Below are 83,625 nucleotides of genomic sequence, written 5' to 3'. Positions count from 1 at the left end.
CCGCGCCGGGTCGGCCAGTGCCTCCAAGGTCATCCTCGTGGCTCGCTCGCGCAGCTCATCGGGGTACTTCTTCTGTCCCATGACAGTGATCCTTCCGTGTCATCACTGCCTCCATCAAACCCGGGGCGATTCAGGGCTTCAACTACACGCTGGCCGGCCTGCTCATCGGCGGCTTCTACCAGTGCCTGGTCATCTTCGGCCTGCACTGGGCGGTCATCCCGATCATCTCCTCCGAGCTCGCCAGCCCCGGGTACTCCCACCTCAACGCCATCGTCTCGGCCACCATGATCGCCCAGGGCGGCGGCGCCCTGGCCGTCTGGCTCAAGGTGCGCGACGCCCGCATCAGGCGCATGGCCGCCCCCGCCACCATCTCCGCCTTCTGCGGCGTGACCGAGCCGGCCATGTACGGTCTCAACCTCAAGTACGGCCGCATCTTCATCACCGCCTCGATCGGCGGCGCCGTCGGCGGACTGCTCACCGGGCTGCTCAACGTCAACATGTGGGGCTTCACCGGAGGCTTCGTCGGCTTCCCCTCCTTCGTCAACCCCGGCGGCATGGACTCCTCCTTCACCGGGTTCTGGATCGCCGGGGTCGCGGCCCTCGTGGTCTCCTTCCTGTGCACCTACTTCTTCGGCTTCAAGCAGGCCGACTTCGAGAAGGAGCGCACCGTCAAGAAGGTCCGCCTGGGCAACCGCGAGCCCGTCGCCAAGTAGCCGAGAGGCGCCGCTCTGGCGGGTGCTCCCGCAGGGCTGCAGCCCCTCCGTCAGCAGGCCGGTGGCCCGGCAGCATCCCAGGATGCTGCCGGGCCACCGGCCGTTCACCGGTGAGCGAGTCAGCTCCTGGGCGGCCGACTCAGCGCTCAGCCGGCAGCCGGTGGGCGGTGTCCTGGAAGGCGAAGTCCACAGGGGAGTGGCGCGAGCGCGTGTACTCGAAGAGCACACCGGCCGAGTCGAAGGTCGCCGAGGAGACGACGACGACGCAGTCCAATCCCCCCAGGTGAATGAGGCGGCGGTCCTCGGCGGTGGCCCGCTCCACCGTGATCCGCCGGGTCGCGCTGGCCACCCGCACCCCCAGAACCTGCTCCAAATGGGCATAGACCGAGGACTCGACGATCTGCTGGGTCAGATGGGGCACCACCGAGGTCAGGAAGTAGCTGGTGTCCACAATGAGGGGGACGTTGTCCAGCAGACGCAGCCGCTTGACGGCGATGATCCCGGCGCCCTCGTCCATGCCGGAGGCCTCCGCCGTCTCGGCGTCCACCACTGCCTCCTCCAGGGAGATCATGTGGGTGCTCAACGGCACCCGGTTGCGCTCGGCGGCCTCCTGGAGCGACTCGATCCCCCCGACGAGGAAGGTGGAGGTCGCCCGAGGCCGGGAGATCACCTGCACTCCCCGACCCTGCATGGTCTGGACGTAGCCCTGGGCCACGAGCAGGGCCAGCGCCTTGCGCACCGTGTTGCGGGTGCAGCTGAACTCCTCGGCCAGGGCGTTCTCGGAGGGGAGCAGCTCGAGGAATCCGTACGCGCCGGACTCGATGCGCCCGCGCAGGGTCTGGAAGATCTGGTCGTACTTGGCCTGGGCCACGATGGCTCCTCTCCTCGGATCTCAATGACGGTGGGTGGACGGCCGGCGTCGCACCTGGGCTTGTGCATACAAGTATCACGCCTGTCGAAACCTCCGCGCCATGTGTGTCAGCGGGTTCGTTCGTGCTGGTCACAGGCCACTTTCCCGTCTCAACGAGCGAGGTCATCAGGTGCGTGAGAGGATGGAAATGCGAGTGGGCGGTGAGCACCTCGTCGGCCTGCTCCGGCGCGTCCCACGGACGTTCCCGGGATGCGCTGGGACCCATCGGGTCCGCGCAGGGCCCGATCAAAGCCGCATGGTCGTCCTTCACCCTTGGGTGCATGGCGGTCAGGCCTGGAAACAACACCTGCCAAGACCCGAGAAGGAAACACCATGTCCTTGGATGCTGCCTGGGCTCTCGACTGGACCCGTCGCGCCGCCGTACTGATCGCTGAGAATCGCACCGAGCTGACCGAGCTGGACCGAGCCATCGGGGACGCCGACCACGGAGACAACCTGGACCGCGGCATGAGAGCCGTGGTCACCAAGCTGGACGCCGCCCAGGAGGCCGGAACCCTCCCGTCAACTCCCGGTGGAGTCCTCAAGGTCGTCGCCACCACCCTCATGGCCACCGTCGGCGGCGCCGGCGGACCGCTGCTGGGAACCGCCTTCCTCAAGGCCGCCCGCTCCAGCGACGCCCCCGTCTGGAGGGAGGCGGACCTGGTTCGGGCCCTGGCGGAGGCCACCTCGGGCCTGGAGGCCAGAGGGCACGCCACCAGCGGGGACAAGACCATGGCCGACGCCTGGCGGCCCGCCGCCGTCGCAGCCAAGGAGGCCGAGGAGATCGGGGAGGACGAGGCCGGTATCCTCGCTGCGGCCGCGCAGGCCGCAGCCAAGGGGGCTCTGGACACCGAGCCGCTCCAGGCCCGCCGTGGCCGGGCCTCCTTCCTGGGGGAGCGCTCCCGCGGGCACCGCGACCCCGGTGCCCAGTCCTCCGCACTCATCCTCCAGGCCGCCGCCGACGCCGCCCGTGACCGTGCCGGCGACCGTGGCAGTGAACGCTTCAGTGGCCATCTCAGCGACCGTGGTAGTGACCGTATCGGTGACGGTGCCCCGGCCTCGATCATGGTGGTGGAGCAGGCCTGAGCCGGGTCCTGATCCGGGTTCAGCCGTGGCACTGAGGGGCCCTGACCCGTTAAGGTCCATCCGGTCCCTCACCCGCCGACCCACCAAGGAGCCCCCATGGCCAGCACGTCCCAGACCGGTCGCATCCTCATCCTCATCAAGCCCGACGCCGTCGAGCGCCGCCTGACCGGTGAGATCCTGCGCCGCATCGAGGCCAAGGGGTACGTCCTGACGGCCCTGAAGGTCCTGACGCCCACCGAGGAGATCCTCGCCGAGCACTACGCCGAGCACGTGGACAAGCCCTTCTACCCCGGCGTCGTGGAGTACATGACCTCCGGAAGCGTGGTGGCCGCGGTGGCCGAGGGCCAGCGCGTCGTCGAGGGCGTGCGCAGCCTCATGGGGCCCACCGACCCCACCACGGCCGCTCCCGGCACCATCCGCGGGGACCTGGGGCGCGACTGGGGCACCCCCGCCATCCTCAACCTCGTCCACGGCTCCGACAGCGACGCCTCCGCAGCCCGCGAGATCGCCATCTGGTTCCCCGAGCTGGCCGACTGAGCCCGAGCCGGCTCCGAGCCCCCTCGGCAACAAGCCTGTACACGACGACGGTGCGCCTCCTTTCGTGGGAGGCGCACCGTCGTCGTAGGAGGCGTGGAGGCCGGTGAGGCCGACGAGATCAGCGAGGACTGACCGCGCTCAGGCCCGCTGCGCCCGCCCCAGGAGCTCCTTGAGCGGCACCCGGGCACCGGTGCGGGTGACCGCCCGGGTGTAGATCGCGGCCGCCGCACGCACCAGCAGCGGCAGGAAGACGAGAGCGATGCCGAAGGCGATCGCCTGCTCGGTCCAGGAGGAGACCCCGAGCACCAGGCGCGCCGGCATCATGAAGGGCGCGAAGGGCGGCAGGAAGGCCAGGACCCGGAAGGTCAGGCTGTTGGTGTCCCCGGTAGCCATGACGAAGCTCAGGACGTAGGGGACCATCGAGAGCATGACCAGGGGCATGGTGACCGAGCTGACGTCCTCCTGCCGGCTCACCAGCGAGGCGGCAGCCCCGAAGGCGACCGCGAAGATCGCATATCCCACGATCAGCCACACGAGCATCGCCGCCAGCACGCCGTCCAGGTTGAGGTTGATGTCCGGCATGATCCCGGTCGCCTTCGCGGTGACGACCCCGGCGACGGCGATGACCCCGGTGGTCAGGAAGGATGCGATGCCGATCCCCAGGATCTTGCCGGCCAGCAGCGAACTGGGCCGCACGCAGGCCAGGAGGATCTCCACGATCCGGCTCGACTTCTCCTCCACCACGCCCTGGGCGATGAACTGGCCCCCGCCCATGATGGCGAACAGCAGCAGCACGTCGATCGTCATGAGGATCGCGTAGCGCGGGCCGAAGTCGGCGGCGTCGCGCTTGGGGGCATTGAGCACCGTGACCTCCGGCTTAGCGGCGCTGAGCTGGGAGGCCACCTGGCCGGGATCGCCGCCCAGCGCCGCGATCTGCTGACCCAAGGACGCCTGCTGGAGGAAGGCCGTGACCCCCGAGACGACCGCGTCGTCGGTCTTCTCCTCCACGGTGATGGTGGGGGCGGCGCCGGAGACGTCGAGAACCATGTCCACGTGCGGCGTGCCCTCGGGGGGCTCGTCACTCAGAACGGCCTTCGTCTCCTTCTCGGAGACGTCGACGACCTCGATCTTCTCCCCGTTGGAGGACACGACGCCGTCGAGCCCGGCGGCCTGAGAGGTCTCGATGCCCTTGAGACCGAGCCGGTAGGCCTCGTCCTGGCCGGAGGTGTAGATGCTGATCCCGATGATGCCGCCGATGACCGCGACGAGCAGTACCAGGGTGAGGATGATGGTGGACTTCTTCATCAGGTGCGCCCGCAGCTCGCGCCCGGTGACCAGGGCGATCTCCTGACGGCGGGTGATGGGGCTGGTCCGGGCGCTCATCGGTGCGCCTCCTTCGTGTCGTTCGTCGTCTCGGTCGTGTTGGCGGCCGTGTCGGTGGCCGTGTCGGTGGAGGTGGGAGCCGTGAGGACCTCCCGGAAGATGTCGGCGAGTCGGTGGCGCACCGGGCCGAGCTCGCGCACCGTCCCCAGGCGCTGGGCGGTGCGCAGCAGCTCCTGCTCGTCGGGTCCCGCGGCGGTGATGACCAGGCGGCCCTCGCCGTCGACCTGCGCCTCCGGAGCGATCAGGACGCTCAAGGCGCCGGCCTCCAGTGGCGCGGCGTCCGCCGGCGGCTCGATGACCACCCGCCAGCGGGGCGTCTCGGTGGCCTGGAGCTCGGGAATCGTCCCGTCGGCCACGAGTCTGCCCGAGCGGATGATGACCACGCGGTCGCACAGGCGCTCGACGACGTCGAGCTGGTGGGAGGAGAAGAGCGTGGGCACGCCCGCGGACGCCCGCTCCAGGAGGACCTGGCTCATGACGTCCACGGCGACCGGGTCCAGACCGGAGAAGGGCTCATCGAGGATGAGCAGCTCGGGATCGCTCACGAGGGCGGCGGCCAGTTGGACGCGCTGCTGGTTGCCCAGGGACAGGCTCTGCACCTCGTCACCGCGCCGCTCCTGGAGGTCCAGGCGCTCGGTCCACGTGTCAGCGGCCGTCTTGGCCGCCGAGGCGGACAGTCCATGGAGGCGGGCCAGGTAGACCAGCTGCTCGGCCACCCTCATCCGGGGGTAGAGACCGCGCTCCTCGGGCATGTAGCCGATGGCGCGCCGGGTCGCGGCATCCACGGGGGAGCCCTTCCAGGTCACGGTGCCCGAGTCGGCGGCGAGCACCCCCATGACGATGCGCATCGTGGTGGACTTGCCGGCCCCGTTGGCGCCGACGAAGCCGACGATCTCGCCGGCGTCCAGGGACAGGGAGAGGTTGTCGAGGGCCTGCAGGCTCCCGAAGCGTTTGGAGAGGTTGGACAGTGCGAGCATCGTGGCTCCTGAGGTCTCGGAAACAGGGACTGGATGGTGGTCGATCGAGGTGCCGACGAGAGGGATGCGAGAGGGACGGATGGAGCTGGCCGAGCGGACGTGAGAGCTGCATGTCCAGCTCCCTTGACATGGAAAGTTTGCTTGTCCTGAGTGGTGATGTCAAGTCCCTTTGTCGTTTCTGTCCTCGCCGGGGCCGCTCCCGCTGTTAGGGTGGCACCCGTGCACCTCAAGACGTTGACGATCAAGGGATTCAAGTCCTTCGCCTCGTCAACCACCCTCCGCCTGGAGCCCGGCATCACCGCCGTGGTCGGCCCCAACGGGTCCGGCAAGTCCAACGTCGTCGACGCCCTGACCTGGGTCATGGGGGAGCAGGGCGCCAAGAACCTGCGCGGCGGCTCCATGGCCGACGTCATCTTCGCCGGCGCCGGATCCCGCCCGGCCCTCGGGCGCGCCGAGGTCTCCCTGACCATCGACAACACCGACGGCGCCCTGCCGATCGACTACACCGAGGTCACCATCGCACGCACCCTGTTCCGCGGTGGCGGCTCGGAGTACCAGATCAACGGCACCTCCTGCCGCCTCCTCGACGTCCAGGAGCTCCTCAGCGACACCGGCCTGGGACGCCAGATGCACGTCATCGTGGGGCAGGGGCAGCTCGACGCCGTCCTGAGCGCCACCCCCGACGACCGTCGCGGCTTCATCGAGGAGGCCGCCGGGGTCCTCAAGCACCGCAAGCGCAAGGAGCGCGCCCTGCGCAAGCTCGAGTCCATGGCCGCCGACCTCGCCCGGGTCTCCGACCTCGCCCAGGAGCTGCGCCGCCAGCTCGGCCCCCTGGCCCGGCAGGCCGCCATCGCCCGGCGCGCCCGGAGCATCCAGGTCGAGGTCCGGGACGCCACCGCCCGGCTGCTGGCCGATGACGTCGTCCAGGCCCAGTCCCTCCTGGAGGCCGGCGACGAGGACAAGGAGGCCCTGGCCAGGCGCCGCAGCGCCGTCGAGGAGGCCGAGCGCGTCGCCCGGGCGCGCCTGAGCGAGCTGGCCGCCATCGAGACCACCTCCGCCCAGCGCCTGGCCCGAGCCGGTGGCGTGTGGGAGGAGCTCACCGGGGTCGCCCAGTCCCTCGGTGCGCTCGCGGACGTGGCCGGGGAGCGGATCCGGCTCCTGGCCTCCGCGCCGGCGCCGAGCCACGGCACCGACCCCGAGGAGCTCGAACGCCGGGCCGAGGTCGCGAGTCAGGAGGAGGCCGAGCTCTCCGACGCCGTCGAGACCGCCCGCACCGCGCTCAGCGACGCTACCCGGGTGCGCACCGACGCCGAGACCGCCGAGAAGGCCGCCGACCAGGAGCTGTCGGCCGCGCAGCGGAGGGTCTCCGAGAGGCGCGAGACCATCGCCCGCGCCGGTGGGCGCGTCGCCTCGGCCCGAAGCCGTCACGAGGCCAGCCTGGCCGCCCTCGAGCAGGCCCGCAGCGCGCTCCAGGCCGCTGAGGCCCGCCAGGAGCGAGCCCGCAGCGCCCTGGCCGAGGCCGGAGGAGGGGAGGAGACCGGGGAGGGCGGGGCCGACAGTGGGACCGGCAGAGCACAGGACGGCGCCGCGCCGGACACCGGGAAAGGGGCGACGCGGGGGACCCCCGCTGAGGCGGGCGCAGCGGCCGCCGCCGCGGCGCAGGCCGCGGCCGTCCACGAGGAGGCGACCCGGCGTCTGGCCGAGGCCCGCGAGGCCGTCTCGGCCGCCACCGACGCCCGCCGGGAGGCCGCCTCCGACCGGGCCACCTGGACGGCCAGACGCGACACCCTGGCCATGTCCCTGCGCAGCCAGGACGGCACGGCCACACTGCTGGAGGCCGGCCTCGACGGCCTCCTCGGGCCCCTGGCGGAGCACCTCAGCGTTGAGCGCGGCTGGGAGAACGCCGTCGCCGCCCTGCTGGGCGTACTCGCCGAGGCGGGTCTGGCCGCCGACGTCGATGCCGCCCTGGCCGGGCTGGAGCACGCCCGCAGCCAGGATGTCGGCGCAGTCAGGCTGGTCCTGGCCGACGACCCCTCACTGGGCCCTGCACCTGACACCGACGATGAGACGGACCCGGCCCCCGTTGACGGCGCGCTGGCGGCCGGCGGACTCGTGAGTGCCGTGCAAACGGAGCCCGGGCACCTCGGGCGGGTCCTGGCCGGACTGCTCAAGACCTGCTGGGTGACGGAGGACATCGAGACCGGCCTGGCCCTGCGCGCCAGGCTGCCGGGCGCCGTCGTGGCCACCCGCGGCGGCGACGTCCTGGCCCCCGGTTGGGTCACCGGTGCGGGTCGGGGCGCCTCCTCGGTCCTCGAGCTCACCGCCGCCCACGAGGAGGCCGACGCCGAGGCCGCCGCCGCGGCGCAGGCCGAGTCCGACGCGGACGCCGCCCTGGAGGAGGCCCGTCGTGGGGAGGAGGCCGCCCGCCAGGCCCTCAGCGAGGCGCTGACCGCCCTGCGTCAGGCCGACGCCGAGGCCGCCCGGGCCGCCGAGACGATGGCCCGACTGACCTCCGCGGCCCACGCGGCCGCCGAGGAGACCGGCCGGGCCCGCCGGGTCCTGGAGCGGGCCGAGGCCGAGTCGGTGCAGCGCACCGCCGAGCTCGCGGCCGCCACCGCCGCACTGGCCGAGGTCGAGGGCGAGACCGCCGACGCAGCGGACGCGTCGGGCGGTTCGAGTTCGACCGGGGGCGCCGGCTCCGACCGCCTCGAGCACGCGCTGGACAGCGCCCGTCAGGAGCGGGAGTCCGCGGCGGAGGCCGCGCGTCGGGCCCGCGCCGCCGAGACCGACGCCAGGCTGGCCCTGCGCACGGCCGAGGAGCGTGAGCGCTCCGGCCGAGGACGCGCCGACTCGCTGCGGGCGGCCGCGCGCCGGGAGCGCGAGCAGCGCGCCGCCGCCGAACGGGCCCAGCAGCGCCGCAGCGCCCAGCTCGCCGTGGCCACCCACGTGCGCGACCAGGCCCGCGCCGCCGCCGAGACCGCGAGGGCCTGCGTCCAGCAGGCCGCTGAGGAGCGGGCCGCCATCGAGGACGAGCGCGCCCAGGCCCTGGCCGCCACCAACGAGGTCCGTGAGGAGATCGACCAGCTCACCAAGGAGCTCGGCAACCTCACCGACGCCGCGCACCGCGAGGAGGTGGCCCGGGCCGAGCAGCGCATGCGCCTGGAGGCCCTGGCCGAGCGGGCGATGAGCGAGCTCGGCCTCGAGCTGGATCCGCTCGTCGAGGAGTACGGGCCGCACATGCTCGTCCCCGAGGTGGTCGAGGAGTCCGATACCGTCCCCGGCGGCGAGACGGAGGCGGCCGAGCAGGCCGGTGGCCATGCCTCTACCTCGACCGGGTCCGGGTCCGGGACCGGGCGCCCGGGCCGTCCCTACGTGCGCTCCGAGCAGGAGAATCGCCTGGCCAAGGCCTCGCGCGACCTCGCCCGGCTCGGCAAGGTCAACCCGCTCGCCCTGGAGGAGCACGCCGCCCTGGAGCAGCGCCATCAGTTCCTGGCCGAGCAGCTGGCCGACCTCAAGCGCTCGCGGGACGACCTGCTGAGCATCGTCGAGGAGATCGACGCCCGGGTCCAGGAGGTCTTCACCCAGGCCTATGAGGACACCGCCCGCCAGTTCGCCTCCGTCTTCGACCGGCTCTTCCCCGGCGGGGAGGGGCGCCTGGTACTCACCGATCCCGACGACATGCTCACCACCGGCATCGAGATCGAGGCGCGCCCGGCGGGCAAGAAGGTCAAGCGGCTCTCACTGCTCTCGGGCGGGGAGCGCTCGCTGGCCGCCGTCGCCCTGCTGGTGGCGATCTTCAAGGCGCGCCCCTCGCCCTTCTACGTCATGGACGAGGTGGAGGCGGCCCTGGACGACACGAACCTGGGCCGCCTGCTGGAGATTTTTACCGAGCTGCGGCAGTCCAGCCAGCTCATCATCATCACGCACCAGAAACGTACCATGGAGGTGGCCGACGCGCTCTACGGGATCACGATGCGTGATGGCATCACCAAGGCGGTCTCGCAGCGGCTGGCCCAGCCCGACCGCGGTACGGCTGTGACTCCTGATGTCTGAGTGAATCTTGAGGGTTATGTGATAGCACTCTTACAGTATGGCGTTCGTTTTCAGATTCGAGCCACTGTTGTGTCAGGAAGTTATCAGGTTTTGTTGTCGATTGGACGACAATTGCGTGGAAAGTCTGGTCAGATCGTATTTCGCAAGGCAGAATCCTAGCCATGGGTGCCATGATTCTTCCCCTCGTTGTCGTGCTGGTTGCCGGCCTTCTTGTGCTCGGCATGGTCTGCGCCGAGCGCTTCCCGGTGCGCTCCTGGCCCTCCCGTATTCGCGGCCTGGTCCGCAACGCTCAGGAGGTGCGCCAGGAGGAGCAAGACGTTGAGGTCGAGGTCGTGCCCCAGGAGGTTCGTCTGACCGATCTCATGACGCGCGAGGGGCCTGAGCCCTACGTCGGGACGGAGGGCTTCGGCGGCCTGGTCGGCGTCGTCGAGAAGGCGATGGACGCCAGGGAGAGGACTCGGGGGTCGGTCGGTTCGCGGCGTCGCGGCCAGGTGCATGAGCCGGCTGCCAGCGGGCTGTCCCAGACTCAGGGCTGAGGTGCGCCGACCTGATTCGTGAAAACTATGCTCCCCATTATTTTCACGGCTCATTGGGGTCGGGTGTCGATCCCTGGATAAAGTCCTGGTCCTGAGAGATCGCCATCCTGTCCGCATCCCTGACTCTTCTCGTCGTGATTATGGGCAGCTTGCGTCCTTCCGGGGATATTGATGTTCAGGACCATGGTCCTACTCGTCCTGCGGCACACCTGTTGGCGTGCCGCAGGTATTTTTATTGTCACGACTTGGTGCGCCGCAGGCGATTCCCATAGCTCCCTGCCGGCCAGAGGCGGCCGGAGGCGAACGACTCTGCCGCAGGGGGCCCGCTATCGGGCATGATGGGTCTATGGAACCGATCCTCATCGTTCTCGGCATCATCCTGATCATCGTCGTCGGCGGAGGCCTGTGGCTCTACGCGGGCAGGCGGAGGGGACAGGTCCCCGACGAGGTCAGCGCCCACAAGCCGATGTCCGTTGAGGACCTCCTGCCCTCCGAGGAGGGGGAGGAGCCCCCGGGCGAGGAGTCCCCTGAGGCCGAGGCGGGTGCGGAACGTGCCGCCACGCTGGAGTCCCCCGAGTCCATCCCCGGCCGCATGCAGCGCCTGCGTGCCCGCCTGGCCGGCGCAGGAGGCTTCGGCAAGGCGGTCCTGTCCGTCCTGTCCCGCGGTGACCTGACCGAGGAGGACTGGGAGGAGATCGAGGACACCCTGCTCACCTCCGACCTCGGCATCGAGGTGACCACCTCCCTCATGGACGAGCTGCGCACCCAGGCCAAGGTCCTGGGAACCTCCGACCCCGAGGCCGTGCGCACCGTCCTGCGCGCCGAGCTGCTCAAGCTCGTCGACCCCACCCTGGACCGATCCCTCAACCTGGAGCGCCCCACCCCGGCCGACGGCGCCCAGGGCGTGCCGGCGGCCGCCATCCTCATGGTGGGCGTCAACGGCACCGGCAAGACCACCACCTGCGGCAAGCTCGCCCGTGTCCTGGTGGCCCAGGACAAGACCATCGTCCTGGGCGCGGCCGACACCTTCCGCGCCGCCGCCGCCGAGCAGCTGACCACCTGGGGCGAGCGCGTCGGCGTCGACGTCGTGCGCTCAGAGAAGGAGGGCGCCGACCCCGCCTCCGTCGCCTACGACGCCGCCCGCCAGGCCGCCGACCAGGGTACGGACGTCGTCGTCGTCGACACCGCCGGGCGCCTGCAGAACAAGGCCGGGCTCATGGATGAGTTGGGCAAGATCAAGCGCGTCATGGAGAAGATCGCCCCCGTCGGCGAGATCCTCCTGGTCCTGGACGCCACCACCGGCCAGAACGGCATGCGCCAGGCCCAGGTCTTCTCCGAGGCGGTCGGCATCACCGGCATTGTGCTCACCAAGCTCGACGGCACCGCCAAGGGCGGCATCGTCGTCACCGTCCAGAGGGAGCTGGGCGTGCCCGTCAAGCTCGTGGGCCTGGGGGAGGGGGCCGACGACCTGGCCCCCTTCGACCCCGAGGGCTTCGTCGACGCGCTGCTGGGCTGACGAGCCCGGCTCCACCACTGCACAACGCCTCCGGCTGCCCGCCTCGTACCAGAGCGCGGGCGGCCGGAGGCGTCGTGACCGGCCGGAGTCTTTCAGCACCGGTCGTGACCGGTCATTCAGTGCTACTGAATGATCCAGCCCTTCTGCGCGGCGATGTGGACTGCCGCTGCCCGGGTGGGCGCATCGGTCTTGGCCATGGCCTGGGACAGGTGGTTGCGGGTGGTGCCCTCGGAGAGATGAACTCGCCGGGCGACCTCGGCGACGGTGGCGCCGTCAGCGGCGGCCTGAAGCACCTCGGTCTCCCGAGCGGTCAAGGGGGAGTCGCCGAACACGAGCGAGTCGGCGGCCAGCGCCGGGTCCACGACGCGCAGTCCCGCATGGATCCGACGCACCGACTCGGCCAGATCGGAGGCCGGGGCGTCCTTGACGACGAACCCGTGGGCCCCCGACTGGATGGCGCGCCGCAGGAATCCGGGGCGGCCGAAGGTCGTGACGATGAGGACCCTCGTGGCCGGCAGCTGCTCCAGGAGCGCCGCGGTGGCGGTGAGCCCGTCGGTGCCGGGCATGTCGACGTCCATGAGGACGACGTCGGGCCGGTGCTCGCGTGCGACGGGAAGCACCTCGTCCCCGTTGCCGACCTGAGCGACGACCTCGATGTCGGTCTCCAGGGCGAGCAGCGCGGCCAGCGCCCCGCGCACCATCGCCTGGTCATCGGCCAGCATCACTCGGATCATCGATCATCTCCGTTGCTCTAGGGCTCGTGGGACCGGCGCCGTCGGTGCTCGCCGGAGCGGGTCACGCCGTCGAGTCATTCCGCCTCGTCGCGCTCGTCGCGTGTCAGACGAGAGGATAGACGACGGGCGCTCACCCTCAGGGCGGTGCCGCTGCCGACGGCAGGCGCCTCGATGGTGAGATCGGCACCGTTGTCCTGACAGCGCTGGCGCAGCCCCTCCAACCCGTGACCGTCGCCGGTGGCGGGCGGATCGAGCCCGACGCCGTCGTCGGCCACCTCAATGGAGTCGGCGGTCAGCCTCACCCGGCAGTGCGAGGCGTGAGCGTGGCGCACGATGTTGGTGACCCCCTCTCGCACCACCCAGGCGAAGAGCTCACGCAGCTCGGGATCGACGGCCTCGACCGTCAGCGGCAGGTCGGCCCGGATACCGGCCGAGGTCAGGATGCTCGTGGCCCGGGCCAGCTCACCGGCCAGGCTCAGCTCGCGGTAGCTGTTGACGGTGGCCCGCACGTCGGCCAGGGCCGAGCGCGCCAGGGACTGCACCTCGGTCAGCTCCGCCCGAGCCTGGTCGGGGGATGAGTCGACGAGCCGGGTGGCGAGCTCCGTCTTCAGGGCGATGACCGTCAGTGAATGGCCGAGGATGTCGTGCATGTCCCGGGCCATGCGGTTGCGCTCATCGTTGATCTCCAGCTCGTGCGTGCGCTGCTCCAGAACGCGGGCCACGCGCCGCTGCTCCATGATGTAGCGACCGAAGACGCAGACGCCTCCCACACCGATCAGAGCGATCCAGGCACTGTGAGCCGCGGCCCAGGACGTCGCCAGCCTGGGGACGAGGAAGAGACCGCCGGCCAGGAACGAGATGGGGCCGATCGCGGCCTGCCAGGGCAGGGCGAAGGCCAGGACGACGGTCAGGAAGACTGTCAGCTGGGTGGCCTCGACACCCACGCCCAGGGTCGCGCCGCCGGCCGCCAGCGCGCCGAGGACGATGAGCGACAGGCTCAGGCGGCTGGGCCACGTCAGCCCCTGGCGCACCCGTCTCATGCTGAGCGAGCAGGCCGCGTACAGGCAGACGCAGGAGATGACGGCACTGACCGCTCCCGCTGCTCCGGTCGTTCCCCGGGCCAGCCCCGCCTGGACGACCGGAATCATGGAAGCTGCCCACACGATCCCCCAGCCGACGGCCACGATGCGAGTGCGCTGGGCGCGCGACTCGGCAAGGGTGGAGACGCGGGCTCTCATGACCCGGATGGTACTCATGGGCTCACACCCGGGCGGTGTCGCGACCCATGCGCCAGGCCGCTCCGCCCAGGAAGATCACGAGCCAGGTCAGGGCGTTGACCACCCACCACCAGGAGAAGGTCTCGGCGCCCATCGGCCACAGGGCCAGCTTGTGAAGCCCGTACATCGGAGTGAGGCTTCCGACCCGGTCCATGGCGGAGCCGGGCGTCAGGGGAATGAACATGCCGCCGAGGAAGGCGAGCAGGGCCATGAGCGGTCCGACGATCTGCATGGCGTTGTCCGAGGGGAGGAGGTATCCGACGAACAGTCCGAAGGCGACGAAGACCAGGGACCCGAGCCACACGATGAGCGCAGAGCCGATCCAGGTAGTCACAGGCATGTGAGCGTGACGCAAGGGGCCGCAGGCGTAGACCGCACCGATCGCGATCGCGCTGATGAGCATGCCGACGATCGCCTTGGCGCCGATGTAGGAGATGGGCCTCAGAGGAGTCAGACGCAGCTGACGGCTCCAGCCCGATGCGCGCTCATTGCTCACGGCCGCACCGGCACCAGTGGTCGTCATGAGCGCGCCGTACAGGGCCATGCCGATCATCATGTTGGCCACGACGTTGCCGTTGCCGTACGGCGTTGCCGAGTAGTCGGTCGTGGTGAACATGAGGAAGAAGGCCACCGGCAGGAGGATGGAGAAGATCATCGACCGGCGGTTGCGCAGGCGCCTGCGGGCCTCCAGCGACAGAAGGGTCAGGCTCAGGCCGCCCAGAGGTGGTGCGTTGCGGGATGAGGGATCGAAGCGGTCGGGGGTGGAGCTCTTGACCGAGGACAGGGACGGAGAAGACATGGTGGATCCTGTAGGAGGCGTGGGCGGAAGGGTGACGGTGCTTCTGGCGCGCATGGAGCGGCTCATGCTGACGCTCCCGAGATCGGGGAGGCGGCCTCGTCACTGGTCAGGGCGACGAAGGCGTCCTGAAGGCCGCGGCTGGTGATCTCCAGGTCCTTGGCCAGGTGCTGCCCGAGCAGGAGTGCGGCGACGGCGTCGGAGTCCTGAGTGCTCAGGCTCAGGGAGCTGCCCAGAATCTCGATACCGCTGATCCCGCTGCTGGGCGGCAGTGCCTCAAGCGCACGACGGACTCGCTCGGCCTCGACGTTCAGGGTGGCCCGAAGACTGCGACCGCTGACGGAGGCGCGGATCTCGGCGGCCGTGCCGTCGGCGACCACCTGGCCGTGACGCACCAGGACGACGCGGTCGGCGAAGGCGTCGGCCTCCTCCAGGTAGTGCGTGGCGAACAGGACCGTGCGCCCGCTCACGGCGTCGGCGTGGATGGCCTCCCAGAAGCTGCGGCGGCCCTCGACGTCCATCCCGGTGGTCGGCTCATCGAGGACGAGCAGGGCCGGGTCGCTCACCAGCGCCATGGCGAAGCGCAGGCGCTGCTGCTGGCCGCCCGAGCACTTCCTGACGACCTGCGAGGCGAAGTCCGCTGCTCCAGCGCGCTGAATGGCCTCCTCGACGTCGATCCGGTGGGAGAAGAGGCTCGCGGTCAGGGCCACGGTCTCGCGCACGGTGATGTCCGGCAGGAGCCCGCCGGTCTGCATGACGGCGGCTATCAGGCCGCGGTCGACCGCCTGGCGCGGGGTCATGCCGAAGGTGCTCACCTGCCCGCTGGTGGGCCGGCTCAGGCCCAGGATCATGTCGATCGTCGTCGTCTTGCCGGCGCCGTTGGGGCCCAGGAAGGCAACGACCTCGCCGGGGCGGATCGTCAGGTCGATGCCGTCGACGGCCTTGACGTCCCCGAAGGACCTGTGGAGGTTCACCAGCCGGATGGCGGCTGCGGCAGCCGCCTGGGGCGGGGAGGCCGGGTCGGTGCGGGTGGCTGTTGTGCTCATGGCTCAAGAGTCACCGTACGGTCGGCCCGGTCCATGGTGCATCGGTCATCACTTGCGCATGACATATCTCAGGGGTCACCGGGCGGTGGAAAACCCTGGCATCGCAGGATAGAACCGGAGTGCAACGCGGCAGGAGACACCGGGTGAGGAAGGAGCGGGAACCGGGAGCGGTGAGGGACGACCGGTCGGCGGCCCGTCTCATGAGCAGGCCCATGAGACGGCCCGCGAGTGTGGGCTCAGTCCCGGTCCGGGCGCGGGGGAGGGGGCAGGCCCCGCTTCCCGCTATCCTGGGTCGCAGTCATAGCGATCGTCACGGCCCACGGTCATGGCGGTACCACCCTCATCTGCCCTCAGACTCCCGACCAACGCGCCCGACGGCGCCAGGAAGGACCATCGCGTGTTCGGCAACCTCTCCGATCGCATCACCGCCTCCTTCAACCAGCTGCGCGGCAAAGGTCGTCTGACCGAGGCCGACGTCAACGCCACGGTCACCGAGATCCGCCGTGCCCTCCTGGAGGCCGACGTCGCCCTGCCCGTGGTGCGCGCCTTCACCTCCGCGGTGCGCGAGAAGGCGGTCGACGCCGCCCGGTCCCAGGCCCTCAACCCGGGCCAGCAGGTCGTCAAGATCGTCAACGAGGAGCTCATCGAGGTCCTGGGCGGCGAGACCCGGGAGATCAACTGGGCCGACCGCGGCCCCACAATCATTATGCTCGCCGGTCTCCAGGGCGCCGGTAAGACCACCCTGGCCGGAAAGCTCGGACGCTGGCTGCGCGACCAGGGCAAGCGAGTCCTGCTGGTCGCCTCCGACCTCCAGCGCCCCAACGCCGTCACCCAGCTGAGCGTCGTCGCCGAGCGCGCCGGGGTGCACGTGTGGGCGCCCGAGCCCGGCAACGGCGTGGGCGACCCGGTGGCCGTGGCCCGCTCCGGCGTCGAGCACGCCCGCACCAGCGGCTACGACGTCGTCGTCGTCGACACCGCCGGCCGCCTGGGCGTCGACGCCGAGATGATGGACCAGGCCATCCGCATCCGCGACGCGGTCGCCCCCCACGAGATCCTCTTCGTCCTGGACGCCATGGTCGGTCAGGACGCCGTCAACACCTCGGTCGCCTTCCGCGACGGCGTCGGCTTCACCGGCGTGGTCCTCTCCAAGCTCGACGGCGACGCCCGCGGCGGTGCCGCCCTGTCCGTGCGCGGCGTCACCGGGGCGCCGGTCCTGTTCTCCTCCACCGGTGAGGGCCTGACCGACTTCGAGCGCTTCCACGCCGACCGCATGGCCTCGCGCATCCTGGACATGGGCGACCTGCTCACCCTCATCGAGCAGGCCGAGCGGACCCTGGACCGCCAGGAGGCCGAGGACGCCGCCGCCAAGCTCGCCAAGGGAACCTTCACCCTCGACGACTTCCTGGGCCAGCTGCGCCAGATCCGCAGGATGGGCTCCATGAAGAAGCTCCTGGGCATGATGCCCGGCATGGGGCAGATGCGTGAGGCCCTGGAGAACTTCGACGAGCGCGAGGTCGACCGCATCGAGGCGATCGTGTGCTCCATGACGCCGGCCGAGCGCAAGGACCTGTCCATCCTCAACGGCTCGCGCCGCAGCCGTATCGCCAAGGGATCGGGTACCACGGTCCAGGCCGTCAACGAGCTCGTGGACCGCTTCGAGCAGGCCAAGAAGATGATGGAGGCCATGGCCTCCGGCGGCGGCATGGGCGGGCTCGGCGAGGGCGGCCCCATGCCCGGAATGGGATCGCTGCCCGGCATGGGCAAGCACTCCAAGGCCCGTCAGGCGCCCAAGGCCAAGCGCGGCAAGGGAGGCAAGAAGGGCCGCAGCGGCAACCCCGCCAAGGCCGCCCGCCAGGCCAAGGAGGCCGCGGCCGCCAAGCAGGCCAAGATCGAGGCCGGGCAGGCCTCCGCGCCGGCGGCCGGTTCCTCCTTCGGACTCGGGGGTGGTCAGGCCGACGCCTCCGGCTACGGGATCATGCCCCAGGCCCAGCAGCAGGCTCAGCGCGCTGGACAGTCCTCGGGCGACGACGTCGCCGACGCCATGGGCGCCCTGCCCGAGGACCTGCGCCGCCACCTCGGGCTGTAGGCACAACGGCCCACAGCACCTGGGAGTCGAGCGACAGGCTCGGGCATCATCGGATCTGCCGGAGACGGGTCAGTCGTCTGGAGACGGGGCCGTCGCGCCTTCGATGACGGTGCCCTGGTGGAATACCGCCTGCCAGGTCGAGTCCCGGCGACGGTAGAGCGTGGACCTCCGGGTGACGCGACTTGGCGTACGTAAGGTGTAGAGGACCTGTACGACGTCGTCGGCAAGTATGTGGGACTCAGCCTCCTCGACTCTGTAGCCGTCAGTGAGGGAGTCCGCATGCGTTCCCTCCAGGCGTCCCAGTACGGTCTTCTTGACCTCGCTGCGGCTGTAGCGTCGTCCCGAGGCACCGACCTCGTGGAAGTCGTCCGCGATCTGCTCATCGAATGAGCCGGCGTCCCAGATCAGCTCCGGGTGGTGGAAGATCGGTTCTCGCCGAATCAGGTCATGCCGCTGTGATGAGATCTCCATCTCCTACCTCTCTGCGCAGTCGACGGCTTGAAAAAGACCGGGATCATAACCAGCCGTTGGTCTCGGCGGTGCGGGCGGCGTCGGTGCGGTTGCGGGCGTGGGTCTTGCTGATCGCCGAGGACAGATAGTTGCGCACCGTGCCCTCACCCAGGTGGAGCCGCGCGGCGATCCCACGGACGTCGGCGCCCGCGGCGGCCGCCCGCAGGACCTCCTTCTCCCGCTCGGTGAGCGGGTTCGGCCCGAGCAGCACGGACTCCTGGGCGAGCTCGGGGTCGATGACCCGCAGGCCCGCATGGACCTTGCGGATCGCCTCGGCCAGAGCCTCGGGCGGGGTGTCCTTGACGATGAAGCCCGCCGCCCCGGCCTCCATGCCACGCGAGAGGTAGCCCGGGCGCCCGAAGGTCGTCACGATGAGGCAGCGGCACGGCGCTGCGGAGGCGGTGACCTCCGCAGTGGCCGCCAGCCCGTCGCGCCCCGGCATGTCGATGTCCACCAGGGCCACGTCCACGGTGTGTCGGTGTACCGCCTCCAGGACCTCGTCGCCCCGCCCCACCTGGGCCACCACCTCCAGATCGCTCTCCAGTCCCAGGAGCGTCGCCAGGGCGCCGCGCACGAGGGCCTGGTCGTCGGCGATGAGGACGCGGATCGGGTTCACGGCAGCCTCACCTCCAGACGGGTGCCGCCGCCGGAGCGGTCAGGACAGGCGCCGTCGACGGCGTCGGGTGGGGCACCGGGCCTGCTGAACGGGCTGGTCATGGTCAGTGACCCGCCCTCATGCTCCATGCGGGATCGCAGGCCCTCCAGACCGTTGCCGGGCCTGGAGCCGGACAGGCCGACGCCGTCGTCGCTCACTTGCAGCAGCCCCGGCGCCAGGTGTACGGAGACGCTGGTGGCCTGAGCGTGACGCACGATGTTCGTCGTCGCCTCGCGCAGTGCCCAGGCCAGCAGAGCCCGCTGACGCTCAGGAATCGCCTGGGCGCTGCCGGTCAGCCCCACGTCGATCTGCGCGGCGCTCAGAGCCGTGCGCGTGGCCTCCACCTGGCTGGCCAGGTCCGGGGACCGCAGACGCGTCACCGTGGAGCGCACGTCGGCCAGGGCCCCTCGGGCCAGGGTGATGACCTCGTCGAGCTCGCGCGAGGCCGCATCCGGGTCGTGCTCGATGAGCCGTCGGGCCACCTCGGCCTTGAGGGTGAGGACCGTCAGCGAGTGTCCCAGGATGTCGTGGACGTCGCGTCCCACCGCCTCACGCTGGGAGACCAGGGCCAGCTCGCGCTCGGCGGATGTCCTGCGTTCCTGGAGCTCCACCGTGACCCGGGCGATGATGATGGTCAGGCCCGACAACGCTGCGCCCAGTACCAGCCAGCGTGACTGCGGATGCGTGTTCCACCTCAGAGAGACGGCCACCAGGAGGACAACTGAGGTGATGACGATCGGGATCCCCTGGCGCAGCGTCGTGGAGAACAGGATCAAGGAGCAGAAGAAGGGGAAGAAGTAGGCGGTCCACCATCCCAGTGCCGGAAGCGCCAGCACGGTGAAGAGCGTCATGACCACCAGCTCGCCCACAAGGGCTCGAGCTGAGGGATCGGGTGGAGGCGCTCCCGCCCTGGCCGCGCCGCTGTCGGGTGTTGAGAACGCCCAGATGTAGACGGCGACGAACCCCATGATTCCCGCGATTCCCAGCAGGCGCTGCCACCAGGCGAAAGGGCCGAGGAGAAGCTGCACGAGGGGAATGACCAGGAAGAGCAACCACACCGTGGCGTCCCAGACGATATGACGGTGCCAGGGGCGGAGGCGGGCTCTCTCCTTCTGCGACGTGCCGGCCGGCAGCGCAGGAGAGTCGTGGACGGGCGAGGGCATGGCTGTCACGGGACTCACTGGCGCCTGGTCGCGCGGCGTCGGGCCCCGATCACCAGCAGCCCGAAGATGAGTGTCCACGCCACCAGGTTAGCCAAGGGCATCCACAGCGGGTCCTGGATACCCTCCGGTCGATCCGTGACGTAGGTCCACCCCTCACCCAACGGCCACCGGGCCAGCGCCGTCGAGCCGTACATCGGGGTGAAGCGGCCGATCGTCAGCAACGCGTGGTTCAGGGGCATGAAGGCGTTGCCGATGAACGCGAACAGGGAGACCAGGGAGGTCGCGATACCGATCGATGCCGAGGACGGCAGCCACATCCCAGCGGCCAGGCCCCACAGGACGAAGGGCACCACCCCGAGCAGGCAGACGACGGGACTGGTAGCCCAAGCCCAGCCTGCCATCTGCGAGTCCGTGAGCGCCCCGGCAGTGAGGACGACGGCGACGGGAAGAGCCGCCGTTCCTACAGCGGTTCCGACCTTGACCCCCAGGTAGCCGCGCAGTCCCCGGGCGGTGACCGCCATCTGCCGGCCCCAGCCCGCCGACTGCTCGACCGCGGCCGCGGCCGAGGCGCTCGTGGCACCCAGACAGGCGCTGAAGGAGGCCATCGCCAGCATCACCGAGGCAGAGACGTTGCCGTGAGCGTGCGGGCCGTACTCTCCCGCGGAGGCATTCAACCGACCGAAGATGAGGTACATGGCCAGCGGGAAGGCCACGACGAAGAAGAGGTTGGCCGGGTGGCGCAGGCTCCGGTAGAGGTCGAGCCAGAGATAGGTCATGACGGGGCGTGCGGGCCCGAGTCCTCCCGGGCGACCTGCTCGGTCTCCCGGTACGCCGGCACCGAGGCTGGCGGGGGAGTCTGACACGGAGAGCTCTGAGGATGCCTGGGGCGTCGTAGTCATGGTGCGGCCTCGTGTTGTCTGTGGTGATGGTCGTCGTGGTGATGGAATGGGCTAAGGCGTCGCCGGGGCTGCGCTCTCGGCGCCGTCTGAGGTCAGTGCCGTGAAGACCTCGTCGAGGCTCGCGGCGCTGATACCCAGGTGCTCGGCGGGTGTGGTGGTCAGCAGCCAGCGGGCGACGGCGTCGGAGTCCGTGGTGCGCAGCTCCACGTGCTCCCCGTGGACGACCGCGTGCAGGATGCTGCCGGCCGCTGGGCAGGTGGCCAGGCGCTCGCCCAACGAGGCCTCTGAGACTCCCGGCCAGGTGGCGGTCACCAGGGCGCCGTCACCCAGGGATCGGATCTCATCGACGCTTCCGTCAGCGATCAGGCGCCCGTGAGCGATGATGACGATGCGGTCGGCGAAGGAGGCCGCCTCCTCAAGGTAGTGGGTAGCGAACAGGACCGTGCGGCCGCGGCGGGTCTGGACGCGCATCGTCTCCCAGAAGGCGATCCGGGCACTGACGTCCATGCCCGCGGTGGGCTCGTCCATGACGAGAAGGTCAGGATCGGGCAGCAGGGCGAGGGCCAGGCGCATTCGCTGGCGCTCCCCACCCGAGCAGCGGCTCACCTTGCGAGACAGGATCGAGCCGAGGTCGGTCCTCGCGACGATGTCGTCGAGCCGGGCCCCACCGGGGCCTGATCCGCGGCGGTGGGGCTGCATCGAGGCGACGACGCGCAGAGTCTCCCCGACGGTGAAGTCGTCCAGGAGACCGCCGTCCTGGAAGATGACACCCGCACGCCCCTCCCGAACTGCCTGATCGGGGGCGCGTCCCAGGAGCTCGATCGTTCCGGAGTCGGGCCGGGTCAGTCCCAGGATCATGTCCAGGGTGGTGGACTTGCCCGCGCCGTTGGGGCCGAGAAAGGCCACCACCTCGCCGGGACGGACCGTGAGATCGAGGTCGTCGACGGCGACGAGGCCGCCGAACACCTTGCGCAGGCCGCGGGCCCGGACGGCGGGAGACGGTGCGGTGCTCGCGGTAGATGGGCAGGTTGCGGTGGAGGTGGGCTCGGCGGCGGTGCGGATCATGGCATCAGGCTCGCGCCGGCCGGCGCCCTCCGGTACTGAGCGCTGTCACCGCTGCCGCATGACAGGTGTCATACGGGAATCGGGTCCACGCCGCGCTGCTTGGAGACCCTCAGTGACGAACGCGCCATGGTCCGCCTGTGGGCGATCTCGCACCGCCCTGTGGGGTGGCGCCCCGGCCCGGGCTGGCGACGCCGTCGGACGCTCTGGCAGAATGTCCGGCTGTACTCGGTCGGACGTCGGTCCCTCTCCCGGCCCCGGTCGCGTCTCGGCTCACGCCGGAAACTGTTGCTTGACCCCACCGGGGACCAGCGCGCGCCAAACCATCCAGAACCAGGAGTTCAACCAAGTGGCAGTCAAGATTCGCCTCAAGCGCATGGGCAAGAAGTTTGCCCCCTTCTACCGGGTCGTCGTCCTCGACTCCCGCAAGAAGCGCGATGGTCGTGTCATCGAGGAGATCGGTGTCTACGACCCGATGCAGGAGCCCTCGCTCATCCGCATCGACTCCGAGCGCGTCCAGTACTGGCTCGGTGTGGGCGCCCAGCCCTCCGACGCCGTCTACAAGCTGATCAAGATCACCGGCGACTATCACCAGTTCAAGGGCCTCAAGGGTGTCGAGAGCACCCTCAAGGTCAAGGACGCCGACGCCGCGACGGTCGCCAAGGAGGCCGCGGTCAAGGCCGCCGCCGACGACGCCGAGAAGCGCAAGGCCGCCGCCGCCAAGGCCAAGGCCGACCAGGAGACCGCCGCAGCAGCCGAGGCTGTTGAGGCCGCCGAGGTCGTGGCTGAGGAGGCCGCTGAGGCCGCCGCCGAGGAGGCCTGAGATGCTGGCCGACGCTCTCGAGCACCTCGTGCGGGGCATCGTCGACAATCCCGACGACGTCACCGTCACCTCCCGGTCGCTGCGCCGCGGCGACCTGCTGGAGGTGCGGGTCAACCCCGAGGACCTCGGCCGAGTCATCGGCCGCTCGGGCCGTACAGCTCGAGCACTGCGTACCGTGGTGGGGGCGCTGGCGGACTCGCCGGTGCGCGTCGACGTCGTCGACACCGACCGCCGCTGAACGCGTAGAGCCTTCAGGTCGGCACAGCTGACGGTGTCGGTCCCACCGATCGACACGAGTGCCCGGTTCCCATGAGGGAACCGGGCACCGTCGTCTGTCCTCGGCGGCACGCCCCGCCTCATCATCGACGACGAACGGCGTTGGCAGGAGGCCGACCCTGCCGAGGCGGTCAACCTCACGCCACCGGTGCTCCACCTCATCCCCGTGGCCGATGGGAACACCCACCGCGGCACGGTAGGTTGGCATCAGACCTCCAGATCCCTCACCAACCGTTCCACGTCCCGATCCCAGGAGAACAGGTGCTGCTCACCCTTGCCGTCATCGGTCCCGCCCATGCCCTCAAGGGCGAGGTGCGTCTTGAGATCCGCACCGATGACCCCGAGGGGCGCCTCGCGCCCGGAACCACCGTCCCCACGGAGCCGGCCCAGGCAGGACCCCTGACGGTCACTCGTCTGCGCTTCGACGGCTCCCGCTGGTTCGCCGCCTTCGAGCAGGCGCGTGACCGCACGGCCGCGGAGGCCCTGCGAGGAGTCAGGCTCCTGGTCGAGACCGACGACGAAGCCCCTGATGACGAGGACTCTGTGGATGCTGAGGAGTCTTGGTATCGTCACGAGCTCATCGGCCTGCGGGCGCTCAGCGTCTCGGGGGAGGAGCTGGGCGAGGTCACCGACCTGGAGCCCGGTATCGCCCAGGACCGTCTCGTGGTCACCACCCCGGAGGGAGAGGACGTGGCCGTCCCCTTCGTCGCCGAGCTCGTGCCGGGCGTCGATCCTGAGAGCGGCACCGTGACGCTGGACCCGCCCGGCGGGCTGTTCCCCGGTCGCGGCGAGGCGGAGGAGGCCCGGTGAGGATCGACGTCGTCACCATCTTCCCCGACTACCTCAAGGTCCTGGACCTCTCGCTCATCGGGAGGGCCGCCGACCGCGGCCGCCTCGACCTGCACGTCCACGACCTGCGCGACCACGCCCACGACCGGCACCGCACCGTCGACGACACCCCCCTGGGCGGCGGGGCCGGCATGGTCATGAAGCCCGACGTGTGGGGTGAGGCCCTCGACGACGTGCTCGCCGTGGACGCTCCCACCGGCGGCCGCCGGGTCCTCATCATCCCCACCCCCTCGGGTGAGGTCTTCACCCAGCGCACCGCCGAGGATCTGGCCGGAGCCGACTCCCTGGTCTTCGCCTGCGGCCGCTACGAGGGCATCGACGCGCGCGTGCCCGATCACTACGCCTCCCGCGGTGTGGAGGTGCGCGAGCTGAGCATCGGCGACTACGTGCTCAACGGGGGAGAAGTCGCCGCCGTCGTCATGATCGAGGCGATCGCCCGCCTCCTGCCCGGGGTCCTGGGCAACCCCGAGTCGCTGCTCGAGGAGTCGCACTCGGCCGCCGGGCTGCTGGAGTACCCCGTCCACACCCGTCCCACCCGGTGGCGCGACCTGGAGATCGATCCCGTCCTGCTGTCCGGGGACCACACCCGCATCGCCCGCACCCGGCGGGACCAGGCCATCGCCCGCACCGTCGGCCGCCGCCCCGACATGATCGCGAGGATGGACGCCGCGGACCTGGACCGCGAGGACCGTGCCGCCCTGGCGACCATGGGCTGGGCGGTCCCCGCCGGGGCGCCCCACCCGGTGCCGGTACGCATTCGACCCGCCACCGTCCACGACGCCGAGGCCCTGGCCGACCTGGCCGCGCGCACCTTCCCCGACGCCTGCGGGCACGTCATTGACCCCGAGTTCATCGCTCAGCACATCGCCACCAACCTCGTGCCCGGACTGTTTCGCACCTGGGTCGACGACGACCGCGTCGACCTCGTCGTCGCCGAGCGGCTTGCGCCGCAGTCGGCCTCGCAGGCCTCCAGCGGGACGGAGACGGCTCAGACGCCTATCGTCCCGGACCTGGTCGGTTACGCCGCCGTGCTGCGCGAGGAGCCCGATGCCGCGGGCGAGCCTCCCACCGGGATCGATCCCCGTCCCGCCTGCGTCCAGGCCCGCCCGGGGCAGGTCGTCGGCGAGCTGTCCAAGGTCTACGTCGACTCCACGATGAGGGGCTCGGGACTGGCCCCCGCTCTCATGAGCGTCGTGACTCAGCGGGCTATCGACCACGGGGTGAGCCTGCTCTGGCTCGGCACCCACATCACCAACAAGCGCGCCCAGAAGGCCTACAGGCGGGCCGGCTTCCGTCAGGTCGGGACCCGTACCTACAACGTCGGGGGCCAGGACGCCCACGACGTCGTCATGATCCGGCGGACAGGAGAAGGCCTATGAGCAGCGGACCCGACCAGAACCTTCAGGACCTGGCCGACGACGGCACGAACGACTCCGCTCCCCAGCCGGGCTCGCGCCGGCCGGGGGAGGACACGGAGGAGACCAGGGGCCAGAGCGCGGGAGCAGGACGCTCCGCAGCGGCGGAGCCGGCCACGCTGGGGACGCGGATCGCCTACCGCCTCAAGCAGTGGGGCATCACCCTGTCCTACCTGGTGATCGCCGTGGCGATCATCGCACTCATCCGCACCTTCGTCATCCAGAGCTTCACCATCCCGTCGGGATCCATGGAGGACACCCTCAACGAGGGAGACCGTGTCACCGTGACGATGTACGACTCCCACGACATCGAGCGGGGCGACGTCGTCGTCTTCACCGATCCGGACCACTGGCTGATGACCCAGGAGCCCACAGGCCTGCAGGGCGCCCTCCAGGACTTCCTCGTCACCATCCGCATCTTCCCTCAGGACGCAGGCCACCACCTCATCAAGCGCGTCATCGGAATGCCAGGCGACCACGTCGTCGCCGACGGAAACGGCTCCCTGAGCGTCAACGGCGTCGAGCTCGACGAGGACTACCTCAAGCCCGGCCGCTCGGCCTCCGACCTGGCCTTCGATGTCACCGTTCCCGAGGGATACGTCTGGGTCATGGGGGACAACCGGGCCAACTCCTCGGACTCCCGCTACCACCAGAACGACGCCCACCACGGCTTCGTCCCCATCGACAACGTCGTCGGCGTCGCCAAGAACGTGGTGTGGCCCTACTCCCACTGGTCCAGCCTGAGCTCCGGTCACAAGGTCTTCTCCCAGGTCCCTCAGCCGACATCCACTCCGACGGCGATCCCCGCCGAGCCGGCTGCTCCCGTCCCGACGCGCACGCTGGCAGGCTCGGAGAGCTGACTGATCCGGACGCGCCGGGGCAAGGAAGGAGGGGAAGAGGCGTGAACTCACGCACGTCGATGCCGGCACGCTCGTCCGGGCCGCGAGCCTGTGGCAAACTGAGCGGGCACTTGGGTCCTGCGGCTCCTCTGCCACTGGGGAGGCCGTCGCTTCGAAGGAGCCCAGGGGCGTCCACCTCCGGCGCTGCCCCCTACGGCGCGGCGCCGCCGAACCAGCACTCCTGACCAGTGGCACGGGTGTGGAGAGAAACATGAACCTGATCGACGAGATCAACGCCGCGTCGCTGCGCGACGACATCCCCTCCTTCCGTCCCGGGGACACCCTCAAGGTCCACGTCAAGGTCGTCGAGGGATCCCGTACCCGCGTCCAGGTCTTCCAGGGCGTCGTCATCGCGCGCCAGGGCGGCGGCGTCTCGGAGACCTTCACCATCCGCAAGGTCTCCTTCGGCGTCGGCGTCGAGCGCACCTTCCCCGTCCACACGCCCTCCATCGAGAAGATCGAGGTCGTCACCAGGGGCCAGGTGCGTCGCGCCAAGCTCTACTACCTGCGCAACCTGCGCGGTAAGGCCGCCAAGATCAAGGAGCGTCGCGAGGACTGAGCGCCCGCGCTCTCAAGACGGCGCCCGGGGCCCACGGGCTCCGGGCGCTCGTCATCTCTGATCGCCGTGTGACGGCGGACCCACGTACATCGACTCAAGGGGAAGGAGCACGGTGAGATCGGCGCAGGACGAGGCCGACGACGTCGACGACGTCGGACTGGACCTGAAGCAGGCCGTTCCTTCGCAGATCGGCCGGGCCTCGAGGTCCGCCGTCACCCCTTCGTGCAGCGCTCCGTCCGCGGACTCCCCCCAGGAGGCCGACGAGTCCCGTGAAGCTGAGGAAGGGCCTTCGACCCCGGTCCCGGTCGACGACAGCGCCGAGTGGGACTACGACCCGTTCATCGACCCCGATGCCGACCCCGAGCCCGACGACGAGTCCGTGGAGCTGCCCCCCTCCATCCAACCCCGCAGGCACGTCGCCCCAGCCATCCCACCGCCCGAGACCAGCTCCCCGCTCCAACGACTGACCCGGGCCCTGCTCGTCCTGGCGGTCATCATCCTGGTCCCGGCCCTGCTTCGGACCTTCGTCGTCCAGACCTACGAGATCCCCTCGGGGTCCATGGAGAACACGCTGCGCGACGGAGACCAGGTCGCGGTCACGATGTTCGACTCCGACCACATCGACCGGGGAGACATCATCGTCTTCAGCGACCCCGACGACTGGCTCCACGTCAAGGAGCCGACGGGGCTGCGCGGCGTCGTCCAGAAGACCTTCGTCGCCCTGCACCTGCTGCCCGAGCACACCGGTCACCACCTCATCAAGCGAGTCATCGGGGTCGGAGGCGACCACGTGGTCGCCGACGGCAAGGGTCGGCTCAGCGTCAACGGCGTGGTCATCACGGAGGACTACGTCAAGGACGGCCAGTCCCCGTCGCTGACCTCCTTCGACATCACCGTCCCCCAGGGCTACGTCTGGGTCATGGGGGACAACCGCGGCAACTCGGCCGACTCCCGCTACCACCGCGACGACGCCCACGGCGGATTCGTGCCCCTGACGAACGTCGTCGGGGTGGCCAAGGCGGTGTTCTCCTGGACGAGCCTGAGCCGGTGGGGGAGCCTGGGAGGAGGGGACCGAGCCTTCTCACAGGTGCCCGCGCACGACACCTCAGTCCCCTCCCCGGCGCCCTCCCCAGGGCCCCCGTCTCCCAGCACCGCGCCGGGCAACGGGCGGACGGCGCCCGAGGCGGCGACGCACTCGAGCTCCGAGGACGAGGACGGTTCGACCACGGACGGCCCGCGCAGCGATACCGGTGAGGCGAATGACGGCTCCGAGCACACCGGACCGGGCCGGATCAGCTCGGACTCGGGGGCCGCGGGCGAGGACACCGAGCCCGGGACATCCGGTGACGGACGTTCCGACACCGGCGACGCAGGAGCCGACTCGCAGAGCTCCGCGTCGAGATCCGGCGGTTCGGGGACAGACATGGGCAGGACGAGGTGAGCCCTCGGGGCCGCCTCCGCCCCGACCGGCGCCTGGAGAAGGAGCTGCTGGAGAGCCACGACTACGTCGGTGGCCTCGATGAGGTCGGTCGTGGGGCACTCGCCGGACCGGTCAGCGTAGGGCTGGCGATCGTGGGGCGCCGCACCGATGACGTCCTGCCCGACGGGCTGGCCGACTCCAAGCAGCTGACGGCCCGTGCGCGCACCGGCCTGGTCGAGCCCGTGCGCAGCTGGCTGGTGGACTACGCCGTCGCCCACGCCTCACCGGCCGAGATCGATGAGCGCGGCATCGTCGGAGCCCTGAGGCTGGCGGGCCTGCGCGCCCTGCAACGCGTCACCGAGCGCGGGCACGCCCCCGGCATCGTCATCCTCGACGGCGTGGCCGACTGGCTCACCGCCCCCCAAGCCGATCTGCTCACCGCGCTGGAGAACGGGCAGTCCGCGCAGGCGGCCCCCGGACCCGCCGCGGAGCCACGCATCCCGCCGGTGCGCATGGAGGTCAAGGCCGATGCCCGCTGCGCCGTCGTCGCCGCAGCCAGTGTCCTGGCCAAGGTCGAACGGGACGCCCTCATGATCGACCTCACCGACCCCGGCTACGGATGGGCGTCCAACAAGGGCTACGCCTCACCCGCCCACATTGCCGGGCTCGCCGAGCTGGGCGCCGGCGACCAGCACCGACGCAGCTGGCACCTGCCAGGACTGGACCGGCACTGAGCAGATATCTGGCAGGCACCTGGCTGGTACCTGGCCAGCCCTGGGTTGGACCGACGAGCAGGCGCCGGTCGGGGACAACCGGCGACGGGGCCGACTCGCCCCCACGGCCTGCCGGGTGCGGGCGCCGCCGGCAGGCATGATGGCCCGGTGAGCACAGAAGACCTCGAGTCCTACGAGAACGAGCTGGAGCTCTCGCTGTACCGGGAGTACCGCGACGTCGCATCCCTGTTCTCCTACGTGGTGGAGACCGAACGACGTTTCTACCTGGCCAACGCCGTTGACGTCCAGGTACGTACCAACGGTGGGGAGGTCTTCTTCGAGCTGACCCTCGAGGACGCCTGGGTGTGGGACATCTACCGCGCCTCCCGGTTCGTGAAGTCCGTTCACGTCGTCACCTTCAAGGACGTCAACGTCGAGGAGCTCACCAAGCTCGAGATGGACATACCCTCCTCCTAGCGCCGCGCGCCCACCCCTCGCCGAGCCCCTTTCCGCCGGGCGGCGCGGAAGCCCGGGGGCCACAGGACGGTTCCCGCCGGTGCTCTCCACAGAGCCGATGGGGCCGCCACGCGGATCAGCCGATCCGGCCCCAGGCTAGTGGCGGAGGTGATCGGCATGACCGACCAGGTCACAGCAACCGCAACCGGGACAACGGTGATCGCGGTGCGATCCAGCGGGGGCGTCCCCATCGAGTCCACCGGGAACCCGCGCGACGCGGGAACCTCCGCGGCCGGACCATCCCACCTGCTCACCGGACGCTACGGTGAGGACCTGGCCGCCACCTACCTGGAGGACATCGGCTGGCGGATCCTGGAGCGCAACTGGCGGCCGGACCACGGCCTGCGCGGAGAGCTCGACATCATCGCCCTCGAGCCCGCCCCCGCCGACCGGGAACCAGGTGGTGCTCCGACCGACCTCGATCGGACACGGCGGTGCTCGAAGCGGCCGACCCTGGTCGTCGTCGAGGTCAAGACCCGCAGCTCCCTGCGTCAGGGGCCTCCGGCCGCCGCCGTCGACCCCCGCAAGATCACCCGGCTGAGAGCCCTGGCAGCCGCCTGGGCCGCCACCCACGAGACGCCCCACACTGGCCTGCGCCTCGACGTCATCTCCATCCTCCTGCGCGACGCACGCCCCGCGCTGCTGCGCCACCACCGGGCAGTAGGTGCGTCATGGGGCTAGCACGCACACTCGCGGTCACCCTGACCGGACTGGCCGGACACATCGTCGACGTCGAGGCGCACGCCGCCCAGGGCCTGCCCGGATTCGCCCTCGTCGGCCTGCCCGACACCGCCGTGCGCGAGTCGCGAGAACGGGTCCGGGCGGCCTTGAGCACCTGCGGCGTCACCTGGGGCGAGCAGCGCCTGACCGTCAACCTCTCCCCGGCGGACCTGCGCAAGACCGGAACCGGGCTGGACCTGGCGCTCGCGCTGGCCGTCCTGGGCGCTCGCGGCCGGCTCGGTCGATCCGCTGTCCGGACCCTGGCACGCACCGTGTACATCGGCGAGCTCGGGCTGGACGGCTCGGTGCACGCCGTGCGCGGCATCCTGCCCAGCGTCCAGGCCGCGGTCGCCGCCGGGGTGGAGGAGATCATCGTCGCCCAGGAGGCCGCCGCGGAGGCCGAGCTCGTTCCCGGCGCCCGGGTGAGCGCCATCAGCCACATCGGCCAGCTCGTGGAGCGCTACGGAGGGCGCCTGAGCGCGGAGGTCGCCGCCGCGGTGGAGCAGATCCCCGAGTCAGGAGACGACGCGCCCTCAGCCCCAGCGCAGGACGGCGAGCCGGCGGACCTGGCCGACGTCGTCGGGCAGGCCGAGGCCAGGCAGGCCCTCGAGGTCGCCGCGGCCGGGGGACACCACCTCATCATGGTGGGGCCGCCGGGCACGGGAAAGACCATGCTCGCCGAGCGCCTGCCCTCGATCCTGCCGCCCCTGGAGCAGTCCGACGCCGTCACCGTCACCTCCATCCACTCCGTGGCCGGCACCTTCAACCCCGCCCACGGACTCATCACCCGCCCGCCGCTGCGCGCGCCGCACCACACCGCCACCCGGGCCGCCGTCGTCGGAGGAGGATCCGGCCTGCCCCGTCCCGGAGACGTCTCCCTGGCCCACCGAGGTGTGCTGTTCCTCGACGAGGCCCCCGAGTTCAGTGCCGGGGTCCTGGACTGCCTGCGCCAGCCGCTGGAGTCCGGGACGGTCACCATCGACCGTGTGGGCGGCCGCGCCAGCTACCCGGCCGCCTTCCAGCTCGTCCTGGCCGCCAACCCCTGCCCGTGCGGCAAGGCCGGCGGCCGTGGCCTGGAGTGCACCTGCACCTCCCTGCAACGGCGACGCTACTTCTCCCGCCTGTCCGGCCCGCTGCTGGACCGGGTGGACATCCAGGTCGAGGTCGCCGCCGTCAGCGCCGCCGATCTCGCCGGACCAACGAGCAACGAGTCCAGCGCCGTCGTGGCGCAGCGGGTGCGGCGGGCCCGGCGGGCCGCCGAGCGCCGGCTCGCCGCTACGCCCTGGCACCTCAACGCCGAGGTCCCCGGCTCCTACCTCAGAGGCCCCGACGGCGGACTGAGCACAGCACTCAGCCGGCGGCTCATGAACGCCCTGGAACGCGGGGACCTCTCCCTGCGCGGGGTGGACCGGGTCCTCAGGCTGGCCTGGACCCTCGCCGACCTCGAGGACACCGAGACCCTCACCCTCTCCCACATCGGGACCGCCCTGGCCCTGAGGACCTCAGGAGTACGACCATGACCTCCAGACCGACCTCCAGACCGACCTCCAGACAGGCCACCGGCCTGCCATACGACATCGGCGACCCGGCACTGGCGCGCGCCACCTGGTCGCGGCTGGCGGAGCCCGCCAGCGCCGCCGCCACGATGCTGGTGAACCGGCTCGGGCCGAGCGCCGCCCTGCGGTGGCTCCTGGAGGAGGCCGTCGACGCCGCGGGGCGCGTGCGCAGCGCTCCGCGTCCACCCGTGCCGGAGCCGCCCCCGGGCGCCTCCAGCGGCGGCGATGCCGGCGCCCACTGGGCGCAGGTCGCCGCTCGGTGGGCGCCGCGCCTGGAGGGCCTCGACATCCGCCGCGAGCTCGACGTGCTCGACCGCCTCGGCGGGAGCCTCATCCTCCCCGGAGACCCCTGGTGGCCGCCGGGGCTCGATGAGCTGGAGCACCCGCCCTTCTGCCTGTGGGTGCGCGGTGACCCGTCACTCCTGATCAGCGCCAAGGACCTGGAGACCGCCGGCGTGAAGGGGAACGGGGCCGAGGCCGGAGGAGACAACAGCCCTCAGAGCGTCTCCGCCCCCCGAGGCCTGCCCGTACGCGAGCAACGGATGCCGGCGGGTCCGGCCAACGGACTGTGCCTGGCCCTGGTCGGAGCCCGGGCCTCCACCCGATACGGAGAAGGGGTCGCCACGTCCCTGGCCTCCGGGGTCACGGCCAAGGGCGGGCTCATCGTCTCCGGCGGGGCCTTCGGCATCGACGCCTGTGCGCACCGCGGGGCCCTGCACGAAGGGCCCACCGTGTCCGTTTCGGCCGGAGGCGTGGACCGTCTCTACCCGGCCGGCAACGCCGGGGTGCTGGAAGCGGTCATCGCCGCCGGGGCACTGGTGGCGGAGGTCCCTCCGGGCTGCCAGCCCGGCCGTCACCGGTTCGTCTCACGTAACCGCATCATCGCGGCGATCTCCGGGGCGACGATCGTGGTCGAGGCGGCCTGGCGCTCCGGAGCCCTGTCCACCGCCCATCGGGCCCTTGAGCTGGGCAGGCAGCTGGGCGCCGTCCCGGGACCCGTGACCTCCATGTCCTCCGTCGGCTGCCACCGCCTCCTACGCAAGGGAGCCGTATGCGTCACCGATGTCGACGACGCCCTCGAGCTCCTGACGCCCCTTGGCACCGTCGACGCCGACGCCGCCAAGGAGCAGGACCCCGAGCTGGCGGGAGGCGGCCTCCTGGACGGCCTGGACCCCGGCGGCGCCGTCGTCCTGGACGCCATGCCGGCTAAAGCGTCGGCGAGCACCGAGTCCATCGTCCGCTCCGCGGGACTGTCCCCGAAGGAGACCACCGCCGCCCTGGGAGTCCTGGAGCTCACCGGGAAGGTGGAGCGCACCGCCACCGGCTGGCGACGACGTCAGTAGCGCCAGGCCGGTAGTGCCGGTCAGGCCAGTCCGTGTTGCACGTCAGTCTCCGGGACGCCGACCACGCGCCGGAGCAGTGACTCCTGGTGCCTCCTGGAAGCGGCTCCGGAAGAGGTCAGAGGACGGTGGACGACGACAGGGCGAGCTCCTGGCTGGAGCGTCGGGCCTCCTCGTCCAGTAGCGGAAGGTCCTCGATGGTCACGAGCCGGGCCGTCAGCGCGTAGTCGACCAGGGCGGTGCGCCGGTAGGAGGCGTGTGCACGCGGACCACCCCGCATGCCCTTGACCCCGATGCGGTCGAGCTTGTCGCAGACATTGTCCAGCGCACGGTTGAAACGGGTGATCCTCCAGCCCAGGCGGGCGGCGGCGTCGGTATTGCGAGGCAGGTCGACCGGGCCGGTGCCGGTGCGGCGCAGCCAGGGCTCCGCCAGGGCGAGGGTCACCAGGTGCTGGTTGCGAGTCAGATTCACCAGGCCCACGGTGGTCTGACCGCTGCCCGGCGGAACGTCTCTGGTCTGGGAGAGCTCGTAGCCGGGGAAGGGGACCCGCAGGAGGATCTCGTAGGTGGTGGATCCTGCGGTGAAGACGATCGCCATGTCCGGAAAGACGAGTGGCACCCGGGAGCCGGGGGCCACCCACGAGCGGGAGGTGCCGGAGCGCTCGGTGATCGTGGCGCCGATCCGGGAACCGACGTTGGCCACCCACCACAGGTCGGCGTCGTGCTCAATGATGAGGAAGCGCCGATGGAGGAAGAGGTTGTCCTCATCAAGGACGAGATCGCCCTCTCGGCCGATCTGAAAGGGCGTTCCGGGGGTGATCCGAAACAGCTCACCAATGAAGTCGAGGAGCAGAGGCTCTCCGGTCATCGTCGTCACTCCTTCAGGGTCCGCTGTCATGAGGGCCGGGATCCCCCGGGAACGGTCGCGAGGGGCGGCGCTGCCCTCCCTCCAAGAATGCCACAACCAGCCAAACGGTAGGAAGGCGTGTCGTCCGTTGGTGTCCGGCACCGAGGCGCCCACTCATCGATATATCGCATATTATCGATGAGTTGGTTATGCTGCCGGTGCAAGCACGTTGTCGAGCCGGGGTGCGGCGCTTCCCGCGCGGACCATCGCTGGTGACCAGAGTCAGGAAGGAGTGGATCCGATGACGCAGCGTCTGAGCCGGGCGGTGGGCGGTCGGGCGAAGGGCGGGGCGATCGCCTGCGCGGTCCTCGCGGTGGGCTGCCTGGCGCTTGGGGGAGTGTTCGTCCGGCTCAGCGAGGTCGGACCGATCGCCACCGGTGGATTCCGCTCCCTGATCGCCGCCCCGATGCTGTTCCTGCTCTCCGTCGGTGCTCGTCTGCGACACGGATCCTCGCGGCAGGAGCGAATGCCCGTGCGTGACCACGCAACCATCGCCCTGGGAGGACTGCTCCTCGCGATCGACCTGTGCCTGTGGAACGTGTCCTTCTTGTACACAACACTGGCGGAGTCGAATCTCTTGGCGAATCTCGTCCCCTTCGCCGCGGCGATCTATGGGTGGGTGCTGTTTCGGGACGTTCCCAGTGCCAGGCTGATTCCTCCAGGGCTCCTGGCGATCGGGGGACTGCTGCTCCTGACTCCCGTCGGAGTCCATGCCGATCCGCAGCGCCTGCTCGGAAACGCGATGGCCCTGGCCACGGCGTTCTTCTACACGGGGTTTCTCGTCGTCGCCCAGGGGCTGCGACAGCGCTACCCGGCGCTGCGCATCATGACGATTCTCAGCCTCTGGTGCGCCGCAGGGTGTCTTGCGGTGGCGGTGCTCCGTGGAGAAGACATGCTTCCGCGTACCGCGACGGGCTGGCTGCTGCTCATCGTCCTGGCACTCACCTCCCAGATACTCGGGCAGACCCTCATGGCGCACGCCATGCACTTCATGTCGCTGCAGCTCGGGTCCCTGTTCGCCCTGCTCCAGCCCGTGGCCGCGGCCGCCTACGCCTACATCCTGTTCGCCGAGACCCTGACGCTCTCGCAACTTATCGGCGTCGTGGTCCTCATCGTCAGCATCTACTGGCTACTGGGCCAAGCTCGTCCTCGGTTCGTGAGCGGAGTGAGCGTTTCTGGGCGAGTGATATGCTCGACCGAGCCTCGAGCAGCAGTGGGGGTGCACAATGTCGGCGAGGGCACAAGGCCGCCCGGAGAGTGCGGACTTAAACGACGTGGTCGACGCTCTCAAGGTTCTGGCACACCCTGTACGCCTCCAGATTCTGCAGTGGCTCCGAGAGCCTCGGGAGCAGTTCCCCATCGAGCGGGGGATCGCGGACCCCGATGAGTACGGGGTCTGCATCAAGCAGATCACTGACAAGGTCGGGCTCGCCCAGTCCACCGTCTCGGCCTTCATGCGAGCCCTGGAGCGTGAGGACCTGGTCACCTCCACGCGTATTGGAAAATGGACCCACTACAAGCGCAATGAGCGGCGCATCGCAGAGGTCTGCGCACAGCTCGCCACGCTCGCCTAGCGCCTTTCATTCATCTCATTCGTCCTATTCGTCCGGGAGAACCGTCGTCGGGAGGAGTCCCATGCCGAGGACGCGCGCGGATCTGCTCGCCGCCTATCGCAGGTACCTGTCCCTGCAGCGCGACCTGTCCCAGCACACCGTGCGGGCCTACCTCGTCGACGTCGGCGACCTGCTGAGCTTCCTCGGCGTCGGTGAGGATGACGCCGAGCCCGTTGACCCGGCCCTGTCCACCCTCGACCTGGCGGACCTGCGCGAATGGCTCGCCGCCCTGGCCGCGAGCGGCCACTCGCGCGCCACCCTGGCCCGCCGCTCCGCCTCCATCCGAACCTTCTCCGCCTGGGCCTTCGAGGAGGACCTTCTCGCCTCCGACGTCGCCGCGCGGCTGCGCGCCCCTCGTGTCGACAACCGACTGCCCGGAGTGCTCACGCCCCAGCAGGCCTCACGGCTCCTTCAGACCACCACGGACCTCGCCTCCGACGGGGACGCCCTGGCCGTGAGGGACCTGGCCATCATCGAGACGCTCTACGCGACCGGCGTGCGGGTCTCCGAGCTCGTGGGCCTCAACGTCTCCGACCTGGACCACTCCCAACGCACCCTGCGGGTCCTGGGCAAGGGCCGCAAGGAACGCACCGTCCCCTACGGGCTCCCCGCCGCCAGGGCCCTGGAGGGCTGGCTGGGGCGGCGCGGTGAGATCTGCGCCCCCGACGCCGGCGCCGCGCTCTTCCTGGGGGCACGAGGGCGGCGCATCGACCCCCGTGCGGTACGCGACGTCGTCCACCGCCTGTGCGCGGCCGCCCAGGTGCCCGACCTGGGGCCGCACGGGCTGCGTCACAGCACCGCCACCCATGTCCTGGGCGGGGGAGCGGACCTGCGCAGCGTTCAGGAGCTCCTGGGGCACTCATCGCTGGCCACCACCCAGCGCTACACCCACGTCTCGGCCGAGCGGCTGCGCAGCGTCTACGAGCAGGCCTTCCCCCGCGCCTGAGCCGCCTTTCGCAACACGGCCTAGCGGGGGAGAGAGGTGCGGGGAAGGCGGGCCAGGCGACGGGCGATCATGGTGTGCAGTGCGAAGCTGCGCCGCATCTGCGCGGTGGAGTGGAGGTTCATGATGACGTGAGCACGCCGGCGCGGGTAGAAGAAGCAGTGAACCGCCCACAGGCCCAGACCCCCCACCGGCTCGGGCAGGTTCCGCAGGACCAAGGGCATGAACTCGCCGAAGCGGATCGTGGCCAGGCCCGTCCCGTAGTGGATGCCCGCGCGCAGCCGCGAGCGGGGCCGGACCATGCGCGCCAGCAGAACCTGATCAACCAGCTCCGCCTCATGCAGGGCCTCCTGAAACCGCACCATGTCCTCCAGAGTGGTCACCGCACCACCGTCGGCGGCCCCGGCGGACAGCGCCCTGGCATGGCTGACCTCCATGCCCTTGACCCACACCGGCGCGATGTCCACAGCCGCCAGCTCCTCGTCGGTGGCCGTGGAGTGCGGCTGGCCCGTGCTCCCCATCTGCGCGGGCCGGAACACCTGGGTGCTCAGGACCTCATGCGCGGGCAGGCCGGTGACCCCCTGGAGCACGCACAGGGCCAGGGCGTAGTTGGCGTCCCCGTAGGCGAAGCGCTCTCCGGGGCGGCCCAGGGGCGGCAGCCCCGCGCACTGCGCCACCACCTCGGCCGGGTCCCATCGGCGACCGGGCCGGCGCATGATGCGGTCCAGCGAGCACTCGGTGGAGTACCCGCGTGGCGGATCCACCGGGTCGGGTAGCCCTGAGCGGTGACTGAGCAGATGGGCCAGGGTCAGGTCCCGGGACAGGACGACGCCGGGAGCGGCGGGCAGTGCCGACAGGTCGATGTCCGGGGTCAGGTCCCCGAGCGGCGCATCCAGGGACAGTAGTCCCTGCCGGGCCAGACGCGCCGCTGCAACCGCCACGAAGGGCTTGCCGGCGCTCGCGGTATGGAAGGGCTGGTCGACCTCGCCGAAGGAGAACCTCACACCTGGAGCGACGACGAGCACCTGCGGAGCCGGCAGACCGGGGCGGCGCCTGGCGGTCAGCCTCTCCAGCCTGGGCCGCAGGGAGGTCTCGAGCCAGTGTTGGAGGGACTCGGAAGGATCCATGTCTCTACCTCATTCACAAAGAAAAGATGCCTATGAGACAGGTTATGTTCTCCCCCTTCCCATCTCCACGACCTCGGTCACCTCGTGCCGTCATCGGCAGGAGTGCTGGCGAGTACGGTCGAGCGCCGCTCGCCGCGGCCTCGTCCCGCGGTGCTGAGCGCCCGAGCTACTGGACCGGTTTGAGACGGATGACGGCCGGTTGCAGCAGGCGCAGCGGGTTGATGTAGGTCTTGGGACCGGTGCGCGCGCCCCAGTGCAGGGCGCAGACCCCGTCCGAGCGGTGCCCCGGCAGCAAGGTGCCGATGACCTGCCCCGCGCCCACCGTCTCTCCCGCGCTGACTGAGGGCTCCACCGGCTCATAGGTGGTGCGGATCCCGTCGCCGTGGTCGATGGAGACCACCGGACGCTCGGCCACCATTCCGGCGAAGACGACCGTGCCCGCGGCGGCGCTGCGGATCTGCAAGCCCTCCGCGGCCGCAAGATCGACTCCCCTGTGTCCGCGCCCCCACACGACGGCGGGAGGATCGAAGCCCTCCACCACGGTGGCCGGCGCACCGGTCGGCCACTGGTAGCGGCCACGTACGTGCCGGGGCCCCAGCGGCTGTCCCAGGTCGGTGCCCGCCCCCGTCTCCTCGATGAACCGGCTGATGAGGCTGGCATTCGTGAGGAGCGGGACCGGCGAGGACATCACTGAACCGGCCTGTCCGGCGGATGTGCTCGTCAGCTCGGGAAAGGCGGGATCCCGGATGCCAGGAGGCGGGACCCTGCTCACGTTGGGAACCGACGGCGTTCCCGGGAGTGCGGTCAGCGAACCGCAGGCGATCAGGGCTGCTGCCACCGCGGCAAGGCGACGGGGCGAGTGACCGGCTGAGCGATGAGTCGTGCGGGATTGGCGAGGATGTCCTGAGTGCATGCCATCAGGGTGCGCGCCGCCCGGACCCTCCCGCCGGGTGTGTCGTCGGCCCTGTGGAAAACGCTCTTGGAAAACTGCCTGTGGTGACCGGGACGACTCCGAATTCCGCCGGATCGGCCTCGGCAGTCGCCCCGGCCCTGTGGTAGCCTCGCCTCCGCAGCATTCTGCGGATCGCTCCGGCGTCAGCGGGAGACGGGCCCGGAATGCTGACTTCGCGTGCCTGCACCCGAGCACCTCGGGACGTCCCTCCGGGCGACACGGTCGCGGTCCCGGTCATCACGGTTCGCCACGGTGAACGGGTGGCCGTGCGTCGCAGGCGCCAGGCCCCATCCGCATCGGCTCCCAGCCGGTCACCGCCTCGGTGCGCGCCCTCAAGGCGTGCGGAACCACGGGGAACAACCCAGAAGAATAACCCTGGGACGCGCCCGAGCACACTGCGCGGCCGTCCCCCGAATGATCGTGCGTCGAGCAACCTCTCGGCACACACGGAAGGACCGTCATGGCCGTCGTCACCATGCGCCAGCTCCTTGATAGCGGTGTCCACTTCGGGCACCAGACCCGTCGCTGGAACCCCAAGATGAAGCGCTTCATCCTCACCGAGCGCAACGGCATCTACATCATCGACCTCCAGCAGTCCATCGAGGGCATCAACACCGCCTACGACTTCGTCAAGGAGATCGTCGCTCGCGGCGGCAACATCCTGTTCGTCGGAACCAAGAAGCAGGCCCAGGCCGCCGTGGCCGAGCAGGCCCAGCGCGTCGGCATGCCCTACGTCAACCAGCGTTGGCTTGGCGGCATGCTCACCAACTTCTCCACCGTGCGCGCCCGCCTGGACCGCATGAAGGAGCTCGAGCAGATCGACTTCGACGATGTGGCCGGTTCCGGCCGCACCAAGAAGGAGCTGCTCATGATGCGCCGCGAGAAGGACAAGCTCCAGCGCACCCTGGGCGGTATCCGCGACATGAGCAAGCTCCCCGCGGCCGTGTGGGTCGTGGACACCAAGAAGGAGCACCTGGCCATCTCCGAGGCCCAGAAGCTCGGGATCCCGGTCATCGCCATCCTGGACACCAACTGCGACCCGGACGAGGCCACCTATGGCATCCCCGGCAATGATGACGCCATTCGCGCCGTCACCCTGCTGACCCGCGTCGTCGCCGACGCCACCGCCGAGGGCCTGCTGGCCCGCTCCGGCGGCCGCGCCCGCACCGGTGAGGAGGCCGAGGTCGCCCCCGCCGACGCCGAGCCGCTGCCCGAGTGGGAGGCGCAGCTCCTCGCCGGGGCCGAGGCCGATCAGGCCGCTGAGACCGCCGCGGAGACCGCTGAGGCCGTCGAGGCCGCTGCCGAGGCCCCTGCCGCCGAGCAGGCCTGAGTCCGGGAACCTCGCCCACCTCCTCGTTCACAGCGCGACGTCTGCGCGCTGTGAGCACCTTCCACACGTCCTTTTTCACACGTCTATTAGTCACTGACTGATCACTGACTGACCAGGAGACATTCATGGCGAACTACACCACTGCTGACATCAAGGCGCTGCGCGAGAAGACCGGCGCCGGCATGCTCGACGTCAAGAAGGCCCTCGACGAGGCCGAGGGCGACGCCGAGAAGGCCATCGAGATCATCCGCGTCAAGGGCCTCAAGGGCATTGCCAAGCGCGAGGGCCGCGCCGCCTCCGCCGGCCTCATCGCCGCCAAGGTCGTCGACTCCGGCGACGGTCAGGTCGGCGTCCTCGTGGAGATCAACGCCGAGACCGACTTCGTGGCCAAGAACCAGAAGTTCCTCGACTACGCCGAGCAGGTCCTCACCGCCGCCCTCGCCTCCGGCGCCACCGACGCCGAGGCCCTGGCCGAGGTCGAGGTCGACGGCTCCACCGTCAAGGAGCTCACCGACGGCATGCAGGCCGTCATCGGCGAGAAGATCGTCGTGCGTCGCGTCGGCTGCATCGAGGCCGACAACATCGAGCTCTACCTGCACCGCACCAACCCCGACCTGCCCGCCCAGGTCGGCGTCCTGGTGGGTACCGACGCCAAGGCCGCCGAGGTGGCCCACGACGTCGCCATGCACATCGCCGCCTACTCCCCGGACTACGCCACCCGCGACGACGTCCCGGCCGAGGTCGTGGACAAGGAGCGCGCCATCGCCGAGGAGACCACCCGCGCCGAGGGCAAGCCCGAGAAGGCCATCCCCAAGATCGTCGAGGGTCGCCTGGGCGGCTTCTACAAGGAGAACGTCCTGGTCGACCAGGCCTTCGCCAAGGACCCCAAGACCACGGTCGGCAAGGTCGTCGAGGCCACCGGTGGTGAGCTGACCGGATTCGTCCGCTTCCGCGTCGGCGCCTGATCCACTCGCCATCGGGCCGGCTCGCCGGCCAGCGGCCTGCGTCCTCGGACCGGCCGGAGACATCCGGGGCGGGGCCACGAGCACCATGCTCGTGGCCCCGCCCCGTCCCATTGTCCCCAGTCACCACGGCCGGGCCGGGACCCCGCTCCGGGACATGTCGCAGGGCATAGTCCCATGGCGTGTCTGACCGTCGAGGGTGAGCCTCATCGGGGCCCGGCACCGTCGCGGACGGGGTAGGCTGTGCGGAGCCCGCCCACCGACCCCAGGAGACATAGCGCAATGAGTCAGGAACCGGCTCGTGACGATCGCGTCGCCCACGGCACGCACCCCAGACGTGTTCTGCTCAAGCTCTCCGGTGAGGTCTTCGGCGGCGGATCGATAGGCCTGGATCCCGACGTCGTCTCCGACGCCGCCCGCCAGATCGCCGACGCCGTCCGCGCCGGCGTCCAGGTATCCGTCGTCGTCGGAGGCGGGAACTTCTTCCGCGGCGCCGAGCTCTCGTCGAGGGGCATGGACCGCGCCCGCGCCGACTACATGGGCATGCTGGGTACCGTCATGAACGCCCTGGCCCTCCAGGACTTCATCGAGAAGGCGGGCGTGCCCGCCCGCGTCCAGACCGCCATCGCCATGGGGCAGGTCGCCGAGTCCTACATCCCCCTGCGCGCCATCCGTCACATGGAGAAGAACCGCGTCGTCGTCTTCGGCGCCGGCGCCGGCCTGCCCTACTTCTCCACGGACACGGTCTCGGCCCAGCGCGCCCTGGAGACCCACTGCGACGAGCTGCTCGTGGGGAAGAACGGGGTCGACGGCGTCTACACCGCCGACCCCCGCAAGAACCCCGACGCCCAGCGCCTCGACCACCTCACCTACGAGCGGGCCCTGGCCGACGGCCTCCAGGTGGTCGACGCCTCCGCCTTCGCCCTGTGCCGTGACAACGGCCTGACCATGCGCGTCTTCGGCATGGGGGAGCCCGGCAACATCACTCGCGCCCTCCTGGGTGAGAGAATCGGGACGCTCGTCAGCTGCAGCTGACCCGGTGCCGGACTCCGCGAGGCCGACGACGACCCCGCCCGGGCGCCGCGCCCGCCCACCACGCGGACGACCACCACACCTCGAGAACCAGCCGCCATCCCCGCGATGGCCGACAACGACCCACGAACCCACGACCGCCCCAGCAAAGGAAGCACCATGATCGACGACGTCATGCTCGAGGCCGAGGACAAGATGGACAAGGCCCTCCAGGCCGCCAAGAGCGAGCTCGCCTCCATCCGCACCGGCCGCGCCAACCCCTCGATGTTCAACGGGATCGTGGTGGACTACTACGGCGCACCCACCCCGCTCCAGCAGCTCGCCTCCCTGACGATCCCCGAGGCCCGCACCGTCCTGGTCAGTCCCTTCGACCGCTCCGCCATGAAGGACATCGTCACCGCCATCCGCGAGTCCGACCTCGGCGTCAACCCCACGGACGACGGCACCGTCATCCGCGTCACCCTGCCGGCACTGACCGAGGAGCGCCGCAAGGACTACGTCAAGCTCGCCCGCTCTCGCGCCGAGGACTCCCGGGTCCAGGTGCGCGGAATCCGCGGCAAGGCCAAGAAGGAGCTCGAGGCCATCAAGAAGGACGGCGAGGCCGGCGAGGACGACGTCAAGCGCGCCGAGCACGAGCTCGACGGCCTCACCAAGCGCTTCGTCGAGCAGATCGACGCCGCTCTGAGCGCCAAGGAGGGCGAGCTCCTCGAGGTCTGACCCCAGACCCGGGAGCCGCCGCGCCTGCGCGCCGGCGCTCCGCCCCTGTCCCGCCGACCCCTGTGAGCCCCGTGACGACCCTGCTGAACCCGCGCCCCACGCGCAACCACGACCCCCTGCCCGCCACCGGGCGGGCAGGGCGCAACCTGCCCGCCGCCGTCGGGGTGGCGGTCGTGCTCATCGCCGTGGTCCTGGGCTCCCTGGCCTTCTACAAGGTCGTCTTCGTGGGTGTCGTCGTCCTGGCCGTCTGCGGGGCGCTGTGGGAGCTGGCGGCGGCCTTCGCCCGCAAGAACATCCGCCTGCCGCTGGCGCCGCTGTGGCTGGGCACCCTGGGCATCTCCGTCTGCGCCTGGGAGCTGGGGGCGGAGGCGGCCTTCGGGGCCTACGTGGCCACCGCCGGCGCCTGCGTCCTGTGGAGCTTCATGGATCAGGCGGAGGCGGAGACCGGAACGGTCCTGGAGCAGGCCGGCCACGACGTCCCCCGCACCGAGGCCCACGACGAGGTCCGCCGTTCGCGCTCCAGCGCCGCGGCCGCCTCGGTCTTCGCCGCCACCTACCTGCCCTACCTGGCCGGCTTCGCGGTCCTGCTCCTGGTCCAGGATCACGGGGTGGGGAAGGTCATGACGCTCATCGCCCTGGCGGCCGCCAACGACACCGGCGGGTGGCTGGCGGGCATCACCTTCGGCCGTCATCCTCTGGCCCCCTCGGTCTCGCCCAAGAAGTCCTGGGAGGGTCTCATGGGCTCGCTCCTGGCGGCTGTGGCCACCGGGGCGGGATGCGTCTGGGCGATCGGAGGCCCCTGGTGGGCCGGGGTCGTGCTGGGCGTCTGCACCGTCATCGTCTCCACCCTGGGAGACCTGGGGGAGTCCCTGCTCAAGCGCGACCTGGGACTCAAGGACATGGGAACGCTCCTGCCCGGACACGGAGGAATCATGGACCGCCTCGACTCCATCCTCGTGGCCGCTCCACTTGTCTACGCCTTCACCCTCCTGGTGAAATAGGGACTGCATGCCGCACCCACCCCTATCGACCAGCCCGGCCCTCCCCAGCCCCGGGACACGAGGAGCACGAGCGTGAGTCCTTCGCGAGTACAGCAGCGCCCCCGGCGCCCGCAGCCCATCAGCATCACCGATCGGCCGGCCGGCGGCCAGATTCAGGTCATGCCCACCGACCAGCCGCCGGAGGGCGCCACCAGTCCCGACGCCAGGCCGCGGCTGTCCTTCGCCGTGCCGGCGGCCCGAGGCAAGGCCCCCCGGCACCTGGCCGACCTCGACCTGGCCGGACGCAAGGCCGCCTGCAAGGACTCGGGCCTGCCCTCCTTCCGGGCCGATCAGCTCTCACGGCACTACTTCGCGCACTTCACCCGCGACAGCGCGGACATGACCGACCTGCCCGCCTCCCAGCGCGAGCAGCTGTGCGCCGAGCTCCTGCCCGAGCTCATCAGCCCGGTGCGCGCCCTGCGCGCCGACGGTGGACGCACCATCAAGCACCTGTGGGAGCTGCACGACGGCGTACGCGTCGAGAGCGTCCTCATGCGCTACAAGGACCGCACCACCCTGTGCGTCTCCTCCCAGGCCGGCTGCGGCATGGCCTGCCCCTTCTGCGCCACCGGCCAGATGGGCCTGACCCGCAACCTGTCGACCGCGGAGATCGTCGAGCAGGTGCGCCACGCCGCCCAGGCCTCGGCCGCCGGCGACCTGAGCGGGGGACCGGCGCGCCTGTCCAACGTGGTCTTCATGGGCATGGGCGAGCCGATGGTCAACTACAAGAACGTCGTCGGCGCCCTCCACCGGCTCATTGACCCGGCTCCCGAGGGCTTCGGCCTGTCGGCCCGCGGCATCACCGTGTCCACGGTGGGCCTGGTCCCCCTCATCCGCCGGCTCGCCGGTGAGGGCCTGCCGGTGACCCTGGCCGTCTCCCTGCACGCCCCCGACGACGAGCTGCGCGACGAGCTCATCCCCGTCAACTCCAAGTGGAAGGTCGGCGAGCTGCTCGACGCCGCCCACGACTACTTCCTGGCCACCGGCCGGCGGGTCTCCATCGAGTACGCGCTCATCAAGGACATGAACGACCACGCCTGGCGCGCCCAGCTGCTGGCCGACGAGCTCAACCGCCGGGACACCGGATGGGCCCATGTCAACCCCATCCCGCTCAACCCGACGCCGGGCTCCATCTGGACCTGCTCGGAGGTTGCGGTTCAGGATATGTTCGTCGACACGCTCCGGCGTGCCGGAATTACCACGACAGTGCGAGACACTCGAGGCAGCGACATCGACGGTGCCTGCGGTCAGCTCGCGACCGAGGTACTCAACCAGGAGAGGGCTAAGACGACATGAGCGACATGTTCCCCAAGTCAGCGCTCCTGCGACCGGGCTACCGCCCCGAGCAGGTCGACCGCTACTTCGAGACTGCTCACGAGATCTACGACGCCGGTGAGCTCGACGAGATGGACTCCGAGGGCGTACGCACCGTCGCCTTCGACGTGGTCCTGCGCGGCTACCAGCCCCAGGCCGTGGACGCTGCCCTCGACCGGCTCGAGGCCGCCTTCCTCCAGCGCCGGCGCGCCGCCTTCGTGGCCAAGAAGGGCCGCCAGGCCTGGATGGATCAGGTCACCCAGCTGGCCACCACCCTCTACCCCCGTCTCCTGCGCCCCGCCGGTGAGCGCTTCGCCCCGGCCTCCGGGCAGGGGTACGACAAGACCGACGTCGACGCCCTCATGGACCGCATCGCCGGCTACTTCGACTCCGACACCACCCTGACCTCCAGCGAGGTGCGCGGGGCGGTCTTCCGCCGGGCACGGGGCGGCAAGGCCTACGGCGAGCCCAGCGTCGACCGCTACCTGGCGCGCGTCGTCGAGGTCCTCCTGTCCGTCGAGTGAGCCGAGAGAGTCGTAAGAGAGCCGAGTAAGTCCCGAGTAAGTCCCGAGGAAACCCGTCGCCCCATGACCGGCCACGCACCGTCACGCCCCCGTTCCCCTCAGTCCCCCCGGCGACTGGTCCTGCTCGGATCCACCGGGTCCATCGGCACCCAGACCCTCCAGGTCCTCACCCGTCTGGGCCGGGACGCGCCCCGGGTGGCGGCCCTGGCCGCCGGCGGATCCCGCCTGGAGCTGCTGGCCCGTCAGGCCATCGCCCGGGAGGTTCCCGTCCTGGCCGTCACCGGTGGGGGAGCGGACCTCACCGGCCGCCTGCGCGACGCCCTGGCGGCCGCAGCCGCCGAGGCCGGCCGCCCCGACCCGGTCACCACCATCCTCACCGGCCCCGACGCCGCCACGACGACGGTCGAGGCCGCAGGGCTCGGGCCCGAGGACACGGTCGTCAACGGCATCACCGGCTCGGTGGGCCTGCTGCCCACGCTGGCCGCTCTGCGCAGCGGCGCCCGCCTGGCCCTGGCCAACAAGGAGTCCCTCGTCGTCGGGGGCGCCCTGGTCCGCCGATCGCTCGCCCGGCCCGGTCAGATCGTCCCGGTCGACTCCGAGCACTCTGCCATCGCCCAGGCCCTGGCCGGCGGCCGCCACGAGAAGGGACTGACCAGTGCCGTCATCAGCGGACGCAGCGAGGTGCGCCGACTGGTCCTGACCGCCTCAGGCGGCCCCTTCCGCGGTCGGAGCCGCGGCGAGCTCACCGGGATCAGCGCCGCCGCAGCCCTGAAGCATCCCACCTGGGACATGGGGCCGGTGGTGACCATCAACTCCTCGACCCTCATCAACAAGGGGCTCGAGCTCATCGAGGCCCACCTCCTGTTCGACGTCGCCCCCGAGCAGATCGACGTCGTCGTCCACCCCCAGTCCGTCATCCACTCCATGGTCGAGTTCACCGACGGCGCCACCATCGCCCAGGCCTCGCCGCCCGACATGCGCCTGCCCATCGCCCTGGGACTGACCTGGCCCCAGCGCCCCGACCTGTCCGGCCTGGTGGTGCCCAACAGCTGGAACGAGCCGGTCAGCTGGACCTTCGAGCCGCTGGACGGTGAGGTCTTCCCCGCCGTCGACCTGGCCCGCAGCGCCGTCGCGGCCTCACCCACCCACCCGGCCGTCCTCAACGCCGCCAACGAGCAGGCCGTCGCCGCCTTCCTCGCCGGTGGGCTTCAGTGGCTGGACATCGTCGAGATCGACGCGGCCGTGGTCGGCGAGCATGAGGGCATTACCTCCCCGAGCCTCGACGACGTCCTGGCCGCGGAGACCTGGGCGCGCACCCGCGCCGATGAGCTCATCGCGGCACGAAACGGAGGAACGCACACGTGAGCACTACCCTGGCCTACATCCTGGGCATCGTCATCCTCGTCATTGGGATCGGTGTCTCGGTGGCCCTCCACGAGCTCGGGCACATGATCCCGGCCAAGAAGTTCGGTGTGAAGGTGCCCGAGTACTTCATCGGCTTCGGCCCGAGGATCTGGTCGGTCAAGCGCGGTGAGACCGAGTACGGCGTCAAGGCCATCTGGCTGGGCGGCTACGTCAAGCTCGTCGGCATGCTGCCGCCGGCCAAGCCCGGCAAGCCGGACCGACGGCGCAAGGACGGCAGCCTCGGCATGGTCGGCGAGGCGCGCGCCGAGGCCCTCGAGGAGATCCGGCCCGGTGAGGAGCACCGCGCCTTCTACACCCTGAGCGTCCCCAAGAAGCTGATCGTCATGGCCGGCGGGATCCTCACCAACCTGGCTCTGGGAATCGTGCTCCTGGCCGTCGCCATCGGCGCGGTCGGCATCCCGGAGCGCACGACGACGCTGGCGACCGTGGCACCCTGCGTCTCATCCAACATCGACGCGGACGCTCCCTGCCAGGACTCCGACCCGGCCGGTCCCGCCAGCGCCGCGGGCATCGAGGCCGGCGACCGGATCGTCTCCTGGGGCGGAGTCGAGGTCTCCACCTGGGAGGAGATCCAGGCCCGGATCGCAGCCGGCGGAACCAGCCCCACCCAGGTCGTCATCGAGCGCGACGGTGCCAGGCGCACCGTGAGCGTCACAGCGGTCCAGGCCCAACGGACCGTCCTCGACTCGCAGGGCGCGCCGGTCAAGGACGCCTCGGGGGCCGTTCTCACCGAGCCCCGCCCCTACGTGGGCATCTCCCCGTCGCTGGGAACCATTCCGCAGAGCCCCGCCAAGATCCCGGGCCTCATCGGCCAGGCCGTCGGCGGCACGGTCAAGGCGATCGTCACCCTCCCGGTCGGGCTCTATCACGCCGTTCAGGCCGGGCTGGGCATCGAGCAGCGCAGCGCCGACAGCGGGGTCGTGGGCCTGGTGGGCATGGGACGCATGGCCGGACAGGCCACCAGCGGCGGCGCGGCCGGAGGCGGGGAGGTCCCCCTGTCGATGCGGGTCAGCACCATGCTCATGCTGCTGGGCAGCCTCAACCTGGCACTGTTCGCCTTCAACCTGGTGCCCCTGCTGCCCCTGGACGGCGGCCACGTGGCCGGAGCCTGCTGGGAGGGAATCCGGCGCATGATCGCCAGGGCGCAGGGGAAGCCCGACCCGGGACCGGTGGACACCGCCAGGATGCTGCCACTCGGTCAGGTCGTCTTCGGCCTGCTCGTCGTCATGGCCCTGGTCCTGGTGTGGGTGGATATCGCGGCCCCGCTGTGAGGACCGCGATGGCCGGGCAGCTGGTCGGGTGACGGGCCGGGCAGCCAGCCGGGTGACCCGGTGCCGGCGGGAGCGATGCCACACGCCTGCGGTACAGGGCCGGGCGGGCCGGGTGACATACTGGTCGGGTGACTGAAGCGATCGCTCTTGGTATCCCCACGATGCGTGCCCAGGCCCCGGTCCTGGCACCGCGCCGACCGACCCGCAAGATCAAGGTCGGCAGCCTCAACGTCGGTGGAGACGCCCCCATCACCGTGCAGTCGATGACCACCACGAAGACCCACGACATCGGCGCCACGCTCCAGCAGATCGCCGAGCTGACGGCCTCGGGCTGCGACATCGTCCGGGTGGCCTGCCCCACGGACAAGGACGCCGAGGCGCTGCCGATCATCGCCAGGCAGTCGCGCATCCCCGTCATCGCGGACATCCACTTCAACCCCAAGTACGTCTTCGCCGCCATTGAGGCCGGCTGCGGTGCGGTGCGCGTCAACCCCGGCAACATCCGCAAGTTCGACGACCAGGTCGCCGACATCTGCAAGGCCGCGTCCGACGCCGGTGTCTCCCTGCGCATCGGCGTCAACGCCGGAAGCCTCGACAAGCGCCTGCTCAAGAAGTACGGCAAGGCCACCCCCGAGGCCCTCGTGGAGTCGGCCACCTGGGAGGCCGGGCTGTTCGAGGAGAACGACTTCCACGACTTCAAGATCTCCGTCAAGCACCACGACGTCGTCACCATGGTGCAGGCCTACCGGCTCCTGTCGGAGGCCGGCCGGTGGCCCCTCCACCTGGGGGTGACCGAGGCCGGTCCCGCCTTCCAGGGCACCATCAAGTCCTGCGCCGCCTTCGGCACACTGCTCTCCGAGGGGATCGGCGACACCATCCGCGTCTCCCTGTCCGCGCCCCCGGTCGAGGAGGTCAAGGTGGGCACCAAGCTCCTGGAGTTCATGGGCCTGCGCGAGCGCCAGCTCGAGATCGTCTCCTGCCCCTCCTGCGGTCGGGCCCAGGTGGACGTGTGGACCCTGGCCGAGGAGGTGGAGGCCGGGCTCAAGAAGGTCACCGCGCCGCTGCGCGTGGCCGTCATGGGCTGCGTCGTCAACGGTCCCGGTGAGGCCCGCGAGGCCGACCTGGGCTGCGCCTCGGGCAACGGCAAGGGACAGATCTTCGTGCGCGGCAAGGTCGTCGAGACCGTCCCCGAGGACCAGGTCGTCGAGACCCTCCTCAAGCACGCCGAGGTCATGGCCGCAGAGATGGCCGAGGAGCTCGGCGAGGAGGCCCTGGCCGGCACCAGCCCCATGGTCTCGGCCGCCGGCTGAGGGCCGTCGAGGGCGGGGCGCGCCAGGCGCCCTCCCGGGCCTATCAGGCATGAGCTTCCTTCAGCACCGCGATCACGGGCGCGCTCAGCGCGGCGCCGACCGTCTGACGCCGGTCCCCTCCGACAAGGTGTCGGGGGTCATGGCGCTGTGCGCCCTCGACCCGGTCAGTGCCGTGAGCCTGGTCCAGCAGATGCAGCGCTGGACCCGCTGGGGACGCGGCGACGTCGTCGCCCTGGGAGGCCTGGCCCGCCCCGTCGCAGCGGCCTGGTCGGTCGGGTCCCTCATGCCCTTCGGCCTGGCCGGGCGCCCGGAGCACGGTCTGCGAGCCGCGGACCCCGGTGAGATCTGGGCGCTGGCCGAGCACGCCCGGCCACGCCTGTCGAGGCGCGGCTCGGTCTCAGGGCCCGCCCGAGACGTCGCCGCGGTCTGGGACGGACTCAGCGAGCAGGGCGCGCGCGCCCGCCAGGAGCGCTGGAGGCAGCCGGTCCTCGCCGCACCCCGCAGGAGTGGAGGACTGGCCGACGCGCACCTGCGTCGTCGTGCCTCCCTGTCCTGGGTGGGACAGTCGGTCCGCCGCGCCCGACCGGAGGAGACCGAGCTGGTGCTGCCCGCCTCGGTGGACATGTTCAGCGGTGAGCTCGGCTATGACCCCACCGCCGAGGGGCCCGGCTACACCCGTCACGTCAGCTGGCTCATCGAGCAGGGACGCAGCTACATCGTCCTCGACGACGGCGCCGGTCACCCGGTCCGCCCCGGCTCGCCCCGGGCCGTGGCCTTCAAGGCCGACGTCGGCGCCCTGTGGCGCTCCCCGACGGGCGGCGTCGCCCAGCTGACCGGCGTGTGGACGCGCCCCGACCTGCGCGGGCGAGGAGTCGGGGCGGCGGCTCTGGCCGGTGTGGTGGACGCCGTGCGCCGGGACCATGTCGGGGCCGACGGCGTTGTGAGCCTCTACGTCAACGACTACAACGCCCCGGCCCTGGCGCTCTACCGGTCCCTGGGATTCGAGCAGGTGGGACTGTTCGCCACCGTGCTCCTGTAAACGTCCTCCCGTCAGGGCGCTCAGGCGGGCGATATCGTTTTGTTACGCGGCGCCTTCAAATCCATGGTGAACAACATATGGAGCGCCTCGGGCAACTGGCCTACGATCACCAACCGTGCGCAGTACAGACGAAGTCGACTCCGAGAACACGGAGCGTCAGAATAATATTGAGGTCTGGAACGATCTCGTCTCACCCAGAGATCTGCTTATCTGTCTGCTGATTTCGGCGACGTGTATCGTTGCGGCGGTGCTTTTCTCCGATTACTTCGGGGGGAAGCCCCTGTTCTGGGGACTGGGGGCATCCACGATCGGTTTTATAGCCTGCTGCCTCCTGGTGACCCCTAAGCGCGAGGTCACCATTGTCGATGAGCTGAGCATCGGCGGGAGTGAAGGGGGAGACCAGTGACCGTGAGCCTTCTCCTCATGATGGTGGCCGCCATCCTGGCCGCCGTGGTCCTGTACACCTTCATCGGTTTCATCCCCGGCACCGATGAGACCGGGGTGCTGGCTCCCGTCACCCTGGCGATCATCCTGGCGGGAGCGCCACCGCACGTGGTGCTCGCCTTCTTCATCTCCGCGGTCGTGACACTCAACCTCATGAACGGGATCCCGACGGCGCTGGTGGGCCTTCCCGGCGGAGTGATGTCCGCTCCGCTCATGGATCACGCCATGGTCCTGCGCAACAAGGGGCTGGCCTCCGACACCATCCGGAAGATGGCGGTGGGCTCGGCCATCGGAACCCTCATCTCCATTCCCCTGAGCTTCCTTCTTGCCGGCCTGCTGCTGCCCATGGCCGACTGGATCAAGACCAACTCCGATATCGTCCTGGCGGCAGGTGCGGTGGTTCTGGCACTGCTCGGGAAGAACCGCATTCTCTCCCTGGTGTCGATTATTCCCATGGCGCTGCTGTTCCAGGCGCTGCCGGCGCTTTATCGGGGTGCGGGCATTATTCCGGAGAAGGCCAGCGTCAACACCTCCTTCTTCCTCGGGATCACCGTGGGGCCCATGCTGCTGACCCTTCTCGAGCTGCTCAACGCCAAGCGTCGTGAGGCGCTGCCGCACGGGGACCGCACCAAGGCCGAGCTGCTGCGCTCCGGCTTCGGTCGCCAGGCCCTGTGGCCGGGGCGCCTCATCACGAGGTCCGAGGGCTGGTGGAGCGCCGCCATGGCTGCCGCCTCCACCCCGTTGTTCATCCTCAGCCCGGTGGGGCTGACCTTTCTGCTGGGGGAGGCCTCCGTGGCCCGCCAGAACGAGGACCGGGTGCCCCGGGCCCAGCGCGCGGTCACGGTCATGAGCGCCCTGACCCACTCGACCTACCTGGCCGGCGTCATCATCCCACTGGTGGCGCTCGGGGTCCCGATCTCCGGGGTGTCCGTCGGCCCCGCCGGGCCGCTGTTCAACGCGGGCTCCGTCTACACCAAGGAGCGCAACCTGCACCACCTGCTGAACCTTCCCTGGTTCATCGTCACCGTGTCCCTCGGGGCCCTCATCGCGGTCGCGATCACGTACGTCATCGCGGTGCGCTGGTCCTCGCAGATCACCTACTTCGTCATGCGCCGGATCCCCCACGAGGCGGTGCTGGCGCTGTTCGTCGCCTTCGTGCTCCTCCTGGCCTATATCGACGCCGACCAGCACGCGGGCCTGGCCAACGTCTTCGGGGTCCTGCTCGTGGGAGTCGTGTGCGGGTCGCTCAACCGGCTGGGAGTCTCCTACGGCGTTCAGTTCATGTCGCTCTACGCCGCCCCCGGCATCGTCAAGGCGCTGGCCGCCCTGGCCTGAGCGGACCGGCAGCGGGAGGCGGCGGAGGCCGGGGACGGGCCTCCGCCGCACGCCTGTTCTGATGCGCTACGCGAGACTCAGGTCCTGAGTCCTGACGGGTGCCGGCTGAGCCGGCCTCGGGAGCGTTCAGGACGTCGGTGACGGTGGCGGCGTCCTCGGTTCCCGATACCCACACCATAAGGACCGGAGAGAGTCCTGAGACAGAGGGATCAATCCCCCTTGACCGGACCGTCCGTGGACGGCGGGAACTCGCTGCGGTGCGCGAGCCGCTCCAGGTCGACGCCGAGCAGACGCGCCTGCTCGGCGGTGCGTCCGGTGACCAGCACGTCGGTGCGGCGCAGCTGCGGCACATCGGCCGCCCCCAGCAGGGTCATGAGCGTGCGCACGTGGTCGCTCCACGTGTGCAGCTCGCGTCGCAGCGCCTCGGGGCCCTCCTTGACCAGGGTGCGCAGCACGTGCCCGGAGGCGCCGACGGCGCAGGCCCCCAGGGCCAGTGACCGGACGACGTCGAGCGGATTGCGCACTCCGCCGGAGGCCAGCACCGGCAGGCCTACCGGCTCCGGGCCCGCCAGCGACTCCAGCAGGCACAGTGCCGTCGGCTGCCCCCAGCCGATGAGGTAGGACAGGTCTCGCCGCGCTCGCCTCTCGTTCTCAATGGCGATGAAGTCCGTCCCGCCGGAGCCGGCCACGTCGACGGCCGTGATACCGGAGGGCGCAAGAGCCTCGATCGTCCGGCGTGAGAGCCCGAAGCCCACCTCCTTGACCACCACCGGGACGGGGACGGCCGCAGCGATGGCGGAGATCGCCTCACTCCAGTCCGTGAAGTCTCGGTCGCCCTCGGGCATGACCAGCTCCTGGGCCGCATTGAGGTGGATCTGCAGGGCGTTGGCCTCCAGCATCTCCACGGCCCGCACCGCCTCCTGGGGGCTGACCGTGGGCCCGACGTTGGCCAGGACGAAGGCGCCCGGGGCCCGCCGGCGAATGACCCGGAAGCCGTCGGCCCGCTCGGGGTCGCGCAGGGCCACGTGCTGGGAGCCGCAGGCGATTGCGACACCGGCGTCGGCGGCCGCCTCGGCCAGGTCGGCGTTGATCGCCGCCGTCGCCTGCGTTCCGCCGGTCATGGCGTTGATGTAGAAGGGGGCCTCCCAGCGCGAGCCCAGGACGGTGGTGCCGATGTCGACCTGCTCGGCACTGACGCCCGGCAGGCTGTGATGGACGAAGGAGACGTCGTCGAAGGCGCCCGCACGGTCCTGGTCGTGCAGGCGCATCGCCAGCTCCAGGTGCTCGTCCTTACGGGAGGCCCGCTGCGCGGCCGTGGGCTCGTGGCTCATGAGGAGACCTTAGCGGGGGCGTCAGGAGGAGTGTCCGTGGGGGCCGTGGAGGAGTCGTGGGTGTGGACCGCCAGGTCCAGGGGACGGATGCCGGCGGACTCCCAGGCACTGCGCAGAGCGGCAAGGTCGGTGGCCGGTGGGCACAGGGCGATCCCGCAGTCCCCACCGCCGGCCCCCGAGCTCTTGGCCGCCGCCCCGTACTCGCGCGCGATCTCGACCAGCCGCGTCAGGGCGGGGGTCTCGATGACCCGGCCACTGATCCGGCTGAGCCGCCCCAGAAGCTCCCGGTTCCGCGTCACCTGGCGCATGATCCGGGCGACGTCGTCGTCCTCGATCGCCGTGGTGAGGGAGCCCAGGCAGTCCTGGCTGTCCCGCAGGAAGACGGCGTAGGCGTCGTCGGCCCCGTGAGCGCCCGCCTGGACGCCGGACACCAGAGCCGGGGTGGAGGCGGGAGTCCCGGTCCAGCCCACCTGAAGCCGCACGGAGGGGGCCGCCAGACGGCGGACGCTCAGACCGGGCCAGTCGGCCTCCACCAGGTCGCTCAGGGAGCCGGCGGCCTCCGCACGCCTGCGGGCCTCGCGCAGCCAGGTGCGGTCGGGGGAGGTGTAGGCCACCCAGCCGGTGACGGCACTGGCCGCAATGTCGCCCCCCGAGCCGATCGGCTGGATCGCGTCACTGGCCAGCATCGCCAGCTTGTAGACGCCCAGGTCATCAACCGGCAGCCCGTAGAGACCAGCGACAGCGCGCACCGTCGCCACCGTCACCGCCGACGACGAGCCCAGGCCCAGCTTGCGCCCATCGGCCTCGTCCAGCTCGCTGGAGACATCCAGGTCGAAGGGTCGCAGCCGGCCGCCCGCTTCAGAAACCAGCGCCTCGACGACGCGGATCGCTGAGATCACGTAGTCGTCATCCCCTGATACCGCCTCGGCCAGACCGTCCTGTGGGCGGCGGCGCCAGGGTCGGAGGCCGGTGGCGTAGAGCTGTGAGCGGATCGTGCCCGTGCGCCCGTCGGCGGGGGAGGGGCCCGTGGAGGAGGGTGTGGAGGAGACTGCGGCGTGCACGGTGATGAAACGGTCCACGGCGACCAGGACCGCCCGGTGACCGGGCTCGACGACGGCGTACTCCCCGGCGATGTAGAGCTTGCCGGGCGCCCTGCGCACCACGTCGTGCCCTGCACCGTGCACCACGCTGTCGGCGCGCGAGGTCATGGGCCCTCCTCGATCCGCACCCCGCCACCGGGGCGCCTCACTGAGACGGCGGTGCCGGGCAGACGGTCCCGCAGCGCGGCGGCGACCTCCTCGGCACGGGCGCCCTCAGTGAGCACCTTGACGTTGGGACCGGCATCGATCGTCGCCCAGACGGGAAGACCATCCTCGCGCATGGCGCGGATCGCGTGCAGCGCCGCCACGGTCTGCGGCAGCCAGTAGACGATGCCCGGGCGGGCCGCGATCATCGTGGCGTGCATGCCCAGGGCGTTGCCCTCGACCACCTCCCCGAGGCGCTCCAGGTCGCCCGCACGCACCGCGTCCAGCGCTGTCTGAAGGTCCCTGCCGCTGGCCTCGACCCAGGCCGGGAAGAGGGGCGAGGTGCTCATGGTGGCCCGCATGGCCCGGGTCGAGCCGATGGGCTTGTAGCGCTGCGAGAGCACGACGACGACCATCGCCAGGTCCATCTCGCAGGCCACCGGCTCGGCGTAGCAGGAGGCGTCGTCGTGGCCGGCGTGCCAGGTCACCAGCCCGCCGAAGACGGAGCGCGTGGCCGAGCCCGACCCGCGTCGGGCCAGCCGGGAGAGGGCGCGGTCGTCGAGGTCCATGCCCGCGGCGCGGGAGGCCGCCGCGGCGAGCGCCGCGAAGCCCGCCGCCGAGCTCGCCAGCCCGGCCGCCAGCGGGACCGAGGCCCGGGAGCTGACGGTCGCCGGCACCGTGACCCCCGAGCGGGTGCGCACCAGGTCGAGGAACCGGCTCACCCGCGCCAGCTCCGCCGCGCTGGGGCGGGATCCGTTGATCGTCACCGAGTCCGCGTCACCGTCTGCGCCGTCGAAGGAGACCGTCGTCGTCGTCCGGGTGCCTGCGAGGGTGAGCGACAGGCTCGAGGTGGCGGGAATCGCCAGCGCCTCGTCCGCCTTGCCCCAGTACTTGATGAGCGCGATGTTGGTGTTCGCGCTGGCCGTCGCGGTCGGGGCGGCAGCTGGAGATGCGTCGGCGGCTCCAGGAGGCACGGGGCTCACTGGTCCACCTCGCTCAGACGCATCCGGTAGCGCCACGTCGCCGCCGCACCGGCCTGCTCCAGGGCGGCGCGCACCCGGCGCGTGGCCGGCTCGCCGGTCACCAGGGCGATGACGCAGCCGCCGAGCCCCCCACCGGTGAGTTTGGCGCCCAGGGCGCCGGCGCTGCGGGCGGCCGCGGTGAGGTCATCGAGGATCGGCAGGCTCAGGCTGAGCTCGGCCAGTACCGTGTGCGCCTCGTCCATGGCGGCCCCGAGGGCCGGGGCGTCGGCCCGGTCCAGGGCGGTGATCGCGTTCTGGGTGAGTGCTCCCAAGCGGTTGATGCGCGGGCCGATGTTGTCGGGATCGTTCTCGTAGCGTCGGCGCAGGCCGCCGACGGCCTCTCGGGTGGAGCCGTGGACCCCGGAGTCGGCGATGATGAGGGAGGCGTCCTCGATACGCTGACTCAGGGGCCGCATCTGCCCGCCCTGGAACCGGATGGGGCACGGGGAGCAGGTGGCGGCGGCGTCGAGCCCCGAGGGCTTGCCATGGGCGATCTGCTCGGCCATCTGCGTCAGGGCGAACAGCTCGTCCGCGCTGGCCCGGCGCCCGCAGGCGTCCAGGACGGCGCGGATGATCGCCCCGGCCGCTGCTGCCGACGAGCCGAGTCCCCGCTCGTGGGGGAAGTCGCTGACAGTGGTGATCTCGAAGGCCTGGTCCAGGCTCCCGGAGAACTCACGGGCCACCTCGAAGGCTCGCGCCACGCTGGCGAACCGGGACCCGGCCTGCTCCAGGGGCCCGGAGTAGTCCAGGCTGCTGAGCGTGGAGGGCCCTGAGGCCGGGCTGGCCGTGGCTCGCATCCGCAGGTCCTGCAACGGTACGGCGACGGCGGGGTGCCCGTAGACCACGGAGTGCTCACCCAGAAGAATGGCCTTCGCCCACGTCTGGCCGTGTCCCTCGCGAATGGAGGAGTGCCTGTCCATATGCTTCCTTGCCTGTGACCCGTGTCCGGGGAGAGCGCGATGCGGGTCGGGTTCAGGGATAAGAGGGCTGATGGGCCCTTCGACGGGAGGGAGCGTATCGGGCGCTTCTTGAGGGCCGCAAGTCCTACCTGACCAGCGTCGAGACGCCGTCCGAGCTCCTTCGAGGCCGGTTCTGAGACCGCCTTGACACCACCTCGGACACCATCGTGCGACACGTTGAGGCGCCGCGGGCCGCCAGGTTCTGTTCCCGTGATGTCGTCATAATGTCGTCGTGATGTCGTACGGCCCCGGCGGGCTCCGTTGGGGCAGCGGCCTCGGACCCCGTAGGATCGCCCCCGTGCTGCACAGACTCTCCACGTCCTTCATCCGAACCCTGCGCGAGGACCCGGCCGACGCCGAGGTCGCCAGCCACCGGCTGCTCGTGCGCGCCTGCTATATCCGCCGGGCCGCCCCCGGGGTGTACACCTGGCTGCCGCTGGGTCTGCGGACGTTGCGCAAGATCGAGGACGTCGTGCGCCAGGAGATGGACGCCATGGGCGGCCAGGAGGTTCACTTCCCGGCCCTTCTGCCGGCCGAGCCCTACCAGGCCACCGGACGCTGGGACGACTACGGCCCCACCCTGTTCAAGCTCCGCGACCGCAAGGACGGGGACTACCTGCTGGCCCCCACCCACGAGGAGATGTTCACCCTCGCGGTCAAGGACCTCTACTCCTCCTACAAGGACCTGCCGGCCACCGTCTACCAGATCCAGACCAAGTACCGCGACGAGGCCCGCCCCCGCGCCGGCATCATCCGTGGTCGCGAGTTCGTCATGAAGGACTCCTACTCCTTCGACATCGACGATGCCGGTCTGGCCGCCGCCTACCAGGCCCACCGAGACGCCTACGAGCGGATCTTCGCCCGTCTGGGCCTGGACTACGTCATCGTCAACGCCATGGCCGGCGCCATGGGCGGGTCCCACTCCGAGGAGTTCCTCCACCCCTGTGAGATCGGGGAGGATACCTTCGTGCGCTCCTCGGGCGGTTACGCCGCCAACGCCGAGGCGGTCACCACCGTGGTCCCCGAGCCGGTGGACGCCTCCGGCACCGGCCCGGCCCGCGTCGTCGACACCCCCGACACGCCCACCATCGACTCCCTGGTCGACCTGTGCAACGAGGCCTACCCGCGCTCGGACGGGCGGGCCTGGACGGCCGCCGACACGCTCAAGAACGTCGTCGTGACCCTCATCCACCCCGGCGGTGAGCGCGAGCTGCTCGTCGTCGGCGTCCCCGGGGACCGCGACGTCGACATGAAGCGCCTGGAGGCCGCCGTCGCCCCCGCCGAGGTCGAGATGGCCGGAGACACCGACTTCGAGACCCATCCCGAGCTCGTGCGCGGCTACATCGGCCCCACCGCCATCGGCCCCAACTCACCGCTGCGCCGCGTCGAGAGGCTCGAGGACGGCACCGAGGTTCTCACCGGTTCCGTGCGCTACCTCGTCGACCCCCGGATCGTGGAGGGCACCAGCTGGGTCACCGGCGCCAACACCGACAAGAAGCACGTCCTCGACCTGGTCATGGGCCGCGACTTCACCGCCGACGGCACCATCGAGGCCGCCGAGGTCCGCGAGGGCGACCCCGCCCCCGACGGATCCGGCCCCCTCCACCTGGCCCGCGGCATCGAGATCGGCCACATCTTCGAGCTGGGGCGCAAGTACTCCCAGGCCCTGGGTCTGACCGTCCTGGACGAGAACGGTAAGGCCCGCGTGGTCACGATGGGCTCCTACGGCATCGGTGTCAGCCGTGTCATGGCCGCCCTGGCCGAGGCCAACCACGATGACAGGGGACTCACCTGGCCCATCCAGATCGCCCCCTACCACGTGCAGGTCCTGGCCACCGGTAAGGACCAGGCCGTCTTCGACGTCGCCGAGCAGATCGCCTCGGCCCTGGACGCCGAGGGCATCGAGGTCCTCTACGACGACCGTCGCAAGGTCTCCGCGGGCGTGAAGTTCGCCGACGCCGAGCTCCTCGGCCTGCCCTACACGCTCGTCGTCGGCCGTGACCTGGCCAAGGAGGGGACCGTGGAGATCCGTGACCGCCGCACCGGCGAGCGCCGCTCCGTGACCGCCGACGCCGCCGCGGCCGAGCTCAGCGCCACGGTCCGCACCGCGCTGGAGGCCGCCCAGAGCCTCTAGGGCAGCTGCGCGAGCGCCGTCCTCCGCCCCGGGTCGGCAATGGTCGGGTGCCTGGCGGGGTACTCGGGGCGGTGACGGCAGGAACGGGTCAATAGCCGTGTCGGCGACTGCGCTTCGTGTCGAGGACTTACTTCTGTCGCAGGACACTGGGGACGGGAGTCAGTGATCTGCGACGAAACGCAGTCCTCGCAGGGGAAGTACGTTCTCGATCCGGCCTTCCCCGGCGCCCGAGCTCATCGCCGCTCACCTGGGGGCCGTGTCGCCCTGGATATCGGTCAGAAGCTCCTCGGTCTCCTGCTGCTCGACCACGTGCTCGTGGGCCGGGTTGAAGACGTTGTCGATGGGACCCAGGACGGCGCCGCGCGGATCGGGCCTGTGGCGCCGCCAGTAGATCCAGCCGTGACGCTCCATCCACAGGAAGAGCCGGTCCACGGCCGCCAGAGCGACGATGACGGCCAGGACCACCACGAGGACCCGCATGTCAGGCAGCGTAGCCGGGCAGGGAGGAGAAGTCCGCGCCCCAGGCGGTGGCACGACGGGCGGCATCGACCGCGCCGGTGACGGCCGCCTCACGGGCCGGCGTGGATGCCTTGGCGGAACCGGCCTCCTGCACCTCTCCCGATACGATGCCGGACCACACCTGCCGGGCCCAGGACACCTCCACGCTCACGTCGGGGTCGGAGGACTCGGTCGGGGCGGCGTAGGCGCCCAGCCGGGCGTCCTCACTGCCCGCGGCCACGGCGGCGTTGACGACGGAGGTCGCGGCCTTGGCGTCCTCGGCCGCCTGGGTGCGCTGAGGATCATCGCTGCGCGCCGCGATCTCCTCCATCGCGTAGCGGGCCGCGTCGTAGGAGGTCAGCAGGCCGGCGCTGATCCTGCTGCCCTGAGCCACGTCCACCCGAGGAGTGTCGGCCGAGCCGGCCTGGGCGAAGAGATCGTGCTGAAGGCTCCAGGCCACCGTCAGTGCGGTGAAGAGCCGGGCGTCCTGCTCCGAGGCGGCGGCGATCGCCGCCCGGCGGGCCATCGTCGAGCCGTCGCCCAGGGACGTGGCCAGGTCCTGTGCGGTGGCGTCGGCCGAGGCCGAAGGAACCGGGGCGGCGGTGGGGTAGGAGGACGGCACCTGCGAGGCCCACGGCTCCCACACACCGCCCAGGGTCTCGAGCTGGGCGTCGGCCGTCTGCTTGACGCCCTCGGCCAGGGCCGCCGTGGTGGTATCCGTGCCACCGGCCTGCGCAACCACACCGGCGGTGGAGGAGATGAGCGCCGCCTGGCGGGCCAGACCGTCACGAGTGGTCTCTGCGGGTGAGGCGGTCGGCAGGGACGCCGGTGAGCCCTTGCCCAGGCGCAGTCCGCAACCACCCAGTGCGGCCAGGGCGGATCCCAGGGCGAGCACCGCGGTGCGCCGCGTCATGCGACGGCCTGGCGCTACGGCGTCGGAGCTGTTGGAGAGGCCGCTACCGAGTCCGTCACCGAGCCTGCTGCGGATCCCGCCACCGGAAGGCACCTGCGTGCCGTTGGTCTGGGCGGGGCGGGGAGGGCGAGGAGTCTTCACCCGGGAATCCTCCCACAGACGGCGGGTAGCATGATCCCGACCTTGACCACGCACTGGTCATGTCTCGACCACGCCTCGATCATTCTTGATCATGTCTCGATCATGTCCTGGTCGTGGTTGTGGCTTGAACCCGCTGACCACGCTCGCCCGAGCTGCTCGCCCGGGCCCACACGGGAGGAAGAACGACGATGGCAGCCCACGACCCGCACAAGCGGGCTGACGCACTGGCCCGCAGCCTTACCGACCTGCTCACCCCCGTCGTCGCCGACGCCGGACTCCGCCTCGAGGGCGTGGAGACCACCCGGGCGGGCAGGTACTCCGTCGTACGCGTCTTCGTGGACCTGGCCGACGGTCCCGGAGACCTCGACCTCGACGCCCTGGGACCGGTGACCGCAGCCGTCTCGCAGGCCCTCGATGAGGCCGACCCCGTCAAGGGTCAGTACACGCTCGAGGTCTCCACACCCGGAGCCGAGCGCGAGCTGAGCACCCTGCGACACTTCAGGCGTGCCGTTGGTCATAGTGCCCGGGTGCGCACGGCTGACGAGGAGCTCACCGGCGTCGTCACGGGGGCCGATCCCGACAACGACGCCGATGACGCGAACGAGGGCAACGGCGGCGGCATGGTGAGGATCGAGGTCGACGGCGTCGAGCGGGGCATCGCCCTGGAGGACATCACCGAGGCGCGGATGGTGGTGGCCGGGCTCTAGGACCGGACAACAGGCCGAGGCCTATAAGATGCCTTTCGCGGATAGCGTCCAGGAATAATGTATGTCCTGATAACTGATAGAAGGTTGACGGACCAGCGCGGAAAGACGTGATGGACGAAAGACGTGATGGACCATCCGACCCGTCACGGGCTAACGTCGACAGGAAGCCCAGCGCACACCCGCCCAGCGGACCAGAGAGGACCCAAGGACCCATGGACATCAATATGCCGGAGCTGCGAGGCGCTGCCGACGAGCTGGGCATTGACCTGGACAACCTGCTTCCCGCTATCGAGGACGCCATCCTGGGTGCCTACTCCAAGGTCCCCGGAGCCATCCGGGGCGCCCACGTCGAGATCGACCGCCGCACCGGGCACATGAGTGTCCTGGCCCCGGAGGTCGACGAGGACGACCAGCCCACGGGGGAGTACTTCGACGACACCCCCGACGACTTCGGCCGCATCGCCCAGGCGACCGCCCGCAGCGTCATCGTCCAGCGCATCCAGGACCGCCGCGACTTCGAGGTCCTGGGCGCCTTCAAGGACAAGACCGGCGAGCTGATCTCCGGCACCGTCGAGCAGGGCCGCGACCCCCGCATCGTCTACGTGCGCCTGGACGAGGAGCACGAGGGCATCATGCCTCCCCACGAGCAGGTCCCCGGAGAGCGCTACCGCCACGGCGACCGCGTGCGCGCCTACGTCACCGACGTCTCCCGCGGTACCCGCGGCGCCCAGATCATCCTGTCCCGCACCCACCCCGGCCTGGTGCGCAAGCTCTTCGAGCGCGAGGTCCCCGAGATCTCCTCGGGCGACGTCGAGATCGTCTCGGTGGCCCGAGAGGCCGGCCACCGCACCAAGATGGCCGTGCGCTCCAAGGTCCGCGGCGTCAACGCCAAGGGCGCCTGCATCGGCCCCATGGGACAGCGGGTGCGTGCGGTCATGACCGAGCTCGGTGGTGAGAAGATCGACATCGTGGATTATTCCGAGGACCCGGCGCGTTTCATCGCCAACGCCCTGTCGCCGGCCCGTGTGGCCGCCGTGGGCGTCATCGACGCCGAGGAGCGCACCGCCCGCGCCGTCGTCCCCGACTTCCAGCTCTCCCTGGCCATCGGCAAGGAGGGGCAGAACGCCCGTCTGGCCGCCCGCCTGACCGGGTGGAAGATCGATATCCACGCCGACGCCGAGTCCGGCGAGATCACCCCGGGGCAGGGCTCCCAGTCCGACGACGTGACAGGTCCCTCAGAGCTGGTCGACTGAACCGGCCTGCGCGGGGATGTAGACTTTCCGGCGGACCTTTGCGGGTCCCGCACCGGGACGTCTCGGATGCGGTGCCCGCGTCAGCGGTTGCAGAGCAGCGGAAGGACACCGACGGACGGTGGCGACCACCCCCCACGTGCCCGAGCGAACCTGCATCGGCTGCCGGCAAAGAGCCCCGCGGGCGCAGCTGCTGCGTCTCGTGCTGACGCCGAGCGGTGAGCTCGACGTCGATGCCCGGGCCGTCAGACCCGGGCGCGGCGCCTGGATCCACCCGGATCCGGAGTGCCTCACCCTCGCTGAGCGACGACGCGCCGCTCCACGCGCCCTGCGCACCGACGGACCACTGGACGTGGCCCGGGTCCGCGGGTTCCTGGAGCGGGGACTGGTCAACGACGGCGAGGTCCCCGCTGCCCGACCGGGTGAGCGGACCACCGATAGCGAAGGCGGGTAGGAAGCCGATGGGCACCCGATGAGTACCCAGCGATGAGCTGCCTCTAGAAGCACCCACCCCTGTCCGGGGTGGGAAACCGGACAGGAGAAAAGTGGCTAAACCACGCGTTCATGAGCTCGCCAAGGAGCTCGACCCCACTGGCAAGAAGGTCACCTCGAAGGTGATCCTGGCCTGGCTCAAGGACCAGGGAGAGTTCGTCAAGGCGGCCTCCTCCGCGGTCGAGCCCCCCGTTGCTCGCCGGGTTCGCGAGCACTTCGCCGCCCAGGTGCAGGAGGCACCGGCGGACACTCAGACTGACAAGCCTGCCAAGGCCGCCTCTCAGGCTCCCAAGCCGGCCAAGGCCGCCCCCAAGCCCGGAGCGGCTCAGGCCGGTAAGCCGGGGCCGGCTGGTGCTCAGGACTCGACGCCGAGCCCCGCCACCAGGCCCGCCGCCCCCAAGCCCGGGGCCGGAGCCCCCAAGCCCGGTGCGGCCCCGGCCGCACCCAGGTCCGAGACCCCGGCTCCCAAGCCGGGCGGTGGTGCCCAGGCCGCGGCGGGTGCCGCGAAGCCGACGCCCCAGGGGGGTACCCCCGCCTCCGGCGAGGCCCCCAGGGCGCCCAAGCCCGGGGCCGGCGCGCCCAAGTCGGCGGCATCCGCCTCCGGCGCCCCCACGCCCGGCCCTCGCCGCAACGCCCCGACGCCGGGACCGCGTCCCGGTGCGCCGCGCCCGGGCAACAACCCCTTCGCCACCTCCCAGGGCATGCCCCGCCAGGGTGGGCAGGGTGGCCGCGGCGGACAGCGTTCGGGCCAGTCGCGCTCGGGTGCGCCGCGCCCGGGCAACAATCCCTTCGCCACATCCCAGGGCATGCCCCGTCCGGGCGGTTCCGGCGGCCCCCGCCCCCAGGGCGGTTCGCGCCCCGGTGGCCCCCGTCCTCAGGGCGGTGCCCGGCCCCAGGGAGCCGGTCGTTCCGGTGCGCCGCGCCCGGGCGGTCCCCGTCCCAACCCGGGCATGATGCCCGGCCAGTCCTCCATCGGTCGTCCCGGCGCCCCCGCGCGCGGCGGTGCCGGTGGCGGTGGTGGCCGCGGCTCGCGCCCCGGTGGCGGTGGAAGGCCCGGAGGTGGCGGTGGCGGCCGTCCCGGCGGCGGCTTCGGCGGCCCTCGTGGTGGTCGCGGTGGTCGCGGCTCCACCCAGGGCGCCTTCGGCCGCGGAGGCGGCGCCCCGAGGGGGCGCAAGTCCAAGCGGGCCAAGCGCCAGGAGTTCGAGCAGCAGAGCGCGCCGTCGATCGGCGGCGTCATCGTCCCGCGCGGCGACGGCTCCACCCCGGTGCGCGTGCGCCAGGGCGCGACGCTCACGGACCTGGCCGAGAAGATCAACGCCAACCCCGCGGCCCTGGTGACCGTGCTGTTCCACCTCGGTGAGATGGCCACGGCCACCCAGTCCCTCGACGAGGACACCTTCGCCCTCCTGGGTGCCGAGCTGGGCTACAACGTCCAGATCGTCTCGCCCGAGGACGAGGACCGCGAGCTGCTGGAGTCCTTCGACATCGACCTCGAGCCCGACGAGGACGACGCCAACCTCGTGCCGCGTCCCCCGGTGGTCACGGTCATGGGTCACGTCGACCACGGTAAGACCAAGCTGCTGGACGCGATCCGCTCCACCGACGTCGTCGCCGGCGAGGCCGGAGGCATCACCCAGTCCATCGGCGCCTACCAGGTGCGCGTCAACCTGAACGACGAGGAGCGTCCGATCACCTTCATCGACACCCCCGGTCACGAGGCCTTCACGGCCATGCGTGCCCGTGGTGCCGAGGTGACCGACATCGCCATCCTCGTCGTGGCCGCCGACGACGGCGTCATGCCCCAGACCGTTGAGGCCCTCAACCACGCCCAGGCGGCCAACGTGCCGATCGTCGTGGCGGTCAACAAGATCGATAAGGACGGCGCCAACCCGGACAAGATCCGCGGCCAGCTCACCGAGTACGGTCTGGTCCCCGAGGAGTACGGCGGCGAGACGATGTTCGTGGACATCTCCGCCAAGCAGCGCCTCCACATCGACGAGCTCCTCGAGGCCGTCCTGCTCACCGCGGACGCCGCCCTGGACCTGCGGGCCAACCCGGACACCGAGGCCCGCGGCGTCACCATCGAGGCCAAGCTCGACAAGGGCCGTGGCGCCGTGAGCACCATCCTGGTCGAGCGCGGCACGCTGCGGGTCGGCGACCCGATCGTGGCCGGAAGCGCCTACGGGCGCGTGCGTGCCATGTTCAACGAGCACGGGGAGAACCTCACCGAGGCCGGACCCGCCCGTCCGGCCCTGGTCCTGGGACTGACGAACGTGCCCAGCGCCGGCGACTCCTTCATCGTCGCCCCCGACGACCGCACGGCACGCCAGATCGCCGACAAGCGTGAGGCCGCCGAGCGCGCCGCCCTGCTGGCCAAGCGCCGCAAGCGCGTGTCCCTGGAGAACCTCACCGATGTCCTCAAGGAGGGCAAGGTCGACACTCTCAACCTCATCCTCAAGGGCGACAGCTCGGGTGCGGTCGAGGCCCTGGAGGACTCCCTGCTCAAGATCGACGTCGGCGAGGAGGTCGCCCTGCGCGTCATCCACCGCGGCGTGGGTGCCATCACCCAGAACGACGTCAACCTGGCCACGGTGGACTCCGCCGTCATCATCGGCTTCAACGTCCGGCCCGCCGAGCGCGTCTCGGAGATCGCCGACCGCGAGGGCGTCGACATGAAGTTCTACTCGGTCATCTACAACGCTATCGAGGACGTCGAGGCCGCCATGAAGGGCATGCTCAAGCCCGTCTACGAGGAGGTCGAGCTCGGCACCGCCGAGATCCGACAGATCTTCCGCTCCTCGAAGTTCGGCTCCATCGCCGGCTCCATCGTCCGCTCGGGCATCATCAAGCGGGGCGCCAAGGCCCGCCTGGTGCGCGACGGCGTCGTCGTGAGCGGCGACCTGTCCATCGAGACGCTGCGCCGCGAGAAGGACGACGTCACCGAGGTCCGCGAGGGCTACGAGTGCGGTATCAACCTGGGCTTCAAGGACATCGCCGAGGGCGACGTCATCGAGACCTGGGAGATGCGCGAGAAGCCGCGCGACTGAGCGCCGTCGCATGACGCGGGCGGGGACGGCGGACGAGCTGGTGCACGGCGTCGCCGATGAAGACCGCGACCGCCGCCCACACCAGCACCATGGCCGCCCAGCGGGCCGGCGGGATCTGCTCGTCAAAGACGGCCCAGGCCAGGAGGAACTGGGTGATCGGGGCGATGTACTGGCTCATCCCCACCACCGACAGCGGCACGCGCCGTGTCCCGGCGGCGAAGAGCAGCAGCGGCACGGCCGTGACGGGCCCGGCCACCACGAGCAGCGCCATGATCCGCCACCCCTGACCGGGCCCCTGCCAGGCCGACTGCCCCTGCCAGGCCAGGTACCCCAGGTAGGCGAGCGCCACGGGCACCACGAGGGCGCTCTCCACCGTCAGCCCGGTCAGGGCATCGACCTGCGGACCGATCCGCTTCTTGACCAGCCCGTACAGGGCGAAGGAGAAGGCCAGGGCCAGGGAGATCCACGGCAGCGATCCCTGGAGCACCACCAGCAGCGCCACGGCGGCGCCTGCCAGGCCGATCGAGACCCGGTGAACGGGGCGCAACCGCTCGCGCAGCACCAGGGAGGCCAGGGCCACCGTCACCAGCGGGTTGATGAAGTAGCCCAGGGCGGCGTCGGCCGTGCGCGCGGTGTTGACGCCGTAGACGTAGACGAGCCAGTTGACCGAGACCAGCAGACCCGAGACGGCCAGCGCCCCCAGCAGCCGGGGCGTGCGCCAGACCTGGGCCAGCCGTCCCCAGCGGCGCCGTGAGGCGACCAGCAGCAGGCAGGTGGCCAGGGTCCACATGATCCGGTGGCCGATGATCTCGACGCTGCCGGCGGCCGACAGGAGCCGGAAGTAGAGGGGGAAGACTCCCCAGAGCGTGTAACAGCCGATGACCAGGGCCATCCCAGTACCGTCGAGCCCCGCCGGCACAGGCGCCGGCGTCGCTGTCGGGGTACCCGGGACGGTCGGGGGTCCGGGCTCGTGGGGTGCACCGGGGGAGGAGGCCATTGTGATCTGTTCCTGAACCGTTCGCGCTCGGGGATGGCAGCGCAGACCGCGCTGACGCTCCACGTAGCATAGTGGGGCGCACTGGACCGCCTCGTCAGGGGCCGGCTCGCCCCCGGTGTGCCGCACCGACCGGTCACGATCGCTGACGTCCAGGACTGCCGAACCGGACCTCACACATGAAGGAGCCCCGCCATGGCCGACGCCGCCCGCGCCCGCAAGGTCGCCGACCGCATTCACGAGACCGTCGCCCGTCTCCTGCAGGGGCGGATCAAGGACCCGCGCCTGGGCTTCGTCACCGTCACCGACGTCCGTGTCACCGGCGACCTGCAGCAGGCGACCATCTTCTACACCGTCTACGGCAGTGACGAGGAGCGCGAGGAGACGGCCAAGGCGCTGCGCTCGGCCAAGGGGCTCATCCGCTCCGAGGTGGGCAAGGCCCTGGGCATCCGCCTGACCCCGTCCCTGACCTTCCAGCTCGACGCCCTGCCCACCACCGCCAAGACCCTCGAGGACGCCCTGGCCCAGGCCCGGGTGCGCGACGCCCAGATCGCCAAGGCCGCCGAGGGAGCCGCCTACGCGGGCGAGGCCGATCCCTACCGGCACGACGACGAGGCTGACACGGTTACTGACACCGGGACCGGCGCTGAGACCGACGTCGATCAGAGCGCTGACGACAACGGCACCCACGAGGACCGGTGGGGGACCGAGCCGGGACCCGCCCGGGCCGCCGAGGGCCTGTGAGCGTGTCCGAACGATCCGAGCCCGCCGGGCATGCCGACGCCCGCAGCGATCACCACAGCGGCGACCACGCTGCGCGTCGGCGCCGTCCCGACGTCGCCCGCGGTGCCGTCACCGCCGCCGACGGGGTGCTCCTGGTGGACAAGCCCCGGGGTCTGACCAGCCACGACGTCGTCGGCGCCACCCGGCGCCTGGCCGCCACCCGCAAGGTGGGCCACGCTGGCACCCTCGATCCCATGGCCACCGGACTGCTGGTCCTGGGCGTGGGGCGCGCCACCCGCTTCCTGACCTACCTGGTGGGAGCGGACAAGACCTACGAGGCCACCGTCCGCCTCGGGGTCGAGACCACCACCGAGGACGCCGAGGGCGAGCCCGTCTCCGCCCACGGCTGCCGCATCGACGACCTGCCCACGGATCGCCTCCAGGCGGCGCTGGCGGGCCTGACCGGACCGATCCAGCAGGTGCCCAGCGCCGTCTCGGCCATCAAGGTCGACGGCGTGCGCGCCTATAAGCGGGTCCGTGACGGCCAGGAGATCGAGCTGGAGGCCAGGCCCGTCACCGTCCACGAGCTGCGCCTGACCGGTGGCCCCCGCCAGGCGAGCGCCGACGTCGCGGTCCCCACCCCGGGGGACAGGACCGAGGTCGTGGATCTTGACGTCGTCGTCTCCTGCTCCTCGGGAACCTACGTACGGGCTCTGGCCAGGGACCTGGGCCGGGCCCTGGGCTGCGGGGCGCACCTGACCGCGCTGCGACGCACCGGCGTCGGCCCCTTCGACATCGGCGAGGCCGGCACCCTGACGGACCTGTCCAGGCAGGTGCAGGACGACGCCGCCTCCACCCGCCCCTGCGGCCTCACCACGATCCCGCTGGAGGAGGTGGCCCGACGCTGCTTCGCGCAGCTGTCTCTCACCGAGGCCGAGGCCCGCGGACTGCGCTTCGGGCAGCCTCTCGATGCCGCGGCCCTGGAGCGGGCCCAGGCACCCGCGGACGACTCGGCTCCGGCGACGTCCAAGGGGACCCCGGGGCGGCGCGTGGTTGCCGGATTCGCACCCGAGGGGCGGCTCGTGGCACTGTTGACGCCTCAAGGCCCGCGCGCCCGCCCGGTCCTGGTCCTGGACCCCGCTTGAGACGCGACAGCGGAGGCGAACAGGTTTGCAGGTCCTGCGGCGCACGCGGGCACCACGATGAGTGCTTTCCAAGGAGACACGATGAGCCAGACCGGTACCGGATGCCGCTGCGGCTGCGGCGGCCACGGCCAGCGGAGCAGCAAGCAGGACGAGCGCGCCGCCGCTCCGGCCGTGGCCCAGCCCCTGGGCGAGGGCTACCAGCCGGCGCCCGCCCAGACCGCCTCGCAGTCCTCCGCGCAGTCGTCGCAGGAGCCCTCCTCGCAGGCCGTCGACCCGGTGGCCATCGCCTCAGCGGTGACGACGGCGCTGGGTGCGGCCGCCCCGCAGGGCGTCACCCCCGGTCACAAGGCCGGCAACCTGCTGGGCCTGCGAGACATCTCCGCCCCGACCTCAAGCGGTGGCGACTGCGGCTGCGGCGGCCACTGACCGGCCACCGACCGGTCAGGCCACTGTCCAGCATCAGGACCCGGGCTCCGAGGCGACTGGCTCGGTTCCCCGGCCCTCGTCACACGCTGCGGCGCTGGAGGGCCTCGGTGACCGTGCTCAGACGGGAGGGGGCGGAGGCCTCCTGGTAGCGACCCAGGGAGAGGTCCTCCACGATCCGCCCGTCCACGAGGACCAGGACCCGGTCCGCCCGGGCCGCCACCTGGGCGTCGTGGGTGACCATGACCAGGGTCGTTCCCGAGGCGTGCACCTGACCGAGCAGGTCGAGGATCTGCAGCGCGGTGGCCGAGTTGAGTGCCCCGGTGGGCTCGTCGGCGAAGACGATCCCGGGGTCGTTGATCAGCGCCCGGCAGATCCCGGCGCGTTGGAGCTGGCCCCCGGAGACCTCGGTGATGGCGCTGGAGGCCAGGTCCGCGATCCCCATGCGCTCCATGAGCTCCTCTCCGCGCGCCGTGACCTCGGCGCGCGGGCGCGTACCGGCCAGGAACCCGGGCAGGACGATGTTGTCCAGCAGGCACAGGGTCGTCATGAGATGGGGCTGCTGGAAGACGAAGCCGAAGCGCGACAACCGCAGCGCCGCCAGCTCCTTCTCGCTCAAGGTGGTGATCTCGGTGTCTCCCAGGAGCACCGAGCCGTCTGTGGGACGGTCCATCCCGCTCAGGCAGTGCAGGAGCGTGGACTTCCCGGACCCGGAGGGCCCCATGATGGCGACGAACTGTCCCTGCTCGATCTCCAGGTCAAGGTCCGTCAGGACGGGGGAGTGGTAGCTCTTGGACAGTCCCTGGGCGCGCAGAGCCGGCTGTCCTCCCGGGGTGGCGGTGGGCTCCACGGCGGCCGTCGAAGGGGTGCTGGAGGTAGTCATCGTCTGTCTCCTTACTCGCCGGTGGTCAAGGTCGTGGACAGGGGCATGGTGCGCAGGCGCCTGAGGCCCAGGGAGACTGCGCCGATGACGGTGGCCAGCAGCGCGCCCGGCAGGACCAGTCCCACCAGCCACAGGTTGGGTAGAAGCTGAAGGTCGGGTGCTCCGCGGGAGGACATGACGGCCCCGATCGCGGAGCCTCCCAACGTGAAGGTGCCCAGGAGCCCCAGGGCGACCCCGATCAGGGCGATGAAGCCGAAACGGGTGAGGTACTGACGGGCGATGGCGCCCCTGGTGCAGCCCAGCGCCAGGAGAACGCCCAGCTGAGGCCTTTCCCTCGACACGATCAGGACGGTGAACAGGACCGTGATGAGGAAGGACAGTCCCAGTGCGATGGTGCAGGCCATCATGGTGATGAGGCGGACCTGTGATCCGGTGGCCCCGAAGAACTGGGAGGCGTACTGGTCCATGGCGATCGCCTGGACTCCCGGGTACTCCTGGTTCAGGTCTTGGGCGAAGGCGTTGGCCTGTTCCGTGGAGTGGGCGTCGGCGTAGATGATCTGCCACAGCGCTGGAGCGCCGTCGTCGAAGGTGGCCTTGGCGGTCAGTCCGTTGTTGGTGATGTCCTGGTAGACGCCCGTCACCGTGAGCTCCTTGTTCCCGTCGGCGGTCTGCACGGTGACCGTGGATCCCTCCTCGGCGCCCGTGGTCTTGGCCTGGCTGTAGGACAGGGAGACCTCGTCGTCCGTGGTGGGACCGCGCCCGGAGATGTACCTGATGGGGAAGGTCTCATGATTCCCGATATCGATGAGCACCGTCTCCCAGCCGCCACTGCTCGTGGACATCTTGTAGCTGCGGCGCAGCACCGTGGTGTGCTCACTGATACGAGGATCGGAGTCGACCGCCTTCTCCACGGTGGCCAGGTCCTGAACCCCGGTGGGCACGTCGATGCGCAGATCCGCCTGACCGGCTCCCAGGTAGGTGGCGACCTGTGGATTGCTCAGCGTTGTGGAGACGTTGGTCGGCAGCACCATGGTGAAGGTGCACAGCGTCAGGACGCCGAGCAGCAGTGCGTTGGAGGGACGCAGCGCCTCACGAGCGCCGAGCCACACCTGGACCGGAAGACGGCGCACGCTCGTGAGCCTCCAGCGCTGGCGACGGGGGCGCAGGGAGGAGCTGGTGCCGCTGCGCAGGGCCTCGATCGCCGAGATGCGCCCGATGCGCCGCAGGGACAGCCACGTGAAGCCGATGATGATCGCGGCCAGAGCCAGCACCGCGACGATGGGAAGCCCCACGCTCCAGACGGTCCTTGGCGGCGTACCCAGGTAGAGCGTCGTCGGGCCCTCCAGCGCTGCGGCCAGGGGCTGGCCGGCCGCGCAGCCGACGGTCGCTCCTACTGCTGACAGGGCCAGGTACTTGATCACGTAGAGGCGGCGTATCCGGCTCTGCGGTGCTCCGATGGCCTTGAGCACGGCGATCTGCGCCAGATCCGTCTCAATGGCCGCCAGTACCGTGTATCGCAGGGCGAGCATGGCGACCACGGCCAGCACGATCGCCACCATCAGGGCCACGGCCACGATGAGCATGACGTTCAAGGAGTTGATGAGCTGGATCATCGAGGCGCTGATGTTGATGCCGTTGCTGGGCAGGCCCGCCTCCTTGTAGCTGTCGATGACGGTTCCGGGGCGGGCGGCGTCTGTCAGGGCGAACTCGATGAGGTACTCGGTGTCGATGGTCTGCTGCTCCAGGGTGGAGAAGTCCTCAGGGCTGACCACCAGGCGCTTGGAGGGGATCATGGCGGCGTTCATCTGGGCGTCCCTTGCGAAGCCCACCACCTTCAGCGTCATCGGCTTGCCGGAGGTGCTCACGGTGACGGTGTCGCCGACGTCGGCGGCCTTGATCACCCGGTAGTGGATCGGCAGGACCACCTCGCCCGGTCCCGGGTCCACGGGGTTGCCGTGATCATCGAGCAGCAGGTCGAGGTGCTTGGGGGAGGTGACGAAGGCGGGCTCGTTGAAGGATCCGCTCTGGTTGACGCCATTGATCGTCAGCTCCTGGCGCGGTGCCTTCAGGGTCTTGATGACCTCGTGGTCGGTGACGTCGCTGCGTGCCTCGGCCCACTGGTCGATGGTCTGGAGGGTGTCGTCGTCGATCTGCCCTGCGTGCATCTGGACCAGGTCCGGCAGCTTGGCCCGCTGCGAGAGCCGGCTCGTCGCCGACAGGCTGTCCACGACCAGTGACGTCCCAGCCGACATCAGCGTGGCGGCCAGGGCGATGAGGGCGGTCAGGGTGGCGGCCACGACGGCGCCGCGCGCCAGGTCGGCTTTGAGCAGTCGCATCAGCATGGCAACGGCCTCCTTGAAGTCTTTGAAGTCTTTCTCTCCGGTGCGTGTTCTGTGTGGCTCTTTCTCATGTCCTGGAATCGGTCCGCAACGCTAACCGACCGTCGGTCGATATCGAGAATAGACTGACGGTCGAGAAGCGTCAAGGCGTGTCGAAGGCCGCCAGGTCGCGTCCGGCGGTACGACCGTGGCAGGGTTGTCCCGCACGAGCCGCCGTCCCGTCCCGTCTGTGCAGGTCGGGAGCGTGCGCCGTGGAACGTGGACAGTAACGTGGACCATGCGGGCGGGAGTGCAGCGCGCCCCGCAGGCAGACGAGAGCAGGGATATCGACAGTGGAGGTCTGGTACGGCGCCGAGCAGGTGCCAGCGAGCTTGAGCGCACCGGGCGGACCGGGCACGGTGGTCACGATGGGCATCTTCGACGGCGTCCACCGTGGGCACCAGGCGGTCCTGGGGCGCGTCGTCGAGCTCTCCGACGAGCTCGCCCGCGACGGTGAGCGGCCCCTGGCCGTGGCGGTCACCTTCGACCCGCACCCCCGCAGCGTCCACCAGCCGGACCTGGACCTGCCCCTCATCACCTCCCTGACCGACCGCCTGGCCTCTCTGGGAGACATTGGTCTGGACGCGGTCCTGGTCATCACCTACACCCTCGACTTCGCCGCCCAGAGCCCCCAGGACTTCGCGCGCACCTGGCTGGAGAATCTGCTCGGAGCCCGGGCGGTCGTCGTCGGGGACGATGTGCGCTTCGGCTGCCACAACTCGGGGGACGCCGCCACCCTGGAGCAGATCGGGCGGGCCGACGGCTTCGCGGTGGAGATCGTCTCCAAGATCCGCTCTCAGCAGGGGCGGCGCTGGTCATCGACCTGGATACGCCAGTGCCTCAAGGAGGGGAACATGGGGCAGGCCCACCAGGTCCTGGGACGTCCCCACCGGCTGCGCGGAGTCGTCGTCAGGGGGCTGCGACGCGGGCGCGAGCTCGGCTTCCCCACCGCCAACCTGGAGGCCGCCACCGCCGGCGTCGTACCGCCCGACGGCGTCTACGCCGGCTGGCTGGTGCGCGGCAGCGGCGCCGACGGGGGCGGACAGCGTCTTCCCGCCGCCATCTCGATCGGCACCAACCCCACCTTCGACGACGTCCCCCAGCGCACGGTCGAGGCCCACGTGCTGGGGCGCGCCGACCTCAACCTCTACGGCGAGGAGGTCGGGATCGAGCTCGTCGAGCGCCTGCGCCCCATGCTCGCCTTCGACGGTCTGGACCCGCTGCTGGCCCAGATGCGCACCGACATCGAGGACACCGCCCGGATCCTGGGCGTCCCGGTCCCCGATCCGATCCGTCCTGAGGACGTCACCGCGCAGTAGCCGCAATATCTGCAGCGGCTGCGGCCACCGTCTCCGGAGCCGGAGCGCCCCGGGCCGGGCTCGTCGTCGGGGGGTGCCATCCACCCCGTTTCCGCCCCGGAGCTGTGCCGGTTCACACAGCGGCCGGCGCGGTCGGCGTGCGGCGACGCTGGTAGGGTTGGCAGGCCGTCGATCGGCCACGGATACCTCATGCCCGGGAGAACCTGCCCCGGCGCTCCGTGCAACGAGACCCGAAGGAGTCCGCATGTCGGTTACCCCCGAGCGCAAGCAAGAGATCATCGCCGAGTACGCCACCCACGAGGGTGACACGGGCTCCCCGGAGGTCCAGGTCGCCATCCTCACCGAGCGCATCTCCAACCTCACCGAGCACTTCAAGGGCCACACCCACGACCACCACTCGCGTCGCGGCCTCTACCTGCTCATCGGTAAGCGCCGCCGCCTCCTGGACTACCTCATGAGGGAGGACATCGAGCGCTACCGTGCCCTCATCGCCCGCCTCGGCATCCGCCGCTGAGCGCGCTGGCGCCCGCGAGCCTTGCGGCCCGGCCCCCGTCATGGGGAGCCGGGCCGCACCGTCTTTCATGCGTCTTCAGCTGTCCCGAGGGGCTCAGAGCAGCGAGGTGTAGATCGCCTTGATGTCCTCGCGGGTCGCGGGACGCGGGTTGCCCGGCGTGCACACGTCGGCGAAGGCGTCATCGGTCAGGGCCTCGACCCCGTCGGCCTCCACCCCGACCTCGGAGATCCGCGTGGGGTTGCCCAGGTCCCGCGTCAGCTGGGCCACGGCCTCCACCGCTGCGGCGCGCGCCTCGTCCAGCGGCATCGTCTGGGCGCCGGCGACACCGAAGGCCTCGGCGATGTCGCGGTACTTCTCCCCGGTGTGCTCGGCGTTGAAGGCCATGACCGGAGCCAGCAGGATCCCGTTGGCCACCCCGTGCGGGGCGTTGTAGCGCCCGCCCAGCGGGTGCGCCATGCCGTGGACCAGGCCGAGCCCGACGTTGGAGTAGGCCATGCCGTTGATGTAGGCGGCCAGGCCCATCTGCTCCACGGCGTCGGCGTCCCCGTCGGCCGCGGCGCGCAGGTTGGCGGCGATCATCTGGATGGAGCGCAGGCACAGGGCGTCGGAGAGCTCCCACGCACCCGGCGTGATGTAGCCCTCGATGGCGTGGGTGAGGGCGTCCAGCCCGGTGGCCACCTTGAGCGAGCGGGGCATGCCGTCCATGAGATCGGGGTCGACGATGGCCAGGACCGGGATGTCGTGGGGGTCGACGCACACGAACTTGCGCTGCTTGGCGGTGTCGGTGATGACGTAGTTGATGGTGGTCTCGCTGGCCGTGCCCGCGGTCGTGGGCACGCCGATGATCGGCACGCCCGGCCTGGTGGTGGGGGACAGGCCCTCCAGGCTCAGGACGTCCTCGAAGTCGGGGTTGGTGGCGATCACCGAGATCGCCTTGCAGGTGTCCTGAGGCGAGCCCCCGCCCAGACCGATGAGCACGTCGGCGCCCGAGGCGCGGAAGGCCGCCAGGCCGGCCTGGACCTTCTCGACCGGCGGGTTGGGGACGACGTCGGAGAAGATCTCCCAGCCGATGCCGGCCTTATCGAGCAGGTCGGTGATGCGGGCGGCGGTGCCGTTGTCGGCCAGCACCGGGTCGGTGACGATGAAGGCCCGGGTCAGGCCCCGGCGGGCGATCTCTGGGGCGATGTTGGCGATCGCGCCCCTGCCGAAGTAGCCGGTCTGGTTGAAGATCATGCGGTAGGTCATCGTTGACGCTCCTGAGAAGAAGGGGTGAGACAGGGTTATTTGTCCTGTCATTGGCGCTACCTTGTCACGCCGGGGCGAACCCGGTCCAGAATCGAAGGTCCCGCGCGTCTCATCTCACGTGGCACTCGGCGGCGCCGATCGGCATGATGAGGCCGCGCACGATAGAATCTGCGCGGCTGCGCCCTCTGCGTGCTCGTGACGGCTCTTCGACGCTCTCCCGGCGTGAGAACCGGTGAGGGGCACGGGGGACCGCAGCCCTGCCTCCGGGAAGAGACCCGGAGAGCTGCCGGCCCCGTCGGTTTTCGGTGGTGGCCTCCGGAACCGCCTCCGCGCCGTGGGATCATGGAGATCCGCGTGCGGGAGGACCGGGCTCCGTGGGCCTCGATCGAAGGCCACGGACCGGCTCGACGATCGCGAGAAAGAGACTTCATGTTCATTGATGACCCCGAGGTCACCGCCGCCGAGGCAGTGATCGACAACGGCTCCTTCGGTAAGCGCGTGGTGCGCTTCGAGACGGGCCGCCTGGCCAAGCAGGCCGCCGGAAGCGCCATGGCCTACCTCGACGGTGAGACGGCCGTCCTGTCCGCGACCACCGTGGGCAAGCACCCCAAGGACCAGTTCGACTTCTTCCCCCTGACCGTGGACGTCGAGGAGCGCCAGTACGCCGCCGGGCGCATCCCCGGCTCCTTCTTCCGTCGCGAGGGCCGCGCCGGCACCGCCGCCATCCTGGCCTGCCGCCTCATCGACCGTCCGCTGCGCCCCTCCTTCGTCAAGGGCCTGCGCAACGAGGTCCAGGTCGTCGAGACCGTCCTGGCCATCCACCCCGACGACGACTACGACGTCCTGGCCATCAACGCCGCCTCGATGTCCACCCAGATCGCCGGCCTGCCCTTCTCCGGGCCCGTGGCCGGCACCCGCCTGGCCCTCATCGACGGGCACTGGGTGGCCTTCCCCCGCTACTCCGAGCAGCAGCGCGCCACCTTCCAGATGGTCGTGGCCGGCCGCGTCCTGGAGGGCGGCGACGTTGCCATCATGATGGTTGAGGCCGGCGCCACCGAGCACGCCTGGGAGCTCATCAACGCCGGGGCCGTGGCCCCCACCGAGGCCGTCGTCGCCGAGGGCCTGGAGGCCGCCAAGCCCCACATCAAGGCCCTGTGCGACGCCCAGCTCGAGGTTGCCCAGCACGCCTCGAAGCCCACCGCCGAGTTCCCCCTCTACCTGGACTACTCCGACGAGCAGTACGACGCCGTCGAGAAGGCCGCCGAGGCCCACGGCCTGGCCGCCGCCATCGCCACCGAGGGCAAGCAGGCCCGCGACCTGGCCACCGACGCCGTGCGCGACGAGGTGCTGGCCGAGCTCGCCGAGTCCTTCCCCACCGAGGAGGACACCAAGGCCCTCAAGGCCGCCTTCCGCTCCGTGACCAAGAAGATCGTGCGCCACCGCACCCTCACCGAGGGCGTGCGCATGGACGGACGCGGCCTGAAGGACATCCGCACCCTGGCCGCCGAGGTCGAGGTCCTGCCCCGCGTCCACGGCTCTGCCATCTTCGAGCGCGGCGAGACCCAGATCCTGGGCGTGACCACCCTCAACATGCTGCGCATGGAACAGCAGGTGGACGACCTCTCCCCGGTCACCCACAAGCGCTACATGCACAACTACAACTTCCCGCCCTTCTCCACCGGTGAGACCGGCCGAGTGGGCGCCCCCAAGCGCCGCGAGATCGGCCACGGCAACCTGGCCGAGCGGGCCCTGGTGCCGGTTCTGCCCGCCCGCGAGGACTTCCCCTACGCGATCCGTCAGGTCTCCGAGGCCCTGGGCTCCAACGGCTCGACCTCCATGGGCTCGGTGTGCGCCTCCACCCTGTCCCTGCTCAACGCCGGTGTCCCGCTGCGCGCCCCCGTGGCCGGTATCGCCATGGGCCTCATGCACGAGGTCATCGACGGCGAGACCAAGTGGGCCACCCTCACCGACATCCTCGGCTCCGAGGACGCCTTCGGGGACATGGACTTCAAGGTCGCCGGAACCCGCGACTTCATCACGGCCCTCCAGCTGGACACCAAGCTCGACGGCCTGCCCTCGGAGGTCCTGGCCGGAGCGCTCGGCCAGGCCCGAGACGCCCGACTGTTCATCCTCGACGTCCTGGCCCAGGCCATCGACGCCCCCGACGAGATGGCCCCCACCGCCCCGCGCGTCCTGGCCGTGCGCATCCCCGTGGACAAGATCGGGGAGGTCATCGGCCCCAAGGGCAAGATGATCAACCAGATCCAGGAGGACACCGGCGCGGACCTGACGGTCGAGGACGACGGCACCGTCTACATCGGCGCCTCCGACGGCCCCTCCGCCGAGGCCGCCCGTGACGCCGTCAACGCCATCGCCAACCCGCAGATGCCCGAGATCGGCGAGCGCTTCGTGGGCACCGTGGTCAAGACCACGACCTTCGGCGCCTTCGTCTCGCTGACCCCCGGCAAGGACGGCCTGCTCCACATCTCCCAGATCCGCCGGCTCGTCGGCGGCAAGCGCGTGGAGAACGTCGAGGACGTCCTGGGCGTGGGTGACAAGGTCCAGGTCGAGCTGGCGGAGATCGATCAGCGCGGCAAGCTGAGCCTGCACGCGGTCCTCACCGACGAGCAGCTCGCCGCCGAGGCCGAGGGTGAGGCGGCCCGCAAGGCCTCGCGCGACGGCGGCTCGCGTCGTGAGCGCGAGAGCCGCGAGAGCAAGGACGGGGAGGGCGAGCAGCCGCGCCGCGAGCGTCGTCCGCGTCGTCGTCGGATGCGCTCCGCCGACTCCTCCGAGGAGGAGTGAGGTCCGCCAGGCGTCGCTAGCCGGCTGACGCACGTCCCGGTGTCCCCGCCCGGTCCGCTGGACCGGGCGGGGACACCGTCGTTCGGAGGCGCGTTCGCTGCGCGCGGCAGGGCGTCGTGGGCTACTGGAACGACAGCGGGCCCCGCTGCCCGTTAGTCTTCGCGGGTGACCAACCCAGACACGCGAACCGGCTCAGCAGGGTCGGTGGCACCCACATCCTCAGCAGACCTCGCTTCGAACCCGGCAGCGGGGGAGACCTTGAGCTCGACCGACTACTCCGAGGTGGAGCTGCGGCGCGGGCGGCCCGGCCGCGACGGCACTGAGCTCACCCTGCACGACGACGGTGCGCTCACCCGCCGCTCCGTCCTGCCCGGAGGGGTACGCGTCATCACCGAGTCCGTGCCGGGCCTGCGCTCGGCCTCGATCGGCATGTGGTTCGGCGTCGGCAGCCGGGACGAGGCGCCCGGCCAGGAGGGCTCCACCCACTTCCTGGAGCACCTGCTGTTCAAGGGCACCGCCACGCGCGACGCCCACGACATCGCCGAGGCCTTCGACATGATCGGTGGCGAGTCCAACGCCGCCACCTCCAAGGAGCACACCTCCTACTACGCCCGCGTGCTCGCCCCCGATGGCATGGAGGCCCTCGACGTGCTCGCCGACATGGTGACCTCCTCGCTCCTGGAGCCCACCGACGTCGAGACCGAGCGCGGCGTCATCGTCTCCGAGCTCGCCGACGCCGCAGACGACCCCGCCGACGTCGCCCAGGAGGCCTTCGCCCGCGCCGCCTTCGGCGAGGACACGCCGCTGGGCCGCCCCATCGGTGGCACCAACGAGACCGTCACCGCCGTACCGCGCGACGCCGTGTGGGAGCACTACAAGCGCACCTACGCCTCCGACACCCTCGTGGTGGCGGCCGCCGGCGCCGTCGACCACGACGAGGTCTGCGAGCGCGTGGCCGCCGACCTGGCCGCGGCCGGCTGGGACGCCTCTGCCGACGCGGTCCCGCGCGAGCGCCGCTTCGAGATCGAGCCCTTCACGGCGCTGGACGTCCATGACATCACCGTTGCGCGCGAGAGCGAGCAGACCCACCTGTACCTGACCTGCCAGGGCATCGCGGTGCGCGATGAACGGCGCTGGGCCATGAGCGTGCTCACCACCATCCTGGGCGGAGGCATGTCCTCGCGCCTGTTCCAGGAGGTGCGCGAAAAGCGGGGCCTGGCCTACACCACCTACGCCTTCGACACCTCCTACGCCGGTTCCGGCGCCTTCGGGCTCTACGCCGGCTGCGCCCCCGGCGACGTCGACGAGGTGAGCACCGTCATGATCGGCGAGTTCGAGAAGCTCGCCGAGCACGGCGTCACCGACCGTGAGATGGCGCGGGCCCGGGGCCAGCTGCGCGGCGCCATGGTGCTCGGCGGGGAGGACTCCCTGGCCCGCATGGGGCGCCTGGGGCGCGCCGAGGTCGTCACCGGGCGCCTGCGCTCCATGGAGGACAACCTGCGCCGTCTGGAGTCCGTGACCCCTGAGGAGGTCCAGGAGATGGCCGCCTGGTTGGTGGACCAGAAGCGCGCCCGCATCCTCGTGGGGCCGGTCGACTGACGTCGGCCGCCATTCGGCCCAGTCACGTGAGGGGCCGACGACGACTGCTGCCCGCAGTACGCCGTCGGCCCCGGTGCCCGTGGTCCGTGCCGCACATGTCAGAGGCCACTACGAGCACACCGTTACCCTCCGCCCAGGGCGATGACGAGCGTTGCTGCTGCCAGCAGGAGGCTGGTCGGTGTCATCGTCCAGCGTTCGGCGGGGCTGCGCGAGATCGCGTTGAGCGCCACGCTCGCGGCGAAGAACGCGAACGCCACCCAGGTCAAGACGATCACCGCTGCACTGTCTCCGGCCGGGAGAATACCCGCACGGCTGAGCAGCAGGGCCGCCAACCCCGCGTACACCAGCACCGACACCGCACTGGCGACGCGGAGCCCACGCGGCAGAACGCGGTGCTTGCCGCCCCACGCGAAACGACCTAAGGGAAGGCCCGACGCGGCGAGGATCTGCCCGACGGCGAGCGCCGCCAGCAGTGCGAGCACGACGATAAGAGCGATCGTGGTCATGTGGTTTCCTTTCATCGAGCCACTGCATTGCGAGGATATGCGCACGGATGCCGAGGATCAAGAACCGCATGAGGTCGCTGAACGGATTCAGCCCCAAGAGCCGGACGCTGCCCTGGGTGGGCCGGCGGAGACCTGCCGGCATCTCCACGGTCGTGGTCTTACCGGCGCCGTTCGTTCCCAGCAGACCGAAGGTCTTCCCCGCGCGGAGCGGGTCGACAGCAGCCCGAGGATTGCGCGCTTCAACTCCATGCCACATAGTCTACTGCACACCTATATGACTATGCACCTATGAGTTCGAAGTCTACGAGCACGCTGGTGCTGCGGTCGTCTGTCCAGGGACGGCCCGCCCGCGGTCTTGAGTCAGGGCGCGCGAGGATTGGAGTTGGCGGTGACGTTCCTCGACAGCGCGGTCGGTGGCATTGCGCTGCGTCTGCTCGATGGCACGGGACTGCTTGATGCGTCGAAGTGCCTCGGTGGGGGTGAGTGCGCGTAACGCCTCGATTTCGGCGTGGGCTCGGTTTGCTGTGCGGGTCGCGTCCTCAACGTTCCGATGCGGGCGGGCGTCGAGGTAGGCGGCCTGGTTCTTCGTCACCGCATCCGTGCCGAAGATGCGGGCATACGTGCGCAGGCGCGGCAGGCCGTCGGCCCCGGTGCCCGCGGTCCGTGCCGACCTCGATCAGCGCAGCATCCCGAAGGCGGCGCCGATGAGGTGGTCGAAGGTGCGGTCGGGCAGGACACGACGCGCGGCGATGAGCGGCTTGGCCATGAAGCCCACCGCGTAGTGGGTCCGCGGGTGGCGGGCGGTGACGATCTTGCCGACGGTGCGGGCGATGACCTCGGGAGGGGAGTAGCGCCGCTGGTTGGACTCGCTGCGCATGGCTCCGGCCACGGCCTTGATCTGGTCGGCGTAGGCGCTGCCCTCGGCGGTGGCCTCCAGGTGGTCGGCGGCGATCGAGGCCCACTCGGTGCGGATCCCGCCGGGCTCGACCACGACGACGTCGATCCCGAAGGGCCGCAGTTCCATGCGCAGCGCGTCACTGAGGGACTCGACGGCGTACTTGGTGGCGTGGTACCAGCCGCCCAGCGGCGTGGTCAGCTTTCCGCCCATGGAGGAGATGTTGATGATGGTGCCCGATCCCTGGGTGCGCATGTGCGGGGTCACCAGCTGGGTCAGGCGGGCCAGGCCGAAGACATTGACCTCGAACTGGCGGCGGGCTTCGTCGATCGGGACGTCCTCGATGGCTCCGTAGGAGCCGTAGCCGGCGTTGTTGACCAGGACGTCGATGCGGCCGGTCTCGGCAAGGATGCGGTCCACGCCGGCGCTCATCGAGGCGTCGTCGGTGACGTCCATGGCCAACGGGCGGATGCCGTCGGCGGCCAGGGCCTGGAGGCGGTCGATGCGGCGGGCCGCGCCGTAGACGGTGTAGCCCAGCGCCTGGAGTCTGCGGGCGGTGTCCTCGCCGATGCCGGAGGAGGCTCCGGTGACGAGCGCGGTGCGGTTCGACGAATACTCTGAGTGCTCCGAGTCTGCCGTGGAGTTCTCGGGAGACGTTGTCGGGGCCTCGGTGGGCGTGGTGGTCGTCATCGTCTGAGGTGTCCTCTCGCTAACCTGAATCTTCGTTCATGTACTATCCTGAACAAAGATTCACCTTTGTGCAACTGAGACCCTCGGCACGGTGTGGGACGAGGCAAGGAGACGGAGGAGCGTGACTCGGATGAAGGATGGCGCCGCCGAGCAAGGGGCGGAACAGCCAGCAGCGACCGGCACGTCGCCGGAGCGCTCGTCGAGGCGCGCCGATGCCGTGCGCAACCGGACCGGCATCCTTGAGGCCGCCATGCGCCTGGTGACCGAGCGTGGGACCGAGGTGGCCATGGGGGAGATCGCCCGGGCGGCCGGTGTCGCTGTCGGCACGCTCTACCGGCACTTCCCCAACAAGGCGGACCTGCTCGCGGCGGTCGTCAACCAGTACGTCGAGGTCCTGGCCGCAGACGCTCAGGAGACGTGGGCGCGGGTTGAGGCCCGCCGGGCCGAGGCCGCGCAGGAGCTCCTGGACTTCCTGGAGCGGGCGCTGGAGATGATCGCGAGGAGTCACTCCGCCAAGGCCGTCGCGCTGGCCCTGGGGGCGCAGATGGAGTACTCCGAGCCGGAGGCCCGAGCCACCGAGGCCCTGGAGCGCCTCATCGAGGCGGGGCGTGAAGAGGGGCGACTGAGACCCGATCTCACCGTCTCCGACCTCTACATCCTCATGGTCTTCTGCCCCGCTGACAGTCCGGTCGAGGTCCGCCGGCGCTGGCTGGAGCTCATCCGTCCCGGTCTGCTGGCGCCGGAGGGCAAGACGTCTCCCGCGGCCGGCGAGTGAGTAGCTAGGGTGGGGCCATGACGATTCGCGTAGCTGTTGTGGGCGCCGCCGGGCGCATGGGATCGACCGTCTGCCAGGCGGTCCAGGACGCCGAGGGTCTCGAGCTCGTGGCCCGACTGGACGTGGGGGACCCCCTCGATGCTGAGCACCTGGCCGGCGCCGACGTCGCCGTCGACTTCACCGTCCCCAGCGTCACCGAGGCCAATGTCCACGCCCTGATCGACGCCGGGGTGGACATCGTCGTCGGCACCACCGGCTGGAACCAGGAGTCCTACGAGCGCGTCCGCGCCCGCCTGGCCCGGCCCGAGGCCGCCGGCCGGGCCGTCCTCATCGCCCCGAACTTCGCCCTGTCCGCCGTGCTGGCCATGAGCCTGGCCGCCAAGGCCGCCCCCTACTTCGAGTCCGCCGAGGTCATCGAGCTCCACCACCCGAACAAGGTCGACGCCCCCTCGGGCACCGCGGTCGCCACCGCCCAGGGCATCGCCGCCGCCCGCGCCGAGGCGGGCCTGGGCGCCATGCCGGACGCCACCCAGACCGACCCGGGCGGCGCCCGCGGGGCCGTCGTCGACGGCGTCCACGTCCACGCCGTGCGCCTGCGGGGGCTGACCGCCCACGAGGAGGTCGTGCTCGGCAATCCCGGCGAGCAGCTGACCATCCGCACCGACTCCTTCGACCGGGCCTCCTTC

The 83,625-nt window shown here is 70.6% G+C and carries 75 protein-coding genes and 2 pseudogenes (1 of these 77 only partly in view); 49 read left to right on the top strand and 28 right to left on the bottom strand.

Annotation, left to right across the window (positions count from 1 at the left end; translation table 11 throughout):
- Positions 1-125: 125 nt before the first annotated feature.
- Positions 126-713 (top strand): annotated as a pseudogene (locus HCR68_RS03755) (PTS transporter subunit EIIC); the annotation flags it as partial.
- 139 nt (positions 714-852) lie between these two features.
- On the opposite strand, the gene HCR68_RS03750 reads toward HCR68_RS03755, so the two are convergent.
- A complete protein-coding gene (locus HCR68_RS03750; RefSeq protein WP_167146298.1) occupies positions 853-1,584 on the bottom strand; it encodes a UTRA domain-containing protein in 732 nt (243 codons plus the stop codon).
- A gap of 372 nt (positions 1,585-1,956) precedes the next feature.
- Between HCR68_RS03750 and dhaL the strand changes: the two genes are divergently transcribed.
- Both dhaL and ndk read left to right on the top strand, forming a co-directional pair.
- The gene (dhaL, locus tag HCR68_RS03745) at positions 1,957-2,709 is read left to right on the top strand and encodes a dihydroxyacetone kinase subunit DhaL (RefSeq protein ID WP_167146295.1); all 753 of its coding nucleotides are present in this window, start codon (positions 1,957-1,959) and stop codon (positions 2,707-2,709) included.
- A 96-nt stretch (positions 2,710-2,805) separates the two neighbouring features.
- Positions 2,806-3,246, top strand: a complete 441-nt coding sequence (gene ndk / locus HCR68_RS03740; protein WP_167146292.1) for a nucleoside-diphosphate kinase — start codon at positions 2,806-2,808, stop codon at positions 3,244-3,246.
- Positions 3,247-3,384: 138 nt separating this feature from the next.
- Here the strand turns inward: ndk and HCR68_RS03735 are convergent, their stop codons facing one another.
- Positions 3,385-4,629 (bottom strand): ABC transporter permease, encoded by a 1,245-nt coding sequence (locus HCR68_RS03735; protein ID WP_167146289.1) that lies wholly within the window; start codon positions 4,627-4,629, stop codon positions 3,385-3,387.
- Positions 4,626-5,606: an ATP-binding cassette domain-containing protein gene (locus tag HCR68_RS03730; RefSeq protein ID WP_167146286.1), complete on the bottom strand. Its 981-nt coding sequence runs from the start codon at positions 5,604-5,606 to the stop codon at positions 4,626-4,628. Before HCR68_RS03730 ends, HCR68_RS03735 begins: the two co-directional genes overlap by 4 nt.
- Before the next feature lie 219 nt (positions 5,607-5,825).
- On the opposite strand from HCR68_RS03730, the gene HCR68_RS03725 reads away from it, so the two are divergent.
- From HCR68_RS03725 to ftsY, 3 genes are all read left to right on the top strand, one after another.
- Complete coding sequence (locus HCR68_RS03725; protein WP_167146284.1) at positions 5,826-9,659, top strand: AAA family ATPase; 3,834 nt, start codon at positions 5,826-5,828, stop codon at positions 9,657-9,659.
- A 161-nt stretch (positions 9,660-9,820) separates the two neighbouring features.
- Positions 9,821-10,195 carry a hypothetical protein gene (locus HCR68_RS03720; RefSeq protein ID WP_167146281.1) on the top strand — a complete coding sequence of 125 codons (375 nt, stop codon included), beginning with the start codon at positions 9,821-9,823 and terminating at the stop codon, positions 10,193-10,195.
- A 346-nt stretch (positions 10,196-10,541) separates the two neighbouring features.
- The gene (gene ftsY / locus HCR68_RS03715) at positions 10,542-11,711 is read left to right on the top strand and encodes a signal recognition particle-docking protein FtsY (RefSeq protein ID WP_167146278.1); all 1,170 of its coding nucleotides are present in this window, start codon (positions 10,542-10,544) and stop codon (positions 11,709-11,711) included.
- Positions 11,712-11,833: 122 nt separating this feature from the next.
- Here the strand turns inward: ftsY and HCR68_RS03710 are convergent, their stop codons facing one another.
- From HCR68_RS03710 to HCR68_RS03695, 4 genes are all read right to left on the bottom strand, one after another.
- Positions 11,834-12,445 carry a response regulator transcription factor gene (locus HCR68_RS03710; RefSeq protein ID WP_167146275.1) on the bottom strand — a complete coding sequence of 204 codons (612 nt, stop codon included), beginning with the start codon at positions 12,443-12,445 and terminating at the stop codon, positions 11,834-11,836.
- A gap of 74 nt (positions 12,446-12,519) precedes the next feature.
- Complete coding sequence (locus tag HCR68_RS03705; RefSeq protein WP_243858918.1) at positions 12,520-13,683, bottom strand: sensor histidine kinase; 1,164 nt, start codon at positions 13,681-13,683, stop codon at positions 12,520-12,522.
- A 22-nt stretch (positions 13,684-13,705) separates the two neighbouring features.
- Positions 13,706-14,587 carry an ABC transporter permease gene (locus tag HCR68_RS03700; protein ID WP_208320492.1) on the bottom strand — a complete coding sequence of 294 codons (882 nt, stop codon included), beginning with the start codon at positions 14,585-14,587 and terminating at the stop codon, positions 13,706-13,708.
- Positions 14,584-15,564, bottom strand: a complete 981-nt coding sequence (locus tag HCR68_RS03695; RefSeq protein ID WP_167146269.1) for an ABC transporter ATP-binding protein — start codon at positions 15,562-15,564, stop codon at positions 14,584-14,586. Before HCR68_RS03695 ends, HCR68_RS03700 begins: the two co-directional genes overlap by 4 nt.
- A 397-nt stretch (positions 15,565-15,961) precedes the next feature.
- Between HCR68_RS03695 and ffh the strand changes: the two genes are divergently transcribed.
- Positions 15,962-17,650, top strand: coding sequence for a signal recognition particle protein (gene ffh / locus HCR68_RS03690; protein WP_167146268.1), 1,689 nt, complete (start codon positions 15,962-15,964; stop codon positions 17,648-17,650).
- 69 nt (positions 17,651-17,719) lie between these two features.
- Here the strand turns inward: ffh and HCR68_RS03685 are convergent, their stop codons facing one another.
- The 5 genes from HCR68_RS03685 to HCR68_RS03665 are packed head-to-tail and all read right to left on the bottom strand — an operon-like array spanning position 17,720 to position 21,942.
- Entirely contained in the window at positions 17,720-18,121 is a 402-nt protein-coding gene (locus HCR68_RS03685; protein WP_167146265.1) for a DUF4440 domain-containing protein, read from the bottom strand.
- 43 nt (positions 18,122-18,164) lie between these two features.
- On the bottom strand, positions 18,165-18,776 hold the full coding sequence (locus HCR68_RS03680) for a response regulator transcription factor (protein ID WP_167146262.1): 612 nt from the start codon (positions 18,774-18,776) through the stop codon (positions 18,165-18,167).
- Positions 18,773-19,978, bottom strand: a complete 1,206-nt coding sequence (locus HCR68_RS03675; RefSeq protein ID WP_243858917.1) for a histidine kinase — start codon at positions 19,976-19,978, stop codon at positions 18,773-18,775. The genes HCR68_RS03680 and HCR68_RS03675 overlap by 4 nt, the downstream gene beginning before the upstream one ends.
- Before the next feature lie 14 nt (positions 19,979-19,992).
- Positions 19,993-20,877, bottom strand: a complete 885-nt coding sequence (locus HCR68_RS03670) for a hypothetical protein (RefSeq protein ID WP_167146259.1) — start codon at positions 20,875-20,877, stop codon at positions 19,993-19,995.
- A gap of 51 nt (positions 20,878-20,928) precedes the next feature.
- Positions 20,929-21,942, bottom strand: coding sequence for an ABC transporter ATP-binding protein (locus HCR68_RS03665; protein ID WP_167146257.1), 1,014 nt, complete (start codon positions 21,940-21,942; stop codon positions 20,929-20,931).
- Positions 21,943-22,288: 346 nt separating this feature from the next.
- On the opposite strand from HCR68_RS03665, the gene rpsP reads away from it, so the two are divergent.
- The 12 genes from rpsP (at position 22,289) to HCR68_RS03605 (ending at position 33,028) form a co-directional block, all read left to right on the top strand.
- A complete protein-coding gene (rpsP, locus tag HCR68_RS03660; RefSeq protein WP_167146255.1) occupies positions 22,289-22,762 on the top strand; it encodes a 30S ribosomal protein S16 in 474 nt (157 codons plus the stop codon).
- Position 22,763: 1 nt separating this feature from the next.
- Positions 22,764-23,000 carry an RNA-binding protein gene (locus HCR68_RS03655; protein WP_003786440.1) on the top strand — a complete coding sequence of 79 codons (237 nt, stop codon included), beginning with the start codon at positions 22,764-22,766 and terminating at the stop codon, positions 22,998-23,000.
- Between the two features lie 299 nt (positions 23,001-23,299).
- Positions 23,300-23,848 carry a ribosome maturation factor RimM gene (gene rimM / locus HCR68_RS03650; protein WP_167146253.1) on the top strand — a complete coding sequence of 183 codons (549 nt, stop codon included), beginning with the start codon at positions 23,300-23,302 and terminating at the stop codon, positions 23,846-23,848.
- A complete protein-coding gene (trmD, locus tag HCR68_RS03645) occupies positions 23,845-25,266 on the top strand; it encodes a tRNA (guanosine(37)-N1)-methyltransferase TrmD (RefSeq protein ID WP_167146251.1) in 1,422 nt (473 codons plus the stop codon). The genes rimM and trmD overlap by 4 nt, the downstream gene beginning before the upstream one ends.
- On the top strand, positions 25,263-26,162 hold the full coding sequence (gene lepB, locus HCR68_RS03640) for a signal peptidase I (RefSeq protein ID WP_167146249.1): 900 nt from the start codon (positions 25,263-25,265) through the stop codon (positions 26,160-26,162). The genes trmD and lepB (HCR68_RS03640) overlap by 4 nt, the downstream gene beginning before the upstream one ends.
- A 250-nt stretch (positions 26,163-26,412) precedes the next feature.
- Positions 26,413-26,760: a 50S ribosomal protein L19 gene (gene rplS / locus HCR68_RS03635; RefSeq protein WP_003786428.1), complete on the top strand. Its 348-nt coding sequence runs from the start codon at positions 26,413-26,415 to the stop codon at positions 26,758-26,760.
- Positions 26,761-26,872: 112 nt separating this feature from the next.
- On the top strand, positions 26,873-28,201 hold the full coding sequence (gene lepB, locus HCR68_RS03630) for a signal peptidase I (protein WP_167146247.1): 1,329 nt from the start codon (positions 26,873-26,875) through the stop codon (positions 28,199-28,201).
- Positions 28,198-28,914 (top strand): ribonuclease HII, encoded by a 717-nt coding sequence (locus tag HCR68_RS03625; protein ID WP_167146245.1) that lies wholly within the window; start codon positions 28,198-28,200, stop codon positions 28,912-28,914. The genes lepB (HCR68_RS03630) and HCR68_RS03625 overlap by 4 nt, the downstream gene beginning before the upstream one ends.
- 147 nt (positions 28,915-29,061) lie before the next feature.
- Positions 29,062-29,370, top strand: coding sequence for a DUF2469 domain-containing protein (locus HCR68_RS03620; protein WP_034514511.1), 309 nt, complete (start codon positions 29,062-29,064; stop codon positions 29,368-29,370).
- Between the two features lie 156 nt (positions 29,371-29,526).
- Positions 29,527-30,090 carry a YraN family protein gene (locus tag HCR68_RS03615; RefSeq protein ID WP_167146243.1) on the top strand — a complete coding sequence of 188 codons (564 nt, stop codon included), beginning with the start codon at positions 29,527-29,529 and terminating at the stop codon, positions 30,088-30,090.
- Positions 30,081-31,649: a YifB family Mg chelatase-like AAA ATPase gene (locus HCR68_RS03610; RefSeq protein WP_167146241.1), complete on the top strand. Its 1,569-nt coding sequence runs from the start codon at positions 30,081-30,083 to the stop codon at positions 31,647-31,649. The genes HCR68_RS03615 and HCR68_RS03610 overlap by 10 nt, the downstream gene beginning before the upstream one ends.
- Entirely contained in the window at positions 31,646-33,028 is a 1,383-nt protein-coding gene (locus HCR68_RS03605) for a DNA-processing protein DprA (protein ID WP_167146239.1), read from the top strand. The genes HCR68_RS03610 and HCR68_RS03605 overlap by 4 nt, the downstream gene beginning before the upstream one ends.
- 115 nt (positions 33,029-33,143) lie before the next feature.
- Here HCR68_RS03605 and HCR68_RS03600 read toward each other — a convergent pair whose 3' ends face one another.
- A complete protein-coding gene (locus HCR68_RS03600; protein WP_167146237.1) occupies positions 33,144-33,893 on the bottom strand; it encodes a hypothetical protein in 750 nt (249 codons plus the stop codon).
- Between the two features lie 280 nt (positions 33,894-34,173).
- Here HCR68_RS03600 and HCR68_RS03595 point away from each other — a divergent pair, with 280 nt between their 5' ends.
- The 3 genes from HCR68_RS03595 to HCR68_RS03585 all read left to right on the top strand — a co-directional run bounded on the left by HCR68_RS03595 (position 34,174) and on the right by HCR68_RS03585 (position 36,491).
- Positions 34,174-35,319 carry a DMT family transporter gene (locus tag HCR68_RS03595; protein WP_243858916.1) on the top strand — a complete coding sequence of 382 codons (1,146 nt, stop codon included), beginning with the start codon at positions 34,174-34,176 and terminating at the stop codon, positions 35,317-35,319.
- Positions 35,207-35,506 (top strand): ArsR family transcriptional regulator, encoded by a 300-nt coding sequence (locus HCR68_RS03590; protein WP_243858915.1) that lies wholly within the window; start codon positions 35,207-35,209, stop codon positions 35,504-35,506. The genes HCR68_RS03595 and HCR68_RS03590 overlap by 113 nt, the downstream gene beginning before the upstream one ends.
- 61 nt (positions 35,507-35,567) lie before the next feature.
- Positions 35,568-36,491: a tyrosine recombinase XerC gene (locus HCR68_RS03585; RefSeq protein WP_167146234.1), complete on the top strand. Its 924-nt coding sequence runs from the start codon at positions 35,568-35,570 to the stop codon at positions 36,489-36,491.
- A 20-nt stretch (positions 36,492-36,511) separates the two neighbouring features.
- Here HCR68_RS03585 and HCR68_RS03580 read toward each other — a convergent pair whose 3' ends face one another.
- Positions 36,512-37,615, bottom strand: a complete 1,104-nt coding sequence (locus tag HCR68_RS03580) for a serine hydrolase domain-containing protein (RefSeq protein WP_167146233.1) — start codon at positions 37,613-37,615, stop codon at positions 36,512-36,514.
- 166 nt (positions 37,616-37,781) lie between these two features.
- Positions 37,782-38,453 (bottom strand): M23 family metallopeptidase, encoded by a 672-nt coding sequence (locus HCR68_RS14145; RefSeq protein ID WP_243858914.1) that lies wholly within the window; start codon positions 38,451-38,453, stop codon positions 37,782-37,784.
- A 574-nt stretch (positions 38,454-39,027) separates the two neighbouring features.
- On the opposite strand from HCR68_RS14145, the gene rpsB reads away from it, so the two are divergent.
- From rpsB to HCR68_RS03510, 13 genes are all read left to right on the top strand, one after another.
- Positions 39,028-39,897, top strand: a complete 870-nt coding sequence (gene rpsB, locus HCR68_RS03570; RefSeq protein WP_167146232.1) for a 30S ribosomal protein S2 — start codon at positions 39,028-39,030, stop codon at positions 39,895-39,897.
- 125 nt (positions 39,898-40,022) lie between these two features.
- A complete protein-coding gene (gene tsf / locus HCR68_RS03565) occupies positions 40,023-40,862 on the top strand; it encodes a translation elongation factor Ts (protein ID WP_167146231.1) in 840 nt (279 codons plus the stop codon).
- Positions 40,863-41,141: 279 nt separating this feature from the next.
- Positions 41,142-41,894, top strand: a complete 753-nt coding sequence (pyrH, locus tag HCR68_RS03560) for a UMP kinase (RefSeq protein ID WP_167146229.1) — start codon at positions 41,142-41,144, stop codon at positions 41,892-41,894.
- 156 nt (positions 41,895-42,050) lie between these two features.
- On the top strand, positions 42,051-42,608 hold the full coding sequence (gene frr / locus HCR68_RS03555; RefSeq protein ID WP_009232167.1) for a ribosome recycling factor: 558 nt from the start codon (positions 42,051-42,053) through the stop codon (positions 42,606-42,608).
- A 71-nt stretch (positions 42,609-42,679) separates the two neighbouring features.
- On the top strand, positions 42,680-43,609 hold the full coding sequence (locus HCR68_RS03550; protein WP_167146228.1) for a phosphatidate cytidylyltransferase: 930 nt from the start codon (positions 42,680-42,682) through the stop codon (positions 43,607-43,609).
- Positions 43,610-43,681: 72 nt separating this feature from the next.
- On the top strand, positions 43,682-44,944 hold the full coding sequence (gene rlmN, locus HCR68_RS03545) for a 23S rRNA (adenine(2503)-C(2))-methyltransferase RlmN (protein ID WP_167146226.1): 1,263 nt from the start codon (positions 43,682-43,684) through the stop codon (positions 44,942-44,944).
- A complete protein-coding gene (locus HCR68_RS03540; protein ID WP_009394555.1) occupies positions 44,941-45,486 on the top strand; it encodes a DivIVA domain-containing protein in 546 nt (181 codons plus the stop codon). The genes rlmN and HCR68_RS03540 overlap by 4 nt, the downstream gene beginning before the upstream one ends.
- Positions 45,487-45,549: 63 nt before the next feature.
- Positions 45,550-46,851, top strand: coding sequence for a 1-deoxy-D-xylulose-5-phosphate reductoisomerase (gene dxr / locus HCR68_RS03535; protein WP_167146224.1), 1,302 nt, complete (start codon positions 45,550-45,552; stop codon positions 46,849-46,851).
- On the top strand, positions 46,848-48,182 hold the full coding sequence (locus tag HCR68_RS03530) for a site-2 protease family protein (RefSeq protein ID WP_167146222.1): 1,335 nt from the start codon (positions 46,848-46,850) through the stop codon (positions 48,180-48,182). Before dxr ends, HCR68_RS03530 begins: the two co-directional genes overlap by 4 nt.
- Positions 48,183-48,310: 128 nt before the next feature.
- The gene (gene ispG, locus HCR68_RS03525) at positions 48,311-49,492 is read left to right on the top strand and encodes a flavodoxin-dependent (E)-4-hydroxy-3-methylbut-2-enyl-diphosphate synthase (RefSeq protein WP_167146221.1); all 1,182 of its coding nucleotides are present in this window, start codon (positions 48,311-48,313) and stop codon (positions 49,490-49,492) included.
- Between the two features lie 49 nt (positions 49,493-49,541).
- Complete coding sequence (locus tag HCR68_RS03520; protein ID WP_167146219.1) at positions 49,542-50,531, top strand: GNAT family N-acetyltransferase; 990 nt, start codon at positions 49,542-49,544, stop codon at positions 50,529-50,531.
- 115 nt (positions 50,532-50,646) lie between these two features.
- On the top strand, positions 50,647-50,937 hold the full coding sequence (locus HCR68_RS14520; protein WP_167146217.1) for a hypothetical protein: 291 nt from the start codon (positions 50,647-50,649) through the stop codon (positions 50,935-50,937).
- A complete protein-coding gene (locus tag HCR68_RS03510; RefSeq protein WP_167146215.1) occupies positions 50,934-52,310 on the top strand; it encodes a tripartite tricarboxylate transporter permease in 1,377 nt (458 codons plus the stop codon). Before HCR68_RS14520 ends, HCR68_RS03510 begins: the two co-directional genes overlap by 4 nt.
- A gap of 209 nt (positions 52,311-52,519) precedes the next feature.
- Here HCR68_RS03510 and fni read toward each other — a convergent pair whose 3' ends face one another.
- Genes fni through mvk form a run of 4 tightly spaced genes read right to left on the bottom strand, consistent with a single transcriptional unit; the run spans position 52,520 to position 56,827 of the window.
- A complete protein-coding gene (fni, locus tag HCR68_RS03505) occupies positions 52,520-53,641 on the bottom strand; it encodes a type 2 isopentenyl-diphosphate Delta-isomerase (RefSeq protein WP_167146213.1) in 1,122 nt (373 codons plus the stop codon).
- Positions 53,638-54,849, bottom strand: a complete 1,212-nt coding sequence (locus tag HCR68_RS03500) for a phosphomevalonate kinase (RefSeq protein ID WP_167146211.1) — start codon at positions 54,847-54,849, stop codon at positions 53,638-53,640. The genes fni and HCR68_RS03500 overlap by 4 nt, the downstream gene beginning before the upstream one ends.
- Positions 54,846-55,868, bottom strand: coding sequence for a diphosphomevalonate decarboxylase (gene mvaD, locus HCR68_RS03495; RefSeq protein ID WP_167146209.1), 1,023 nt, complete (start codon positions 55,866-55,868; stop codon positions 54,846-54,848). Before mvaD ends, HCR68_RS03500 begins: the two co-directional genes overlap by 4 nt.
- A complete protein-coding gene (gene mvk, locus HCR68_RS03490) occupies positions 55,865-56,827 on the bottom strand; it encodes a mevalonate kinase (protein WP_167146207.1) in 963 nt (320 codons plus the stop codon). The genes mvaD and mvk overlap by 4 nt, the downstream gene beginning before the upstream one ends.
- A gap of 337 nt (positions 56,828-57,164) precedes the next feature.
- Here mvk and HCR68_RS03485 point away from each other — a divergent pair, with 337 nt between their 5' ends.
- Entirely contained in the window at positions 57,165-59,000 is a 1,836-nt protein-coding gene (locus HCR68_RS03485) for a proline--tRNA ligase (protein ID WP_167146205.1), read from the top strand.
- A gap of 243 nt (positions 59,001-59,243) precedes the next feature.
- Here HCR68_RS03485 and HCR68_RS03480 read toward each other — a convergent pair whose 3' ends face one another.
- Together HCR68_RS03480 and HCR68_RS03475 are read right to left on the bottom strand one after the other, a co-directional pair.
- The gene (locus tag HCR68_RS03480; protein ID WP_167146203.1) at positions 59,244-59,480 is read right to left on the bottom strand and encodes a hypothetical protein; all 237 of its coding nucleotides are present in this window, start codon (positions 59,478-59,480) and stop codon (positions 59,244-59,246) included.
- A 1-nt stretch (position 59,481) separates the two neighbouring features.
- Complete coding sequence (locus tag HCR68_RS03475) at positions 59,482-60,552, bottom strand: Tat pathway signal protein (RefSeq protein ID WP_167146201.1); 1,071 nt, start codon at positions 60,550-60,552, stop codon at positions 59,482-59,484.
- 188 nt (positions 60,553-60,740) lie between these two features.
- Here HCR68_RS03475 and rimP point away from each other — a divergent pair, with 188 nt between their 5' ends.
- From rimP to infB, 4 genes are all read left to right on the top strand, one after another.
- A complete protein-coding gene (gene rimP, locus HCR68_RS03470) occupies positions 60,741-61,259 on the top strand; it encodes a ribosome maturation factor RimP (RefSeq protein WP_167146199.1) in 519 nt (172 codons plus the stop codon).
- Positions 61,260-61,471: 212 nt separating this feature from the next.
- Positions 61,472-62,512 carry a transcription termination factor NusA gene (gene nusA, locus HCR68_RS03465; protein ID WP_167146198.1) on the top strand — a complete coding sequence of 347 codons (1,041 nt, stop codon included), beginning with the start codon at positions 61,472-61,474 and terminating at the stop codon, positions 62,510-62,512.
- 118 nt (positions 62,513-62,630) lie between these two features.
- A complete protein-coding gene (locus HCR68_RS03460; protein WP_167146196.1) occupies positions 62,631-62,963 on the top strand; it encodes a YlxR family protein in 333 nt (110 codons plus the stop codon).
- A 91-nt stretch (positions 62,964-63,054) separates the two neighbouring features.
- Complete coding sequence (gene infB, locus HCR68_RS03455) at positions 63,055-66,048, top strand: translation initiation factor IF-2 (RefSeq protein WP_167146194.1); 2,994 nt, start codon at positions 63,055-63,057, stop codon at positions 66,046-66,048.
- On the opposite strand, the gene rarD is transcribed toward infB, so the two are convergent.
- Positions 66,008-66,940, bottom strand: a complete 933-nt coding sequence (rarD, locus tag HCR68_RS03450) for an EamA family transporter RarD (RefSeq protein ID WP_243858912.1) — start codon at positions 66,938-66,940, stop codon at positions 66,008-66,010. The two genes, infB and rarD, sit on opposite strands and share 41 nt — an antisense overlap.
- A 297-nt stretch (positions 66,941-67,237) precedes the next feature.
- Here rarD and rbfA point away from each other — a divergent pair, with 297 nt between their 5' ends.
- The 3 genes from rbfA to HCR68_RS03435 all read left to right on the top strand — a co-directional run bounded on the left by rbfA (position 67,238) and on the right by HCR68_RS03435 (position 69,336).
- Entirely contained in the window at positions 67,238-67,786 is a 549-nt protein-coding gene (gene rbfA, locus HCR68_RS03445; protein WP_243858911.1) for a 30S ribosome-binding factor RbfA, read from the top strand.
- A gap of 125 nt (positions 67,787-67,911) precedes the next feature.
- Positions 67,912-68,910: a tRNA pseudouridine(55) synthase TruB gene (gene truB, locus HCR68_RS03440; RefSeq protein ID WP_243858920.1), complete on the top strand. Its 999-nt coding sequence runs from the start codon at positions 67,912-67,914 to the stop codon at positions 68,908-68,910.
- Positions 68,911-68,991: 81 nt separating this feature from the next.
- Positions 68,992-69,336: a hypothetical protein gene (locus HCR68_RS03435; RefSeq protein ID WP_167146188.1), complete on the top strand. Its 345-nt coding sequence runs from the start codon at positions 68,992-68,994 to the stop codon at positions 69,334-69,336.
- Positions 69,337-69,415: 79 nt separating this feature from the next.
- Here HCR68_RS03435 and HCR68_RS03430 read toward each other — a convergent pair whose 3' ends face one another.
- A complete protein-coding gene (locus HCR68_RS03430) occupies positions 69,416-70,216 on the bottom strand; it encodes an ABC transporter ATP-binding protein (protein ID WP_167146186.1) in 801 nt (266 codons plus the stop codon).
- 11 nt (positions 70,217-70,227) lie between these two features.
- Complete coding sequence (locus HCR68_RS03425) at positions 70,228-72,558, bottom strand: FtsX-like permease family protein (protein ID WP_167146184.1); 2,331 nt, start codon at positions 72,556-72,558, stop codon at positions 70,228-70,230.
- Between the two features lie 329 nt (positions 72,559-72,887).
- Between HCR68_RS03425 and HCR68_RS03420 the strand changes: the two genes are divergently transcribed.
- Positions 72,888-73,913, top strand: coding sequence for a bifunctional riboflavin kinase/FAD synthetase (locus HCR68_RS03420; RefSeq protein WP_167146182.1), 1,026 nt, complete (start codon positions 72,888-72,890; stop codon positions 73,911-73,913).
- A 244-nt stretch (positions 73,914-74,157) separates the two neighbouring features.
- A complete protein-coding gene (rpsO, locus tag HCR68_RS03415; RefSeq protein ID WP_167146181.1) occupies positions 74,158-74,427 on the top strand; it encodes a 30S ribosomal protein S15 in 270 nt (89 codons plus the stop codon).
- A gap of 93 nt (positions 74,428-74,520) precedes the next feature.
- Here the strand turns inward: rpsO and fucO are convergent, their stop codons facing one another.
- Entirely contained in the window at positions 74,521-75,672 is a 1,152-nt protein-coding gene (gene fucO, locus HCR68_RS03410; RefSeq protein WP_167146179.1) for a lactaldehyde reductase, read from the bottom strand.
- A gap of 429 nt (positions 75,673-76,101) precedes the next feature.
- Here fucO and HCR68_RS03405 point away from each other — a divergent pair, with 429 nt between their 5' ends.
- Both HCR68_RS03405 and HCR68_RS03400 read left to right on the top strand, forming a co-directional pair.
- Entirely contained in the window at positions 76,102-78,474 is a 2,373-nt protein-coding gene (locus HCR68_RS03405; RefSeq protein WP_167146177.1) for a polyribonucleotide nucleotidyltransferase, read from the top strand.
- 204 nt (positions 78,475-78,678) lie between these two features.
- Positions 78,679-80,073 (top strand): pitrilysin family protein, encoded by a 1,395-nt coding sequence (locus HCR68_RS03400; protein ID WP_167146348.1) that lies wholly within the window; start codon positions 78,679-78,681, stop codon positions 80,071-80,073.
- 122 nt (positions 80,074-80,195) lie between these two features.
- On the opposite strand, the gene HCR68_RS03395 is transcribed toward HCR68_RS03400, so the two are convergent.
- From HCR68_RS03395 to HCR68_RS03385, 3 genes and pseudogenes are all read right to left on the bottom strand, one after another.
- Positions 80,196-80,579, bottom strand: coding sequence for a hypothetical protein (locus HCR68_RS03395; protein ID WP_167146175.1), 384 nt, complete (start codon positions 80,577-80,579; stop codon positions 80,196-80,198).
- 103 nt (positions 80,580-80,682) lie between these two features.
- Positions 80,683-80,835: pseudogene (locus tag HCR68_RS14135) on the bottom strand (ATP-binding cassette domain-containing protein); the annotation flags it as partial.
- 420 nt (positions 80,836-81,255) lie between these two features.
- Positions 81,256-82,164 (bottom strand): oxidoreductase, encoded by a 909-nt coding sequence (locus tag HCR68_RS03385; RefSeq protein ID WP_167146173.1) that lies wholly within the window; start codon positions 82,162-82,164, stop codon positions 81,256-81,258.
- 130 nt (positions 82,165-82,294) lie between these two features.
- On the opposite strand from HCR68_RS03385, the gene HCR68_RS03380 reads away from it, so the two are divergent.
- Positions 82,295-82,939, top strand: coding sequence for a TetR/AcrR family transcriptional regulator (locus HCR68_RS03380; RefSeq protein ID WP_167146345.1), 645 nt, complete (start codon positions 82,295-82,297; stop codon positions 82,937-82,939).
- A 17-nt stretch (positions 82,940-82,956) separates the two neighbouring features.
- Positions 82,957-83,625, top strand: partial view of a 4-hydroxy-tetrahydrodipicolinate reductase gene (gene dapB, locus HCR68_RS03375; protein WP_167146171.1) — the 5' portion only. Its footprint extends 84 nt past the window's final position; only the first 669 of its 753 coding nucleotides appear in the window; its start codon is at positions 82,957-82,959; the stop codon falls past the right edge of the window.

The organism is Actinomyces sp. ZJ308, from assembly GCF_011752065.1.
Taxonomy (GTDB): domain Bacteria; phylum Actinomycetota; class Actinomycetes; order Actinomycetales; family Actinomycetaceae; genus Actinomyces.
Note: the sequence above shows the minus strand (reverse complement) of the source record. Positions and strands in the feature narration are given on the sequence as shown.

Excerpts from the sequence above, each read along its gene's own strand:
- dhaL (WP_167146295.1), top strand. The coding sequence starts at position 1,957 with ATGTCCTTGGATGCTGCCTGGGCTCTCGACTGGACCCGTCGCGCCGCC.
- ndk (WP_167146292.1), top strand. The coding sequence starts at position 2,806 with ATGGCCAGCACGTCCCAGACCGGTCGCATCCTCATCCTCATCAAGCCC.
- HCR68_RS03735 (WP_167146289.1), bottom strand. The coding sequence starts at position 4,629 with ATGAGCGCCCGGACCAGCCCCATCACCCGCCGTCAGGAGATCGCCCTG.
- HCR68_RS03730 (WP_167146286.1), bottom strand. The coding sequence starts at position 5,606 with ATGCTCGCACTGTCCAACCTCTCCAAACGCTTCGGGAGCCTGCAGGCC.
- HCR68_RS03720 (WP_167146281.1), top strand. The coding sequence starts at position 9,821 with ATGGGTGCCATGATTCTTCCCCTCGTTGTCGTGCTGGTTGCCGGCCTT.
- ftsY (WP_167146278.1), top strand. The coding sequence starts at position 10,542 with ATGGAACCGATCCTCATCGTTCTCGGCATCATCCTGATCATCGTCGTC.
- HCR68_RS03710 (WP_167146275.1), bottom strand. The coding sequence starts at position 12,445 with ATGATCCGAGTGATGCTGGCCGATGACCAGGCGATGGTGCGCGGGGCG.
- HCR68_RS03705 (WP_243858918.1), bottom strand. The coding sequence starts at position 13,683 with ATGAGAGCCCGCGTCTCCACCCTTGCCGAGTCGCGCGCCCAGCGCACT.
- HCR68_RS03700 (WP_208320492.1), bottom strand. The coding sequence starts at position 14,587 with ATGAGCCGCTCCATGCGCGCCAGAAGCACCGTCACCCTTCCGCCCACG.
- HCR68_RS03695 (WP_167146269.1), bottom strand. The coding sequence starts at position 15,564 with ATGAGCACAACAGCCACCCGCACCGACCCGGCCTCCCCGCCCCAGGCG.
- HCR68_RS03685 (WP_167146265.1), bottom strand. The coding sequence starts at position 18,121 with ATGGAGATCTCATCACAGCGGCATGACCTGATTCGGCGAGAACCGATC.
- HCR68_RS03675 (WP_243858917.1), bottom strand. The coding sequence starts at position 19,978 with ATGCCCTCGCCCGTCCACGACTCTCCTGCGCTGCCGGCCGGCACGTCG.
- HCR68_RS03670 (WP_167146259.1), bottom strand. The coding sequence starts at position 20,877 with ATGACTACGACGCCCCAGGCATCCTCAGAGCTCTCCGTGTCAGACTCC.
- HCR68_RS03665 (WP_167146257.1), bottom strand. The coding sequence starts at position 21,942 with ATGATCCGCACCGCCGCCGAGCCCACCTCCACCGCAACCTGCCCATCT.
- HCR68_RS03655 (WP_003786440.1), top strand. The coding sequence starts at position 22,764 with ATGCTGGCCGACGCTCTCGAGCACCTCGTGCGGGGCATCGTCGACAAT.
- lepB (WP_167146249.1), top strand. The coding sequence starts at position 25,263 with ATGAGCAGCGGACCCGACCAGAACCTTCAGGACCTGGCCGACGACGGC.
- rplS (WP_003786428.1), top strand. The coding sequence starts at position 26,413 with ATGAACCTGATCGACGAGATCAACGCCGCGTCGCTGCGCGACGACATC.
- HCR68_RS03615 (WP_167146243.1), top strand. The coding sequence starts at position 29,527 with ATGACCGACCAGGTCACAGCAACCGCAACCGGGACAACGGTGATCGCG.
- HCR68_RS03610 (WP_167146241.1), top strand. The coding sequence starts at position 30,081 with ATGGGGCTAGCACGCACACTCGCGGTCACCCTGACCGGACTGGCCGGA.
- HCR68_RS03605 (WP_167146239.1), top strand. The coding sequence starts at position 31,646 with ATGACCTCCAGACCGACCTCCAGACCGACCTCCAGACAGGCCACCGGC.
- HCR68_RS03600 (WP_167146237.1), bottom strand. The coding sequence starts at position 33,893 with ATGACCGGAGAGCCTCTGCTCCTCGACTTCATTGGTGAGCTGTTTCGG.
- HCR68_RS03595 (WP_243858916.1), top strand. The coding sequence starts at position 34,174 with ATGACGCAGCGTCTGAGCCGGGCGGTGGGCGGTCGGGCGAAGGGCGGG.
- HCR68_RS03585 (WP_167146234.1), top strand. The coding sequence starts at position 35,568 with ATGCCGAGGACGCGCGCGGATCTGCTCGCCGCCTATCGCAGGTACCTG.
- HCR68_RS03580 (WP_167146233.1), bottom strand. The coding sequence starts at position 37,615 with ATGGATCCTTCCGAGTCCCTCCAACACTGGCTCGAGACCTCCCTGCGG.
- rpsB (WP_167146232.1), top strand. The coding sequence starts at position 39,028 with ATGGCCGTCGTCACCATGCGCCAGCTCCTTGATAGCGGTGTCCACTTC.
- tsf (WP_167146231.1), top strand. The coding sequence starts at position 40,023 with ATGGCGAACTACACCACTGCTGACATCAAGGCGCTGCGCGAGAAGACC.
- pyrH (WP_167146229.1), top strand. The coding sequence starts at position 41,142 with ATGAGTCAGGAACCGGCTCGTGACGATCGCGTCGCCCACGGCACGCAC.
- frr (WP_009232167.1), top strand. The coding sequence starts at position 42,051 with ATGATCGACGACGTCATGCTCGAGGCCGAGGACAAGATGGACAAGGCC.
- HCR68_RS03540 (WP_009394555.1), top strand. The coding sequence starts at position 44,941 with ATGAGCGACATGTTCCCCAAGTCAGCGCTCCTGCGACCGGGCTACCGC.
- dxr (WP_167146224.1), top strand. The coding sequence starts at position 45,550 with ATGACCGGCCACGCACCGTCACGCCCCCGTTCCCCTCAGTCCCCCCGG.
- HCR68_RS03520 (WP_167146219.1), top strand. The coding sequence starts at position 49,542 with ATGAGCTTCCTTCAGCACCGCGATCACGGGCGCGCTCAGCGCGGCGCC.
- fni (WP_167146213.1), bottom strand. The coding sequence starts at position 53,641 with ATGAGCCACGAGCCCACGGCCGCGCAGCGGGCCTCCCGTAAGGACGAG.
- HCR68_RS03500 (WP_167146211.1), bottom strand. The coding sequence starts at position 54,849 with ATGACCTCGCGCGCCGACAGCGTGGTGCACGGTGCAGGGCACGACGTG.
- mvk (WP_167146207.1), bottom strand. The coding sequence starts at position 56,827 with ATGGACAGGCACTCCTCCATTCGCGAGGGACACGGCCAGACGTGGGCG.
- HCR68_RS03480 (WP_167146203.1), bottom strand. The coding sequence starts at position 59,480 with ATGCGGGTCCTCGTGGTGGTCCTGGCCGTCATCGTCGCTCTGGCGGCC.
- rimP (WP_167146199.1), top strand. The coding sequence starts at position 60,741 with ATGGCAGCCCACGACCCGCACAAGCGGGCTGACGCACTGGCCCGCAGC.
- nusA (WP_167146198.1), top strand. The coding sequence starts at position 61,472 with ATGGACATCAATATGCCGGAGCTGCGAGGCGCTGCCGACGAGCTGGGC.
- rarD (WP_243858912.1), bottom strand. The coding sequence starts at position 66,940 with ATGGCCCTGGTCATCGGCTGTTACACGCTCTGGGGAGTCTTCCCCCTC.
- rbfA (WP_243858911.1), top strand. The coding sequence starts at position 67,238 with ATGGCCGACGCCGCCCGCGCCCGCAAGGTCGCCGACCGCATTCACGAG.
- HCR68_RS03435 (WP_167146188.1), top strand. The coding sequence starts at position 68,992 with ATGAGCCAGACCGGTACCGGATGCCGCTGCGGCTGCGGCGGCCACGGC.
- HCR68_RS03430 (WP_167146186.1), bottom strand. The coding sequence starts at position 70,216 with ATGACTACCTCCAGCACCCCTTCGACGGCCGCCGTGGAGCCCACCGCC.
- HCR68_RS03425 (WP_167146184.1), bottom strand. The coding sequence starts at position 72,558 with ATGCTGATGCGACTGCTCAAAGCCGACCTGGCGCGCGGCGCCGTCGTG.
- rpsO (WP_167146181.1), top strand. The coding sequence starts at position 74,158 with ATGTCGGTTACCCCCGAGCGCAAGCAAGAGATCATCGCCGAGTACGCC.
- fucO (WP_167146179.1), bottom strand. The coding sequence starts at position 75,672 with ATGACCTACCGCATGATCTTCAACCAGACCGGCTACTTCGGCAGGGGC.
- HCR68_RS03405 (WP_167146177.1), top strand. The coding sequence starts at position 76,102 with ATGTTCATTGATGACCCCGAGGTCACCGCCGCCGAGGCAGTGATCGAC.
- HCR68_RS03395 (WP_167146175.1), bottom strand. The coding sequence starts at position 80,579 with ATGACCACGATCGCTCTTATCGTCGTGCTCGCACTGCTGGCGGCGCTC.
- HCR68_RS03385 (WP_167146173.1), bottom strand. The coding sequence starts at position 82,164 with ATGACGACCACCACGCCCACCGAGGCCCCGACAACGTCTCCCGAGAAC.
- HCR68_RS03380 (WP_167146345.1), top strand. The coding sequence starts at position 82,295 with ATGAAGGATGGCGCCGCCGAGCAAGGGGCGGAACAGCCAGCAGCGACC.